95 protein-coding genes and 2 pseudogenes (2 of these 97 cut by a window edge) are annotated in these 115,343 nt (G+C 68.1%); 34 read left to right on the forward strand and 63 right to left on the reverse strand.

Annotation, left to right across the window (positions count from 1 at the left end):
- Nucleotides 1-246, reverse strand: partial view of an IS701 family transposase gene (locus HUN07_RS15810; protein ID WP_174910877.1) — the start only. The gene continues 888 nt to the left of window position 1, outside the view; 246 of the gene's 1,134 nt are visible here — the first part of the coding sequence; it begins with the start codon at nt 244-246; the stop codon falls past the left edge of the window.
- A 112-nt stretch (nt 247-358) separates the two neighbouring features.
- Nucleotides 359-925, reverse strand: coding sequence for a TetR/AcrR family transcriptional regulator (locus HUN07_RS15815; RefSeq protein ID WP_254622539.1), 567 nt, complete (start codon nt 923-925; stop codon nt 359-361).
- Nucleotides 926-1,822: 897 nt separating this feature from the next.
- On the opposite strand from HUN07_RS15815, the gene HUN07_RS15820 reads away from it, so the two are divergent.
- From HUN07_RS15820 to HUN07_RS27490, 4 genes are all read left to right on the forward strand, one after another.
- Nucleotides 1,823-3,949 (forward strand): acetate--CoA ligase family protein, encoded by a 2,127-nt coding sequence (locus tag HUN07_RS15820; protein ID WP_174910883.1) that lies wholly within the window; start codon nt 1,823-1,825, stop codon nt 3,947-3,949.
- A complete protein-coding gene (locus tag HUN07_RS15825) occupies nt 3,931-6,321 on the forward strand; it encodes an acetyl-CoA acetyltransferase (protein WP_174910886.1) in 2,391 nt (796 codons plus the stop codon). The genes HUN07_RS15820 and HUN07_RS15825 overlap by 19 nt, the downstream gene beginning before the upstream one ends.
- 36 nt (nt 6,322-6,357) lie before the next feature.
- Nucleotides 6,358-7,485, forward strand: coding sequence for a nitronate monooxygenase (locus tag HUN07_RS15830; RefSeq protein ID WP_174910889.1), 1,128 nt, complete (start codon nt 6,358-6,360; stop codon nt 7,483-7,485).
- Between the two features lie 95 nt (nt 7,486-7,580).
- Complete coding sequence (locus tag HUN07_RS27490; protein WP_174910892.1) at nt 7,581-7,871, forward strand: WhiB family transcriptional regulator; 291 nt, start codon at nt 7,581-7,583, stop codon at nt 7,869-7,871.
- 167 nt (nt 7,872-8,038) lie between these two features.
- Here the strand turns inward: HUN07_RS27490 and HUN07_RS15840 are convergent.
- From HUN07_RS15840 to HUN07_RS15855, 6 genes and pseudogenes are all read right to left on the reverse strand, one after another.
- Nucleotides 8,039-9,177: pseudogene (locus tag HUN07_RS15840) on the reverse strand (IS701 family transposase).
- Nucleotides 9,178-9,228: 51 nt separating this feature from the next.
- Nucleotides 9,229-9,699 (reverse strand): hypothetical protein, encoded by a 471-nt coding sequence (locus HUN07_RS27045; RefSeq protein WP_254622540.1) that lies wholly within the window; start codon nt 9,697-9,699, stop codon nt 9,229-9,231.
- Complete coding sequence (locus tag HUN07_RS27050; protein ID WP_254622541.1) at nt 9,660-10,328, reverse strand: hypothetical protein; 669 nt, start codon at nt 10,326-10,328, stop codon at nt 9,660-9,662. Before HUN07_RS27050 ends, HUN07_RS27045 begins: the two co-directional genes overlap by 40 nt.
- Entirely contained in the window at nt 10,325-10,420 is a 96-nt protein-coding gene (locus HUN07_RS27495; RefSeq protein ID WP_368077054.1) for a hypothetical protein, read from the reverse strand. Before HUN07_RS27495 ends, HUN07_RS27050 begins: the two co-directional genes overlap by 4 nt.
- A gap of 136 nt (nt 10,421-10,556) precedes the next feature.
- A complete protein-coding gene (locus HUN07_RS15850) occupies nt 10,557-11,132 on the reverse strand; it encodes a hypothetical protein (RefSeq protein WP_174910895.1) in 576 nt (191 codons plus the stop codon).
- Entirely contained in the window at nt 11,132-13,003 is a 1,872-nt protein-coding gene (locus tag HUN07_RS15855) for a DEAD/DEAH box helicase (RefSeq protein ID WP_174910898.1), read from the reverse strand. The genes HUN07_RS15850 and HUN07_RS15855 overlap by 1 nt, the downstream gene beginning before the upstream one ends.
- A gap of 140 nt (nt 13,004-13,143) precedes the next feature.
- Here HUN07_RS15855 and glgX point away from each other — a divergent pair, with 140 nt between their 5' ends.
- Nucleotides 13,144-15,252, forward strand: coding sequence for a glycogen debranching protein GlgX (gene glgX / locus HUN07_RS15860; RefSeq protein ID WP_114719333.1), 2,109 nt, complete (start codon nt 13,144-13,146; stop codon nt 15,250-15,252).
- Entirely contained in the window at nt 15,249-17,627 is a 2,379-nt protein-coding gene (gene treY / locus HUN07_RS15865; RefSeq protein ID WP_174910901.1) for a malto-oligosyltrehalose synthase, read from the forward strand. The genes glgX and treY overlap by 4 nt, the downstream gene beginning before the upstream one ends.
- 166 nt (nt 17,628-17,793) lie before the next feature.
- Here the strand turns inward: treY and HUN07_RS27295 are convergent, their stop codons facing one another.
- Together HUN07_RS27295 and HUN07_RS15870 are read right to left on the reverse strand one after the other, a co-directional pair.
- Entirely contained in the window at nt 17,794-17,922 is a 129-nt protein-coding gene (locus tag HUN07_RS27295) for a hypothetical protein (protein WP_302675457.1), read from the reverse strand.
- Between the two features lie 88 nt (nt 17,923-18,010).
- Complete coding sequence (locus HUN07_RS15870) at nt 18,011-19,021, reverse strand: EamA family transporter (protein ID WP_174910904.1); 1,011 nt, start codon at nt 19,019-19,021, stop codon at nt 18,011-18,013.
- Between the two features lie 82 nt (nt 19,022-19,103).
- Between HUN07_RS15870 and HUN07_RS15875 the strand changes: the two genes are divergently transcribed.
- Entirely contained in the window at nt 19,104-19,976 is an 873-nt protein-coding gene (locus tag HUN07_RS15875) for a LysR family transcriptional regulator (RefSeq protein WP_174910907.1), read from the forward strand.
- Nucleotides 19,977-20,084: 108 nt separating this feature from the next.
- On the opposite strand, the gene HUN07_RS15880 is transcribed toward HUN07_RS15875, so the two are convergent.
- Nucleotides 20,085-20,930 carry an SAM-dependent methyltransferase gene (locus HUN07_RS15880; protein WP_174910910.1) on the reverse strand — a complete coding sequence of 282 codons (846 nt, stop codon included), beginning with the start codon at nt 20,928-20,930 and terminating at the stop codon, nt 20,085-20,087.
- Between the two features lie 121 nt (nt 20,931-21,051).
- Between HUN07_RS15880 and HUN07_RS15885 the strand changes: the two genes are divergently transcribed.
- Together HUN07_RS15885 and treZ are read left to right on the forward strand one after the other, a co-directional pair.
- A complete protein-coding gene (locus HUN07_RS15885) occupies nt 21,052-21,864 on the forward strand; it encodes a mycofactocin-coupled SDR family oxidoreductase (RefSeq protein ID WP_174910913.1) in 813 nt (270 codons plus the stop codon).
- A 51-nt stretch (nt 21,865-21,915) separates the two neighbouring features.
- Complete coding sequence (gene treZ / locus HUN07_RS15890) at nt 21,916-23,655, forward strand: malto-oligosyltrehalose trehalohydrolase (RefSeq protein WP_174910916.1); 1,740 nt, start codon at nt 21,916-21,918, stop codon at nt 23,653-23,655.
- 21 nt (nt 23,656-23,676) lie between these two features.
- Here the strand turns inward: treZ and HUN07_RS15895 are convergent, their stop codons facing one another.
- From HUN07_RS15895 to HUN07_RS15910, 4 genes are all read right to left on the reverse strand, one after another.
- Nucleotides 23,677-23,829: a hypothetical protein gene (locus HUN07_RS15895; RefSeq protein WP_174910919.1), complete on the reverse strand. Its 153-nt coding sequence runs from the start codon at nt 23,827-23,829 to the stop codon at nt 23,677-23,679.
- Nucleotides 23,830-24,642 (reverse strand): class E sortase, encoded by an 813-nt coding sequence (locus tag HUN07_RS15900; RefSeq protein WP_174910922.1) that lies wholly within the window; start codon nt 24,640-24,642, stop codon nt 23,830-23,832.
- Nucleotides 24,643-24,673: 31 nt separating this feature from the next.
- Complete coding sequence (locus HUN07_RS15905) at nt 24,674-24,817, reverse strand: hypothetical protein (protein ID WP_174910925.1); 144 nt, start codon at nt 24,815-24,817, stop codon at nt 24,674-24,676.
- 146 nt (nt 24,818-24,963) lie between these two features.
- The gene (locus tag HUN07_RS15910; RefSeq protein WP_254622542.1) at nt 24,964-29,370 is read right to left on the reverse strand and encodes a DUF5979 domain-containing protein; all 4,407 of its coding nucleotides are present in this window, start codon (nt 29,368-29,370) and stop codon (nt 24,964-24,966) included.
- On the opposite strand from HUN07_RS15910, the gene HUN07_RS27055 reads away from it, so the two are divergent.
- Nucleotides 29,333-29,962 carry a hypothetical protein gene (locus HUN07_RS27055; protein ID WP_254622543.1) on the forward strand — a complete coding sequence of 210 codons (630 nt, stop codon included), beginning with the start codon at nt 29,333-29,335 and terminating at the stop codon, nt 29,960-29,962. The genes HUN07_RS15910 and HUN07_RS27055 overlap by 38 nt on opposite strands.
- Nucleotides 29,963-30,884: 922 nt before the next feature.
- Here HUN07_RS27055 and HUN07_RS15915 read toward each other — a convergent pair.
- From HUN07_RS15915 to HUN07_RS15925, 3 genes are all read right to left on the reverse strand, one after another.
- The gene (locus HUN07_RS15915) at nt 30,885-31,622 is read right to left on the reverse strand and encodes a class F sortase (protein ID WP_254622544.1); all 738 of its coding nucleotides are present in this window, start codon (nt 31,620-31,622) and stop codon (nt 30,885-30,887) included.
- Nucleotides 31,623-31,713: 91 nt separating this feature from the next.
- Complete coding sequence (locus HUN07_RS15920; RefSeq protein ID WP_254622545.1) at nt 31,714-35,490, reverse strand: DUF11 domain-containing protein; 3,777 nt, start codon at nt 35,488-35,490, stop codon at nt 31,714-31,716.
- Between the two features lie 564 nt (nt 35,491-36,054).
- Complete coding sequence (locus HUN07_RS15925; protein ID WP_174910931.1) at nt 36,055-37,569, reverse strand: MFS transporter; 1,515 nt, start codon at nt 37,567-37,569, stop codon at nt 36,055-36,057.
- Nucleotides 37,570-37,686: 117 nt separating this feature from the next.
- Between HUN07_RS15925 and HUN07_RS15930 the strand changes: the two genes are divergently transcribed.
- Nucleotides 37,687-38,241: a TetR/AcrR family transcriptional regulator gene (locus HUN07_RS15930; protein WP_114719322.1), complete on the forward strand. Its 555-nt coding sequence runs from the start codon at nt 37,687-37,689 to the stop codon at nt 38,239-38,241.
- Here HUN07_RS15930 and ilvA read toward each other — a convergent pair.
- The 3 genes from ilvA to HUN07_RS15945 all read right to left on the reverse strand — a co-directional run bounded on the left by ilvA (nt 38,234) and on the right by HUN07_RS15945 (nt 41,961).
- Nucleotides 38,234-39,586: a threonine ammonia-lyase IlvA gene (gene ilvA, locus HUN07_RS15935; RefSeq protein ID WP_174910934.1), complete on the reverse strand. Its 1,353-nt coding sequence runs from the start codon at nt 39,584-39,586 to the stop codon at nt 38,234-38,236. The genes HUN07_RS15930 and ilvA overlap by 8 nt on opposite strands.
- A gap of 62 nt (nt 39,587-39,648) precedes the next feature.
- Nucleotides 39,649-41,424, reverse strand: a complete 1,776-nt coding sequence (locus HUN07_RS15940) for a pyruvate dehydrogenase (protein WP_174910937.1) — start codon at nt 41,422-41,424, stop codon at nt 39,649-39,651.
- Nucleotides 41,425-41,523: 99 nt separating this feature from the next.
- Nucleotides 41,524-41,961, reverse strand: a complete 438-nt coding sequence (locus HUN07_RS15945; RefSeq protein WP_174910940.1) for a nitroreductase family deazaflavin-dependent oxidoreductase — start codon at nt 41,959-41,961, stop codon at nt 41,524-41,526.
- 161 nt (nt 41,962-42,122) lie between these two features.
- On the opposite strand from HUN07_RS15945, the gene HUN07_RS15950 reads away from it, so the two are divergent.
- Complete coding sequence (locus HUN07_RS15950; protein ID WP_114719448.1) at nt 42,123-42,356, forward strand: hypothetical protein; 234 nt, start codon at nt 42,123-42,125, stop codon at nt 42,354-42,356.
- 67 nt (nt 42,357-42,423) lie between these two features.
- Here the strand turns inward: HUN07_RS15950 and HUN07_RS15955 are convergent, their stop codons facing one another.
- From HUN07_RS15955 to HUN07_RS15965, 3 genes are read right to left on the reverse strand one after another with little or no spacing between them, the layout of a single operon-like run.
- Nucleotides 42,424-43,095, reverse strand: a complete 672-nt coding sequence (locus HUN07_RS15955) for a hypothetical protein (protein ID WP_174910942.1) — start codon at nt 43,093-43,095, stop codon at nt 42,424-42,426.
- Complete coding sequence (locus HUN07_RS15960) at nt 43,082-44,644, reverse strand: hypothetical protein (protein ID WP_174910945.1); 1,563 nt, start codon at nt 44,642-44,644, stop codon at nt 43,082-43,084. The genes HUN07_RS15955 and HUN07_RS15960 overlap by 14 nt, the downstream gene beginning before the upstream one ends.
- On the reverse strand, nt 44,641-45,528 hold the full coding sequence (locus HUN07_RS15965) for an ABC transporter ATP-binding protein (protein ID WP_174910948.1): 888 nt from the start codon (nt 45,526-45,528) through the stop codon (nt 44,641-44,643). Before HUN07_RS15965 ends, HUN07_RS15960 begins: the two co-directional genes overlap by 4 nt.
- A 161-nt stretch (nt 45,529-45,689) precedes the next feature.
- On the opposite strand from HUN07_RS15965, the gene HUN07_RS15970 reads away from it, so the two are divergent.
- Together HUN07_RS15970 and HUN07_RS15975 are read left to right on the forward strand one after the other, a co-directional pair.
- The gene (locus HUN07_RS15970) at nt 45,690-47,021 is read left to right on the forward strand and encodes a sensor histidine kinase (protein WP_174910951.1); all 1,332 of its coding nucleotides are present in this window, start codon (nt 45,690-45,692) and stop codon (nt 47,019-47,021) included.
- Entirely contained in the window at nt 47,006-47,680 is a 675-nt protein-coding gene (locus HUN07_RS15975) for a response regulator (protein WP_258557654.1), read from the forward strand. The genes HUN07_RS15970 and HUN07_RS15975 overlap by 16 nt, the downstream gene beginning before the upstream one ends.
- On the opposite strand, the gene HUN07_RS15980 is transcribed toward HUN07_RS15975, so the two are convergent.
- Nucleotides 47,677-48,669, reverse strand: coding sequence for an IS481 family transposase (locus HUN07_RS15980; protein ID WP_174908645.1), 993 nt, complete (start codon nt 48,667-48,669; stop codon nt 47,677-47,679). The two genes, HUN07_RS15975 and HUN07_RS15980, sit on opposite strands and share 4 nt — an antisense overlap.
- A gap of 355 nt (nt 48,670-49,024) precedes the next feature.
- Here HUN07_RS15980 and HUN07_RS15985 point away from each other — a divergent pair, with 355 nt between their 5' ends.
- Together HUN07_RS15985 and HUN07_RS15990 are read left to right on the forward strand one after the other, a co-directional pair.
- Nucleotides 49,025-49,921, forward strand: a complete 897-nt coding sequence (locus HUN07_RS15985) for a DUF5995 family protein (RefSeq protein WP_174910954.1) — start codon at nt 49,025-49,027, stop codon at nt 49,919-49,921.
- A gap of 279 nt (nt 49,922-50,200) precedes the next feature.
- A complete protein-coding gene (locus HUN07_RS15990; RefSeq protein WP_174910957.1) occupies nt 50,201-50,470 on the forward strand; it encodes a hypothetical protein in 270 nt (89 codons plus the stop codon).
- A 57-nt stretch (nt 50,471-50,527) separates the two neighbouring features.
- On the opposite strand, the gene dnaE is transcribed toward HUN07_RS15990, so the two are convergent.
- On the reverse strand, nt 50,528-54,064 hold the full coding sequence (gene dnaE, locus HUN07_RS15995) for a DNA polymerase III subunit alpha (protein ID WP_174910959.1): 3,537 nt from the start codon (nt 54,062-54,064) through the stop codon (nt 50,528-50,530).
- A 139-nt stretch (nt 54,065-54,203) separates the two neighbouring features.
- Nucleotides 54,204-55,133 (reverse strand): EamA family transporter RarD, encoded by a 930-nt coding sequence (rarD, locus tag HUN07_RS16000; protein WP_174910962.1) that lies wholly within the window; start codon nt 55,131-55,133, stop codon nt 54,204-54,206.
- Nucleotides 55,134-55,303: 170 nt separating this feature from the next.
- Between rarD and HUN07_RS16005 the strand changes: the two genes are divergently transcribed.
- Complete coding sequence (locus HUN07_RS16005; RefSeq protein ID WP_174914782.1) at nt 55,304-56,290, forward strand: alpha/beta hydrolase; 987 nt, start codon at nt 55,304-55,306, stop codon at nt 56,288-56,290.
- Nucleotides 56,291-56,311: 21 nt separating this feature from the next.
- On the opposite strand, the gene HUN07_RS16010 is transcribed toward HUN07_RS16005, so the two are convergent.
- Nucleotides 56,312-57,292, reverse strand: coding sequence for an aldo/keto reductase (locus tag HUN07_RS16010; RefSeq protein ID WP_174910965.1), 981 nt, complete (start codon nt 57,290-57,292; stop codon nt 56,312-56,314).
- A 164-nt stretch (nt 57,293-57,456) separates the two neighbouring features.
- Here HUN07_RS16010 and HUN07_RS16015 point away from each other — a divergent pair, with 164 nt between their 5' ends.
- From HUN07_RS16015 to HUN07_RS16025, 3 genes are all read left to right on the forward strand, one after another.
- Nucleotides 57,457-58,248 (forward strand): helix-turn-helix transcriptional regulator, encoded by a 792-nt coding sequence (locus HUN07_RS16015; RefSeq protein ID WP_174910968.1) that lies wholly within the window; start codon nt 57,457-57,459, stop codon nt 58,246-58,248.
- Nucleotides 58,249-58,531: 283 nt separating this feature from the next.
- Nucleotides 58,532-59,083: an NfeD family protein gene (locus HUN07_RS16020; protein ID WP_174910971.1), complete on the forward strand. Its 552-nt coding sequence runs from the start codon at nt 58,532-58,534 to the stop codon at nt 59,081-59,083.
- A gap of 9 nt (nt 59,084-59,092) precedes the next feature.
- Nucleotides 59,093-60,688 carry a flotillin family protein gene (locus HUN07_RS16025; protein WP_114719310.1) on the forward strand — a complete coding sequence of 532 codons (1,596 nt, stop codon included), beginning with the start codon at nt 59,093-59,095 and terminating at the stop codon, nt 60,686-60,688.
- Nucleotides 60,689-60,752: 64 nt separating this feature from the next.
- Here HUN07_RS16025 and HUN07_RS16030 read toward each other — a convergent pair whose 3' ends face one another.
- The 3 genes from HUN07_RS16030 to lspA are packed head-to-tail and all read right to left on the reverse strand — an operon-like array spanning nt 60,753 to nt 62,852.
- A complete protein-coding gene (locus tag HUN07_RS16030; RefSeq protein WP_174910974.1) occupies nt 60,753-61,421 on the reverse strand; it encodes a hypothetical protein in 669 nt (222 codons plus the stop codon).
- Between the two features lies 1 nt (nt 61,422).
- Complete coding sequence (locus HUN07_RS16035; RefSeq protein ID WP_174910977.1) at nt 61,423-62,349, reverse strand: RluA family pseudouridine synthase; 927 nt, start codon at nt 62,347-62,349, stop codon at nt 61,423-61,425.
- Complete coding sequence (gene lspA / locus HUN07_RS16040) at nt 62,346-62,852, reverse strand: signal peptidase II (RefSeq protein ID WP_217487225.1); 507 nt, start codon at nt 62,850-62,852, stop codon at nt 62,346-62,348. The genes HUN07_RS16035 and lspA overlap by 4 nt, the downstream gene beginning before the upstream one ends.
- A 206-nt stretch (nt 62,853-63,058) precedes the next feature.
- On the opposite strand from lspA, the gene HUN07_RS16045 reads away from it, so the two are divergent.
- Together HUN07_RS16045 and HUN07_RS16050 are read left to right on the forward strand one after the other, a co-directional pair.
- Complete coding sequence (locus HUN07_RS16045) at nt 63,059-64,012, forward strand: hypothetical protein (protein ID WP_174910980.1); 954 nt, start codon at nt 63,059-63,061, stop codon at nt 64,010-64,012.
- On the forward strand, nt 64,009-64,770 hold the full coding sequence (locus tag HUN07_RS16050) for a hypothetical protein (RefSeq protein ID WP_174910982.1): 762 nt from the start codon (nt 64,009-64,011) through the stop codon (nt 64,768-64,770). The genes HUN07_RS16045 and HUN07_RS16050 overlap by 4 nt, the downstream gene beginning before the upstream one ends.
- Nucleotides 64,771-64,848: 78 nt before the next feature.
- On the opposite strand, the gene HUN07_RS16055 is transcribed toward HUN07_RS16050, so the two are convergent.
- The 4 genes and pseudogenes from HUN07_RS16055 to HUN07_RS16070 form a co-directional block, all read right to left on the reverse strand.
- Nucleotides 64,849-65,325: a hypothetical protein gene (locus HUN07_RS16055; RefSeq protein ID WP_254623005.1), complete on the reverse strand. Its 477-nt coding sequence runs from the start codon at nt 65,323-65,325 to the stop codon at nt 64,849-64,851.
- A 128-nt stretch (nt 65,326-65,453) separates the two neighbouring features.
- Nucleotides 65,454-66,800, reverse strand: a complete 1,347-nt coding sequence (locus HUN07_RS16060) for a DNA polymerase IV (protein WP_174910988.1) — start codon at nt 66,798-66,800, stop codon at nt 65,454-65,456.
- Between the two features lie 48 nt (nt 66,801-66,848).
- Nucleotides 66,849-68,009, reverse strand: a complete 1,161-nt coding sequence (locus tag HUN07_RS16065; protein ID WP_174910991.1) for a hypothetical protein — start codon at nt 68,007-68,009, stop codon at nt 66,849-66,851.
- Nucleotides 68,009-68,815 (reverse strand): annotated as a pseudogene (locus HUN07_RS16070) (metal-dependent hydrolase); the annotation flags it as partial. The pseudogene HUN07_RS16070 and the gene HUN07_RS16065, both read right to left, overlap by 1 nt.
- Between HUN07_RS16070 and HUN07_RS16075 the strand changes: the two are divergent.
- The gene (locus tag HUN07_RS16075) at nt 68,790-69,272 is read left to right on the forward strand and encodes a TetR family transcriptional regulator (protein ID WP_254622546.1); all 483 of its coding nucleotides are present in this window, start codon (nt 68,790-68,792) and stop codon (nt 69,270-69,272) included. The pseudogene HUN07_RS16070 and the gene HUN07_RS16075 overlap by 26 nt on opposite strands.
- A 48-nt stretch (nt 69,273-69,320) precedes the next feature.
- Here HUN07_RS16075 and ileS read toward each other — a convergent pair whose 3' ends face one another.
- The 22 genes from ileS to HUN07_RS16185 form a co-directional block, all read right to left on the reverse strand.
- Entirely contained in the window at nt 69,321-72,509 is a 3,189-nt protein-coding gene (ileS, locus tag HUN07_RS16080; RefSeq protein ID WP_174910994.1) for an isoleucine--tRNA ligase, read from the reverse strand.
- Between the two features lie 253 nt (nt 72,510-72,762).
- Nucleotides 72,763-73,005: a hypothetical protein gene (locus tag HUN07_RS16085; protein WP_174910997.1), complete on the reverse strand. Its 243-nt coding sequence runs from the start codon at nt 73,003-73,005 to the stop codon at nt 72,763-72,765.
- 41 nt (nt 73,006-73,046) lie between these two features.
- The gene (wag31, locus tag HUN07_RS16090) at nt 73,047-73,895 is read right to left on the reverse strand and encodes a DivIVA-like cell division protein Wag31 (RefSeq protein WP_174910999.1); all 849 of its coding nucleotides are present in this window, start codon (nt 73,893-73,895) and stop codon (nt 73,047-73,049) included.
- 114 nt (nt 73,896-74,009) lie between these two features.
- Complete coding sequence (locus HUN07_RS16095; protein ID WP_174911002.1) at nt 74,010-74,312, reverse strand: YggT family protein; 303 nt, start codon at nt 74,310-74,312, stop codon at nt 74,010-74,012.
- 122 nt (nt 74,313-74,434) lie between these two features.
- Nucleotides 74,435-75,022 carry a cell division protein SepF gene (locus tag HUN07_RS16100; RefSeq protein WP_114719296.1) on the reverse strand — a complete coding sequence of 196 codons (588 nt, stop codon included), beginning with the start codon at nt 75,020-75,022 and terminating at the stop codon, nt 74,435-74,437.
- Between the two features lie 91 nt (nt 75,023-75,113).
- Nucleotides 75,114-75,842: a YggS family pyridoxal phosphate-dependent enzyme gene (locus tag HUN07_RS16105; protein ID WP_174911004.1), complete on the reverse strand. Its 729-nt coding sequence runs from the start codon at nt 75,840-75,842 to the stop codon at nt 75,114-75,116.
- A 20-nt stretch (nt 75,843-75,862) separates the two neighbouring features.
- Nucleotides 75,863-76,603, reverse strand: a complete 741-nt coding sequence (gene pgeF / locus HUN07_RS16110; protein ID WP_254622547.1) for a peptidoglycan editing factor PgeF — start codon at nt 76,601-76,603, stop codon at nt 75,863-75,865.
- Nucleotides 76,600-77,817: a cell division protein FtsZ gene (gene ftsZ / locus HUN07_RS16115; RefSeq protein ID WP_114719294.1), complete on the reverse strand. Its 1,218-nt coding sequence runs from the start codon at nt 77,815-77,817 to the stop codon at nt 76,600-76,602. The genes pgeF and ftsZ overlap by 4 nt, the downstream gene beginning before the upstream one ends.
- Before the next feature lie 221 nt (nt 77,818-78,038).
- On the reverse strand, nt 78,039-78,884 hold the full coding sequence (locus HUN07_RS16120) for a cell division protein FtsQ/DivIB (protein ID WP_174911007.1): 846 nt from the start codon (nt 78,882-78,884) through the stop codon (nt 78,039-78,041).
- On the reverse strand, nt 78,881-80,371 hold the full coding sequence (gene murC, locus HUN07_RS16125) for a UDP-N-acetylmuramate--L-alanine ligase (protein WP_174911010.1): 1,491 nt from the start codon (nt 80,369-80,371) through the stop codon (nt 78,881-78,883). The genes HUN07_RS16120 and murC overlap by 4 nt, the downstream gene beginning before the upstream one ends.
- Complete coding sequence (murG, locus tag HUN07_RS16130; RefSeq protein ID WP_114719291.1) at nt 80,368-81,504, reverse strand: undecaprenyldiphospho-muramoylpentapeptide beta-N-acetylglucosaminyltransferase; 1,137 nt, start codon at nt 81,502-81,504, stop codon at nt 80,368-80,370. The genes murC and murG overlap by 4 nt, the downstream gene beginning before the upstream one ends.
- Nucleotides 81,501-82,964, reverse strand: a complete 1,464-nt coding sequence (gene ftsW / locus HUN07_RS16135; RefSeq protein ID WP_114719290.1) for a putative lipid II flippase FtsW — start codon at nt 82,962-82,964, stop codon at nt 81,501-81,503. Before ftsW ends, murG begins: the two co-directional genes overlap by 4 nt.
- A complete protein-coding gene (murD, locus tag HUN07_RS16140; protein WP_174911013.1) occupies nt 82,961-84,490 on the reverse strand; it encodes a UDP-N-acetylmuramoyl-L-alanine--D-glutamate ligase in 1,530 nt (509 codons plus the stop codon). Before murD ends, ftsW begins: the two co-directional genes overlap by 4 nt.
- A 3-nt stretch (nt 84,491-84,493) precedes the next feature.
- On the reverse strand, nt 84,494-85,588 hold the full coding sequence (gene mraY / locus HUN07_RS16145; protein ID WP_114719288.1) for a phospho-N-acetylmuramoyl-pentapeptide-transferase: 1,095 nt from the start codon (nt 85,586-85,588) through the stop codon (nt 84,494-84,496).
- On the reverse strand, nt 85,585-87,111 hold the full coding sequence (locus tag HUN07_RS16150) for a UDP-N-acetylmuramoyl-tripeptide--D-alanyl-D-alanine ligase (protein ID WP_174911016.1): 1,527 nt from the start codon (nt 87,109-87,111) through the stop codon (nt 85,585-85,587). The genes mraY and HUN07_RS16150 overlap by 4 nt, the downstream gene beginning before the upstream one ends.
- Complete coding sequence (locus HUN07_RS16155; RefSeq protein ID WP_174911018.1) at nt 87,108-88,748, reverse strand: UDP-N-acetylmuramoyl-L-alanyl-D-glutamate--2,6-diaminopimelate ligase; 1,641 nt, start codon at nt 88,746-88,748, stop codon at nt 87,108-87,110. The genes HUN07_RS16150 and HUN07_RS16155 overlap by 4 nt, the downstream gene beginning before the upstream one ends.
- 209 nt (nt 88,749-88,957) lie before the next feature.
- Nucleotides 88,958-90,727, reverse strand: a complete 1,770-nt coding sequence (locus tag HUN07_RS16160) for a peptidoglycan D,D-transpeptidase FtsI family protein (RefSeq protein WP_114719286.1) — start codon at nt 90,725-90,727, stop codon at nt 88,958-88,960.
- A gap of 131 nt (nt 90,728-90,858) precedes the next feature.
- The gene (locus HUN07_RS16165) at nt 90,859-91,521 is read right to left on the reverse strand and encodes a hypothetical protein (protein ID WP_174914787.1); all 663 of its coding nucleotides are present in this window, start codon (nt 91,519-91,521) and stop codon (nt 90,859-90,861) included.
- 5 nt (nt 91,522-91,526) lie between these two features.
- Nucleotides 91,527-92,543: a 16S rRNA (cytosine(1402)-N(4))-methyltransferase RsmH gene (gene rsmH / locus HUN07_RS16170; protein WP_114719284.1), complete on the reverse strand. Its 1,017-nt coding sequence runs from the start codon at nt 92,541-92,543 to the stop codon at nt 91,527-91,529.
- Nucleotides 92,544-92,816: 273 nt separating this feature from the next.
- On the reverse strand, nt 92,817-93,248 hold the full coding sequence (gene mraZ, locus HUN07_RS16175; protein WP_114719283.1) for a division/cell wall cluster transcriptional repressor MraZ: 432 nt from the start codon (nt 93,246-93,248) through the stop codon (nt 92,817-92,819).
- 531 nt (nt 93,249-93,779) lie between these two features.
- On the reverse strand, nt 93,780-94,220 hold the full coding sequence (locus tag HUN07_RS16180) for a DUF3040 domain-containing protein (protein ID WP_114719282.1): 441 nt from the start codon (nt 94,218-94,220) through the stop codon (nt 93,780-93,782).
- A 204-nt stretch (nt 94,221-94,424) separates the two neighbouring features.
- Complete coding sequence (locus HUN07_RS16185) at nt 94,425-95,042, reverse strand: SAV_6107 family HEPN domain-containing protein (protein WP_254622548.1); 618 nt, start codon at nt 95,040-95,042, stop codon at nt 94,425-94,427.
- 162 nt (nt 95,043-95,204) lie between these two features.
- Here HUN07_RS16185 and HUN07_RS16190 point away from each other — a divergent pair, with 162 nt between their 5' ends.
- Genes HUN07_RS16190 through HUN07_RS16210 form a run of 5 tightly spaced genes read left to right on the forward strand, consistent with a single transcriptional unit; the run spans nt 95,205 to nt 100,197 of the window.
- Nucleotides 95,205-95,825, forward strand: coding sequence for a GNAT family N-acetyltransferase (locus tag HUN07_RS16190; protein ID WP_114719281.1), 621 nt, complete (start codon nt 95,205-95,207; stop codon nt 95,823-95,825).
- Nucleotides 95,826-95,866: 41 nt separating this feature from the next.
- Nucleotides 95,867-97,450 (forward strand): phytoene desaturase family protein, encoded by a 1,584-nt coding sequence (locus HUN07_RS16195; RefSeq protein ID WP_254622549.1) that lies wholly within the window; start codon nt 95,867-95,869, stop codon nt 97,448-97,450.
- The gene (locus tag HUN07_RS16200; RefSeq protein ID WP_114719279.1) at nt 97,447-98,268 is read left to right on the forward strand and encodes a carotenoid biosynthesis protein; all 822 of its coding nucleotides are present in this window, start codon (nt 97,447-97,449) and stop codon (nt 98,266-98,268) included. The genes HUN07_RS16195 and HUN07_RS16200 overlap by 4 nt, the downstream gene beginning before the upstream one ends.
- A 32-nt stretch (nt 98,269-98,300) precedes the next feature.
- Nucleotides 98,301-99,023, forward strand: a complete 723-nt coding sequence (locus tag HUN07_RS16205; protein WP_174914792.1) for an LppM family (lipo)protein — start codon at nt 98,301-98,303, stop codon at nt 99,021-99,023.
- A gap of 7 nt (nt 99,024-99,030) precedes the next feature.
- Nucleotides 99,031-100,197, forward strand: coding sequence for a glycosyltransferase (locus HUN07_RS16210; protein WP_441346824.1), 1,167 nt, complete (start codon nt 99,031-99,033; stop codon nt 100,195-100,197).
- 29 nt (nt 100,198-100,226) lie between these two features.
- On the opposite strand, the gene HUN07_RS16215 is transcribed toward HUN07_RS16210, so the two are convergent.
- From HUN07_RS16215 to HUN07_RS16225, 3 genes are all read right to left on the reverse strand, one after another.
- The gene (locus tag HUN07_RS16215; protein ID WP_174911023.1) at nt 100,227-101,114 is read right to left on the reverse strand and encodes an SGNH/GDSL hydrolase family protein; all 888 of its coding nucleotides are present in this window, start codon (nt 101,112-101,114) and stop codon (nt 100,227-100,229) included.
- 154 nt (nt 101,115-101,268) lie between these two features.
- A complete protein-coding gene (locus tag HUN07_RS16220; RefSeq protein ID WP_217487136.1) occupies nt 101,269-103,710 on the reverse strand; it encodes a beta-glucosidase in 2,442 nt (813 codons plus the stop codon).
- A 248-nt stretch (nt 103,711-103,958) separates the two neighbouring features.
- Nucleotides 103,959-104,576 carry a TetR/AcrR family transcriptional regulator gene (locus HUN07_RS16225; protein WP_217487137.1) on the reverse strand — a complete coding sequence of 206 codons (618 nt, stop codon included), beginning with the start codon at nt 104,574-104,576 and terminating at the stop codon, nt 103,959-103,961.
- Nucleotides 104,577-104,696: 120 nt separating this feature from the next.
- Here HUN07_RS16225 and HUN07_RS16230 point away from each other — a divergent pair, with 120 nt between their 5' ends.
- Nucleotides 104,697-105,701 carry a poly(ethylene terephthalate) hydrolase family protein gene (locus tag HUN07_RS16230; protein WP_114719274.1) on the forward strand — a complete coding sequence of 335 codons (1,005 nt, stop codon included), beginning with the start codon at nt 104,697-104,699 and terminating at the stop codon, nt 105,699-105,701.
- A gap of 67 nt (nt 105,702-105,768) precedes the next feature.
- Here the strand turns inward: HUN07_RS16230 and metF are convergent, their stop codons facing one another.
- Nucleotides 105,769-106,749, reverse strand: a complete 981-nt coding sequence (gene metF, locus HUN07_RS16235) for a methylenetetrahydrofolate reductase [NAD(P)H] (protein ID WP_114719273.1) — start codon at nt 106,747-106,749, stop codon at nt 105,769-105,771.
- Between the two features lie 139 nt (nt 106,750-106,888).
- On the opposite strand from metF, the gene HUN07_RS16240 reads away from it, so the two are divergent.
- The 4 genes from HUN07_RS16240 to HUN07_RS16255 all read left to right on the forward strand — a co-directional run bounded on the left by HUN07_RS16240 (nt 106,889) and on the right by HUN07_RS16255 (nt 112,243).
- Nucleotides 106,889-108,010: a polyprenyl synthetase family protein gene (locus HUN07_RS16240; protein ID WP_254622551.1), complete on the forward strand. Its 1,122-nt coding sequence runs from the start codon at nt 106,889-106,891 to the stop codon at nt 108,008-108,010.
- Nucleotides 108,010-109,569 (forward strand): phytoene desaturase family protein, encoded by a 1,560-nt coding sequence (gene crtI / locus HUN07_RS16245; RefSeq protein WP_174914794.1) that lies wholly within the window; start codon nt 108,010-108,012, stop codon nt 109,567-109,569. The genes HUN07_RS16240 and crtI overlap by 1 nt, the downstream gene beginning before the upstream one ends.
- Nucleotides 109,570-109,671: 102 nt before the next feature.
- On the forward strand, nt 109,672-111,291 hold the full coding sequence (locus HUN07_RS16250; protein ID WP_174911032.1) for an alpha-(1->6)-mannopyranosyltransferase A: 1,620 nt from the start codon (nt 109,672-109,674) through the stop codon (nt 111,289-111,291).
- Nucleotides 111,292-111,307: 16 nt separating this feature from the next.
- Nucleotides 111,308-112,243 carry a phytoene/squalene synthase family protein gene (locus HUN07_RS16255; RefSeq protein ID WP_174914796.1) on the forward strand — a complete coding sequence of 312 codons (936 nt, stop codon included), beginning with the start codon at nt 111,308-111,310 and terminating at the stop codon, nt 112,241-112,243.
- 60 nt (nt 112,244-112,303) lie between these two features.
- Here the strand turns inward: HUN07_RS16255 and HUN07_RS16260 are convergent, their stop codons facing one another.
- A complete protein-coding gene (locus HUN07_RS16260; protein WP_174911035.1) occupies nt 112,304-112,672 on the reverse strand; it encodes an Rv2175c family DNA-binding protein in 369 nt (122 codons plus the stop codon).
- A 122-nt stretch (nt 112,673-112,794) separates the two neighbouring features.
- Here HUN07_RS16260 and pknB point away from each other — a divergent pair, with 122 nt between their 5' ends.
- Nucleotides 112,795-114,801, forward strand: a complete 2,007-nt coding sequence (pknB, locus tag HUN07_RS16265; RefSeq protein ID WP_114719269.1) for a Stk1 family PASTA domain-containing Ser/Thr kinase — start codon at nt 112,795-112,797, stop codon at nt 114,799-114,801.
- A gap of 90 nt (nt 114,802-114,891) precedes the next feature.
- On the opposite strand, the gene HUN07_RS16270 is transcribed toward pknB, so the two are convergent.
- A protein-coding gene (locus HUN07_RS16270; protein ID WP_114719430.1) for a class II 3-deoxy-7-phosphoheptulonate synthase crosses the window boundary here: on the reverse strand, nt 114,892-115,343 show its 3' end. 934 nt of this gene lie beyond the right edge of the window; 452 of the gene's 1,386 nt are visible here — the last part of the coding sequence; its start codon lies beyond the right edge, outside the window; it ends in the stop codon at nt 114,892-114,894.

The following is a 115,343-nucleotide window of genomic DNA, read 5'->3' on the forward strand; positions in this document are numbered from 1 at the left end:
GTAATCACGGACATCATCACGGACCCCGTCGACGTCCCAGTCCGCCCGCCGCAGCAACCGCTGCATCCCGTCCGGGCTCACCTCACCGGCGCGCTCGGCCAGCGTCCACCCGTTCTTCCGTTCCAGACCCGCAACCAAACCCGAGACATACTCACGCACCCGGCTGCGTGGCTCTGCCCGCGCAAACCGGCCAGATACCCGCTCATGCAACGTATCCAGCTCCGCAGCAACCACATCGACAACCACTCGACAAGTATCGATCACCTGTCAAGCAAGTGCCGTTGCAGTACTAGGACGAAAGGCCGCGCCCTGACGGATATTGCGTCCTAGACCGACGCTTATACCGCGGGCTCGGTCCTCATTCACCAGTGACGGACCGCGCCGCGGCAAGCACGAAGTCGACCAACCGCTCCGCGTACGCATCGAGGTTGGCGAGTTGCAGTTCACGTAGGTGGCTAGGGACGGCCTGGACATGCATCATGGCGGCCCCGCACAAGGTGTCAAGCAGCAAGGTGGCCGAAGTATCCTGGGGCAGTTCGCCTCGTTCGATGGCGCGGGCCACGATGGCGCGGGCGGCGACGGTCTGAGACGAGTTCACCTCGTCCCAATACTCTTTCAAACCGGGGACCAGGGGCGCCTCGAGCATCAGGCGCACCGTCGAGCGGCCGGAGTCCGCGACGTGCAGCCGCAACAGCTGGTTGGCCAAAGACAGGAGTTCGGTGCGCACGTCGTCGAATGCCCGGTCAGCGACCACCCTGACGCGGGAATGGACCGCGTCGATTAACAGGTCAGTGCTGTTTGGCCATCGCAGATAGATCGAAGCCCTGGCCACGCCCGCCTTCTTGGCCACAGCGACGACACTGAACCCCTTCCAGCCGAATTCACCGAAGACCTCCAGTGCAGCGTCGAAGACCCGGCGGTCCACATTGGGATCCCGAGGACGCCCTGCGCCCGATCCCGTGGGCTCCGTCAGTGCCCGTGAGGTAGTGGTCATGAGGACCCAGTCTACGGCCGCCCGCCACCCATTGCCGAACAGTGAGTGTCTATGTATTGTGACGCTCGACATATCTAGTCATCCTCAGCTCAGTAAAGGGTGTGGATCGATTGTGAACCGTTCGGAAATCCAGGACCTCCAGACCAACGGCGCCGGTCTTCTCGCACGCCGGTGGGGTACTGCCACCTTCCGTCGACACCAGCGATCTCGATCAAATTTGGGCGGCCGCGGGCGGGGGCGGCTGGTTCGACTAGTAGGCACGCTCCGCGCTCATCGCAGCGGCCAGCGAACTCGGGAAGGCGGTCTTCCCACTCCCCCTCACCGACGGATTCATCGCCGCTCGACTGTGGGGCCCGGACAGTGTGGTCGCCGCCCACAGCACGGATGGTTCCTGGAAAGTCACACTGGTCTCGACGGAGGCTCCGGACCGGCTCGTCGAGGCAGGCGAGGCCGCCACCCATTGACTTTTCCACTACTCGGAGTCCGGAACTGCGGCACTGCATCTCACCACCGGCCGCACCGAGATCGACGGCCTCACCAAGCCGGACTGGTCGACTGTCAGCTACGACGAAGCCGAATCCCAGATCGCAGAAGGCTCAGATTCCCTCAACGAGGCGATCGTCAAGCGATGCTCGACATCCTCGGACCCAACGCGGTCATGGGCCCGTCCGTCCGTTCCCGGCGCCCGCCGGGACGCACTCAAGAAATGTCTACGCCTGTCGATCATGTACGTCGTCGGCGGCGGTACCAACGAGATCCGGCGCGGCCTCATCCCCGCGGCCGCGGACTCCCCCGCTAATCCGAAACACCCTTCAACCAGGAGCATTCATGCCTACTGCGATTACGCCGGAGCGGCTCACGGCTCTTTTCCGGCCACGCAACGTCGCTCTCGTCGGAGCCTCGAACAAGTCCAACTTCTCACTCGTCGCATATCACAACCTTGTCCAATACGGATTCGGTGACCGCACATATTTGGTCAATAAGCGGGGCGCCGAGACCCACGGTCAGCAGACCTACACCTCCTGCACCGAGATACCTGTCCCGGTGGATCTGGCGTACATGATGGTGCCGCAGGCTGGCACCCTGGACGCGCTGACCGATGCGCACGCCGCTGGCGTGCGCAACGCGGTGATCCTGTCGTCCGGCTACGCTGAAGCCGGCGCGGACGGGCGTAAGGCCGAGGCCGAACTCCTCGCCCATGCAGAGTCGCTGGACATGGCGCTGTTGGGCCCGAACATGCTCGGCTTCACCAACTTCGTCGACGGCGTCACGGCGACCTCCATTCCGGTCACGCAGCGATCGCCGGGGTCGATCGGGCTGCTGTCGCAGAGCGGTGCCAGTTCCTCGGCGATGGCCGACTTCGCAGCCATGATCGGCGCGGACCTGTCCTACATGGTCACCTTGGGCAACGAGGCGATGATCACCGTGGGCCACGTCCTCGACTTCCTCGTCGAGGACGAGTCGACCAAGGCGATCGCGATATTCATGGAGACGATCCGCGATCCCGAGACATTCCGGCGTGCGGCGCTGAAGGCGGCCGCAAGGGGCAAGGCGATCGTGATCCTCAAGGCCGGCAGCAGCGAGCTGTCTGCCCGCACCGCGGCCGCACACACCGGCGCCCTCGTCGGCGACGACAAGGTCATCGACGCCTTGTTCCGCGAGTTCGGCGTCATCCGAGTCGACTCGATCGAAGACATGATGGTCACCGCCCAGGTCGCGGCTCATGTCGGACTGTTGGACCGACCCGGCATCGGTGTAGCGTCCATCTCTGGTGGCGCGTGCGACATCATTGCCGACCGCGCTCAGGATCGGGGCGCCCTCCTGCCGGAGCTTGCGCCCCAGACGCGGTCGACGATAGAAGAATTCTTCGCTGCCTACGGCACGATCCAGAACCCACTTGATGTCACGGGCGCCGCTGTCATCGATCCGAGCATCTTCACCAAGTCCATCGTGGCATTGTCGAAGGATCCCTCGATCGGTGTGGTCGCTGTCGTCAGCTCGATTCCGTGGGAAAACGACGGCCCTTCCCCAGCCGAGGCGTTGATCTCCAGCATTGGCAACGGCATCGCTCAGGCCGAGGTCCCCGCCGTGTTCGTGAACCAGGTTCTGCAGCCCAATACCGACTACACGCGCAAGATCATGACGGATGGCAATGTGCCGGTGGTAGTTCCGGGCATACAGGCCGGTGTCGTCGCGCTGCAGAACGTGGTGACCTGGTCGCATCGGGTTCAGGAGATCACCTCCTCTGCCTCCCACGCCCCTGCCGATGTCGCGGTCCCAGACAGCAGTGCCCGCCGGGGCAAGTGGTCGGAGTCGACCGCTCGCGGCTTGCTGGCCGACGCGGGTGTGCCGGTCGTTCCTGCAACGCTGGTAACCACTGCAGACGAGGCAGTTGTCGCGGCTGCCGCGGCCGGGGCGGCCGTAGTGCTCAAGATCGCCTCCCCGGACATCCTGCACAAAAGCGACATCGGCGGCGTCCGTTTGAACGTCTCCGGCGCCGACGACGTCCGGGCAGCATTCGACGCCGTCCACGCCTCCGCGGCCGCAGTGCCGGGAGCCCGCGTGGAAGGTGTCCTCATCTCCCCGATGCGACCACCGGCAACCGAACTGCTTGTTGGCGTCGTTCGGGATCCCCAGTGGGGTCCGATACTCGCGGTCGGGCTCGGTGGAATCTTCGTAGAGGTCCTCTCAGACTCCGTGCTTACTCCGCTGCCGGTGACTCCAGACCGGGCCCGGCAGCTGCTCGACCAACTGCGCGGCTCGACAGTCCTCGACGGCGTCCGCGGAGGAGCGGCCGCCAACCGCGACCGTCTCGCCGAGGTCATCTCTCGTGTCGGCGACCTCGCAGTTGCCCTCGGACCTGACCTCGTCTCCCTCGAAATCAACCCCCTGCGCGTCAACGGCTCCGAGATCGAAGCACTCGACGCTGTTGTGGAATGGAAGGACCAGGCGTGAGCACGCCTCACTCTCTCGACCCCCGTACCCCCGTCGTCGTCGGCGTCGGCCAGTTCACCGAGCGGGTTGACGCCCCCGAATACCGTGGCCTGTCGGCCGTCGACCTTGCTGCCGGCGCTGTTTCGGCTGCGCTCACCGACACCGGAGCCGACACCAACGCCGTTGCCGCCGCAATTGACACCGTGGCCGGAATCCGCCAGTTCGAAACGTCCACACCCGGTGCCCCCGCCCCGTTCGGGAAGTCGAACAACTATCCCCGTTCTGTCGCCCATCGTGTCGCTGCCAACCCGTCGCGTGCGATCCTTGAAGTCTCCGGCGGTCAAGGGCCCCAGCATCTGGTGACCGAGCTGGCTCGCGCGATAGTGTCCGGTGACAGCTCTGTTGCAGTGGTTTTTGGGTCCGAGGCGATCTCGACCGTCCGACATCTAGCCAAGACTGAGAACAAGCCGGACTTCACTGAGACCGTCGACGGAGGCCTTGAGGACCGCGGGTACGGTCTCGAGGGACTGATGCCGATGTCCGCAGTCAACCACGGCCTGACCGACGCTCCGAGCCAGTACGCACTGTTCGAAAACGCCCGCCGCGCCCGACTCGGACAGACACGGGACGAGTACGCCTGCGGTATGGGCAAGCTGTTCGCACCGTTCACCCGGGTCGCGGCGAGCAACCCGCACTCGGCGGCACCGACCGAACGCACCGCGGCCGAGCTGGTCACACCCACCGAACGCAACCGACCGATCGCCGACCCTTACACGCGGTTCGTCGTCGCGCGCGATCAGGTGAACCAGGGTGCCGCGGTGGTGCTCATGTCGGTTGCCGCCGCCCGGGAACTCGGTGTGCAGGAGGATCGATGGGTGTTCCTGCACGGTCACGCCGACCTGCGCGAACGCGACCTGTTCGACCGGCAGGATCTCAGTCGCAGCCCGGCCGCCGTCATGGCGAGCACGCATGCGCTCGAGGTCGCGGGTATCGACGTCGCCGAGCTGGCCACGATCGACCTCTACAGCTGCTTCCCGATCGCGGTGTCCAACGTGGCCGACGGACTCGGCCTGTCCTCCGATGATCCGCGTGGGCTGACCCTGACCGGCGGCCTGCCGTTCTTCGGCGGCGCGGGAAACAACTACTCGATGCACGCGATCGCCGAAACCGTCGACCGGTGCCGCAAGGAACCCGGCTCGTTCGGGTTCGTCGGCGCCAATGGCGGCCTCCTGTCGAAGTACTCGGTTGGGATCTACTCCACCCATCCCACCGGGTGGCGCGAGGACCGCTCCACCGAACTTCAGGCCGAGATCGACGCCTGGCCGACCGTGCCGCTCACCAACCACGCCGACGGCTGGGCAACCATCGAGACCTGCACCGTCAAGTACGACCGCAACGGTGACCACACCGGCATCGCCATCGGAAGACTCGAGAGCACCGGGGAGCGGTTCATCGCCAGCGGCATCGACGGTGACGACGGCATCCTCGCACTGCTGAATTCTCCGGAACCGATCGGACAGCGGTTCTACGTGCGCTCGTTCGGCTATGGCAACCGCGTCACCACCACCGAGATGCGGATGAATGAACTGCACCCACCCACAGTGCCAGTGTTGCGCGAGGGCTACGAACACGTCCTCGTCCACCGCGAAGGACACCGGCTCGAGATCACCATCAACCGGCCTCAAGCCCGCAACGCCCTGTTCCCGCCCGCGCACGAGGAACTGTCCGAGATCTTCGACGCGTACTTCGCCGATCCGGATCTGTGGGTGGCGATCATCACCGGTGCCGGCGACCAGGCGTTCAGCGCCGGCAACGACCTGATCTACTCGGCGAGCGGGAAACCGAACTACGTGCCCAAGAGCGGGTTCGCCGGGCTGACCAGCCGCCGCGGCATGAACAAGCCGGTTATCGCCGCCGTCAACGGCTTCGCCATGGGCGGTGGACTCGAAACCGCCCTCGCCTGTCACCTCGTCGTAGTCGACGAGAGCGCGCAACTCGCCCTCAGCGAGGTCAAGGTCGGACTGTTCGCTGGCGCTGGCGGTGCAGTCCGCCTGCCCCGGATGCTTCCCCCCAAGCTGGCGAACGAGCTCATCCTCACCGGACGCCGGATGGGTGCCCAGGAAGCGCTCGGTCACGGCCTCGCCAACCGGGTCGCACCCGAGGGCAAGGCACTGGACGTCGCAAGGGAACTCGCCGAGGCGATCATCGTCAACTCCCCTACCTCCGTGCGACTTTCACTCGAGGTGATGGAGCAGGCCCAGGGCATCGCCGATGTGATCGACGCCGTGAACGCCCGCACCACAGCCGTCGACGACCTGATGACCAGCGAGGACATGCGCGAAGGCCTCACCGCTTTCGCGCAGAAGCGCCCACCGGAGTGGCGCAACCGCTAGCTTCCCCAACTCCCCCAACAGAACTGGAGCACCGTCATGAAGACCCCCATCTGCGAGCTTCTCGATATCGAGATCCCGCTGCTCGCGTTTAGCCACTGTCGCGACGTCGTCGCCGCCGTCACGAACGCTGGCGGCTTCGGTGTCCTTGGAGCCTCCTCACATACCCCAGAACAGCTCGAAGAAGAGCTGGCCTGGATCGACGACCATGTCAACGGCAAGCCTTACGGTGCCGACATCGTCGTTCCCGAGAAATTCGAAGGCAAGGGGCAGCACCTCGAGGCTGCAGATTTGCTGGCGCTCGTGCCCGATGAGCACACTGATTTCGTCACCAAATTGCTCACCGACCACGGTATCGAGGCGGCCCGCGAGCAGGTGGTCGCGATGATCTTCGCCCCGAATCAGGTCGAGGAGGGCGAGAAGCTTCTTGAGGTGGCACTGCGGCACCCGATCAAGCTGATCGCCAACGCACTTGGCGTGCCGCCCCAGTACATGATCGACCGCGCCAAGGAAGCTGGAATCCCCGTCGCCGCTCTGGTCGGCGCGAAGGAACACGCGATCCGTCAGGTTAAGGCAGGGGTCGACATCCTCATCGCCCAAGGAACCGAAGCTGGCGGGCACTGCGGCGAAGTCACGACCATGGTCCTGATCCCCGAGGTCATCGAGGCGATCAAACCGATCCGGGAAGTGCCCGTCCTCGCCGCCGGTGGCATCGTCACCGGCCGTCAGATGGCTGCCGCAGTCGCACTCGGCGCTGCGGGCGCCTGGACAGGATCCGTCTGGCTCACCACCCCCGAGGCCGAAACCGCTCCCTACACGGTCGAGAAGATGATCGCGGCGTCCTCACGAGACACGGTCCGCTCGCGGGCGCGCACCGGGAAGCCGTCACGCCAGCTCAAGTCGGCATGGACGGAGGCCTGGTCGGCACCGGGGAGCCCAGATCCGCTGCCGATGCCGTTGCAGACCCTCCTCAGTGAGGGAAATCTGCGCCGGATCGACGGTCTGGCGGAGAAGGGCGACAAGGGTGCTCAGGATCTGGCGACATACTGGGTTGGCCAAGGCGTCGGGCTGATGAACAAGGTCAAGCCGACCCGTGAGGTGGTGCTCGATTTCGCGGAGGACTACCTCGAGGCGACCGAACGCCTGGCGAACTCGCTGGGGGACTGACAACAGCACGCGCTGCGGGCCCGGCTGAGAGCCAACACACGGCTCTCGGTTGGGCCCACCATGCTGCAAGCATCCAAACGTCCGATCGAGAGAGCATGTTAGAACGACCCCTCCAGCTGCCCTCGCCGTCCGTCGCGCATTGGGATTGGCAGCTGACCGCCCGCTGCCGTGAAGTCGACGCCAGCATCTTCTACCGCGACGACTCAGACTCCGAAGCGACGGCAAAATCGCTGTGCAACTCGTGCCTGGTGCTCGACGAGTGCCGGGCCTACGCCGTCACAGCGAACGAACCGCACGGTATCTGGGGAGGACTCAATCCCAATGAACGCAGTCGCCGGCGCTGGGAGTACGCGCCACGATCGCGAACTGAGACCATCGAGGTCTAGTACTGCAACGACAGTTTGTGATGTCGACGTTTGTAGTGACTGACACGGGCTCTGGCTTGGCTGACGCGGCGCCAAGTTCGACCAGTGCCATACGTGGATGAGAGTGTGTCGCACAGGACAAGCAACACGATTGAAGAGGCGTCGAATCTCGTTGATCGTCAGAGGAATTAGCGTTCCGGGACCCGCTGGAGATCCTTTTGAGCGTCTCGGCGCAGGATCGTCAAGAACGCGGCCGCGGCTATCGACAAGGTGATGTGCCGGTACCAGGCCGGGTACCCGCGGACCTGGTAGTGGTCGAGCCCCGTCTCGTTCTTGGCGGCCTGGAAGCACTCCTCGATCGCCCAGCGACTGCCGGCCACCCGCACCAGTTCGGCGGCGGGGTGTCGGCGGGGCCGTAGCAGATGTAGTAGGCGATCTCGTCCGGGTTGCCGATCGAGCGGCGGGCCAACAGCCAATGGCCGCGGCCGGCCTCGCGCAACGGCCGGATGTCCACCACCGCCCGGTCGTAGAGCCTGGGGCCATGGGCGCCGTCGCCGCAGTTGATCCGCTGCCATGCGGTCTCCGGTAGTTCCGCGACAACGGCATGGGCGCGGCGCTGCCGCAGCTCCATCGAGATCACCATCTGCGACTTCGGTACAGCGAGAACATGTGCCACACCACGGGATTCGAGCCACAGCCGGATTTTGCCAACCTGCCCGTAGGCCTCGTCGCCGGTCAGCCACCCGAACGGCACCCCGGAGTCGAGGGCGCGCTCGATCATCGACTGCGCCAGTTCGGGTTTGGTCGCGAATTCCACGTCGTCGCCGATCCCGGCGGCGCGACACCGCTCCCGATCCTCGGTCCAGGCCTTCGGCAGGTACAACTCCCGATCGATCAACGCACGACCCCGGTCGGAGGCATAGGCGAGGAACACCCCGACCTGTGAGTTCTCGATCCGCCCCGCCGTGCCCGAGTACTGCCGCGCCACCCCGGCAGAACGAGTTCCCTTCTTCAAGAAGCCTGTTTCATCGACGATCAACACGCCGGCGTCGGCGTCGCCGATCGTCTCGACCACGACCTCACGCACGTCATCGCGCAACCCGTCACAGTCCCAGGAGTAGAAATTCAGCAACCGCTGCATGCCCTCCGGGCCGCTGTCACCGGCAGCCTCGGCCAAAGTCCAGCCATTCTTCCGCTCGATCTCACCGAGCAATCCGCGCACGTACGCACCCATCCGCCGCCGCGACTCCACCCGACTAAACCGGGACGCGAACCGCGCACAGAACGCCGTGAACCCCGCCGACCACTCCAGTACCTCAGATTGCACCACGATCAATTACCACAGGAACACCATTGGTCACAAAATGTCGTTGCAGTACTAGGCGTCGACGAGACGGTTCGATCCCGGCGGACGGCACATTTCGGAAAACCCACCATCTCCGTCCATTCCGGATCTCCGCGGCCCACACCGGTCACGCATCACCACCGAGTCGGGATGCGTGGCCGGGGCGTGGACCTCGGACACGACGATCGACCGCGCACCGGCGTCGCGCAGGGCGCGCTCGAGTCGACTCGCATCGAGGGCCCGGACCAGGACGGTGACCAGGCGGTAGCGGTCACCCGGGTCGGTCTGAGCGATCCTGGTCGGTGTCGGCGGCGGTTCGTCGACTGCGCCCGAGGCGAGTCCCGCACCCACCACGAAAGACGGCGCGAACTGGTAGGCGTCCATCCCCTGGCGTCGTCGGTCGAGCCCGAACTCCTCGTCCGGCGGGAGTCGCAGCCCGACGGTCTTCTCCGCGGCGAACGCGATCAGCAACGTGACGACGAACGAGAACGCGACGACTGCCACGACGCCAGTGCCTGATTGCCGAGCAGCGAGAAGCCACCGCCGAAGAACACGCCGTCGGAGCCGATCGTGTTGACGGCCTTCTTCGCGAACAGGCCCAGCAGCAGCGAGCCCAGCACACCACCCACGAAGTGCACCGCGACGACGTCGAGCGCGTCGCCGAAGCGGAACCACACCTTGAGCCGCAGCGCGAGCTGGCAGGCCAGGCCCGCCACCGCGCCGGTGGCCGCGCCGAGCACGGTGGCCCTGCCTTGCCGGAACCACTCGAGAATCAGCCAGATGACCAGCCCGGCGGCCGCGGCGACATGGGTGTTCAACAACGCCTGAGGCGCGACACCGTTCGCCTGCAGACCGTCCCCCGCATTGAACCCGAACCAGCCGAACCACAGGATTCCCGCGCCGACGATCGTCAGAGGCACCGAGTGCGGCACCGTCTCGCTGTCCGGCCATCCCGCCCTCCGGCCGACCACGACGAGGATGGCCAACGCCGCGGCACCGGCAGACGCGTGGACCACCATGCCACCGGCCCAGTCCTGCGCTCCCCTACTCGCGAGCCAGCCCTCGGGGTTGAACAGCCCGGCATCACGGTTGAACGCGATGCTGTGTCCGATGAGGATCCAGACAACGGTCACCACCCCGAGCGGACGATGTTCTGCTGAAGCATCACAAGGGTGTTGCGGCTCTTGACCATTCCGGCATAGAAGAACGCCAGCCCCGGAACCATGAACAGCACGAGGGCGGCACAGATCAGGACCCAGGCAGTGTCACCGGCGTCGAAGCGGCGTCGTCGTGTCAGGACCCCAGCCGATCCCGCTCCGTTGTGCGACCCGCACAGGCGCGGGAGCAGTACCGGCTCTCGGTCAGACGCCGTAGTACCGTGCGACGTCGATCCGGGACAGCGGTATCCAGTCCGACGACGAACCCTCGGCGGAACGTGCGGCGGTCGCGGATCGGCGTTCCCGCAGGGCGACCGCGAGAGCGGGCTCCTCGTCGATCCGTTGCACCAATTGGTAGATGGCCGCGAGATGGTGGAGGCACGGCTTCCGGCGCCCCGTGCACGCGCAGGTACCGGCGTGATCGGCGACATCGCCGGTCAACGAGATGCCCTTGTCGACCAACTCGGCGACCAGACCGTCGGGCAGTTCCCCCGCCGCGACCCGGCGGTCGTCGGCGCCGGCGCGAGCGACCGTGGCGCGAACAGTGGCGGACTCGCGCCTGTCCCACAGCGGTACGTCGATCCCGACCGGGAAGGCCTTGCCGCGGACGGTCACGTCCGCGCGGATCCGGCCGGCCTCGGCGACAGTGAGAACGACGGAGCCGTTACCGGACAACATACGGGCCCGCGGCAGCAGCGAGTTCGGCGACGCCGCGGTGGTCGACTCGATGGTGCGGAGCCACGCGCGGCCCCACGCGGTGACACCGAGCTTGATGGCCATCAGTTCACTCCGAGCGTATCGAGGTCCAGCAGGGCGCGCAGTTCGGCGTCGGGCAGCTTGGCGAGCACCGCCTCCGGGTTCCCCGAAACAGATTCGGCGACGGCTCGTTTCGAGTGATGCATCGCGGCGATGTGGTCCTCGATCGTCCCCCCGGTGACGAGGGTATGCACATTGACGGTGCGGCGCTGCCCGATCCGGTGCGCCCGGTCGGTGGCCTGGTCCTCCACGGCGGGGTTCCACCAGCGGTCATAGTGCAGCACATGACTGGCCCGGGTGAGATTGAGTCCGAACCCGGCGGCGCGGAGACTGAGAATCAGAATCGGCGGCCCGTCGGGCGAGGACTGGAAGGTCTTGACGAGTTCGTCGCGGCGCTCCGCGCCGAGGCCCCCGTGCAGGAACGGCACCGTGCCCAGGCCGAGTTCCGAGCTCAGGTGCGCGGACAGCAACTCACCCATCGTCCGGTACTGCGTGAACACCAGTGCCCGGTCGCCGTCCGCGACGATCTCGGCGAGCATTTCGGTTGCCCGATCGAACTTTCCGGAACGCCCCACCAGGTCCCGGTCGTCCGCTCCGGTCAGCTGCGCGGGGTGATTGCACACCTGTTTGAGCCTGGTGAGCAGCGCGAGCACGTTGCCGTGGCGCGCGATGCCGCTGCCCAGGCCGTCGGCGAACGCACTCTCGACGGCGGCGCGATAGAGCCGGGACTGCTCGTCGGTCAACGTGCACGCGACCGTCGAGTACTGCTTCGGCGGCAGGTCGGTCGCGACCTGCGCCTTGGTACGGCGCAGAACGTACGGGGCGATCACGGCGTTGAGCCGTTGCGCGGCGGTCCGCGACCGGCCGGACTCGATCGGGGTCGCGAACCGCTGACGGAACCGAGCCCGGGTCCCGAGGACCCCCGGATTGGTGACGTGGAGCAGCGACCACAGCTCCTCGAGCCGGTTCTCGACCGGAGTGCCGGTCATCGCCACCTTCAGCGTCGCCGGCAGCCGAGCCGCGGCCTTGGCTGCCTGCGCGGCCGGATTCTTGATCTGCTGGGCTTCGTCGAAAACCACCGAGTCCCAGGCGACGTCGGACAACGCGTCGGCGTCGGACCGCAGGACGGTGTAGCTGGTCAGCATCACCGTTCTGTTCGGGAGCGTCACCGGCAGTGCGCGGTTCGCACCGTGGAAGACCACCACCGGCAGGTCCGGTACGAAGCGACCCAGTTCACGACGCCAGTTGCCGATCACCGATGTCGGGCACACCACCAGATGCGGGCCCGCGTCCGCACGCATCGCGAGCAGGGCGACGGCCTGCAGCGTCTTGCCGAGGCCCATCTCGTCCGCGAGGATCCCGCCGCCCTCGCCCGCCAACGCCCGGAGCCAGCCCACACCGTGAATCTGATAGGGGCGCAGGGTCGCCTGGATCCCGGCCGTCTCCAGATCGCCGACGAGCGCGGCGGCGTCGAGGAACTGACGGAGCGACACCGCCGCCGACGGGACAGCCGACTCCCCCGCGTCGAGGGTCGCGTGTGCGGCCACCGGCATCGCGTCGGCCAGTTCGGTACAGGCCGCATCGCCCCGTCCGGACAACCGGGCGGCCTCGCGCCACACCGACACCGACACGCCGAGCCCTTCGTGTTCGGGCCGCAACCCGCGGAGGGCGGGCAACACGGCCGGCAGGTCCACCGCCCGCGCCTCCACCGTGCGTGGTTCCACCCTCGTGCCGTCGACGGGCACCGCGAGCCGGCACGTCGTGGGCCGCCCCGCCGGTAGTCCGTTGTCCGCCAGCGCCGCCTCGACGTCGTCGACACCCCACCACACGAGCGTCCCGAGCGCGGGATCGAAGGTGGCCTGCAGCCGTCCGGGATTCACGCTCGACTCGTCCATGTCCGCCGAGACTAGCGCCGCAGGGGCCTCCGCCGCCATCGGAATCGGCCCGGAAGTTCGCAGTTCAGGTGTGGTTTTCCCAACATTGACGGCCGCAGGTTTGCGGTGCCTCGAGGCCGTTCCGGCTAGGGTTCTGCAGCATGGAACGCAGCGACGCCTCGTTGGACGTGTGGCCGGGCAGTGCGTATCCACTGGGCGCGACCTACGACGGTGGCGGCACCAACTTCTCGCTCTTCTCCGAGGTGGCCGACGCGGTCGAACTGTGCCTGATTGCGCGAGACGGGACCGAGACCCGCATCCCGCTCGACGAGGTTGACGGGTACGTGTGGCACGCGTACCTGCCCACGGTCACCCCCGGTCAGCGCTACGGCTTCCGGGTCCACGGGCCACACGACCCGGCGGCGGGTCTGCGGTGCGATCCGTCGAAGCTGCTGCTGGACCCGTACGGCAAGGCGTTCGACGGAGCCTTCGACGGAGATTCGTCGCTGTACACGTTCGGCGAGGACACGTTGGGGCACACCATGACCACCGTCGTGATCAACCCGTACTTCGACTGGGCCGCGGACCGGCCGCCGCGGACGCCGTATCACGAGACCCTCATCTACGAGACCCACGTCAAGGGGATGACCGCGACGCACCCGGAGGTGCCGGAGGAACTGCGCGGCACGTACGCCGGGCTGGCCCATCCGGCGGTCATCGAGCACTTGCGCTCGTTGGGAGTCACCGCGGTCGAGCTGATGCCGGTCCACCAGTTCATGCACGACCAGATCCTGCTGGACCAGGGCCTGCGGAACTACTGGGGCTACAACACCTTCGGGTTCCTCGCCCCGCACGCCGAGTATTCGTCGGTGACGAAGCCGAGCGGTGTCGTCACCGAGTTCAAGGCGATGGTGCGCACCTTCCACGAGGCAGGCATCGAGGTCATCCTCGACGTCGTCTACAACCACACCGCGGAGGGTGATCACCGCGGGCCCACCATCGCGTTCCGCGGCATCGACAACGCCGCCTACTACCGGCTCGACGACGAGGACCCCGAACTCTACAAGGACTACACCGGCACCGGGAACAGTCTGGGTGCCCGGCATCCGCACACCCTGCAGCTGATCATGGATTCGCTGCGGTACTGGGTCACCGAGATGCACGTCGACGGCTTCCGGTTCGACCTCGCGTCCACCCTCGCCCGCGAGTTGCACGACGTGGACCGGCTTTCCGCGTTCTTCGACCTCGTCCAGCAGGATCCGGTGGTGAGTCAGGTCAAGCTGATCGCCGAGCCGTGGGACGTGGGCGAGGGCGGCTACCAGGTCGGCAACTTCCCCGGCCTGTGGACCGAGTGGAACGGCAAGTACCGCGACACCGTGCGCGACTACTGGCGCGGTCAGCCGTCGACACTCGGTGAGTTCGCCTCGCGCCTGACCGGGTCGTCGGACCTGTACGAGGCAACCGGGCGGCGCCCCGGGGCGAGCATCAATTTCGTGACCGCCCACGACGGCTTCACGCTCGCCGACCTGGTGTCCTACGACGAGAAGCACAACGCGGCCAACGGCGAGGACAACCGGGACGGCGAGAGCCACAACCGGTCCTGGAACTGCGGCGTCGAGGGCCCCACCGACGACCCCGGAATCCTCGCCCTGCGCGCCCGCCAGCGCCGGAACATCCTCGCCACGCTCCTGCTCAGCCAGGGCACACCGATGCTCGCCCACGGCGACGAGATGGGGCGCACCCAACAGGGCAACAACAACGTCTACTGCCAGGACTCGACGCTGTCGTGGATGGACTGGACGCTCCTCGACGCCAACGCGGACCTGGTCGAGTTCACCCGACGGGTCAGCGCCCTGCGATCGACGCACCCCGTGTTCCGCCGGCGGCGGTTCTTCGCGGGCCGCCCGGTACGCGACGCCGAGCACAGCCGCGACATCGCGTGGTTGACTCCGTCGGGACGCGAGATGACCACCGCGGACTGGGACAGCGCGTTCGGCAAGGGCCTGGCGGTCTATCTCGGCGGAGACGCGATACCGGAACCCGACCAGCGCGGCCGTCGGGTGGTCGACGACTCCTTCCTGTTGCTGTTCAACGCCCACGACGACGCCCTCGAGTTCACCGTGCCGCACGGCGAGGTCGACTCCCCATGGACCGGCGAACTGGACACCACCGCACCCACGGGGGGCACCGATGTCGTTGTCGCGCCGGGTGACTCCATCGCCGTCCCGTCCCGCTCCCTGCTGGTACTGCGCCGGGACCGAATGCCATGAGGCCGATCACCGCCACCTACCGGCTCCAGTTGCGCGGTGACGCGTTCACCCTCGACGACGCCCGGCGCCTGGCCGACTACCTGGACCGGCTCGGCGTCTCCCACCTGTATCTCTCGCCCATCCTCACCGCCACCGCCGGATCGACGCACGGGTACGACGTCATCGACCCGACCACGGTCTCGGCCGAAATCGGGGGGCGGGCGGCACTGGTCGCACTGTCCGCGGAACTCGCCGAACGCGACATGGGGCTGATCGTCGATCTGGTGCCCAATCACGTCGGCGTCGGCCGGCCACGGGAGAACCGTTGGTGGTGGGACGTGCTGACCAACGGCCGACGGTCGCCGTTCGCCCGGTTCTTCGACGTCGACTGGCGCGAGGACAACGGGGCGGACGGGCGAATCGCACTGCCCGTCCTGGCCGATGAATCCGACCTCGGCGGTTTGAGTTTCGACCACGACCGGGGCACCCCGATGCTCGCGCTCGGCGACCAGCGGTTCCCCATCGCTCCCGGCACCGAGGACGGCAACCCCCGCGAGGTCCACGACCGGCAGGCGTATCGGCTCGTCGGCTGGCGCGACGGGGCGGTGGGATATCGGAGGTTCTTCGCGATCAACGACCTCGCCGCGCTCCGACAGGAGGATCAGCGGGTGTTCGACACGACGCACCACCAGTTCGCGTCGTGGGTGCGCGACGAACTGGTCGACGGCGTCCGCGTCGACCACCCGGACGGCCTGAGCGATCCGTCCCGCTACCTGCGCACCCTGCGGGAGGTGATCGGCACCGACCGTTGGCTGCTCGCCGAGAAGGTCCTCGCGGCCGGGGAACCGCTCGACCCGACGCTGCCGATCGACGGAACCACCGGATACGACGCCCTCGCCGAGTACGGCGGCGTGTTCGTCGACCCCGCCGGTGAGGCGACGCTGACAGCGCTGGCCGACCGTGCGGGGGCACCCGGCGATGCGGCCTGGCTGCGCGACAACGGAATCGAACTCCGACGGCGTGCCGCGCGCACCGAGTTGGCGCCCGAGGTGCGGCGCCTGGTGCGGGCGGTACTGCGCGACTCGCCGACCTTCTGCAACCCGGACCAGTTGCGCGATGCGCTCGTCGAGGTACTCGTCCACATGCCGGTCTATCGCGCCGACTACGCACCACTGGCGGGCACGATCCCCCGGATGATCGGGGAGACACTCGATCGGCACCCCGAGTGGGCCGCCGCGCTGACGACCCTGGCCGGCGCGCTCACGGATGCGGCCAGCGAAGCGAGCACCCGCTTCCATCAGGTGTGCGGCGCACTGACCGCCAAGGCGGTCGAGGACTGCCTGTTCTACCGCACCTCCCGGCTCGTCTCACTGCTGGAGGTCGGCGGCGATCCCGGCCGGTTCGGCTGCTCCCCCGCTGAGTTCCACCTCCGCGCCGCCGAACGCGCCCGGCTGTGGCCGAGGACGATGACGACACTGTCGACGCACGACACCAAACGCGGCGAGGACGTCCGCGCGCGCATCGGGGTGCTGTCGCAGGTTCCGGAACTGTGGGCTCGCTGCGTCGCCGACTGGGAGATGTCCACCCCGAGCCCCGACGGCACCACCGGACTCTTCCTGTGGCAGAACATGTTCGGAGTGTGGCCGGCGGACGGATCGGTCCCGACATCCGCCCTGCGGGGACGACTCCACCAGTATGCGGAGAAGGCCACCCGCGAGGCCGGACTACGCACCGCCTGGACGGACATCGACCAGCACTTCGAGACCGCGCTGCACACCTGGCTCGACAGGGTCGCCGACGGACCGGTCGGCCGCAGCATCGGCCGGATCGCGCAGCAACTCGCCCCGCACGGATGGTCCGACGCGTTGGGACAGAAGCTGCTGCAACTGTGCGGACCGGGCGTCCCGGACGTCTACCAGGGCACAGAGTTGTGGGAGGACTCGCTGGTCGATCCGGACAACCGGCGGCCGGTGGACTATCGGCCTCGCCGGAGGCTGCTGCAGTCGATGGACACCCCCGGCGTCGAGACGCCGCCCCTCGACGGATCGGGTGCCGCGAAGTTGCACGTCACCCGCACCGCGCTGCGACTGCGCCGCGAACGCCCGGACAGCTTCGTCGGAGGCCACTACCGCCCCATGTTCGGCGTCGGACCCGCCCACGATCATCTCGTCGGCTTTGCTCGCGGCCCGGCCGGTCAGGCGTCGGACGTCATCGTCCTCGCCACGCGGCACAGCGTGCGACTCAACGAAACCGGTTGGGGCAGTTCCAGCATCGCACTACCGAACGGAAGCTGGTTCGACCGGCTCACCGGCGAACTGTATGCCGGGGCTGCTCCGCTGACGAAGATGTTCGACCGACTGCCCGTGGCACTGCTGGTGCGACTGGACCGGCCGTGACGAGTCGAGTCTTGCCCGCTTCGCGTGCGCGCCCGACGCCGTCGCAGCACTGAAGGCCGCTGCCGTACCCGACCAGCCGGGTGTGGCAACGACCTTCAGCAACCCCTACGCCCCAAGGATGGGGCGCGCTACTACTTCAACACCAGACGTGAAGTCGGACCTTTTCTCAGCTGAAGGTGGCGAGCGCACCGATCAGGCTGAGCAGTGCGCCGACGCCCGCGAGTACGCCGCCGATACCACTCACGACAGGCTGAATCTGCTTGATCAACGCGAGGTCTGCATCAGAAGAACCCATAACCACTCCTCATCCGAATGTCGTTGCGCGGTTGCGCAAGCAAAAATGTACTACAGCACGTAGTAGCCGCGCTACGCGTGAGAGGAGCTCACTCGGAGCCATCGAGCCCGACAGACGTTTGATCGCTGATAGCGTACCGTCCGCCCTGCCGACCACCCCCGCCGGCTGGCGGACGGGTACGCCGGCAGCGGCGGGATGTGTGCGCGCCCACGTCACCCGGGGCTTCTCCGCTCGGGTCGAGGGCTGCGGGCGCTCTCGCGCCGCCGCGTTGCGCACCGATCCCCGCGGCCACGACGAAGCCGATGCCGAGTACGGCCAGGGGATTCGGGATCTGCCGTAGCGCCACGAGTCCGATGAGAGCCGCGATCGCAGGTTCGAGGCTCATCAGTGTGCCGAACGTCCCCGCGTCGAGGCGGCGCAGCGCAACCAACTCCAGCGCATAGGGCACCACCGGGAGCAGCACCGCAAGCCCGAGGCCGAGGAGTACGAGCTGCGGTGTCAGGCGCGCGAAGACGTCCGGCGCTGCTACCAACGTCGTGACAACCCCGGCGACCGGCATCGAGATGGACAGGCCGGCAAGGCCGCCCACCTCGTCACCGACCTTCTGCGTGAGCAAGATGTATGCCGCCCAACACACGGCAGCGCCCAGCGCGAAACCCGCACCCGTCGGATCGACGTGGCCGCTCCAGGGTTGCGTCAGCAGCACGACACCGCCGCCGGCGACCAGCGCCCACAGCCGGCCGACTCCGCGGGTTCGGGTCACCGCGATCCCCAGGGGTCCGAGAAACTCCAGTGCACTCGCAGTTCCGAGAGGGATCCGCGACGCGGCGGCCATGAACAGCATCGTCATGCCGGCAGTGGCCACACCCAGTGCCGCCGCGGAACGAAATGCGCGGCGAGTGAACTGCTCTGGACGTGGTCGAACGATCGCGACGAGGAGCAGACCGGCCCAGGCGAGCCGTAGCCAGGCGGCACCGGCTACACCCACCTGGTCGATGAGCGCAACCGAGGCCGCGAGACCCAGCTGCACGCACAGCATCGCAGAGAGCGCCATCCCGGCTCCGGCCCGCGATGCACTTCGGGCCTCGATCGTCGTCATCACGTCAGTGAACCGAACTCATCCGTCAAACTCCACGCGAATAAAGTGGACTGATCGTTCACGAATCCTGAACAATGCCTGCATGGACCTGCACCGACTCCGCATCCTTCTCGAACTGTCCCGGTGGGGTTCGATGCGCGAGGTCGCCGACGAGCTCGGAATGACCACTTCTTCTGTCTCCCAACATATTGCGGCGCTGGCCCGAAGGATCGGCACGCCGCTGACAGAACCCGACGGTCGACGGGTGCGCCTGACCCCGGCGGGCCGGCGACTCGCCGAGCACGCGGTGACGATCCTGGCCGCGGTCGATGCCGCGATAGTGGATCTCGACGTGGACGCAGCGCCGGCCGGTACGGTGCGTGTAGCGGGCTTCGCGTCCGCCATTCGGCGCTCGCTGTTGCCGACCATCGCTCGGCTCGGGGCGGCTCAATCGGCGGTGACGGTCATGATCGCCGAGCAGGAGCCGTTCGAGGCTCTCGAACGGCTCGCCCGCGACGACGTCGACATCGCGCTCACGTACGACTACAACCTCGCTCCGGCGACACTTCGCAACGACTTCAGCGCGACCGCACTCTGGACGATGAAATGGGGCCTCGGCACACATGCGGCCCAGCGCCCCGGCCCGCTGTCCTCATACGCAGGCAGCAACTGGATCGTCAACTCGCGCAACACTGCAGACGAAGAGGTCCTACGCATCCTCGCCTCCATGGCCGGCTTCACTCCCCGGATTACCCACCACATCGACAGCCTCGAGCTCATCGACGATCTCATCGCCGCGGGCCACGGCGTCGGTTTGCTCCCCCTCGAGCGCACCCGCCAGCACTCCGAGGTACGGGTCAGGAGCCTCGACGATCTCGAGGTGATCATGCGAACCTATGCCGTCATTCGCCGCGGTCGCGAACAATGGTCGCCGCTGCGGCTCGTACTGGACGAATTGAACGCCGAGGAGCCCTGATCCAGGAACAAGACTGCGAACGCGTCCGCACAACCGCGTCCACCCCATCACCGGTAGCGGCACCGGCGAGCATTTTTCGATGCGACCGCTGCCGTCCGCCCCGCGATCTCACTTCCTCACGGCCGACACCAACCACCGGTTTCCCGGCCGCAACTGCTTCAGCACCGAGTGTTCGGGCAGCACACGCCCGTACCGCCGCGCGAGGTCGTCGACGATCACAGCGGTGGCACGCCAACCGTACGAGTCGAACCAGGCCTCCGGATCCGCGGGACCGTTCGAGTGCAACAGGGCGAGCCAGTCGCGCCGACTGAGGGGGCTACCCCGGAACAGCGGTGCGTCGTCCATCGCCGCCGTGAAGTCGACGTTGGTTATGGTGGCGCCGATCGCACTTCCCGCTCCCGACAACTCCCCCACGTGCCGCATCAGGGCGTCCACGCCGTCCTCGGGTAGATACGCCAGCAGACCCTCGAGGATCCAGGCTGTGGGGACGTCGGGACCGAACCCGGCTCCGCGCAGGGCCGCGGGCCAGTCGTCGCGCAGGTCGATCGGCACCGTGACGCGGGCCGCCTGCGCGGACGAGACACCGTCCAGGACGGCGTCCTTGAACTGCACCATCTCGGCGGTATCGAGTTCGTAGACGGTCACCGGCTGCGGCCAGGGCAGCCGGAAAGCGCGCGTGTCCAGGCCGGCGCCGAGGAGGACGAGCTGCCGACAGCCCGCCGCAACGGCGTCCAACACGAAGTCGTCGAGGAACTTCGTCCGCACCGCGACCCACGTCGTCAGCTCCTCGCGGCTGCCGTCGTCCATCTGATCGGTCGGCGGATTCCAGCCGGATGCTCTGACGAATTCACCGGCCCACGGGTCGTCGAACAATCTGTCGGCGCGACCGCTCTCCATCGCGCGGGCCGCTGCGACGAACACCGCGGTCACTCCGACGCCTCGAGGTTGATTCACGGCGGCACCTCCTCGGTCTACCGTCGATTGTGCTCCCGGTCACCGAGAATGCACGTCCGCGCACCCCGTCGGCCGAATATGGTCCAGGTCACATGACCGTCAAGGACTGGAGGACATACCCATGAGCGCGAACCGTTTCGTCGGCAAGGTCGCTTTCATCACCGGAGCCGCCCGCGGCCAGGGTCGCGCCGAGGCGGTCCGGCTCGCGTCCGAGGGTGCCGACATCATTGCGCTCGACGCGTGCGCGGATTTCGACTCCACCGCCTACGACGGCGCGACCGAGGCCGATCTCGCCGAGACCGTCGCCCTCGTCGAAGGTCTGGGCCGCAAGATCGTCGCCACCAAGACCGATGTCCGGGACTTCGACGCGCTCGCGGCCGCCCTCGCCGACGGCATCGGCACCCTCGGTCGCCTCGACGTCGTGGTCGCGAACGCCGGCATCTGCTCGGGCGCCATGTCGTGGGAGATCACCCCCGAGCAGTGGCAGGAGACCCTCGACGTCAACCTCACCGGCGTCTTCTACACCGTCAAGGCCGCGATCCCGCACCTCATCGAGCAGGGCGAGGGCGGCTCCATCGTCATCACGAGTTCGGTCGCCGGCCTGCGCGGCCTGCCGTTCCTCGGGCACTACGTCGCCAGCAAGCACGGCGTCACCGGACTCGCGAAGACCCTCGCGGTGGAACTGGGCGCACACAACATCCGCGTCAACACCGTCCATCCCAACGGTGTCGAGACCGGCATGCAGGTCAACGACATGCACGCGCTCGTCCAGGAGTACAGCACCACCCTGGCCCCGATCTTCATGGGCAGCCTGCCGGACCAGATCAGCCAGCCCGAGGACATCGCCAACGCCGTCGCATGGCTGGCGTCCGACGAGGCCCGGCACGTCACCGGCATCCAGCTGCCGGTCGATCTCGGCACGCTGATTCGCTGACGCCACCCCCGGACGGCTGCGGTGTGCACGTGATCGGTGCATTCTGATCACGTGCACACCTTCGAGGTCTGGGCCCCCCTTCCGAGTTCGGTGCGCGTCGAGGTCGACGGGTACGCGCACGAGATGACCCGCTCCCCCGACGGCTGGTGGCGCGCCGACGTCGCCGCCGAACCGGGCGCGCGGTACGGATTCGTGCTCGACGGCACGCCGCCGGTGCTGCCCGATCCACGCTCGCGACGGCAGCCGGACGGGGTCCACCTGCCGTCGCAACTGCATCGGCTCGATCCCGCAGGCTGGACCGACTCGGCGTGGACGGGCCGCCAACTGGCGGGCAGCGTCGTCTACGAACTGCACGTCGGCACCTTCACGGCGGAGGGCACGTTCGACGCCGCGATCGCCCGGCTCGATCACCTCGTCGATCTCGGCGTCGGATTCGTCGAACTGATGCCGGTCGCCGCCTTCAACGGCACCCACAACTGGGGCTACGACGGCGTGCTCTGGTACGCGGTGCACGAGGGCTACGGCGGCCCGGACGGCTTGCAGCGCTTCGTCGACGCCTGCCATCGGCGCGGACTGGCGGTGATCCTCGACGTCGTCTACAACCACTTCGGCCCGTCCGGCAACTACCTGGACCGGTTCGGCCCGTATCTCGCGGACGGCGCCAACTCGTGGGGTCGCGAGGTGAACCTGTGCGGCCCGCACAGCCACGAGGTGCGTCGCTACATCATCGAGAACGCGCTGAGCTGGTTCCGCGACTTCCACATCGATGCGCTGCGCCTCGACGCCGTCCACGCGCTCGTCGACAACACCGCCGTGCACCTGCTCGAGGATCTCGCGGTGGAGGTGCACCGACTGTCGGCGCACCTGCGACGGCCACTGACCCTGATCGCGGAGAGCGACCTCAACGACCCCAAGATCATCTCGGCTCGGGCCGCCGGTGGCTACGGCCTCGACGCGCAGTGGGACGACGACGTCCACCACGCCATCCATGCCGCAGTGTCCGGCGAGAGGCAGGGATACTATGGCGATTTCGGCTCCCTGCAGGCGTTGTCGCACACGCTCACGCACGGCTACTTCCACGCCGGCACCTTCTCGACGTTCCGGGGCCGCAACCACGGCCGCCCCATCGACATCCGCAGGATTCCCGCCGACGCCCTGCTCGCGTACACCTGCACCCACGACCAGATCGGCAACCGCGCCACGGGCGACCGACCCGGTTCGTACCTCACCGCGGGTCAACTCGCGATCAAGGCCGCCCTGGTCCTGTGCTCCCCGTACACACCGATGCTGTTCATGGGCGAGGAATGGGGTGCGCGAACACCCTTCCAGTACTTCACGTCTCACCCCGAACCCGAACTCGCGAAGGCGACCGCGGAGGGTCGCCGCCGCGAGTTCGCGGAACACGGCTGGGACAGCGCCGACATCCCGGATCCGCAGGATCCTCGAACGTTCCAGCGATCGAAACTCGATTGGGGCGAGACGGCGATCGCGGCGCACGCACGGTTGCTCGAGTGCTATCGGGAACTGATCGCGTTGCGGCACAGCCGCGCCGATCTGACCGACCCGTGGCTCGAGCACCTCAAGGTCGAATACGACGAGAACGAACGCTGGCTCGCACTCATTCGCGGCGACCTGCGGATCGCCTGCAATCTGGGCACCGACCCGGTGACCGTGCCCATCGGCGGGATTCCCCTCCTGTGGTGGGAGGAGCCGACGGTGGACGAGACGGCGTCGGCGATCGTTCTGCCCGGGCACTCGTTCGCGGTTCTCGACGCCGGCCGGATCGGATAGCCCGGAACAGGACGGCGCAGCCTATACGGTGACGTCCGAGTAGGGCATGTGCTCGGACACCCAGGGAAATACCACTTCCATGAGCAGCAGCACGAGCGCGACAACGAGGACGATCAGGAGTAGCGCCTTCACCGGCCGGGGGCCGGGGAGTGCGTGCCAGAGGTAGCCGTACATTCATCGCTCCTGCAACGCCGCGGGACCGTGGCCCGAGGACTTGGGGATTGTTTCGACGAGCATGGCATGCACGATCATGCGCTCGGTGTTCGAGAACAGCGGATGGCACGTGGTCAGCGTCAGCATGCTTTCCAGCCCGGGGGCTGCCTCCACCCAAGCGGCGCCGGGCAGCGGGTTGACGACCTCGACGTCGGTGGGCACGGTGATGTGCCGCCCCAGGACGTGGGCGTAGTCGCCGTCCGAGACGCGATCGGTCTGCTCGGGGCTCAGACAGGCTTCCGCCGCCGCACGCCTTTCGGGCGAGGCCGCCTCGAGTGGGAGCAGCCGGTAGGTCATCCATTGGAACTCGGTCTCCACGACGACGGCATCGCACGACTCGAGCCGATCCAGGTGCTGGAACACCGCACCGGTACCGATGCGATGCCCGGCGAGCGCGAAGTTTCCTGCCTCGCCGGGCATCTGCGTCTCGGGGTAGTGGCCGGGGCCGGCCCGCAGGTCCTCGTTGCGGGTGCCCTCGACGACGGCGTACACGGTGTCGAGGGCGGGGAGGTGCACCCGCGCGAACCCCTCGCCGAGCGCCGGGGGCAGCGGGGCAACCGGCTCATCACCGGCCGCCCCGGAGTCGTTGCCCCAGGACTGCTCCAGGTGGGCGTTGACATCGTCCTGCAGCCGCCCCGAGACGATATTGGTCCAGAACGCCTCATAGATGACGAAAAGCAGGACGAGGACCCCGGCCGTGAGGAGCAGTTCGCCGAGAATCTGCCCTGCGCCCGGCCGCGGCCGATGCGGGCCCGGAACCTTGCTGTCACTCACGGACCGGGGCCCCTTCCACAGATGTGTTGACCTAGCTGCCCGCGTTGATCATGACGCTTCCGGTGCCGCCGAGAAGATCATAGAGAAGCACGGACAGGCGACCGAGCCCGTCGATCGCGGCGGAACCGGTGGTCTGGATGTCGCCGATGACAATCGGGAACGGGAGGAAGAGCACGAGAATTCTCCTTCGAAGGGCGGCCGAGTGGACGGCCGCGAGACAGATGTTCGGCTGGTGCGTGGTATTCGATCGGTGTGGCGGAGCGGGGCGGGTGCGACCAGGTGTAGGTCGCACCCGCCCCGCTACCGTGTGCCGGCTGGGGGTTATCCCTCGCCGGACACCCGCCTGCGGTTGCGCAGGGTCAGCCATGCGCCGCCGACGATCAACGCCAGCCCCACACCGGCGAGCCAGATGACGTTCGCACCCGTCACGGGCAGGGACGGCGACTGGTCCGGCTGGGTCGGAGCCGGCTTACCCGGAGCACCGTTGTGTCCGGAGTCGCCCGGCTTGGACGGCTGCTCCGGCGAACCAGGTCCGCCCGGCTGGTTGGAGACCGGAGGGGTCGGCCACTCGGAGCCAGATCCCGGCGGGATCAGCGATCCGTCCCACGGCAGGATCGGGATGGGGAGCGGAATGATGATCAGCCCGTTGCTGCTGGTCTTGTTCTCGAGTCCCAGCACCACCGATCCCTCCGCGTCACCGGCGAGGGTGACGGAGACTCCGGTCGGCTTGCCGTCGATCGTGACGACGTCCGCACTTCCCTCGTTGACGCCCCACACCACGTCGCCCCACTTGACGTTGGTCACGTCAGTGTGGGCGCCGGTCTCGACGAAGGTGATCTCGGTGTCGAGCGGGAACTGGACCCGGCCGTCGATGACGGCGGCGTCGCACTGGGCGGTCGGGGTGACCGATGCGCCCGGCTTGACGGCGAGGATGCAGGTACGCGCCTCGTCGTCGACGTCCGTCCATGTCGCCGTGACCTGGAACGTCGTAGACGGGTCCTTCGTGACCTGGTTGCCCTTGGGGCCGGTCACGATCTTCTCGATATCCACATCCGTGGTCGGGATCGGGCGGTTGTGGATCTCCACCTTCGCCTCGTCTCCGGGCACGATTGCGACGGTGTTGCGGTAGTCCGCGTCGCCGGCGTCCTCAGCCACCCAGTAATACGGCCGCGCCCAAGCGATGCCGGGCAGGGGGTTGGGATCGACCTCGGAGAAGGTGACCATGGTGTTCCGCGGCAGCACGTCGCCGGACTTCCAGCTGAAGCCGTTTCCTGCGTTGAGGGTGATGGTCTCGCCCACTGCCGGGAAATCGGTGCCCGCGGGGAGCGCCGGATCGATGCCGTCGATCCGAACCTGGAACTCCGCGCCTGAGGGCAGGTCAGCTTCGGTGGCGGGGATGGGGTCGTCGCCGTCGAGGATGTACTTCGTGAACTCGACCGAGCCGAAGGCCCACAGGGCCTCGTTCGTCAGCGTGATCAGACGCCCCTCGGTGGGATCGTCGGACACGATGCCCGTCACCGAGCCATTGCCGTTGTCCTTGAGCCAGGACTCACCGTTGGGGTCGGTGCCCCACTGGATCGTGCCCCACTCGACGCCGGCAACATCCGGGCGGCCAACCTCGGTGAAGGTCACCTCGGTGCCGACGGGAAGCTTGGCGTTCAGCGGCGTGGCCACGCCCTTCTTGACGGTCAGCGTCTCCTTGGCGTAGTTGACACCGTCCTTCCAGCTGGCCTCGACCGTGAACTCCACGTCGTCGCCGATCTCGCCGGCGGCCTCGCCCTCAACCTGCTTGAGGATGCGCAGGGTGCCGTCGTTCTTGTCGACGAAGTTGACGACCTCGACCTTGCGCAGGTCCTTGCCGATGGTCACCACGCCGGACTCACCGATCGTGACATCCCCTGTGTATGCGGGCACGCCATAGGCGAGACCATTGCCGTTGGCCGGAACCGTCTCGGTCAGCGTGATCTTGGTGCCGCCGGGCAGGTTCTCACCGAACGGAACCGCGGTGCCGTCGGACGGGAGCGTCAGCGTCTTGGACTGCGGAACGTTGTTCGCGTCGGTCCATGTGGCGACCACGTCGAAGGTCTTCGGCACCTCCTTGTTGAACGCCTCCGGACCCGTGAGCTTCTTGCTCAGCTCGAAGGTGCCCTGCGTGATCTTCGCCTCGTTGGTGACGGAGACCGTGTTCGCTGCCGCATCGGTGCCGATGATGAGCGTCTTCGGTTCGATGACGGGCGCCGACCACGTCACACGGTCGGTGTCCGTCGGCTGAACCTCGGTGAAGGTGACCTTCGCTCCGATGGGCAGGTTCTTCAGATCGAAGACCCCGCCGTGCGTCAGCGTGAAGGGGCGGATCTCGTTACCGGAACCGTCACCGAGGTCGATCTCCGCATTGACGACGAAGGCCTCGTTGCCGGTGAGTGCGCCGAGCGCCTCACCGATGACGGTCTTGGTGATCTTCGCCGAGCCCAGGACGGCCTTGTTGACCAGCTTGACCTCGACGTTGCTCTTCGGCGTGATGGTCACCAGCGCCTGGGTGCGGTCCGCGTTGAGCGTCACGCCATCTGCCGGGCGAAACGTCCCCTGCTCGAAGTAGACGCCGTCGACCGTGGGCAGGTCGATCTCGGACAGGCGGATCTGCCAGCCGGTGCCGCGGGGGTAGAAGCCACTGACCGGCGTGCCGTCAGCCTTCACCTTGACGTTGTAGGTCGCCGACGGCTTGTCCATCTCCGGGTTCTTCCCGGGGGCGAACTCCTCGACCTTCACGGTGAACTCGGTGCCCTCCGGGAACTTCTCGGAGGAGGAATCGATCTGCTTCAGCAGCGAGAACGAGCCTCGCGCCACACCTTGGCCGGTGCCGCCACCGCCCCATTCCTGCTTGACGCCGTGCGAAAGATTCGGGCCGCCTTCGTAGGCGAGCGTGTTGCTGTACTCCGTGCCGCGCTGGTCCAGTCCGCCGCTCGTGGTGCAGAGGGTGTAGTCGATGTAGTACCGCGTCTCACGGCTGTAGTCATTCGCCTCCTTCGGGAGGGTGAAATCGATCCCGTCGGCGGTACGTGTGACCGTGGTGCCGGCAGTCAGGTCACGCTCCGCGTTGACTCCGCTGTGGCCGAGGAAGTCCTTCGCGATGACCTTCAGATTGAGGTTCTTCTTGAGATCACCGCTGACCTCACACACCGTCATGGTCTCGGAGAACGTGTCGGTGATGACCGCGGGATCGTTGCGGCCCTCGAGATGGCGTCCGGGGATTTCCACGTGCCAGTCCATGGTGGTGCCGGCCGACTGCTTCTCGCCGGCGACCTCCCGCGGATCGGTGTTGATCTTGCCGTTCTTCTTGCCGTTGAAGTCGGGACCCTTCACCGAACCCTTGACCGGCGTGCCGTTGACGGTCGCCGTGTTGGTGAACACATCTCCGGAGTCCGGCACTTTGTCCTCGGTGAGGCAGGTCCGGTACGTCACGTAGTAGTACTGCTTCGGGTCGACCTTGCCGGCGTCCTTCGGCGTGATCGTCACGGAGATGTCTTTGGCACCAGCCGCGGCGGTGGAAACGATGTCGAACTCGCCGGTGACGTCGGTGCGTTTGGGCCCTGAGCCGTCCGGCCCGGGCAGACGGTCGGCGCGCCAAACCTTGAGCCCAAGGCCCTCCTCACAGACGGCATGATTGCCACCGAGAGTGTCCGCAATGGTGACTACCTTGCCGGGGCTGGTTTCGATGAAGCTGCCCGGGACCGTGATGGTCCACTCGGCCGCCTTGTACCGCTCACCATGCAGGAGATTGCCGGACTTCTCTGGCCCAGTCTTCGGACGCCAGTCCTGCCCGACACCGGGCGCGCTCACCGTCGTGCCGCCGATCCTCACGGAGTTGTCGTAGACGGCTTGCAGGCCGTCCTCCCCGGGGAGATCCACCTCGCCGCTGGTCGTGCACGAGGTGTACTCGACGCGGTAGAGCTTGCCCTTCTCGAAGGGTGCGCCGTTAGTGATCGTGATGCCGACCGCACCCGCGCCGCCAGGCTGGGTGACGGCGACGCCGCCGGGGACGTTCTTGAGATCGCCCGGGCGACCGGACAGCAACTTCGCGTTGAGCACTGCGTCCTCGCACAGCTTCATGTTGCTCGAGAGCGTGTCGCTCAGGGTCACCGAACCGTTGCCAGCTGTGTCCAGAGCGGCCAGGTCGGCGCCGGGGATGTCAATGGTCCAACGCACAGACTGTTTGTTGTCCTGGAGCTTGCCGGACTTCGTGGCCTCGCCGATCACGCGGCCATCGCTGATGCCGCCCTCGCCGGGCAGATCGACCGGCACGACCTTCTCGTTGATCTCGAAGTCGATCGTCTCGGACGTGGTGTACTCGACCGCCTTCGTGAAGACCTCGAAGTCGCCGAACACTTCTTCGGGGCGATCCGTCACGGCGTCGGTGAGCACACAGGTCATGACATTGGTGGCGGCCACCAGATTGCAGGTGCCCCAGGCCGTCCCGTCGTCGCCCTCGAGGACGAACGCGGGGTTGGTCCCGAGCTTCAATTCGGCAGGGAACTTGATCGTGAACTCGTCGCCCGACTGCGGGTCCGCCTTGCTCGCGTCCCAGGTGCCCTTCACAGTGACGGAGTCGCCGACCGTGATCTGCTGGCCGTTCTTCCCCTCGACCTGGACGTCGGTGATCTGTACATCGATCTTGGGATTGAGTCCGCGCGGGGTGACCGCCGCGCTTCGCTTCGCCGTCGTCGGGGCCACGCTGGTCGTGCTCGCGGGCGACTTCGACGTGGACGCGGACGGCGCCTTCGTCGTGGTCGCGGGCGACTCCGATGCGGGCGCCGTCGTCGTGGTTGCAGGAGCCTTCGTCGTGGTCGCGGTCGACTCAGACGTGGACGACTCCGGCGTGGACGCGGGCGGCGCCTTCGTCGTCGAGGTGGCCGGAGTGGTGGTCGCGGTCTCGCTTGGGTCCGCCGAGGCAACCGGGGCGAGCGAGAACGACGTCAAGACCAGGGTCAGGGCCATGAACATCAACCCCAGCGCCGTCCACCGAGACACCACCCCCTCTCCGGCACGGCGAAGGAAGGAACGGTTACGCATGGGTTATACCTTTCGTTACACACACAAATTTTCTATCGACCTGCCGGAGGCTGCCGACCTGGCACACGGGATTCTCAGATCGGCCCTGCCCCACTCCAGCGGCCTACCCGAGGACCGGGAACGACTTGCAACTACCCCCGGGCGGCGCCACCAAAGTGCGCGCAAGTTCGGATGTCGACGCTGCGACCGGCGAGCAGTCTTCGGGCCGCGCGTGACGCGGCCACAAGGCTTGCCATTCGACCCCTTCCACTGAACGGCACAAGTTGGACAACTATCCATATATACGATCGGGGGACACACGCGCTGAGCCGAACCAACGTTTGATTCCGGGCCTTCGGACCACAGACGAGCGCCGGTACGTAGCGAAACCTGTTGCGCTACAGGGTGATTGAGTCGCTACCCAGCGAGAGCGGAGCGAACCATGGAGCAGTCGCGGCCGAGCGGAAACTTCACCCCCGGAATCACCCTCATCTACTGGTCGCCCGTCCAACTCCGTTGGTCATTCGTTTGGCGGAGGCGCCCGCTTTCGCGACGGCGGGGTGGCTGCGGACTGCAGTGTCGGCGCACACTCCACCGCGTGTGAGTGATGTACACCACTGTCCCGCAAGGGATCTGATGCGATGGCGGGACGAGCTGGTGAGGATCTCGCGGGAAGCGATGTTCACGGGTCACGTACCCACAAAGTCGTTCAAGACCGAGCGCAAGGTCGAAGCATCCCATCGGGTGATCGATTCGGGCCGGACGATCGCCGCCGGATCGAGGCGGCCGCCGCCCAGGGTGATCAACCCCTCGACGGTGCCGAGTGCGCCGAGTTGCTGCGGTTGCGCAAGCAGGTCGCCGAGTAGAGGCCCGGATGACTGACCTGCTCGAGGCATCGCCCTCCGGACACTACGAATACTGCACGCGTTCTGCAGCAACAGGATTGATTCTTCGGATGAAGCGGCGGGCAGAGTTGGCGGTCAAGATCGCCGAATGTCACCGAGCCTCGGGTGGAGTGTACGGGTCGCCGAAGATCATGGCCGAACACGGGATCGTCGGGATCAGTTCACGCACGAGTACTACTACCGGTATACCTTCATTGAGCAGTAATTCACCGCGATCGTCCCGGATCGGGTCGGTGTTGCACAACCCCGCGTCCACCGTTCTGGGGGAACCTCGCGGCGACCACTACCGGATCAGAACGGGACGGCGGTCACCACCACGTTCTCCAGATACGTCCCGCGCCCCTGCGCATCCTTCACGATCTCCCCACCACACGTCACGATATGCAACTCACGCGGACCACCAGCACCCTGGAACACCCACTCCGGCAACACCTGCTTGACGAACCGCTCCATCCGCGTCACCTTCCACCGGGTGACCACCCCGTCCTTCGTCAGATACACAGCATCACCCGGATACAACGTGTGCATCCAATACAACGCACCCTCACCCTGATTCGCGTTGTCCACATGACCGGCCACCAGAATCCCGCCATCCGGCGCCTCGATCGGCGCCGACCCGGTCCAGTACGTCACCGCACTCACATCCCGAGGCAGCAACAAACTCCCGTCCGCCGCCAACCCCAACGGATCGAGCGCCGTCTCCACCCCGATCGCCGGAACCACCACGCTGTCGTCCGGCAACGGACCGAACGGAATCTGCGGCCGGTCCGCTGGATTCGCCGCCGCCGGACCCGGCTTACGCGCCTTCCCGCCGTCGCCGATCACGGGCGCCGGCCCAGCAACGGGGTCGTGGACTCCGTCCGGCGACAAGTCGAACGTCGACTCGGGCACCGGCGCCGCGGACGCCGACTCCGGTTGCAGGCCACGGAAGACCAGAAGACCACCACCCGCGAGCAGCACCAACGCCATGACTACCAGCAGAATCGTCCCGCTCCGACCCGACCCACGCTTGGCCGCATGCTTCCCCACGCTTCACAACCCTCTCCATCACCCCCGACGTGAACGCGGGTGGCCCGAGACGGTTCTCGTCTCGGGCCACCCGGTCAATCATCAGCGGTCATCACAGATCTGTGACGTCACCTTCCGCAGCCTTGCGCCTGCGCAGTGCCATGAACAGGACACCAGCCGCAGCGACCAGCAGCGCCAGTCCACCGGCGACGAGGCCCGTGTTCAGACCGCCGTCACCGTCGGCGCCCAGACCCGAATCGATCAGCGCACCCTTCTCGGTGTCGGAGTTGCCGGCGGCTCCACCATTTCCGGCATTCCCGTTCCCGGAGTTGCCCGCGTTGCCGGGAGTACCCGGGTCACCGGGCGTACCGGGGTTGGCGGGAGTACCGGGATTGCCACCGGGCGTACCGGGGTTACCACCGGGAGTACCGGGGTTACCGGAACCCGATCCGGCCGAACCCGAGTTCTCCTGCGAACCAGCAGAACCCGACGAGCCGGCCGAACCCGCGTTCTCCTGCGAGCCGGAGTTCTCCAGCGAACCCGCTGCGAGAGATCCGGCCGCGAGCGAACCTGCCGCCAGAGAGCCCGCCGCCAGCGAACCGCTGCCGAGGGAACCCGCCCCGAGGGAGCCGAGCGAACCGAGGCCCAGCGAGCCGAGCGAACCCGTTCCGCCGGGCTGTTCCCCAGCGGTGACCGTCGCGTCCGACGGATTCGATTCGATCGGAGCCTTCGACGGCGGGGTGCCGGTTGCCGTGGCGACGTTGTCGATCGAGCCGGCCTTCATGTCCTCATCCGTGAACGTGTAGGTGGCCTCGCAGGTCACCGACTCGCCGGGATCCAGCGAGTTGTCCGGGCACGTGATGTCCGACAGCGTTCCGGTGCCGGAGAACTCGTTCTCCTTGACCTTCACCTCGGTGAGGGTCTGATCACCGGTGTTCGTGATCGCGAACTTGTAGGTGACGGTGTCACCCACCTGGACGTTCTCGCGCGGCTCCGCGGTCTTCTCGAGCGTCAACCCCGACTTCGGATCCCCTGCCAGGTTCTCCTCGTCCTGGGGCGACTCGATCGGAGTCTCGGTGCCCGGAGGCGTACCCGTGGCGATCGCGACGTTGTCGAGCTTGCCGGCGTTGACATCGTCCTGCGTGATCGTGTACTTCGCCGAGCACGTCACCTTCGCGCCGGGCGCCATCGACTTCGCCTCTTCCGGGCAGGACAGGTCGGTGATCTTTCCCGAGCCCGAGAACGCGCCCTCGGCCACCTTCACGTTCGACAGCGTCTGGTTACCCGTGTTGGTGATGTCGAACGTGTACGTGATCTCCTGGCCGACCTTGAAGTCCTCGACACCCTTGGGCGACGCGGTCTTCACGATCTCGAGGGCAGGCTTCTGGTTGCCCGACAGGTTCACGTCATCGGGTTCCGAGGTCACGTCCCCACCCGACGGCGGGGTACCGGTCGCGGTGGCGGTGTTATCGAGAGTGCCCCGATCGACGTCGGACTGGGTCAGCTCATACGTGGCGGTGCACACCGTAGACGCGTTGGGTGCCAAAGGCTTCGACGCATCCGGGCAGACGAAGTCACTCAGTTTCGTCTTGTCACCCGAGAAGGCGACCTCGTTCGGATGCACGTCCGTCAGCGTCACATTGCCGGTGTTGGTCATCGTGAAGCTGTAGGTGACGGTCTCACCCACCGCGAACTTGTCCGCCTCGGTCGGCGTGGCGGTCTTCTCCAGGCTGATCGCCGCCTTCGGCTCGCCCGACAGCGTCTTGTCCGACGGCTTCGACGTGACCGGCTCACCCGACGGAGGCGTCCCCGTCGCGGTCGCGGTGTTCTCCAGCTTGCCGGCATCGATGTCGGCCTGCGTCAGCGTGTACTTCGCCGTGCAGGTCGTCGACTCGCCCGGTGCCAGCGACTTCGCGCCCGCTGGGCAATCGAACGCCGACATGTCGCCGTCACCCGTGAACTTGGTCTCGTTCGGATGCACGTCCGTGAGCGTCACTTCACCGGTGTTGGTGATCTTGAAGGTGTAGTCGATCTCCTGGCCGACCTTGTAGGACTCGGTCGTCGACGGCGATGCGTCCTTCACGATGGACAGCGACTTCGCGGGATTGCCCTCGAGCGTCTCCGTGTCCGGCGGGGACGTGATCGGTTCACCCGTCGGAGGCTTGCCCGTCGCGGTCGCGGTGTTCTCGATGCGCCCGCTGTCGATGTCCGCCTGGGTCAGCGTGTACTCCGCGGTGCACGTCACCGTGCCGCCAGGGGCCACGGACTTCACCGGGCAGTCGACGGCCGACAGCTTGCCATTGCCGGTGAAATCACCCTCGTTGACCTTCAGATCGTTCAACGTCACGTTGCCGGTGTTGCTGATCTTGAAGGTGTACTTGATGGTCTGGCCGAGCTTGTAGGCCTCGGCTTCCTTCGGCGACGCGATCTTGTCGAGCGTGATGCCGGGAGTGGCCGGACCGCCGACGAGAGGGACGCTCGACTCGTTCGAGTTGACCGGCTTGCCACCCGGATCGGTTCCGGTCGCGGTCGCGGTGTTGTCGAGCTTGCCGCGGTCGATGTCCTCCTGCTGGAGGACGTACGTCGCGGTGCACGTCACAGATGCCTTGGGCGCCAACGACTTAGCACCATCGGGACAGGTGAAGCCCGACATGTCCGCCTTGCCGGTGAACGTCTTCTCGACCGGCTTGACGTCCTTGAGAGTCACGGCGCCGGTGTTCGTCATCTTGAAGCTGTAAGTGACGGTCTTGCCGACGACGAAGTCTGCAGCCGTGTTCGGCGACGCCGACTTCACCAACTCCAGGCCGGGCTTCTTCGCCGCGTTGGTGAACGTGCAACTGGTGCTCTTGCCGCTCTGACCAGCCGGAATCTCTACGGTGATGGTCGTGCCTTCACCGGACTTCTTCGTCTGGGTCTTGGCGTCGACGCACTCCCACGTGGTGACGTAGTTGTCGAGGCTTGCGCCGCCCTGGGCGGTCTCCGTGAGGGTGTAGGTCTTGCCCGCAAGTCCGAGGACCGGGCCGGCAGCCTGGTCCTGGATCCCCGTCTTGGTGCCCGTCGTGGTCGCCGTGTTGCCCTCGCTCAGGCCACCACCGGAGATCTCAAGGCCGAACTGATCGTCCTTCCCGACGCGACCGTCGGGCAGGTTCTTGCGCAACTCGATCGTGTTCGGATCATTGCAGGAACCCATATCGGTCATGGACGAACTGGTCAGGTTGGCAGGGACTGCGTTGCCCGTACCCGGATCGACCTTGAGGAGGCTTCCGCCGCCACCGACGAACAGGTAGCCGTTCGGCCCGAAAGCAATCGAATTGCTCTTCTTGAAGGCCGTCGATTCATCCGTGATCGCCTTGCCCGTCAGAGTCTTCTCGGAAGACGTCGGCATCGGCCCCTGGACCGAATAGATGCGGCCGTTATTGTCCCCGGCCGCGACGATGAACAGGTTGCCCTGTGCGTCGAAAGCCATGTCGCCGTTGCCGCCCGGGACCGTAGTCTTCTTGTCGAACTTCACCTTGAGGACGACACCGAGGGACGCGTTGTTGGCAGGGTCGTACGCCCCGAACGTGAACGAATCGGCGCCATCGTCCTTGCCGCCGTAGTAGTACAGGCCGTTCGCGGGGTTGATCGCACCGTGTGTGTTCTTGACCTTGGCCTTGTCCGACTCGCTGGTCGTCTTGCCGGACGCGGCGTCGTACTCGTAGATCCTCCGGTTATCGCCATCATCTTCCGAGGATGTGTAGATCGCGTAGGTCCCGCTGGGACCAATACCGAGCTGGTTATGCCGGTAGCCCTTGCCGCTCGGCTCAACCGGAAACGCGTCGGTGACGGCCCCGGTGTTCGGGTCGATCCGCTTCGCGACACTCGAACCGTTGTCGACTGAATACAGCACATCACATCTCAGGTTTTCCGCCGCTGCTGCGGTCCCTGCGCCGACCGTTACGGTCGACACTGTGGCCACGCCGGCGAACATCGCCATGACCACAGTTCGAATGACGCCCTTACGCAGGGCGCCGCCTAACCCCCCCATTTGAGGCCCTTCTTATGAACGCCCGGCCAGACCTGGCCACGGCGAAATGGATGATGAATGGAAAATCACCCCGACGCCGGACATACAAACACAAACGTCGATACAGCCCGCACCACCCGAATCGACGCGCCTCACCCCCGAACGGATGGGGAATTCGAATGAAATACCCTGTTCAACAACATGATTCGATAGATTGTACTGAAGTGCAAAACGCATATCGAAGGCCGGAGGTGAGGCGGCAAATCACCCTCAGTTTCACCCGTTGAAAGTTGAACCAAAAGTCCCGAGCCGGACAGCCCCCTACCGGGCACTGGGCATAGCAGTTGCGGCACACGGCATCCGAGGCGTTGCCACTCGGACACGAAAGCGGCCGGTCCGATCTGCAGATCGGACCGGCCGCTCGAGCCGTTACACGTCAACCACAGGTCAACGCCGGCGCAGCATCCGCGCCACCAGGATCGCGGTCGCGATCAGGATGACCGCGGTTGCTCCGGCAGCGATGTGCATGCCGTCGACGAAGGCCGCTTGGGCCGAGTCGACTAACGCGGCCGCCTGCTCCACCGGCATCGACTTCGACACCTCCACCGCGCCCCCGAGCGTGCCCTGCGCGATGTGCGCCTGATCCGCGTCCAGCGCCGAGACGTCCAGGCCGCGACGGAAGATCGCGAGCACCACACTGCCGAGCACGGCGACACCCAGCGCCACTCCCAGTTCGTACGCGGTCTCGGAGACCGCCGACGCGGCACCCGCACGTTCCGGCTCGACCGCGCTGACCACCAGGTCGGAGGTGAGCGTCAACGCCACGCCGACTCCGGCGCCGGCCAGGATGAATCCGACGACGAACGCCTCCGGCCCACTGTCCGGCCCCAGCGCGATCATCACCGCCGCACCGAGGGCGGCGATCACGAGTCCGACGCTCAGTACCCGACTGGGCTCCCAGCGACGCACGAGCCATGCCGCCGCGAGCGACGCGGCCGCGCTGACGAGCGTGCCGGGCAGCATCAGCAGACCCGCCTCCAGTGGGCTGTAGCCGAGCACCAGCTGCAGGTACTGCGATCCGAAGAACAGCACGCCGGCGAGCGCGAAGATCGACAGCAGGTTCGTCACGACCGCCGTCGAGAACGCCGGCCGCGCAAACAACGACAGATCGATCATCGGGTCGGCGATGGACCGCTGCCTGCGGATGAACACCCAACCGGCGAGGGCGCCGACGAGACCGACTCCGGTGAGAATCCACGACGGGCCGTGCACGACGGACTCCTTGACCGCGTAGACCATCGGGATCATTGCCACGATCGACAATCCGGCGCTGGCGAGGTCGAAGCGCCCCGGCTCCGGGTTCTTCGACTCCGGAATCACCAGCGGGCCGAGGGCGATGAGCGCGATCATCACCGGAATGTTGATGAGGAACACCGAACCCCACCAGTAGTGCTCGAGCAGCCAGCCGCCGACCAGCGGTCCGGCCGCGGCGCCGCCGCCGGCCATCGCGCCCCACACGCCGATCGCGGTGGTGCGCTGACGCGGGTTGACGAACATGGTCCGGATCAGGCCCAGTGTCGCAGGCATCAGCGTTGCACCCGAGACGCCCTGCAGGACACGGGCGGCGATCAGCATCTCGGGGCTGGCCGACCATGCGGCGATCAACGACGCCAGGCCGAACCCGGCCGCACCGATGAGAAGCAGCTTCCGGCGCCCGATCCGGTCGCCGAGCGTGCCCATCGTGACCAGCAGGCCGGCGAGTACGAACGAATAGACGTCGATGATCCACAGCAGCTGCGTGCTGCTCGGCGCCAAGTCCTCACTGATGAACGGCAGCGCCAGGTCCAGCACTGTCGCGTCGACAGAGATGAGAAGGACCGCGAAGGCGAGCACGACCAGCCCGAGCCAGTCCTTCCGGCCGGCCCGAACGTCGTGCGGATCCCGCACCGTACCCAGAGACATCTCTACTCCCACGAAACTTCTTCGATGAACGAAAACCGACCAGAAGGTGAACCGTCCAGCCGGTACAGTGCCCAACCCAGGGTAGCAGTTCACCGTCCAGCCGGTACAGTGATTTTCATGGCCTCCGACACACGCGATCGCATCCTCGACGCCCTCGAACGCCTGCTGCACGACGTCGGCGTCGCCCACGTGACGCTCGAGGCGGTCGCCACCGCGGCAGGCGTCTCCAAGGGCGGTCTGCTCTACCACTTCCCCAGCAAGGAAGCGCTGCTCGCGTCGATGGTCCGCCGTCTCGGCGACCGGTCCGACCAACAGCTCGCCGACGCCGTCGCCGGCGGGCGGACCGTGTCCGAGATCTACCTGCAGTACCCCGGCGCCGACTCGGCGGACGAGATGGCGCTGTACCGTTCGATGCTCGCCGCGATGCGCAGTGCCGACGGGCAGCACGACGAGGTGCAGCAGGCCGTCGCGGACGTCATGCGATCGTGGGACGACGGGCTGCTCGCCGAGATCGACGATCCGGTCCAGGCCGAGATCGTGCGCCTGGTCGGCGACGGCATCTACCTCGCCGCCCTGCTCGGCCTACCCGAGCCCGACCCGGAACTCCACCGCCGGGTGGTGAACCGACTGCTCGGCCCCACCGCGGCGGCGGAGGACGACTCCGCTACGTGAGGTAGCGGTACGCCGGGGACCCGGGCTCGAGCTGTTCCACCTGGAGGCGCGAGGCACGCATCCGGTCGAGCAGGTCGGTCAACCCGTCCGCCGAACCGAGCTCGACGCCGACCAGCGCGGCACCCGTCTCCCGGTTGTTGCGCTTGACGTACTCGAACAGGGTGATGTCGTCGTCCGGCCCGAGCACCTCGTCGAGGAATCGACGCAGCGCACCCGGCTCCTGCGGGAAGTCCACCAGGAAGTAGTGCTTGAGACCGAGGTGGACAAGCGAGCGCTCGAGGATCTCGCCGTACCGGGACACGTCGTTGTTGCCACCCGAGATCAGGCACACCACGGTGCTCCCCGGCTCGACATCGAGATGACCGAGCGCGGTCACCGACAACGCACCGGCAGGCTCGGCGATGATGCCCTCGTTCTGGTACAGCTCCAGCATCGCGGTGCAGATCGCGCCCTCGTCGACCTGGGTCATCGCGAACTTCTCCGAGCCGTGCCCCGTGCGGGTGCCCGCCACCAACGGCAGCGACGCGTGCGAGACGACGCTCGCGCCGAGCTCGGAGACCACCGCGTAGGGCAGGTCGCCGACCCGCTTGACCGCGGCACCGTCGACGAACGGGTCGACCTCGGGCAGCGTCACCGGGCCACCGGCGACGAGGGCCGCCGTCATCGACGCCGCCCCCACCGGCTCGACACCAACGATCGTGGTCTGCGGCGCGCGCTCGTGCAGGTACGTGGCGATGCCGGCGATGCAACCGCCGCCGCCGACCGGGACAATCACGCTGTCCGGCGCCTGACCCAGCTGCTCGAGGATCTCCGCCGCGATGGTGCCCTGGCCCGCCGCGGTGCGGGCGTCGTCGAACGGCGGCACCATGGTGGCGCCCGTCCGCTCGACGTCGGCGGCCGCGGCGGCCGCGGCGGCGTCGTAGGTCTCCCCCGTCGGGATCAGTTCGACGAAGCCACCGCCGTGGACCATGATCCGGTCGCGCTTCTGCTTGGGCGTGTTGGCCGGAACGTAGATGCGCCCGCGGATCTCCATCGCCCGGCACGCGAACGCCACACCCTGCGCATGGTTGCCGGCGCTGGCCGTGACCACACCCGCGGCGCGCTCGGCGTCGTTCAACTGCATGATCAGGTTGTAGGCGCCGCGCAGCTTGTAGGAGCGGACCACCTGAAGATCTTCACGCTTGAGGTACACCCGAGCGCCGGTCAGCGCCGACAGTCGATCACTGAGCTGCAGGGGTGTCGCGTCGATAATGTGCGCAATTCGCTCGGCAGCAGCATCGATCTCGTCCGCGGTGAGAGCGGGCGAGGTGACCTTCAGTTCTGCGAGTTTCGGCGAATTTGACACCCAACCATGTTCCCACTGCGCACCCGGTCGCGCGCAACCGCCCCGGCATCGACGGACGGGCGTCAATCCTTCCGCGAGAACTGCGACGGCCGCGGCACATTCCGCAGATTGGACTTCGCCATCTGAACAGCTTCTCCCACACCGCCGTTCATCACCATCCGCGACATCGCCAGCGCGAAGCCACGCACCTGCTCGCCGGTGATGGTGGGGGGCAACGACAGCGCGTTCGGATCGGTGACGATGTCGACCAGCGCCGGACCGTCGTGGTCGAGCGCCGACCGCAATCCCGACTCCAGATCGGCCGGATTCTCGATCCTTCGGGAGTAGATCCCCAGCGCCGCAGCAACAGCCGCATAGTCGACGGACGGGACATCGACACCGAAATCGGGCAGGCCGTCGACCAACATCTCGAGCTTGACCATGCCGAGCGTCGAGTTGTCGAACACGACGATCTTGACCGGCAGCTTGTACATCGCGACGGTGACGAGATCGCCCAGCAGCATCGACAGCCCGCCGTCACCCGACATCGCCACCACCTGACGGTCCGGCCGCGCGAACTGCGCGCCGATCGCGTGCGGCAGCGCGTTCGCCATCGAACCGTGCAGGGCCGACGACAGGAACCGGCGTCGGCCGTTGGGATTGAGGTAGCGGGCGGTCCACACATTGCACATGCCGGTGTCCGCGGTGAAGATCGCGTTGTCGGCGGCGAGGTCGTCGAGGATCGACGCCGCGAACTCGGGATGGATCGGGACCCGCTGCTTGGCCGCCTCGGTGTAGGCCCCGACGACCTTCGTCATGAGCTTCTCGTGCCGGTCGAGGGTCCGGTCGAGGAAGCCGCGATCGGACTTGCGGTCGACGAGCGGCGCGAGCGCCCGCAGCACCGACCGCGTGTCGCCGTGCACCGCGAGGTCGACGCCCGTGCGCCGGCCGAGTTTCTCCGCCGCGATGTCGATCTGCGCGGTGCGCACGTCGTCGGGCAGGAACTGGTCGTACGGGAAGTCGGTCCCGACCAGCAGCAGCAGATCCGCGCCGTGGATGCCGTCGTGCGCCGCGCCGTAGCCGAGCAGACCGGTCATGCCGACGTCGAACGGGTTGTCGTACTGGATCCACTCCTTGCCCCGCAGGGAATGTCCGACCGGGGCACCGATCGCGTCCGCGAGGGCGAGCAGTTCGTCGCGGGCGCCGCGGACACCGGCACCGGCGAAGATCGCCACCGCCGACGCGGTGTTGATCGCGTCGGCGAGCGCCCGGACGTCGTCCTCCGCCGGCACCACCGACGGGGTGCCGGTCCGCACGAGCGGGGGCGCCGAGCCCTCCGCCGGCTGATCGGCGACATCGCCCGGCAGCGTGATCACGGCGACCCCGGACTGCGCGATCGCGTGCTGCATCGCGCTCTGCACGATCCGCGGCGCCTGCACGGGGACGCTGATCATCTCGTTGTACCGGGAGCACTCGACGAACAGCCGGTCGGGATGCGTTTCCTGGAAGTATCCGGTCCCGATCTGCGCGCTCGGAATGTGGGACGCGATCGCAAGCACCGGCGCGCCCGAGCGGTTCGCGTCGTACAGGCCGTTGATCAGATGCAGGTTCCCGGGGCCGCACGAGCCCGCGCACACCGCGAGCCTGCCGGTGATCTGTGCCTCGGCCGCGGCCGCGAAGGCCGCGACTTCCTCGTGCCGGACGTGGACCCAGTCGATGCCACCGGATGCCGATCCGCCCGTGCGCCGCACCGCGTCCACGACCGGATTGAGACTGTCTCCGACGATGCCGTAGATACGCTGCACGCCCGCATCCACCAATTGGGAAACGAGTTGATCCGCAACAGTTTTCGCCGCCATATCCGCCTCCGCCCGAACGGTCCGGAATCGAGAGCTTGCTTCTCGCAGGCTACCCGGGTCCGCCCCGTTCGGCGCAGAGACGACGACTGTCCCGGCGAGCTAGTCCTGCGGGGACAACACGAAGACCGGAATCTGACGCTCGGTCTTGGTCTGGTAGTCGGCATAGGGCGGCCACGCCTCGACCGCACGCTTCCACCACTCGGCCTTCTCGTCGCCGGTGACCTCGCGCGCGATCATGTCCTGCTTGACCGGACCGTCCTGCAACTCGACGTGCGGGTCGGCGACCACGTTGTGGTACCAGACCGGGTGCTGCGGGGCGCCGCCGAGCGACGCGACCACCGCGTACTGCCCGTCGTGCTCGACGCGCATGAGCGGCGTCTTGCGCAGCTTGCCGGACTTGGCGCCCTTGGTGGTCAGGACGACGACGGGCTTGCCCTCCATCGTCGTTCCCTCGGTGCCGCCGGAGCGCTCGTACAGATCGACCTGGTCCGCGGCCCACGAGCTGGGGCTGGGTTCGTATTCACCGGTGAGAGGCATGTATCCAGTGAACACCGCGCACATGATCTTGACCACCCGAATGCCCGGACGCTGGGAGTTTCGTCCGCCTCCTCCAATTGTTCGCTGGACCGAACTTCGAAGTATGCGTACTCTGAACTCACCGGAGGAACGGACCGAAACCAGGAGACGAGGTGATCGCGATGACGACCGCAGCGCCGTCACGCCACACACGTCACCGGTCGAGTCTCACCGTCGACATCGCCGGCACCGCCTGGCCGCTCTACAAGATCGAGGCTCTGGTCGCCGCGCTCGGCGTGTTCCTCCTCGTCCTGGCGATCGCACAGGTCCTGCAGACCGCGGTCCTCACCGCCGCCGCCGTGGCGGTCGTCGTCTGGTGGACCCGGCGCGCCATGCTCGCGCACCGGCGCGACTGACCGGATCCCCGGTCAGGGCCCGAGCGGACCTGTAATTCTCTGCGAGCAACGGCCGGCTTGCGGAATGTCATGACTGTGCCGTCGTGGCAGTTGCAGCGCCGTCCTCGGTCGTCAGTCGCACCGGGACCCCGGCGGGGTCCAGCAGAACATCCACCGTGGTGTGACCGTCGGCGGAGACGGCCTCCACCGCGTAGCGGGTGCCGTCGCCGGGGGCGACGACCATGCCGACGTCGCCGGAATGCGACCGTAAGTCGACCTCGGCGCGCGTGTCGGTGACCGTCAGGTCCCCGGAGCGGGTGTCGGCCCGGACGACACTGCCGTAGGGCACCTCGATCTCGTAGTGGGCGATGCATGTGGGGTGCCCGACCGCGAAGCGATCGGGACATCGCGTGGTGATCGTCAGGCCGCCCCACTCCTGTTCGATGGTCTCCTCCGGCTTGTCGCCGTCGGTGTACTCGAAGGTCCGGCGAACCTGGATGTCGTGGCGGTCGGCGCCGACGATGTGAGCGTTGAGAGCGGCGGTGGTGAAGCCGATCTGCTTCGCGCCCGAATCATCGAACTGCAGTACGACGGTGGCGATGTCGCCGGCGTAGGTGTCGCTGCGCGACTCCTGGCTCGTCGTTCCGCTGGTGCAGGCGGTGAGCGTGACGGCGGCAAGTGTCATCGCCGCGACACCGCTGCCGCGCCGACACCATCGGAGACCCCGGGTACGAGGTGTGACGGATTCAGCGACGGACATGACGAACCTCCTGAACGAGCAACGCGGCGGCGATCAGCACGACGCCGACGGCGAGAGAGAAGACGGGCGAAGGACCGGCGAGCCGACCGTCGTCGCGGAGTGCACCCATGACGTCGACGGCGGCCACGCCGTTGAGGACCGCGTACCAGAGCACCAGGTAGACGGCCTGGAACACGCGAGGACTGCGGACGATCGAGCCGATCAGGAGTGCGAGCGCGGGAATCAGGGCCGCGCCGGTGACCCACGCGGCAATGCCGCTCACATCCGCTGCCGCCAGCATCCGCAGCAGCGGTCCGGCACCGGCCAGGACCGCGATGAGCACGCCGGCACCCCACTGGGCGACGAGTCGCGTGCGGAACGACACGCCACACTCCACGAGAGGATCGACGCCCTGTTCGAGGGCGTGCGTGCCCAGACGCGACCAGATCAGCACCGGCAGCAGCCACGCGAAGAGCAGCGCGGTGTCGACGCCGTCGGCCGGGACCACCAGTGCCGCACCCGTCACGATCGCAAGCGCGAGCCACCACCACCGCGACACGCCTCCGAGGTGGATGCGCACCTCGCCGACGAGAAGCCCCCAGAACGGGTTTCCGCGGGCGACCGGAGACAACGTTCGTGCGGTCCCGGCGAAGGCGGTCGACGCGCGCGCGACAGGCGATTCGACAGAAGTGGTCGCCGACGAGCTCCTGGCACCGATGCGCCGGGAAAGGCGGCCGCGGCGTGACGGGTCGAACCGACTGAACCACAGGGCCGGCAGTGCCGCGACGACCGTCGAGGCCACCGCCAGTCCCACCCCCGCGACGACGAGAGACAACGCGATATCCATACCGGACCACGCGAACTGCCCGAGCGCACCGGGTTCCGCTGTGAGACCGATGGAGATCTCGTCGTTCGCTCCGGGGTACTGGGCGGCCAGGTCGGCTTGGAACCCTGCGGTCGTCTCGGCGTAGATCAGGGGAAGGCCGGCAAGGAACATCGCGGGATACGCGAAGAACCACACGATGTTTCCCAGACCGCCTCGCAGCGGCGGGATCGTCTCGAAGACGATGGCGGCCGCCGCCGCGACGGTGAGGACCGGGAGACAGAAGAGCACGATCGGCAGCCACAGCGCCGTCAGGTCGAGGGTCGAGGATTCGCCGCGGAGCAGCTGCATCACAGGTGCGATCAGCGCGAGTGCCACAGCCATCGCGGCCAGCACCAGCAGGTTGCTGAAGTACTTGCCCAGCAGGTACATCGGAGTGCGCAGTGGGCTCGCGGCGAGTGTTTCACCGACGCCGGTGGAGACGTCGCGGCCGATGCTGTCCCGAACGACGTAGAACCCGAACAGCGGGAGCCACAGGCTGCCGATCATCGCGAGCATGACCCCGACATAGCCGCTGTCATATATGCCCCGGAACGATCCGACCTTGACCATCGCGTAGGTGGCCGACGCGGGCGGGATCGCGACGTAGCCGAGGGCGAGAGCTCCGAGCACGGTGACCAGGAACGCGGGACGTCGCGAGCGGTCCCGGAAATCTGCGAGCGAGACTGCGGCGACTGCAGTCGTCATCGGGTCACCTCGAACTGCGTGGTCGCCGGACCCACGGCGAACATGTAGGCGTCCTCGAGATCGGGTTCGACCGGACACGCATCGGCAGTCGGCGGGGCGGTGGCGACCGCGCGGACCCGTACGCCGCCAGCCGTGCGGACAGTCCTGGTGACCATGCCCCGCCGACGGATGTCCGCGACCGCATCGGCCGGCACCACCAACTCCCACACCGTCCCGGTCGCGGAGCGGAGCAGATCCGCCGGAGCGCCGCGCCACCGCAGGTGCCCGCCCGCGAGAACCGCGATGTCGTCGGCGATCGCCTCGATGTCCGACACGATGTGGGTGGACAGGATGACGATTCGGTCGGACGCCAGATCACCGAGCAGGTTGCGGAACCGCATGCGCTCCTCGGGGTCCAGCCCCACCGTGGGTTCGTCGACGACGAGGACCTCGGGATCGCCCAAGAGTGCCTGCGCGATCCCGAGCCGTTGGCGCATGCCTCCGGAGAACTTGCCCACCGGCCGCGAGCCCGTATCGGCAAGGTTGACGAGTTCGAGCAACTCGTCCACCCGCGACCGGGCCGATCGCGCACTCAGCCCCTTGACCGCGGCGAGGTACCGCAGGAACTCCCTGGCACTGAGGTGCGGGTAGACCCCGAAATCCTGTGGCAGATAGCCGAGTACCCGCCGAAGGCTCGCGGGTCGGACCGCGATGTCGGCGCCGTTCCAGGTGACCGAACCGGCGGTCGGGCGGGTGATCGTGGCGAGAATCCGCATCAGCGAGGACTTTCCGGCTCCGTTAGGTCCGAGAAGACCGAGCACGCCGGGTCCGATCCGCATCGTGACGTCGGAGACGGCCGGTTTGCCGCGATACGTCTTGGTGACATTGCTCAGCTCCAGTTTCATGGGTCCTCGTTCCTCTGCGAAATCACTGGCAGCAAGCGGACCATTCGACAGGTGATGCGGGCACTGGGTCCACGCGGCGAAAACGGGGTGGTGCCAGCACCACCCACGAGGTGCGCTCCGGACCATTCGCACCAGGCAACCAGCCCGATAGGCTCTGCGGGGTGCCCTCCGACGAACCGCTCACACCTCTCGCCGCGATCACGCGGCGGCGGTTCCTGCTCACGGGTTGGCCGTGGCGCGCACTGGCCTATCTGTTGACGACGCCGCCGGTGGTACTGGCGGCAGCGTTGCCGTTCTCCGGGCTCGTCGCGCCCTGGATCGTGCTGATGGTCTGGGCCGGAGACGGCTCGTACCCACAGCCACTCGGCACGGTTCTGTTCCTGGTCGTCCTCGGCGCGATTCTGGTCGTGGGACTCGGACCGCTGCTCGCGGTACCCCTGGCGGCACTGGAACGACAACGGATCAGGCTGGTGATCCCCGGCCGGGCGATCACCGCACATCGCCACCCACCCGCAGCAGGATTGTGGCCGCGGCTGCGAACGCGATACACCGAGGCGGCCACCTGGAAGGCACTCGCCTACGCGAGTCTGTTGATCGTCGTGGCGCCCGCGGCATACGTCCTGGCGGCGGTGTTCGTGTTGCTGATTCTCATCATGCTGGCCAGCCCTCTGCTGGTGAGCGAGGGGCAGCCGGTCGCGCTGGGACTCAGCCAGCTCACGTCGGCCCCGCAGGCTGTCCCCTACGCGATCGCGGGTCTGGCTCTGCTGCCGACGATCCCGTACGTGTTCGCGATCCTGGCGGGTCTCCATGCCGTGATCGCCCGGGCGCTGCTGCTGGCCGACGACCCGGACAATCTGCGCGCTCAACTCGTCGATGTCGCTCGATCCCGCGCACGGTTGGTGGACGCGTTCGAAGCCGAGCGGCGACGAATCGAACGGGACCTGCACGACGGCGCCCAGTCTCTACTGCTCAACCTCACGCTGCAGCTCGGCATGGCCCGGCTCGATCTGCCGACAGGATCTCCGGCCTCGGCGAGTGTGGCGCACGCGCACGAGCAGGCCAAGCAGCTCATGACCGAACTGCGGCAGCTCATCCGTGGAATCCATCCGCGAGTGCTGACCGACCGTGGCCTGCCCGCTGCGTTGCGCGAGCTGACCGAGGACGTGGCGATTCCGGTGACCGTCACCGCCGACATCCCGCGCCGACCACCATCGCATGCCGAGATCGCCGCGTACTTCGTGGTGGTCGAAGCGCTCAACAACGTCACCAAGCACGCCGATGCCACCGAGGTCGCGGTGACCGCCCGCATTCAGGGCGACGCGTTGACCGTCGAGGTCGTCGACGACGGCCACGGTGGTGCCGATCCGGGCCGGGGCAGTGGCCTGACCGGCCTGGCCGACCGGGTCGCCGTGATCGACGGCAGAATGCTGTTGTCCAGCCCGCCCGGCGGGCCCACCATCGTCCGTGTGGAGCTTCCGTGCAGCCAGAATTGACAACCGACATCCGGGTGGTGCTCGCCGAGGACGGCGCGCTGCTGCGAGAGAGCCTTGCCCTGATGCTCGAGCGGTTCGGATTCCTTGTCGTGGCAGCGGTGTCGGACGCCGACGCACTGGAATCGGCTGTGGCCGAGCATGCCCCGGACATGGTTGTCACCGATGTGCGGATGCCGCCGGGGTTCACCGACGAAGGGTTGCGTGCCGCCGTGGGGTTGCGGCGCCGGTACCCGGATCTCGCCGTCGTCGTGCTGAGCCAGTACGTGGAACTGAGTTACGCGGACGACCTCCTCGGCGGGGAGGGCGGTCGGGTCGGTTACCTCTTGAAGGACCGTGTCGTCGACGTCGAAGACTTCGCCGCCACGCTGCGGCAGATTGCGAGCGGCGCCACAGTCATCGATCCCACGGTCGTACGCCAACTCTTCCGCCGCCACCGTGACCCGCTGTCCGCACTGTCACCGCGCGAGCGCGAGGTACTCGCCTTGATCGCCGAGGGCCACTCCAACATGGCCATCGCGAAGCTGTTGTTCATCACCGAATCGGCGGTCGGCAAACACGTCGGGAACATCTTCGCCAAGCTGGTTCTGCCGCCGACCGACGATGCGAACCGCCGGGTCCTCGCGGTGCTCGCGTACTTGAGACGCGACGAGGTGGACTAGTTGTACTGCCCATGGACGTTGATCAACCTGCTGAAGGGAACGTTCCTGCCGATGGCGGAGTGCTGCCGGTGGTGATTGTAGGTGTGCAACCATCCCGGCAGTGCTGCCCGTCTGGCCTGTTCTGACTGGTAGTGGCGGGCGAAGGCCCATTCGGCGGCCATGGTGCGGTGGAAGCGTTCGATCTTGCCGTTGGTTTGAGGCCGGTACGGGCGGGTGCGTTTGTGGATGACCGCGAGCTCGGTGCAGGCCTGCTTCCACAGGTGCGAGCGGTAGCAGCCGCCGTTGTCCGACAGGACCCGTTCGACCGTGACGCCGCGGGCGGCGAACCACGACACTGCCCGTCGTAGCACTCCGACCGCGGTGGCGGCGGTCTCGTCGTCGTGGATCTCGGCGTAAGCGACGCGGGAATGGTCGTCGATCACGGTGTGCACGAATGCGTGCCCGAGGAGGACATCGCGATGGCGGCTGCGTTTCGTGCCGGGAGTGGTCTTGCGGTTCTGCCAGCCCTGTGGACGCCCGACGTAGCGCCAGCCACCACCGTTGGGGATGTTGCCGAGTTTCTTGACGTCGACGTGGATCATCGAACCCGGATACGGGTGTTCGTAGCGGCGGATCACTTCGCCGGTGCGGATGTCGATGTGGGACAGGCGATTGAGTCGGCAGCGGACCAGGACGGCGTGCACGGTCGAGGCCGGCATGTCCAGCCGCGACGCGATCGCTTGCGGGGACAGTCGGCGTCGCCACCGCAGATCGACGATCTTGCGTTTGGTCGGTTCCGGAGTGCGATTCGGGCTCCGGTGCGGCCGGCTGGATCGGTCGACCATGCCGGCCTCGCCCATCTCCTGATAGCGGCCCGCCCATCTCTTGGCGGTCGGCCAGGACACGTTGAAGTGTTCCGCGGCCGTGCTGATGGGCCAGCCCTCGTCGACGATGCGGCGGGCGAGCAGCAGTCGCCCGCGTGGGGTCAGTGGTGCGTTAGCGTGGACCACGAAGGTCTCCTGTCGGTGAGTGGGTGTCTAAGCAACTCCACTTCACGACAGGAGACCTTCTTCGTTCAACGACCGGCTACAGCGTGTCGTCGCAATCGTTCAACCAACCTGCCTGGGCAGTACAACTAGTCGACACAGGGCCCTCGGGACATCCTCCGTACCACCGAAACTCCCGGGCGCATTTGTGGCGGACCATTCCGGGATACGCTGACCTACGCATTCTCGCCGAGGCGACGCGCACGACACGCCGCCAACCCCGTCTGGCGAGGTTCGACGATGGCGCGATACGGGGTCTGTCAGGTGGCCGAGGACATCTATCGCACCGCCGACGACTGAGCCGACGAACGGAGAATCGATGCGAACCCGCCGCTCTCCCGCACCCCTCATCGTCGTGCTCGGCGCCCTACTGACAGTGGTCGCACCCGGGCCGGCGCAGGCAGACGCGCCGCGATCCGTATCGACGGCGTGCGGATCACCCCTGAGCGCAAACGAGGTCGATCGAGTCCTGGAACTCGCCGACACCTCAACTATGCCGGGATCCGGGCTGGACCGCTTCGAGGCCGCCGTGGAGCGGCACCGCGAGATCACCGACATCCTTGTTGCGCACAGGGATCGGCGCGGGCTGTTCTCCCTCGGACTGAACGCCGTGGAGCACGAGGCCGTCCTGCCCCTGCAGCGCGACCCCGCCGCACTCCCCGACCGACGATGGTCCCCCGCGATCAGCTACGACCTGCTGGCCCGCTATCTCCGCAATGTGCACGCCGAGTTCTCCGGCACCGCCACCGACCCCGCGTGGGCGAACTACTTCGCGATGACCCGGCAGTGCTCACTGAGCCCGGCGCGGGTCGCGATGGCCGGCTACAACGCCCATCTCACCGTCGACCTCGCGCACGCGGTCGCGACCAGCGGAACCACCACCGACAACGTTCCCGACTACTACGAGATCGTCGATTCGATTGCCGTCAGGGGCGGTTCCATCGTCACGCTCTCGAAGGATCTCTACGGCGCCGACCTCGGGCCGCTGTGGCGGTTCTACTTCGTCGGTGAGGGACTCGACCGCCTGGCCGGGAACAGCGAGCCGTCGAAGCTGCTGCTGCGCGCCGCCGACAGCGGATACAACACGATCACCCTCGCCAACGGATTCGCGCTGCAGGACCCCCGGACCGCGCAGCCCGCCGACCAGGAGATCGACGGGCTGTGGCGCGCCACCGACGGCGCCCTGCAGACCCTGTCCGACATCGGCGGACTCTGACGAACCAGCCGACTTCGGCGCGCGTGGCTTCCTGTGAGTCTCCTAGGAGTTTCGACCAACCGGACAAAACCGGCAATATCATGGGGCTTGCAGCAACAGCAGCGGTGCGCCCGAGAGCCGCCCTCGAGGACGCCAGTGGACGTGCCGCGCCGGCCACGACACCGTCGACCGCCCACCGGGACGACGCGATCCGACCCCGCCACACCGACCCGAGCCGAACCGCACCGACGGTGCACCCGAGACGCAAACCCGTCCGGCGGCCGTGCGGAAAGGATCGCCATGGAACACAGGAAGCAAACCCCGGACACGGCGGGCAGCGCACGCCGGGTACTCGCGAGAGTCCTCGTCACGCTGTCGTTGGCGGCCGTCCCCCTGGGGCTGGTCGCAGCACCGGCACTCGCCGATCCCGCGACGCCCGCAACCAGCCCGAGCGCGGTTGCAGTGACGCAGGTGCACCACCAGCATCACCACCATCACGGCGGTTGCCGGCGCTGGGAGCAGAACCATCAGGACCAGCGGAACTGGATGTGGCACGAACACCACCGGTGACACTGCGCCACACCCCACCGTCCGGGTCTTGCCGACCCGGACGGTTCGCGTCACGGCTCAGCCGGCGAGGCAACTCGGCCCGAGCAACGCCTTGAGATCGCCCATCAGCGCCGACGACGGCTCCACCCGAAGGACCTCGTCCACCATCCACAGCGACGTGCCGCGACTGCCGATCAACCGCACATGGACGTCGGACGTACCGGGGTGACGCGTCAGCACCTGCTTGAGGGCACCGAGCTTCTCCTTGGTGCACTGCCGCACCGGCAGGCTCACCGCGACCGGCTTCGCGACACCGATAGCCGAAAGGTCCGGCACCGCAAGGTCGTTCGCGATCAGCGAGACGCGGTCGTCCCGGATCGACACGCGCGCCTTGACGAGCACCACCGAGTCCTCGACCACATCCATCCCGTACACCGAGTACGCCTGCGGGAAGAACAACACCTCGATACCACCGGAGAGGTCCTCGAGCTGCGCGGACGCCCACGTCAGTCCGTTCTTGTTGATCCGCCGGTTGACCGACGCGAGGATGCCGCCGACGGTGACCTGGGCGCCGTCCTTGATGTCGCCCTCGAGGATGGTCGGGATCGCCGTGTCCGACTGCGAGGCGAGGACGTGTTCGATGCCGTTGAGCGGATGCCCGGAGACGTACAGGCCAAGCATCTCGCGCTCGAGCGCGAGCCGGTGCTTGGTGTCCCACTCCTCGTCGGGAATCTTCACGTTGAAGACCGACGTCACCGACTCGTCCGCGTCGTCGCCACCGAACAGGTCGAACTGCCCCATCGCCTCGGCCTTCTTGGTGCCCATCACCGCGTCGATCGCGTCGGCGTGCACCAGCATCAGACCCTTGCGCGGATGCTCGAGCGAGTCGAATCCGCCTGCCTTGATGAGTGATTCGGTGACCTTCTTGGAACAGGCCAGCGCGTCGATCTTCCCGAGGTAGTCGGAGAAGTCGGTGAACTTCGACTTCTCGGTGCGCGCCTTGATGATCGACGCCACGACATTCGCGCCGACGTTGCGGACCGCACCGAGGCCGAACCGGATGTCCTCACCGACCGAAGCGAAGTTGACCTCGGACTCGTTGACGTCCGGCGGTAGCACCGTGATGCCCATCTTCCGGCAATCCGACAGGTACACCGCCGCCTTGTCCTTGTCGTCGCCGACGGACGTGAGCAGACCGGCCATGTACTCGGCCGGATAGTTCGCCTTGAGGTACGCCGTCCAGAACGACACCAGGCCGTAGCCGGCGGCGTGCGACTTGTTGAACGCGTAGCCGGCGAACGGGAGGATCGTGTCCCACAGCGCCTTGATCGCAGGCTCGGAGAACTCGTTCTTGAGCATCCCCTCGCGGAAGCCGGCGTAGGCCTCCTCCAGCACCGAGAGCTTCTTCTTACCCATGGCTCGACGGAGAATGTCTGCCTGTCCCAGCGAGTAGCCGGCCACCTTCTGAGCGATCTGCATGATCTGCTCCTGGTAGACGATCAGGCCGAAGGTGTCCTTGAGGATCTCCTTGAGCGGCTCCTCGAGCTCCGGGTGGATCGGCTTGACTTCCTGCCGCCCGTTCTTGCGGTCGGCGTAGTCGTTGTGCGCGTTCATGCCCATCGGACCCGGGCGATACAGCGCCAGCACCGCGACGATGTCCTCGAAGCCGGTGGGCTGCATGCGCCGCAGCAGATCCCGCATCGCACTGCCGTCGAGCTGGAAGACACCGAGGGTGTCACCACGCGCGAGCAACTCGTACGTGGCCGGGTCCTCGATGGGCAGCGTGTCGAGATCGATGTCGATGCCGCGGTTGGCCTTGATGTTCTCGATCGCGTCACCGATGACGGTGAGGTTGCGCAGACCGAGGAAGTCCATCTTCAGCAGGCCGATGGCCTCGCACGACGGGTAGTCCCAGCCGGTGATGATCGCGCCGTCCTGCGCGCGCTTCCACACCGGGATCGCGTCGGTGAGCGGCTCGGAGGACATGATGACCGCGCAGGCGTGCACGCCGGCGTTGCGGATCAGGCCCTCGAGGCCCTTCGCGGTCTGGTAGATCTTCGCGACGTCCGGGTTGGAGTCGATGAGCGCGCGGACCTCGACGGCCTCCTTGTAGCGCTCGTGCTCGGGATCGGTGATGCCCGCGACCGAGATGTCCTTCGCCATGATCGGCGGCGGCAGCGCCTTGGTGATCTGATCGGCGATCGCGAAACCGGGCTGCCCGAACTGGACTCGCGCGGAGTCCTTGATGGCGGCCTTGGTCTTGATGGTGCCGAACGTGATGACCTGGGCGACCTTGTCGCTGCCCCACTTCTCGGTGGCGTAACGCACCATCTCGCCGCGGCGACGGTCGTCGAAGTCGATATCGATATCGGGCATCGACACGCGCTCGGGGTTGAGGAACCGCTCGAACAGCAGGCCGTGCGGAATGGGGTCGATGTTGGTGATGCCCATCGCGTACGCGACGAGCGAACCGGCCGCCGAGCCTCGACCGGGGCCGACGCGGATGCCGACCTCGCGCGCATGGTTGATCAGGTCGCCGACGACGAGGAAGTAGGCCGGGAAGCCCATCTCGTTGATGACGCCGATCTCGTAGTCGGCGCGCTCGAGGTACTCCTGCGGCGGACCGCCGGGGAAGCGACGGTCGAGTCCGCGCAGCACCTCGTGACGCAGGAACGTCTGCTGGGTGTGCCCGTCCGGGACCGGGAAGATCGGCATCCGGTCGTGGTGGGCCCACACGTCGTCGTACGACTGCACCCGCTCGGCGATGAGCAGCGAGCTGTCACACGCCTCCGGGACCTCGGAGTCCCAGATCGCGCGCATCTCCTCGGCCGACTTGAGGTAGTACCCGTCACCGTCGAACTTGAAGCGCGTCGGGTCCGATAGCGTCTTGCCGGTCTGGATGCACAGCAGAGCCTCGTGGTTCTCGGCCGCGTCCTTGGTCACGTAGTGGCAGTCGTTGGTGGCGAGCGGGCGGATGCCCAACTGCTTGCCGATATCGAGCAGGCCCTCACGGACGCGGCGCTCGATCGACAGGCCGTGGTCCATGAGTTCGAGGAAGAAGTTGTCCTTGCCCCAGATCTCCTGCCACTTCGCGGCGGCCTCGAGCGCCTCCCGGTCGTGGCCGAGGCGCAGGCGGGTCTGGATCTCACCCGACGGGCAGCCGGTCGTGGCGATGATGCCCTCGGCGTGCGTGGCGATGAGTTCCTCGTCCATGCGCGGCCACTTGCCGAGCTGACCCTCGATCGACGCGAGGGACGACAGCTTGAACAGGTTCCGCAGCCCGGTCGCGTTCTCGGCGACCATCGTCATGTGCGTGTAGGCGCCCGAACCCGAAACGTCGTCGGACTTCTGGCTGCGATCGCCCCACAGCACGCGCTTGGTGTTGAACCGCGACTCCGGCGCGATGTACGCCTCGATGCCGATGATCGGCTTGATGCCGTGCTTCTTGGCGACGTTGTAGAACTCGCTGGCGCCGTACATGTTGCCGTGGTCGGTCATACCGACCGCGGTCATCCCGAGGCGCTCCGCCTCCTTGAACAGCGGGCCGACCTTTGCCGCACCGTCGAGCATCGAGTACTCGGTGTGATTGTGCAGGTGAACGAACGAGTCAGCCACGCGCGCCTCTCTGTCTACGGCCGGTGTGCGAGCACCGGCGGGTCCAGCAGCCTCCAGCAGCCACTGAGTCTATGCCCTGGCACCGACGGCCCGGACAGTCGCTACCGAACGTCTGTCACCGCGCCGCGGCGGGTGATTCTCACGGCACCGCGACGGCTTCGACGGCCGACTGAGCCCGCCTGCGGGTCCGCCGCGCACGGACCAGAGCGTCGGTGGTGAACACCACCAGCGCGGTCCAGATCAACGCGAACCCGATCCACCGCGACGGCGGCATGACTTCGTGCATCACCGCCACACCCCACACCATCTGGAGGACCGGCGTGAGGTACTGCAGAATGCCGAGCGTGGTCAGCGGAATGCGTTGCGCCGCGACTCCGAACAGGAGAAGCGGTACCGCGGTGACCGGCCCTGCCGCCATGAGCAACAGACTGTGGCCGACGCCGTTGCCGAAGAACGAACCGGCGCCCGTGACGGCGAGCACCACCAGATAGGCCACCGCGAACGGCGCCGCGACCACCCCTTCCGCCGTCAGGCTCGTGCGCGGGTCGAGCGGGATCACCTTCTTGATCAACCCGTACGTCGCGAACGACAGGGCCAGCGTGAGCGCGACGAGTGGCGGTCGGCCGTAGTCGACGGTGATGATCACCACCGCGATCGCCGCCAGCACCAACGCCGCGACCTGCGCGCGGGACAGCTTCTCCCGGAAGATCAGCACACCGAGAAGCACGCTGACCAACGGGTTGACGAAGTATCCGAGCGCCGCCTCGACGACGTGGCCCGACACGATGGCGTAGATGTACGTGCCCCAGTTGATCCCGATCGCGACGGTGGCCGCCGACACCAGACCCCACGTCCGCGCGCCCATCCCCCGCAGCGAACCGAGCCTGCCCAGCACGACGAGCACGACGAGCATCAGCAGCACCGTCCACACCATCCGGTGGGCCAGCACCTCGAGCGATCCGGCGGGGGCGAGGAGACCGAAGAAGATCGGGAACAGGCCCCAGATCAGGTAGGCGCCGACACCCGACAGCAGTCCGGTGGAATCGTCACTTCGGGCCCGCTGTGTCACGTAGTCCGACGATAGCCGCCGGGCTACTGTGACTCGTCACGCACCGGTACGGATCCGGGGCGCAGACGCAGGAGCCCGCGGTGACGACGACCACAGAGCCCGAGAACACGAATGCCGCGCGGTCGGCGGGTCATCCGTGGCGACGACGCTCCGCATGGACCCTCGGCCTGCTGCTCACCGTCGTCCTGGTCTTCGCCCTCGCCTTCCTGACCACGCCGTGGCCCGGCTCGATCCTTGTGCGCTTCATCTTCGACAAGGGCGCGCAGAAGACGACGGAGGCCCTCGAGAAGCACGCGCCCGACGGCATCGCGTCGATCCCGGACCTGCAGTACCGGACCGGCGACAACGACGCCTACCTCGACGTCTACTTCCCCGAGGGCCTGGCGGGCACGCCGCAGGTGCTGCCGACCGTGATCTGGACGCACGGCGGCGCCTGGATCTCGGGCCACCGCACGAACTACGCACCGTACTTCCAGCTGATCGCCGACGCCGGATTCACCGTCGTCTCGCTCGACTACTCACTCGGACCCGGACGCAAGTACCCGACCGCCGTCGAGCAACTGCGCGACGCTCACGCGTACGTCCTCGCGAACGCCGAACGCCTGCATGTCGATTCGAGTCGGATCGTGCTGGCCGGCGACTCGGCCGGCGCGCAGCTGTCGAGCCAGCTCGCGACGATCGCGACCAATCCCGAGTATGCGCGGGCCGTCGGGATCGAGTCGGCGCTGCAGCCGGAGCAGCTGCGCGGGGTCGTGCTCAACTGCGGCATCTACGACGTGCCGAACATGGTCGGCGGGCCCGGCATCATCGGATGGGGCACCACCGAGTCGATCTGGGCGTACACCGGCACCAAGGACTTCGAGAACTCGGAGGCGGTGGCGCAGATGTCCACGCTCCACCACGTCACCGACCAATTCCCGCCCTCGTACATCTCCGGCGGCAACGCGGACGGGCTGACCGAGGAGCAGTCCCAGGCGCTCGCCGCGAAGCTGACCGGCCTCGGGGTCGACGTGACCACGCTGTTCTACCCGGACGACCACGAACCGGCCCTGGGGCACGAGTACCAGTTCGACCTCGACAACGCCGACGGCATGAACGCGCTCGCCCAGACCATCGAGTTCATCCGCAAGCACACCGCGGATGCCCCCGTGAACTAGACGACCGATCGGGCTTCGATGCTACTGATAGCCCTCTGGGTTCCGCGGCGTGTACGGAGTTTCGAGTAGGTCGATGTCGTCGGGCTCGAGTGTGAGCTCGAGCGACTCGAGCGCGTCGTCGAGATGCTCGGGCTTCGTCGCCCCGATGATCGGTGCCGTAACCGGCCCTTGCTGACGAACCCAAGCCAGGGCCACTTGTGCCCGCGACACGCCGTGGCGTTCGGCGACGACGCCGACGGCATCAACGATCCCCTGGTTGGAGTCGATGGTCTGGCGGTAGTACGACCGCAGGACGGTGTCGGTTTCGGCGCGGGCACTGGTTGCACCGCGCGGCCGCGTCAACTGCCCACGTGCGAGCGGGCTCCATGCGAGTACACCTACCCCCATGTCCTGGCACATCGGGTGCATCTCGCGTTCCGCCTCGCGTTGGAGCAAGTTGTACTGGTCCTGCATGGACACGAAGCGCGTCCACCCACCGAGATCGGCGGTGTGCTGCGCCTTGGCGAACTGCCAGGCGTACATCGAGGACGCGCCGAGGTAGCGGACCTTGCCTGCGCGGACGACGTCGTGCAACGCCTCCATGGTCTCTTCGATCGGCGTGCCTGGATCCCACCGATGAATCTGGTAAAGATCGATGTAGTCGGTGCCCAGGCGACGCAGGCTCTCGTCGATCTGCCACAGGATGTGCTTGCGCGACAGTCCCGCTCCGTGCGGGCCGGGACGCATCGGGAAGAACACCTTGGTCGCGAGCACGAGTTCGTCGCGTCGGGCCAACTCGCCGAGCACCCGACCTGTGACCTCCTCACTCGTACCGTCCGAGTACATGTTCGCGGTGTCGAACGTGTTGATGCCGGCTTCGACGGCCTTGCGGTAGAACACCTTCGCGTCCTCTAGCGGCACCGTCCACGCGTGGTTGCCACGCCGTGGATCGCCGAAGCTCATGCAACCCAGAACCAACTCCGAAACCCGTAGCCCACTGTTGCCGAGTCGGCCATACCTCATCGGACGGTCCCCCATACCCGTGATCACTGAATCCTCCACATTCGTCAGCAAGTCCTTCGGCGCAAACAAGTCTCGGACCGAACGCTGCCGAATTGAAGGCCGAACCGTTCCTGGCACTGATGCAGCCAGGAACGGACACACCTCGTACTGGCAGAATCCTGCGGGTGAGCACATCCGGCCCGCTGGGCGAGTTCCTGCGATCACGACGGTCACTCGTCCGGCCGCCGGACGTCGGTCTGCCCGTCGGTCCAGGTCTGCGCCGGACTCCTGGGCTACGCCGGGAGGAACTCGCCACGCTCTCCGGCGTCAGTTTCGACTACTACACCCGACTGGAACAGGGACGCGAACGCCGGCCGAGCCGCGCAGTCATCGAAAGCCTGGCCCGCGCCCTGCATCTGGCCGTCGACGACACCCGTCATCTCCACCACCTCGCGGCCCTGACCGCGGATCCGCCCACGACCGGGACACCGGCACCCGCCACGACCCTGCGGCCCAGTATTGAGCGCCTCCTGCCCCGGCTGAGCCCGTCACCCGCGTATGTACTCAACCGGGTCAGCGACATGATCGCCGCCAACCCTGAGGGCATCGCGCTCTTCCACGGCATCGGGTCCTGGCCACGAGGGCGGCGCAACACCGTTCGTTACATCTTCACGCACCCGACCGCACGCAGCCTCTTCGTCGACTGGGAGGCCACCGCCCGAGCAAGCGTCGCCCAGTTGCGGACGATGAATGCGCACTGCCCCACCGATCCTTACCTACTCGACCTGGTGTCCGACCTCGAGTCAGCCGATCCGACGTTCCACCACCTCTGGGCGAGTCATGCTGTCGGACCACGCCGACACACCAGGAAAGATCTCGACCACCCCGATCTCGGCACCATCTCGTACGACTTCGAAACCCTGTATCTCCCGCACGACGAGCTGCGTGTCTCCGTCTATACGAACACCGCCACCTGACAGTGTCGCCACGACGCGCAGGCCCGGTCGCGATCCCTCAGGCCGCAGGCATCCTTTCACCAACCGACGTCACGCCCGATTGGGGTATTCGCTCCACCGGGGACGTGAAATGACCTCGCCCAGAACGGCTCCCGCCTGCCACCTCACCCTCCGAAAACCCTGAGACTCTTCAAGCCTCGGACCACTCACCGAGTGGTACCGGACAGCGAATTTGCCGCGCGCACAACCGCCTCGGCGTCTGCGATATGGTCGGTGGCGAATCCATTGTCAGGGGAGGACAATTGTGACGACCATCTACCTTGCTTGTCTCGCCATGGGTCTCGTGGGGATTGTCGGGACACTTGTCGTCGGCGAGACCGGATCGGATGTCGGTGACACAGACGGAGGAAGCGGGCTGCCGTTTCTGAGTCTGACCACCGTCGCGACTGCACTGTTCGGTGTAGGTGTCGGCGGCAGCGGCGCGAGTGTGGCGGGCGGGAGTGGCCTCGTTGCCGCGCTCACCGCGACTGCCGGCGCAATCGTTCTGGTCGGTCTCACCCGAGGTGTGCTGTTGCCGTATCTACTGCGGCAACAGTCCAACTCCCACATCGGACGGCAGACCTACATCGGTCTCGTCGGCACGGTCACCATCCCGATCGCCCCCGGAGGTTGGGGTGAGGTCGCGTTCACCGACACCGAAGGCAACCGGGTCCGCGCGCGAGCAGTATCGGCCGAAGCTGTGATGCTTCCCGTCGACGCGCGGGTCTACATCGGCGATATCGATGCCGACAACGTTCACGTCGTGGCCGTCCCCGACGATCTCGCATCGGATTCTCCACTGCACAAATCGAACTGAGGAATCTTCATGGTGACAGTCGTGGCCGCCATTGTGGTGGCTCTGGTGATCTTCATCGGATTACCGCTCGTGTACGTCCGGAATTACATCAAGGTGCCGCCGAACGAGGTCGCGGTCTTCACCGGCCGCGGCAAGCCGAAGGTCGTCCGCGGCGGCGCGCGCTTCAAGATCCCCGGCATCGAGCGGGTCGACATCATGTCGCTCGAGCCGTTCAACGTCAGCATCAACCTCCAGAACGCGCTGTCCAACGACGGCGTACCGGTGAACGTCGAGGCCGTCGGCCTGGTGCGCATCGGATCCGCCGACGAGGCCGTGCAGACCGCGGTCCAGCGGTTCCTGACCTCCGATCTCGACGAACTGCGCCGACAGATCAACGAGATCCTGTCCGGGTCGCTGCGCGGCATCACCGCAACCATGACCGTCGAGGATCTGAACTCGAATCGCGAGACCCTCGCCCGCAGCGTCGTCGAGGAGGCCGGTACCGACCTCGCCCGCATCGGTATGGAGGTCGACGTCCTCAAGATCGCCGGGATCAACGACCACAACGGATATCTCGAGTCCCTCGGGCAGCGGCGCATCGCGGAGGTCAAGCGTGACGCCGCCGTCGGCACCGCCAACGCCGAACGCGACGCGCAGATCCAGTCGGCCAAGGCCCGACAGGAGGGCGCCGTCGCGCAAGCCGAAGCCGATACCGCCATCGCGACTGCCAACCAGGCGCGCGACGTCGAACTCGCGAAGCTGCGCGCCCGGACCGAGGCGGAGAACGCCGAAGCGGACCAGGCCGGACCGTTGGCCCGCGCGACCGCCGAGAAGGCCGTCCGCATCGCGCTGGAGCAGGCCGAAGCGGCACGGGTGGAGGCTCGGATCGAGGTCGAACAGCGGCGCGCCGAGCAAGCCAAGGCGGCGCTCGAAGCCGACGTCATCGCCCCTGCGGAGGCGGAGCGTCAGGCCGCGGTCGCCCGCGCCGAGGGCGAGAAGCAGGCCGCAATCCTCAAGGCCGACGCGAACGCCGAGGCCGCTCGCCGCTCCGGAGCCGCCCAGGCGGACTCCCGCAAGCTCGCGGCCGATGCCGTGCGCGCCGAACAGCAGGCCGAGGCCGACGGCATCAAGGCCCGGCTGGGTGCCGAGGCGGAAGGCCGCAAGGTGTCCGCCGACGCGCTGCGCGCGGAGCAGCAGGCCGAGGCCGACGGTTTGCGTGCCCGGCTCGAGGCCGAGGCCGACGGCAAGCGGAAGGTCGCAGAGGCCCTCAACGCGTACACCCCTGCCGCGGCCCAGATGCTGATGCTCCCCGACGTCCTCGCGGCACTCGTCGAGGCCACCGAGGCAGCAGCGAAGCCAGTCGGTGACATCGACCGGATCTCCATCGTCGGCAGCGCCGACGGCGTGTCCGGCAGCGTCGGCTCCATCCTCGGCATCAGCCCGTCGACGATCGCCGGAGTCATCGAGACCCTCGAATCCTCGGGCATCGACATCACCGGCATTCTCAATTCGGTCGGGCACCACCCCCAGCAGGGCGCACCGACGGATATCTCGCCCACGGTGGCGACGGCACGCGTACCCGTGAGCGCCGGCAGCAACGGCGTGAGCGACACACCTGGCGCGTGACCGCATACGAACGGCCCGCGCCACGGATTGTGGTGGGCGGGCCGTTCGTGTTCGGTCCCACCGGTCACGGCAGCGCCGGTACCGGCCCGTCGTCCGGCCCCGGCACCACCACCGTGGTCTGGGACGGCAGCAGCGGGCTGACCGCGAACGCCCCGGCGACGGCGTCCGCGGGCAGCGCCTCGACCGCGCGCGCGGTCGGGGTCGCGGCCAGTGCCCGCAGCTGCGCGAGCGAACCGCGGACCACCGCACCCACCACACACGTGCACCCCGTGGACAGGCGCGCCGCCGAGTACGCCATGACCTGCGACTGCCGGTCCACGCCTGCCCCGGCCATCGACAGCCGCGCCGACGCCACCGTGGACGCGCGTTCGACGGATTCCCGATTCGCCGCGACCGGGATCGTGACGATCGGTGTCTGCACCCGCTCGATCGGCACCCGGAACATCACCTGGGACACCCTCAGGTCGCCCACGGTGTCGAGCAGGGTCGACGCCGTCGCCGGCGCATCCAACGACACCAACGCCCAGTGCTCCGCGCCGGCGTCGGGCACCGCGTCCTCGACCAGTGACGCGTTCGCACGGTCGAGATACGCGGCGACCGGCTCCCCGGCGTCCGGGCCCAGCCTGTCGGTCGACACCCGCGCCGGGGGCACCGGGTTCGCCACCCCGAGCGCGACGACGGTACCGGTGAGCGCGACCGCCGCAACGATGGTCGGCCACCTCCGCGAACTCATCTCACGTGCCCCGCAGAACTCCGAGCGCGTGCTGCAGATCCTTCGGGTAGTCGCTGGTGATCTCCACCCAGTGACCGTCCGCCGGATGTGCGAACCCGAGGGAGCGCGCGTGCAGCCACTGACGTTCCAGGCCCAGACGCTCGGCCAGGCGCGGATCCGCACCGTAGGTGAGGTCACCGCAGCACGGGTGCCGCAGCGCCGAGAAGTGGACCCGGATCTGATGGGTCCGACCCGTCTCCAGGTGGATGTCGAGCAGGCTGGCCGCCTGGAACGCCTCGACAGTGTCGTAGTGCGTGATGCTCGGCTTGCCGTCCGCGGTGACCGTGAACTTCCAGTCATTGCTGCGGTGCCGGCCGATCGGCGCGTCGATCGTGCCGCTGCTCGGATCGGGATGGCCCTGCACGAGTGCGTGGTAGCGCTTGTCGATGGTGCGCTGCTTGAACGCGCGCTTGAGCACCGTGTACGCGCGCTCCGACGTCGCGACCACCATGACGCCGGACGTGCCGACGTCGAGACGGTGCACGATGCCCTGACGCTCGTGCGCCCCGGACGTCGAGATCCGGAAGCCCGCCGCGGCGAGGCCACCGATCACCGTCGGGCCGGTCCAGCCGACGCTCGCGTGAGCCGCGACTCCGACCGGCTTGTCGACCGCGACGATGTCGTCGTCGGCGTAGAGGATCTCCATCCCCTCGACCGGTTCCGCCTCGATCGTGAGCGGACGCGGCGGCTCGGGCAGCTCCACCTCGAGCCACGTGCCGGCGGACAGCCGATCGGACTTCCCGACGGCGGCACCGTCGATCCGGACCGCGCCTTCCTCCGTGAGCACGGCCACCGCGGTGCGCGAGAGTCCCAGCAGGCGCGCCAGTCCGGCGTCGACCCGCATGCCCTCGAGTCCGTCGGGAACCGGCATCGATCGTGTCTCCCTCATGCCGCATCCCCCTTCCGCGAGGTCTCTGTCGTCGCGTCAGTCTTCGTGCCGCTCGGTTCGATTCCGAACAACGTGAGCGCCACCAGCAGGATCGCACCGCACACGATGGACGAGTCGGCGACGTTGAACACCGGCCACCAGCCCACCGAGACGAAGTCGACGACGTGACCCTGCAGCGGTCCCGGCGAGCGGAAGAGTCGGTCGATCAGGTTGCCGAGCGCGCCGCCGAGGACCAGGCCCAGGCCGAGCGCCCACCACGGCGAGCTGAGGGTCCGGCCGATCTTGATCACGCCGATCACGACACCGACCGCGACCAGCGTGAGGAGCCACGTCATTCCGGTCGCCATGGAGAAGGCGGCACCCGGGTTGCGGATCAGGGTCAGGGTGACCGTGTCGCCGATGATGCGGACCGGATCCCTGGGATCGATCAGCGCGACGGCCAGGACCTTCGTCACCAGATCGAGGGCGAACACCACGACCGCGACGGCGACGAGCAGGAACATGCGACGCGGGCCGCGCGGTGCCGCCTCGGCGTCGCCGCCCGACGACGCCTCGACGGGATTGTCGGGGTCCGGTACGGGCTGATCGGGAATGGGTTTACCTTTCACGGCGCGGTCGTCGCTGTCGGTGCGGTCGTCACTCACTCCGCCATCATCCCCTACCCGGGAGACAGACCGGTCATCCCACCCGCGCCGACTAACCTGTTGGCGTGCCACTGCCGTCGAAACTCTTTCGTCCCGGAACCGCGCTGATCGCGGTCACCCTCTCCCTCACCGTCCTCGTCACCGGGTGCGGAAGCGGCGGCGATGCCGCCCCGTCCAGCCCCGATGCGGTCGGTGCCGCGTCCGACGAGGTGACGGTCCCGGTGACGGCCGCCACCACGGAGATCGTCGACGCGGGAGCCGAGCCGCGGAGTGTGGTGCAGTTCCGTCCCCCGCAAGGCACCCGGCAGCAGGCCCGGCTGGTGACCACCGGCACCGTCCAGCAGCAGATCGACGATCAGCCCGCACAGGATTTCTCCAGCCCGGAGTTGACGATGCCGCTCACCGCCCTGGTGACGCAGGGGGCGTCCGACAGCACGCCGGCCACGACCACCGATCTGACGCTCGGAACCCTCACCACGGCGGACGACGCGACGAACGAACTCCTTTCGCCCGCAACCGATTCGCACGCCGGGTTCACGATGAACCTGTCGGGAGCGATCACTGCGCTGCGGCTGCGTCCGGACCCCGACGCCCAGAACAAGGCCCGGTCGATGATCGAGCAGGCGTTCTACCAGGCCGTCTACCGCACCGTCGCGTTCCCGGAGCAGCCGATCGGCGTGGGCTCGGTGTGGACGATCCACCAGCAGGTGATGAGCGCCGTCGCGCTGAACCAGGTGACCACCGCAACCCTGACCGCACGCGACGGCGATCGGCTCACGATCGATGTTCGGGTGGCGCAGTCCCCGCAGTCACCCGTCTTCGAACTCCCGAACGGCGCGGGAACCCTGAACGTGGATTCGTACTCGCTGCAGGGCTCCGGTCGTGTCGTCGTCGATCTGGGCAAGCCCCTGCCCGTCGACGGTTCGATCAGCGTCGAGGGCACCCAGTCGTTCAGCGACCCGTCGGACGCGATGAGACTGCGTCAGACCACCAGCGAGCGGGTCGAGTGGTCCGCATGACGCGGCGCCGCTACCCCCTCGTCGCAACGGTCACAACGGTCACAACGGTCGCGGTGGTCGGGGCCGTACTGTCCGCGTGTGGATCGTCGGACGAGCCCGCGCCCGCAGCCGTCGATCTGGGCCCCGTGGTGACCGCCCCGGCATCGGCGCCCGGGACGGGGCCGATCACGGACTCCGCGGTGCTGAAGGCCGCCCTCCTCACCGCCGCGGATCTGCCGCCCGGCTTCGCACCACTGCCCGATCCCGTCGACGACCTCGGTCTCGCACCGGATCCGGGCAACGCAACGGACCGCTCGCGCACCGATCCCACCGGATGTGCGAGCGTCCTCGACACCGTCTCCCGCCAGGTTCCCGGCGCGGCCGCATCCGCCGAGGAGAACCTCGCGGGTCCGGGATTCGCCAGCGTCGACGTGGACGCGGCCGGCTACGCGGGCACGGCCGCCGCCGATGCCTTCGCGACCGTCCAGTCCACCTTCCGTGACTGCACGACCTACACCGGTACCGATTTCGACGGCACGCCCGTGCAGTACCGCCTCGATCCCCTGCAGCAGCCGGCCGTCGGTGACGCGTCGACCGCGGTCCGGCTCACCACCACCAGCGAGGGATTCACGCTGGTGTCCGACGCCGTCGTCGCGGTCGTCGGCTCGACCGTCGTACAGGTGGTCGCGACCGGACCGGACGCCGCGAACGGCGACCTGCTCACCGGGCTCGCGCGCACGACGACCGACCGTATTCGGGTGGCGTCGCAACCGAAGTAGGTGCGCCCGGCACACGAACGCCGATGCCGGCGCCACCCGAGGAGGGTGACGCCGGCATCGGCGTGACGTACGGAACTGCTACGCGGGGCAGGCCGGCGAGGTCAGGTTGGCCATCGTGACCAGCTGGCACGCGTACTGCTGCGACATCTTCCAGACGCCGTCCTCGGCGACGAAGTCGACGGTGGCCGGGTTCGCCTGGCCGTTGACGGTCAGCGTGACACCGGCGGTTACGGTCTCGTCACCGGTCGGCGTGACGTCGACGACCTCGATGCCCGCGTTGGCGTCCTTGGCGGCCTTCGCGACCTGGTTGATCAGTTCCGGATCCGCCTCGGCGCCCTGAACCAGCTGGACCTTCTGGTCCAGCGGGACGCTCTCGTCGAACGCCTTCGCGAGAGCCGCATTGAGCTCGGCCGGCGTGGGCGGGGCCAGCGCCGGCGTCGCGGCGGCAGCGGTGGTCGTGGTGGCCTGGGCGGTGGTGCGCTCGCCGCTGCCGCCGTCGTCCGAGCAGGCGGTCATGGTCAGGGCAGCCGCGATCGCCACGCCCGCGATGGTCATCTTCCGAAGCTTCAAGTCTTCGTCCTTTTCTTCTCGGTCGAAAATCGTTCACGGCTCAGCCGGGATGCACATCCACTCTCCCAGCTATGACGCCAGTTCACAGCAAGCGTACCGGGATGAGGCGGACCTCACCCGAGGCTGTCGAGCGGATCGGCCACATCCAAGTCCCCCGTGGTGTCCTCGAAGGTACGCGACTGCCCCGGTCCGCTGCTACGGGTCTCGAACCGAACCGTCACCACGCCGTGTCCAGCGCCCTGCACCCAGCCGTGTCCGTACTCGGGGTGCGACACGTCCAATCCGGGATGCCACCGGGGCCGCGACTCGGAAGCCGCACGGTCCGACGAAACGTCCTCGAGTCCACCACTTTCCGACACATCCTCACCCTGGTCCAGCTCGGGGAACAGCGACCCCTGGACCACCGCGGACAACCCACCGAAGCCCACGCCCACCAGGCGGATCGGACCCAGTTCGAGCGGGTCGATCGCCTGGCGCTGCGCCGTCGCGGTGAGCGTCTGCAGATCGGTCGTCGCGTACGGCAGCGTGATCGATCGGGTCACGATGCTCATATCCGACTTACGGAGTTTCAGGACGACGGTGCGGGCCGCGCGGCCGTCCCGCGCCAACCGCCTGTGCGCAGCGGCGGCGCTCGACTCGACGGCCCGCCGCAGCTCGGACAGTGTCACGATGTCCTGCGCGAAAGTCGTTTCGGCACTCACCTGTTTGGCGTCGGCGCGTTCCGCGACCGGACGGTCGTCGATGCCCCGGGCCAGCCGCTGCAGACCCGGTCCGATCGTCGTCCCGAGAATGGATGCCACCTCGGCCTCCGGCAGCGCCGCGAGGGCGCCGACGGTCTCGATCCCGAGCCGCTTGAGCTTCTCCTCCGCGACGGGACCGATACCCCACAGCTTGCGCACCGGCAGCGCCTCCAGCAGGGCCTGCTGGACGTCCGGGGACACCACCGTGATCCCGTCCGGCTTGGCCAGACCGGACGCGATCTTCGCGACCTGCTTGCCCGCGCCGGCGCCGATCGAGGCGACCAGCCCCGTCTCGGCGAGAACCAACGCCCGCAGCTCTTCGCAGTAGCGCTCCACCTCGGCCTTGCCGGCACCGGCGAGCTCGGCCGGTTCCCCGAACGCCTCGTCGAGCGAAAGCTGTTCCAGCACAGGCATCCGCACCCGCAGCGCCTCGAACACCTCCCGGCTCACGTGCCCGTACAGCCCACCGCGGGGCGGCAGCACGACGGCCGACGCCCCCACCAACCGGCGCGCCTGGTGCATCGGCATGGCCGAGCGCGCGCCGAAGACCCTCGCCTCGTAGCTCGCCCCCGCAACCACTCCCCGACCGCCGAGGCCGCCCACGAGCACGGGACGACCCCGCAACGTAGGACGGGTCAGCTGCTCGACGGATGCGAAGAACGCGTCCATGTCGAGATGCAGGACCCACCGGCGGCTGCGTGTGGGGTCGGCGGAGTCCATGGATGAAAAATACGCCGAGCGGACGACAGGCCCCGTCGAGGCCTTCGGCTATGCGGTGGGCGTCGCCGACGGCTGCCCGTCCGCCCGGACGGTGCCGGCCTCGGCCGTGCCGCGCGGCACGGTGAAGGTGGCGGCCACGCACGCGATCGCGACGGCGAAGCACGCGATCGTGTACCAGAGGCTGCCGATGGGATCCCCGTTGCTCGTGACGCCGTCGACCGCCCCGAAGAAGTCCGGCAACGCGCTCAGCCACAGCACGCCGAGCACCGCGATGTACACGATGGAGTAGATCCGGACGAAGTCGTTCGAGTAGGCGGGGACGTCGGACGTTCCCGCGCGCAGCCGCGACCACTGCTTGTACAGCAGCGGAATCGCGACGACCGTGACCGCGACCAGTTCGGCGGCGTAGAGAACACCCCGGACCGTGTCGCTGCCCATCCCGAAGACCGTCGCCGGGAGCGGGAGGACGAACACACCGACCGACGCCGCGAGACCGACCACGATTGTGCGCCAAACCAACCCGAGTCCGGAGAAGTGCCGGCCGTCGTCGACGTGGCGTCCGACGAAGAACTGCACGCACAGGGCCAGCGACATCGGCCACAGCGCCGCGAACACCACGACGCTCGGCAACGGAACCGAATCGAAGAAGGGCAGGTTGACCTTGTTGTCGAGGGTCCACTCCCACCACCGCAACTGCGGACCGAGCTGGTCGAACATCTCGTAGAACGCGTGGTGCACGAAGCCGACGCACACCGCGCCGAGGAACACCCCGTAGCGCCGGAACACCCCGAGCATCCGGACGATCTCGAACGCCAGCGTCGCCATCAGCGGATAGATCGCGACGATGTACAGCGGCAGTCTGCCCCACAGGAATTCGACGGTGAACCCGTTGTGCGCGAACATCGTGCCCAGGTATTCCTCCGTGCCGAACGTGGCCGGGAAGTAGATCGGCGGCTCGATCACGAAGAGGAAGGCGGTGGCACCGAACCACAGCACCAGGTTGGTGGGATCGCCGTGCCGCCGCAATCGCAGAATCGCGTACACGAGGGCCAGCACCGCGCCGAGAACGATCGTGAACTCCAGGACCGGCAGCGTCCAGTTCTCCAACGCACCGGGGTTGCGGAACTCGACGAGCCCCCCGGCCTCGTCACACGAGAAGCCCAGCCGGGTGGCCAGATCCTCGAACGTGGGTGAACACAGATCCGACATCAGTTCACCGCCTTCGACGACACCGACTCGGCGGAGTACCAACGCGTGCAGTCGTAGCCGTCGTCGTAGCGGGTGAACCACTCGCCGGCGAGCACGGGCAGGTTCTCGTGCGTCGGGTCGTGGCCGGGCAGCTGGCTACGAACGGCGCCGCGCAGAGCGGTGAGCTGCTCGCCGAGGGCCAGGCCGTCGAACGCGCGCGGCATCGGCCCCTTGGTCAGGTAGGGCGCGAAGCTGGTGAGCACCCGCTGCTTGGTGCGGTGCCGGGCAAACATCGACATCGAGTCGACCTTCCGCTCGGACAGCGGAACGTGCTGGTTGAAGCCGGCGCATGCGATCCGGATCGACTTCATCACGTGCGCGAAGATCGACGGCGCCATCCGCATCCGGTACATCTCGTTGCCGACGAGCGAGTTGTAGATGATCAGCGCGGAGCCGCGGTGCTCGACCTCTTCGACGAAGTGCCAGAGGAACAGCGAGGCGACCCGGTCGTCGCCGGGCGCGAACAGTGTGGCCGCGTTGTCGAGCATCAGCTTGAACACCGGGGTGAAGGTCGCCTCGAGGTCCGCGGTGTACGCGAGGCGGTAGTCGATCGAGGTGCGCTCGGTGAGCAGATCGAACTCGCCGATCACCGCGTCGAGCGTGTTCTGCAGGCCGGGGTAGCGCCGGATCAGCCCGTTCACGTGCTGACGGTGCGCGGTCGAGTGGTGGCCCTCCTGACGCATGAACGCCACCGCCTCCTCGGCGACCGCCGGGTCGGTGATCAGCGGCTTGGCCTGCAGGATGAGCTTCACGATCATCTTCTCGTACCGGTACTTCCCCAGCACCGACGCCCTCCTCCGCGCCGCCGCCATCGCCTCGGTCGACGGGTTCCTCGACCGCCTGACGGCGCACGTCCGGGGACGGGCGGACCCGGCCGACGCCCTGACCGAAGCCGTGGTCTACACCCTCGACGAACTGCCCCGCACCCCGCACCTGGGCATCATGCTGTCCGGTTCGCACTCCCACACCGAGGGAATCACGTCGGACGAGGCGCCCACCTTCGGGATGACGATGATCCGACGCTTCGACGTCGACTGGGATCGGCACGGGTACGACGAACCGTCTCTGCGCGAACTCGTCGAGTACCTGCTGCGGACAATGCAGTCGTTCTTCGTCTCCCCCGGAAACCCTCCACGCGGCGAGCACGAACTCCGGCGGTACCTACGCCGCTGGATGGGCGCCGCGATCAGCGCCCAGACGACAGCACACACGACGAAGCCCTGAGGAACCTACGGTCCCTCAGGGCTTCGTTCGCGAAGCGTCGCTACCCGATCACGCCTTGGTGACCGTGGCGCGCACGCCCTCACCGAGTTCGACGACCGCGTCCCCGGAGACGTCGCCGAGTTCGAGTGTCGTCGCCAGGACCTCGCCCGCGATCAGATCGCGGTGCCGCTGTGCCCAGTCGAGACGATCCGCGGGAACCTGCAGCGTCACCGAGATGCGATCGGAGACATCGAGACCCGCCGCACGACGCGCGTCCTGCAGTTCACGGATGCGGTCCTTGGCCCAACCCTCGGCCTCGAGTTCCTCGGTCACCTGCGAGTCGAGTACCACCAGACCGGCGCCGTCGGGCAGGGCCGCCGTCGACTCGGGCTCGGCCGCGACCAGCCGCTGCGTGTACTCCTCGGGGAGCAGCGCGATTCCCGCGGCAGGAGCGGAGCCTGCGGAGCGACCCGGCCACACCGTGACCACACCGTCCGTCTCGGACCAGTCGCCCGCCTTGACCGCCTTGATGACGGTCTGCACGTCCTTGCCCAGGCGCGGACCCGCGGCCCGGGCGTTGACGACCAGCTCGAAGCGACCGTGCACGTCGACGTCGTCGGTGATGTCGACCTTCTTGACGTTCACCTCGTCGGCGATCAGGCCCAGGTACGGGCGCAGCCGATCGGCGTCGGGTGCCGCGACGGTGACCTCGGGCAGCGGCAGCCGCACCCGAAGGTTCTGCGCCTTGCGCAGACCCAGCACCGTCGAGCAGACGCCCCGGACATCGTCCATCGCGGCAACCAGCTCCGCGTCGGCCGGGAGCTCGGACGCCGTCGGCCAGTCCGTCAGGTGCACCGACCGGCCACCGGTCAGGCCCCGCCAGATCACCTCGGTCGCCATCGGCAGCAGCGGCGCCGCCAGACGGCTCACGACCTCGAGCACCGTGTGCAGGGTGTCGATCGCGTCCCGGTCCTCGTCCCAGAACCGGTTGCGCGAGCGTCGCACATACCAGTTGGTGAGCGCATCACAGAACGTGCGCAGCTCGTCGCACGCGCCGGCGATGTCGGTCGCCTCGAGCGCATCGGTGATCGCGTCCCGCGTCGCGGCGAGCTTGGCGAGGATGTACCGGTCGAGCACGTTCGACGAGTCGGTCCGCCACTGGCCGGGCTTGGACGCGTACAGCTGCAGGAAGCTCCAGGCGTTCCACATCGGCAGCAGCGCCTGTCGGACACCCTCGCGGATGCCCTGCTCGGTGACCACCAGGTTGCCGCCGCGCAGGATCGGCGACGACATCAGGAACCACCGCATGGCGTCGGAGCCGTCGCGGTCGAAGACCTCCTTGACGTCCGGGTAGTTGCCCTTGGACTTGCTCATCTTCAGGCCGTCGTCGCCCAGAACGATGCCGTGTGCGGCAACGGTTCTGAACGCAGGGCGGTCGAAGAGAGCGGTCGCGAGCACGTGCAGGTTGTAGAACCAGCCGCGGGTCTGCCCGTTGTACTCGACGATGAAGTCGCCCGGGTAGTGCGTCTCGAACCAATCCTGGTTCTCGAACGGGTAGTGGACCTGAGCGAACGGCATCGACCCCGACTCGAACCAGCAGTCCAGCACCTCGGGAACGCGACGCATCATCGACTTGCCGGTCGGGTCGTCCGGGTTGGGACGGACCAGCTCGTCGATCATCGGCCGATGCAGGTCGGACGGACGGGCACCGAAATCGGCCTCGAGCTGGTCGAGCGAGCCGTAGACGTCCACGCGCGGGTAGGCCGGGTCGTCCGAGATCCACACCGGGATCGGGCTGCCCCAGTAGCGGTTACGGCTGATGTTCCAGTCGTGGGCGCCGGCGAGCCACTTGCCGAACTGCCCGTCCTTGATGTGCTCGGGCACCCAGGTGATCTCCTGGTTGAGCTCGACCATGCGATCACGGAACTTGGTCACCGCAACGAACCACGACGGCACGGCCATGTAGATCAACGGCTGGCCCGAACGCCAGCTGTGCGGGTACGAGTGCTCGATCGTCTCGTGCCGCAACAGCTTTCCGGCAGCCTTGAGGTCCTTGATGATGACCGGGTTGGCATCGAACACCTGCAGGCCCTCGTACGGCGGCACCATCGAGGTGAACTTGCCACCCGGATCGAGCGGTTGGACGATCTCGATGCCGTTCGCCGTCGCGCACTCCATGTCCTCCTCACCGAAAGCCGGTGCGAGGTGGACGATTCCGGTACCGGAGTCGGTGGTGACGTAGTCGGCCGACAGCACGCGGTGCGCGTTGGCGTGCCCCTTGTCGGGGCCGTGGAAGAAGTCGAACGGCGGCGTGTAGGTGAGGCCGAGGAGCTCAGCGCCCTTGTACTCGCCGAGGACCTCGGGCGACTCGCCGAGCTCACGCGCGTAGTGGCCGACACGGGCGGCGGCGAGCACATAGCGCTTGCCGTCGGCGCCGAGCACCTGCACGTAGTCGACGTCGGGGTGCACCGCGATCGCCAGGTTCGACGGCAGCGTCCACGGCGTCGTCGTCCAGATCAGGGCATTCGCACCGTCGAGCGGCGAGCCCGGGGCAGTCAGCACCATGTCGACGGTGACGGCCGGGTCCTGCCGCATCTTGTACGCGTCGTCGAGGCGAGTCTCCTGGTTCGACAGCGGCGTCTGCTCGTACCAGCTGTACGGGAGCACCCGGAAGCCCTGGTAGATCAGACCCTTGTCGTAGAGCTCCTTGAACGCCCACATCACGGACTCCATGAAGTCCAGATCCAGGGTCTTGTAGTCGTTGTCGAAGTCGACCCAGCGCGCCTGACGGGTGACGTAGTCGCGCCACTCGTCGGTGTAGCGCAGCACCGACTGCTTGCAGTACGCGTTGAACTCCGCCAGACCCATCGAGTCGATCTGCGACTTGTCCTTGATGCCGAGCTGCTTCTCGGCCTCGAGTTCCGCGGGCAGACCGTGGCAGTCCCAGCCGAAGCGCCGGTCGACCTTCTTGCCGCGCATCGTCTGGAAACGTGGCACCAGATCCTTGACGTAGCCGGTGAGGAGGTGGCCGTAGTGCGGCAGACCGTTCGCGAAGGGCGGGCCGTCGTAGAAGACGAACTCCTCGGCACCGTCACGGTTCGCGATACTCGCCCGGAACGTGTCGTCCGCATCCCACGCTGCGAGCACCTTCTGCTCGAGCGCCGGGAAGGACACACTTCCAGTGGCGCGTTCACCGACGAGATCGACGCGCGGGTACGCGTCGTTCGTCTGGGGAGGGGTGGATTCGTTACTTGTCACCGCGCGGCTCCTCGTGCCCAACTACCGGCACGGGGACGACGACGGCGCCCTGTGCGCCGCTACCGCGGTACCACCCCGCTTGCTCGTCGCCACGTTCGCGAGACGAGCCACTCGATCAAGGCTGTGACGGGCCCACCCGTTCGGTTCTACTGAGCCGGATCCGGGTTACGCGATCAACGCGAATCCCGAATCTCGACCGTTCTTCCGAAGGCTCCCCGGTGATCGCCGGATCTCAGCCGTATGTGCGTTCAGTCTAACCCTGAGCCGAATTCCCGTCGGAATCACCGTGGTCGGACTCGACGTCACCGTTCTTCGTGTCGGCCGGCGTAACGGCCGGTGCCGCCTTCCTGCTCGCCAGCGCACTGACGAGCAGGAGGACGGCACCCGCGACACAGACTGCGATGCATCCCCAGGCCCAGAGGACGGAACCCGTCATCAAGGCGATCACCAGCAGGGTAAAACCCACTGCCGCGAGGACCAGCGTCATGACCAGCACGATTCACCCTCTACTCGAGAGCCGGCCGGGCGTCGGCTCAGTCAGCTGTTTCCCTTGGCGAACGACTGGCTGAAGCCGGACTGGTTGAAAGCGTCCTGGCCACCGTCGACCGGCACGGCCGAGCCGCGCTGCTCCAGCTCCTCGAGCTGCGACTCGAGGTACGACTTGAGCCGCACCCGGTACTCGCGCTCGAACGTCTTCAGCTGCTCGATCCGACCCTCGAGGACGGAACGCTGCTGGTTGATCGTCGCCATGATCTCGGTGTGCTTCTTCTCGGCGTCGGCCTGCAGCGCATCGGCCTTCTCCTTGGCCTGCCGCAGCTGGGTCTCCGAGCGGGTCTGGGCGTCCGAGAGGAGCGACTCCGACTTCTGCTTGGCGTCCGAGACCATGGTCTCCGACTTCTGCTTGGCGTCGGAGACCATGGTCTCCGACTTGGTGCGCGCATCGGTGACGAGGCGCTCCGAGTTGGTGCGGGCGTCGCTGAGGAGCTGCTCCGCCTCGACCTTGGCGTCGCCCGTCAGGCGGTCGGCCATCTCCTGCGCGAGGCCGAGGACCTTCGCGGCCTGCATATTGGCGTCCTCCGACGGACGCGGCGCTGCCGCGGGAACCGGAGCAGCCTTGGGCTGTTCGACGACTCGAACCGGTTCCGGCGCGGGAGCCGGAGCGGGCGCCGGCGCGGCGGCCGAACGCGGAGCCTTCTTCGCCTCGGCCAACTCCTGGTCGAGCTCGCCTACGCGCTGACGGAGATCTGCATTCTCCTCGATGAGCCGGGACAGCTCCTGCTCGACCAGATCGAGGAAGGCGTCGACCTCGTCCTCGTTGTAGCCACGCTTCCCGATCGGAGGCTTGCTGAACGCGACGTTGTGCACATCAGCTGGAGTCAGCGGCATGGAAGGATCCCTTCACGCGTCAATTGGCGGTCTAGCACGCATTGAGTTCTAGGGCATTGCGCGTACTCGTTAACCATTTCGTTACCCGTCACACTGTAACTGCGGGTCATTCTGTCACACCAAACCCGAAGGTGAAGCTAGTCCCGAGACCACCTGCATGAGGATGAACAGCAGGAACAGCAGCACCATGATCGACAGGTCGAGCCGGACCCCACCGAGCGAAATCGGTGGAATGAGCCGGCGAAGAAGCTTCACCGGCGGGTCTGTGACCGTGAAGATCGCCTCGAGCACGATCACGACGAAACCCGTCGGTCTCCAGTCACGGGCGAACACCCGGATGAACTCGACGATGATCCGTCCGATGAGCAACAACCAGAAGATGAACAGGATCACGTAGATCACCGAGAACACGGCCACACCTTCACTCTGCCTGACAATGACCGGTCGATCAAAACGATCTCGCTAGCCGAGTCGCGCATCACACTCGCGCGCAGTCGACGACTCGGTCTCATCGGCGGATCGCCCGTTCGGACCGCGGACTACTTCTGGTTGTAGAACCCGGTCTCCGCGATGCGGCGCCGCTCCTCGGCGGAAACGTCGATGTCGGCGGGTGACAGCAGGAACACCTTGGTCGCGACCTTGTCGAACGACCCGCGGAGCGCGAAGGCGAGCCCGGCAGCGAAGTCGACGAGTCGCTTGGCATCGGCGTTGCTCATCTCGACGAGATCCATGATCACCGGCGTGCCGTCGCGGAAGCGCTCGCCGATGGTGCGGGCCTCGCCGTAGTCCCGGGGACGCAGCGTGGTGATCTTGGACAGCGGCCCGCCCTCGTCGACCACCGACCGGCGGCTCTCGTGCCGCTCCATCCGCGGGTCGACGGCGAGTGCGCCGCGGGTGGCGCCGCGCGGTGCAGCACCTCGTGGCGCGATGGGCTCGACCCGCGCCGACGAACGGGGAGCGGACTCGTAGCGGTCGAAATCACTCTCGACCTCGTCACGGCGGGACGCCGCGTAACCGGGCTCGGCGTACTCGCGGCGGCCCTGCCCGGGCTCGTCGATGTAGTCGTCCTCGAAATCCTCGAGGGGAACCATGCCGAAGTAAGCCTTGAACTTGTGCAGGCTGCTCATTGATCGACCTTCCTGGGCGCGGCGGACTGGTTCTGACGAATCCTGCGGTCGACCGCAGAGATCTTCTTGGTGTTACTGGTGTGACTGGTGATCATTTCGAGACTATCGGTCGGCGGCCGAGGAGGGCGGTTCCGACACGCACACAGGTCGACCCGTGGCGGACCGCGGCCTCGAGATCACCGGTCATCCCGGCGGACAACGTCGTCGCCTCGGGATGCGTGCGCAGAAGGTTCGCGTGGAGCGTCGAGAGTCGCGCGAATGCAGCGTCGGGGTCGACGCCCAACGGCGGCACACCCATGATTCCGCCGAGCACCAGGTTCGACGACCCCGCTACGCGATCGGCCAGCTCGCCGAGATCCCCGGCCGGTACCCCACCACGGTCCGGATCGGCATCCAGGCTCACCTGGAGGAGAACCTCGAGCGGATCCGATCGAGCGCCCTCGTCGAGCGCACCCGCGGCCGCGCGGTCGAGCGCATCGGCGAGCCTGACGCTGTCGAGCGAGTGGACCGTGTCGGCCCAGCGCACGACCGACTTGACCTTGTTTCGCTGCAGGCGACCGATCATGTGCCAGCGCACCGACTCGTCGGCGCCCGGAGTCGACCGGAAGTCGGCCACCTTGGTGCCGGCCTCGGGTTCGCGCGACTCCCCGAACGCCCGGAAACCGAGATCGTAGAGAATCCGGACATCCGTCACCGGGTAGAACTTCGTCACCGGTAGCAGCGCCACCTCGGTGAGAGGGCGCCCGGCTTCCCGGCAGGCCGCGTCGAGTCTGGCGCGGACCGCCGTCAGCGCCGATGCGATTTCGTCGTGCCTACTCATCGGCCGTCAACTCGATCCCGTCACTCTTCCCCGGGTGGGTCCATCCAGATCACCGCTGCCAGGCGGCCCGTGGGCGCTCCCCGGCGGTGGCTGAACAACGTTGCATCCTCGATCGTGCACCGCGGATCCTCGGCGACACCCGAGACCCCGGCGGCCAGCAACTGCCGCCGCAGACCGGCTCGCAGATCGAGCCCCGGCGTGCCCTTGACCGTGCGAGTGGCGCTGCCGGGCAGGAACTTCTCGACATCGGCCTGCATCGCGGCCGGAACCTCGTACTGACGACCGCTCGCCGCGGGCCCGAGGAACGCGCCGATCCGCTCGGGCCGCGCGCCCTGCTCGATCATCGCGCCGATCACCTTGGGCACGATGCCGATCCGGGCTCCGATCCGACCGGCGTGCACGGCGGCGATGACGCCGGCCTCGTCGTCGGACAGCAGGATCGGCACGCAGTCGGCGCTCAGTGTGACCAGGGCCAGACCGGGCACCGTGGTCACCAGCGCGTCGGTGGCGGGAACGGGACCGTCGACAGGACCGTCGACGACCGTGACGTTCCGGCTGTGGATCTGTTCCATCCACACCAAGCGCTCGAACGGCAGCCCGATGCCGTCGGCGAGCCGGCGGCGGTTCGTATCCACCGCAGCCGGATCGTCGCCGACGTGATCACCGAGATTGAACGACTCGTACGGCGCCGCGGACACACCACCGGCTCGGGTCGTCACGACCCGCCGGACCCGGACACCCGTCACGGAAACCCCGCTCAACGGCGCATGAAGGAAGGCACATCGACGTCGTCGTCTTCGCCTTCCTCGTTGCTGACCGGTACTGCACGGGAAGCACTGCCACCCAGCGGCGGCAGGGTCGACCCCGTGGGCGCGCCGACCGGCTCACGCGGAGCCGCCGGAGCCGCCGGTGCGGGCTCGGCGGGTGCCGCCGCGGCGCGCTCGGACTGCCCGACCTCGCCGGCCCGTCCTGCGCCGATGTTCCCGCGGCCGATGGCCGACTGGACCTCGAGCGGCCGCTTGGCCGGCGCTCCGCCGTCGAAGCCCGCGGCGATCACGGTGACGCGAACCTCGTCGCCGAGCGAATCGTCGATCACCGTTCCGAAGATGATGTTCGCGTCGATGTGCGCGGCCTCCTGGACCAGCGACGCCGCCTCGTTGATCTCGAACAAACCCAGGTCCGAACCGCCGGCGATCGACAGCAGCACTCCGCGCGCGCCCTCCATCGACGCTTCCAGCAGCGGCGAGTTGATCGCGGTCTCGGCGGCCTTGATCGACCGGCCCTCCCCACGGGAGGAGCCGATGCCCATGAGCGCGCTTCCGGCGCCGGACATGACGCTCTTGACGTCGGCGAAGTCGACGTTGATCAGACCCGGCGTGGTGATCAGGTCGGTGATGCCCTGGACACCGTTGAGGAGCACCTCGTCGGCGCTGCGGAACGCGTCCATGAGGCTGACGGCGGCATCGCCCAGCTGAAGCAGCCGATCGTTGGGGATCACGATCAGGGTGTCGCAGGACTCACGCAGAGCGGAGATCCCGGACTCGGCCTGCGAACCGCGGCGCTTGCCCTCGAAGGAGAACGGCCGCGTGACGACACCGATGGTGAGGGCGCCGAGCTTGCGGGCGATGCTCGCGACGACCGGGGCACCACCGGTACCGGTGCCACCACCCTCGCCCGCGGTGACGAACACCATGTCGGCCCCCTTGAGGACCTCCTCGATCTCGTCCTTGTGATCCTCGGCGGCCTTGCGGCCGACCTCCGGGTCGGCGCCGGCGCCGAGACCACGGGTCAGTTCGCGACCCACGTCGAGCTTGACGTCGGCGTCGGACATGAGCAGCGCCTGCGCGTCGGTGTTGACCGCGATGAACTCGACTCCCTTGAGTCCCTGCTCGATCATGCGGTTGACCGCGTTGACGCCGCCGCCGCCGATACCGACGACCTTGATTACGGCGAGGTAGTTGTGCGGGGGCGTCATGGGCTCTCGCCTTCCGTGAGTGGATTTCGCGCTCGTACTAGGGGTGATTATGGAAAACCCTCAACCTCAACCACAGGGTTCAGGTTATGTCAAGTAGTCCCTTGGGGCGAAACGCTATGCAGTGCCACAGCGATCCGCCAGCAGGCGCGCCGACACGCGCCAAGTTTTTGCGGGGCACGGAGCCCCCGATCCGCTCGTGGCGTGAGCCTCCGGATCGCCCATCACTTTACTGTGGGCAGTTCGGGACTCGACACATCGAAGATCCGACCGGGCTGTGTCAACAGTGCGGAGACCACTGCCGACTTCCTCTCGGAATCGTCGACACCGCCCCACACCACGACACGGCCGTCCACCAGAGTAACCGAGACACTCGAAATCGTCGGTGCGGCAACCTCGGACACCTGGACCCGGACCGCCTCCGGCAGCGACCCGAGCACCTCCAGCGCAGCCTGGGTGGCGTGGTCGGCCTCGGTCGGTGTCGGCGTGACGAGTCGCACCACACCGAACGGCGGCGGCTCGACGGCGTAGTCCACCCCGGTGGCGTCCATCAGATGCGTTCCGTCCGGGGAATCGAAGAACACCACCGGAATCCGCTCGCGGACGGTCACCCGCACGGTCGACGGATATTCGCGCTGCACCCGCGCTTCCGCGACCCGGGGTATCCCCGCGACACGCTTGGCCGCTGCCGCGGTGTCGACCCGCAGCAGTGGAGTCCCGTCCGCGATCCCCGCGACCGGCAGGACCTCCTCCGCGGTGAGGAAGCCGTCACCGACGTACTCGACCTGACGGACCGACATCATCGGGCTGAACCACAGCGCGGCGCCGAGGCCGCCGAGCACGACCACCACGGCGGTCGCGATCAGGAAAACCTTGCGCCGCAACGACCGGGCGCGCGCCCGCTCCTCCGAACCGCGATCGGCGGTCTTCGCCTCCGACTCCGGTCCGTTCCCGTCGCGCCGACCGGACGACGTCGCCTGGCGCGGCGAACTCCGGCGCGTGCGATCGCCGCGCGACCGGCGCGCATCGGGCCGGCCGCTGCGGGGTCGACCCCGACGATCGGCCGTCACTGCGGCTCCGAACCCGATCCCGCCGAACGACCACCGTGGTTGGGCCGCGACCGCAGTGCATCGAGTATCGGACCACCGAGCATCGTCACGTCGCCCGCACCCATCGTGATCAGGACGTCGCCGGGCTCGACGAGTCCGGCGAGCTGACGCGGCACCTGGGACCGATCGGGCTGATAGTGAACAGGTTTCGTGAGCGCCTGCGCGACCAGCGCGCCGCTCACTCCGGGGATCGGCTCCTCGCGCGCGCCGTACACGTCGAGCACTACGACCTCGTCCGCCAGGTCGAGCGCCTCGCCGAACTCCTGCGCGAACGTCACTGTCCGCGAGTACAGATGCGGCTGGAACACCACGACGACACGGCCCTGCCGGCCGTCGTTGTCGACCAGTTCCCGCGCGGCGCCGAGCACCGCCCGGACCTCGGTCGGATGATGCGCGTAGTCGTCGAACACCCGGACCCCGCGCTCGCGGCCGGTGAGCTGGAACCGGCGGTGGACCCCACCGAACCCGGCCAGCCCCTCGAGCAGTTCGTCCACCGACGCGCCGGCGTCCACGCCCGCGAGCAACGCGGCAAGCGCGTTGAGCGCCATGTGCTTTCCGGGCACGCCCAACCGCAACGTGCGCGGCTCGACCTCGCCGGCGAAGCGGATGTGCGCCACTCCCCCGACGTCACGCGCCTCCCAGGACAGCAACTCCACACCCACCGGAACCGGACCGGCGGACGCGGCGGCCTCCGCCGTGCCGTAGCCGACGACCCGTACCGCGCTACCGGACTCCACCGTTCGCCGCGCGAGCGCAGCCGACCCCGGATCGTCGAGGCACGCCACGAGCAGGCCGTCCGGAGCGATCCGCGCGACGAAGTCGTCGAAGACCTGGACGTACGCCTCACTGCTACCGAAGAAGTCGAGATGGTCCGCCTCGATGTTGGTGACCACCACGACGTCCGGGTCGTACTGGAGCAGCGAGCCGTCGCTCTCGTCGGCCTCCGCGACGAAGACCTCACCCGAGCCGTGATGGGCGTTGGTACCGGCCTCGTTCAGTTCGCCGCCGACCGCGAAGGACGGGTCGAATCCACAGTGCTGCAACGCGACCACGAGCATCGAGGTCGTCGAGGTCTTGCCGTGCGTGCCCGACACCAGGAGCGTGCGATGCCCGCGCATCAGCGACGCCAGGACCGCGGGGCGCAGGATCACCGGAATGCCGCGCTTCGCGGCCTCGACGAGCTCCGGATTGTCCTTCGGGATCGCGGCGTGCGTGGTGACGACGGCCGTCGGGCCACCCGGCAGCAGATCGAGGGCGCTCGCATCGTGGCCGATGCGGACGACAGCGCCGCGAGCACGCAGCGCGAGCACGCCGCGGCTCTCCTTGGCGTCCGAGCCGGACACCTGCCCACCCCGGGAGAGCAGGATCCGCGCGATGCCGGACATTCCGGCACCTCCGATGCCGACCATGTGTACCCGCTCGAGACCCGCGGGTAGCTGCTCGTTCATCGGTTTCCCCTTGCTACATCGACAACGATCTGTGCGACGGTCGCCGCCGCACTGCGGTGGCCGGCACCGGCCGCGCTGCGGCCCATCTCCTCGAGCCGTGCGCGGTCGGCGAGCAACGGCACCACGGTCTCCGACACGTAGTGCGGCGTCAACTCCGCATCCGGAACGATCATCCCACCTCCGGCAGCGACGACGGGCCGGGCATTGAGTTCCTGCTCGCCGTTTCCATGTGGCAACGGCACGTACACGGCGGGGAGGCCGACGGCCGAGACCTCGGCGACGGTCATGGCGCCCGAACGACAGATCACCGCGTCGGCGGCGGAGTACGCCAGGTCCATGCGCGTCAGGTACGGCACCGCCACGTACGGCGCCTCCGGATGCGACTCGACTTCCACGGAGTTCTTGGGACCGTAGGCGTGCAACACGGAGATACCGGCCGCCGCGAGTTGCGGGGCGGCACCGGCGACGGCCTCGTTGAGCGACCGGGCGCCCTGCGATCCGCCGAACACCAACAGCACCGGACCGTCCGCCGGCAGACCGAAGTGCTCACGCGCCTGCGCGCGCAGGGCCGCCCGATCGAGTCCGGTGATGGACGAGCGGACCGGGATTCCGACGATCTCGGCATCCGCGGTGCCGCGCGCGGCCACCCCGGAACCCGCGACCGCGGCCAGGACGCGACGGGCACGACGGGCACCGATCTTGTTCGCGATGCCCGCACTGGCGTTGGCCTCGTGGATCACGATCGGGATCTTCCGGCGGCGGCGCAGCAGACCCGAACCGGCAGCAAGATACGCGGGCAGCGCGACATAGCCGCCGAAGCCCACGACGACGTCCGCGTCGGTACGGTCGAGCACCGCGCGCGTGGCGGCCACCGACCGCCGAATCCGGCCGGGTAGCCGGAACAGATCCATCGTGGGCTTGCGGGGCAACGGAACCGGCGGGATCAGCTCGAGCGGATACCCCCGATCGGGGACCAGGGTGGTCTCGAGGCCTCGCTCGGTCCCGAGCGCCGTCACCACGGCGGACGGATCGAGCGCACGGATCGCGTCCGCGACAGCCATTGCCGGCTCGATGTGCCCGGCCGTCCCGCCGCCGGCCACCACCACGGACAGGCCTGTCTTGTCGCCGCTCACCTACGCGTTCCTCGCTCTCCTGGACGGGGATCGCGCGAAGTGCCCGCGCGGTCCCGATCCCTCATGGGGCCGTGGCCCCGCTTCTCGTTGTTCCGTCGACCGTCGTCGGTCGGCCGGCGTCGGGGTTGGTCGTGCCGAAGAGCACGGGTGTCCTTGGCGCCCGGGCGTTCTCCGCGGGCGGGTTGCACCTTCCGGTTCTCCGTGCGGCGCACGACGGCCGCCCCGCGCGGGCGCGGCGGGATGTACGCCGCCGGCTTGGGCAGCCGCAGCAGTCGAGACATCCGTCCGTCCTGCCCGCTGTGCAGCGCGGCGACCGCCTCCGGCTCGTGTCTCGCCGCGTTCGCGACCAGACCGAACATCAACAGTGTCGTCGCCGTCGAGGTGCCACCCGCCGACACCAGCGGCAACTGCAGACCGGTGACCGGCAGGATGCCGACGACGTAACCGATGTTGATGAACGCCTGACCGGTGATCCACGCGGTCGCGGTCGCGCTCAGCAACTGCAGGAACGGGTCCGCCGAGCGCCGCGCGATGCGCAGACCGGTGTACACGAACAGCGCGAACAACCCGATCACCGCGCCCGCCCCGATGAATCCCAGTTCCTCGCCGATGATCGCGAAGATGAAGTCATTGTGGGCGTTGGGCAGATAACTCCACTTGGCCCGGCTCTGGCCGAGCCCCTCACCGAACAGGCCACCGTCCGCGAGCGCATACTTCGCCTGCCGCGCCTGGTAACCCGCGCCCTGAGCGTCGTCACCCGGGTTCAGGAACGACTGGACGCGCGCGGACCGGTATCCCGCAGTCAGCGCGAGGGTTACGGCCGCCGCACCGCCCGCCAGGAGCACGGTGAGGAAGATCTTCAGCGGAAGGCCCGAGAACCAGAGCAGCGCCAGCAGGATGATCGCGAGCGAGATGGTGGTTCCGAGGTCGGGCTGCAGCACGATCAGGACGAAGACCAGCAGCGCCGCGGGCACCAGCGGGATCAACATCTCCTTGAGCGATGCACCCTCCCGCCGCCGCGTGGCGAGCAGGTGCGCGCCCCACACCGCGAACGCGATCTTCGCGAGTTCGGAGGGCTGCAACGAGATCGGACCGATCACGAACCAACCGCGGGTTCCCTGCGACTTCGTACCGATGCCGGGAATCAACACCAGCACCAGCATCGCGACCGTCACACCGAACGCCGGCAGCGACCACGTACGCATCACCCGGATCGGGATCAGCAGCGCGATGTAGAAGATCACCAGACCCAGCGTCGCGAAGATCAGCTGTGAGACGAACTTTCCGTACGCGGACCCGTCCCGCGCCACCGACTCGACACTCGACGACGACAGCACCATCACCAGCCCGAGCACCGTCAACAGGACCGCGATGGTGACGACGAGATGAAACGACGTCAGCGGACGAGCCAGCCACGCCCCGATCCGGGTGCGCGGCGCGCGCTCGGGGGCTCCTGTCATCCGCGGGTCCCGGACTCCGGCTCGATGTCGGCCAACGCCGTGACCGCTGCGGCGAAGCTGCGCCCGCGGTGTCCGTACGAGTCGAACATGTCGAGCGACGCGGCAGCAGGTGCCAGCAGCACGGTGTCGCCGGGAGCAGCCAGGGCCGTGGCGGCGCGCACGGCCTCCGCCATCACGGTGTCCGCGTCGGCCGCGGGAAGATCGAGGTGGAGCACGTCCGCTCCGGCGATCGGTTCGACCACGGACCCATCGTCTCCCGCGCGCACGTGAACGACCGGGACCTCGGGGGCGTGTCGCGCGAGCGCCTCGGCGATCTGATCGGCGTCACGGCCGATGAGCACCGCACCGGCCAGTCGGTCCGCGACGTCGGCGACCAGGTCGTCGATGCGAGCCCCCTTGAGCAGGCCGCCGGCGATCCACACCACCGAGTCGTGCGCGACGATCGACGACCGCGCCGCATGCGGATTGGTCGCCTTGGAATCGTCGATGAACGTGATGTCGGTGAGCCGACGGACGACCTCCGCCCGGTGCGGTCCCACCCGATGAGCCCGCAGCCCCGCATCCACCGCTGCCGGGGAGACGCCGATCGCGCGGGCCAGCGCGGCCGCCGCCAGCGCGTCGCACAGTCCGGCCGGACCCGGCGGGCTGATCTCGTCGGCCGCGACGAGGGGAACCGAATCCGCGAACGCCCGGTCGATCAGCATCCCGCCGCGAACGCCCAACTCTCCGACGTCGGGCGCATCGAGCCGGAAGCCGACGGTGTGCCCGTCACGCGGCCGCTCGACCAGCGTGGCGGCGACCGCGTCGTCGAGGCCGACGACGGCGACGCCACCGGTGAGGGCCTGCGCCTTGGCGTCCGTGTAGCCCTCCATGCCGCCGTGCCAGTCGAGATGATCCTCGGCGATGTTGAGTACGACGCCGGCTGTCGGGCGCACGGACGGCGCCCAGTGCAGCTGGAACGACGACAGCTCGACGGCGAGGACGTCGACGCGGGGCTCCTGCGCACGCAGTGCGTCGAGCACCGGCAGGCCGATGTTGCCGCACGCCGCCGACGACATGTCCGCGGCCTCGAGGATCGAGTGCAGCATCGACGTCGTCGTGGTCTTGCCGTTGGTGCCGGTCACGACCAGCCACTGTCGCGGCGGACCGTACACCCCGGCCCGGTCGACATGCCACGTGAACTCGATGTCGCCCCAGATCGGGATGCCGGCGGCCGTGGCCGCCGCGAGAACCGGCGCGTCCGGCCGGAACCCCGGACTGGTGACGACGAGGACGAACTCGGCGACGCGCGCCGGGTCGGCGACCAGGTCGTCGAGCGGCACCGTCTCGGCACCGAGCTCGGCGCAACGGGCGAGGGCGTCCACGTTGGTGTCGGTCACCGTCACCCGGGCACCGAGGTCGTGCAGCGGAGCAATCACCGCGCGGCCGGAGATGCCGGCGCCGGTCACGAGGACGCTCGCGCCGCGCAGTCGGTCCAGATCTCCCGCGTCGACTCCCGCGTCGTGTCCGGTCCCGTCGAGCTGCATCCGTCAGTCCCCGATCGCCGCGAGATATTCGCTGTAGAACAGTGCGAGGCCGATCGCGGACGCGATCGCGGCCAGCAACCAGAATCTGATGATCACCTGGGTCTCGGCCCAGCCGCCCAGTTCGAAGTGGTGGTGGAACGGCGCCATCCGGAACACCCGCCGTCGGCTCGATCGGAACACCGCCACCTGGATGACCACCGACGCCGCCTCGGCCACGAACAGGGCGCCGATGACGACCATGAGCAGCTCGGTGCGGGTGGTGATGGACAGGCCGGCCAGCATGCCGCCCAGCGCGAGCGAACCGGTGTCGCCCATGAAGATCTTCGCCGGCGCCGCGTTCCACCACAGGAAGCCGATGCATGCCGCGGCTCCGGCGGCACACAGCAACGCCAGGTCCAGCGGATCACGGACGTCGTAGCAGCCCTTCGACGGACCGAGGCTGCCCGGCCCGTCGACGCAGGCGTTCCGGTACTGCCAGAACGTGATGATCACGTATGCGCCGAGCACGAGGCTCATCGAACCGGCCGCCAGACCGTCGAGGCCGTCGGTGAGGTTCACCGCGTTCGACCACGCGCTCACCAGCAGGTAGCAGAACAGGATGAAGACGATCGATCCCATGCTGACAGTGGCGATGTCGCGCACGTACGACAGGTGCACGCTGCCCGGGGTCAGACCGCTGCCGCCGCGGAACTGCAGCGCCAGGATGCCGAACACGACCGCCGCCACCAACTGGCCGACGAGCTTGGCCGTCTTGTTCAGACCGAGGTTGCGCTGCTTGCGGATCTTGATGAAGTCGTCGAGGAACCCGACGCCACCGAGCGCGGTGGTCAGACCGAGCACCAACAGGCCCGACGCGGTCGGCCCCTCGGCGTCGTAGCCGATGCCGATGAGATGCGAGCCCCAGTAGCCGGCCCAGATTCCCGCGAGGATCGCGACGCCGCCCATCGTGGGGGTACCACGCTTTGCCTGATGGCTCGCCGGGCCTTCGACCCGGATCTCCTGCCCGAAGCCCTGCCGCGAGAAGACCTTGATCAGGACCGGCGTCAGCAGGATGGACACCGCGAGGGCGATGCCCGCGGCGAAGAGGATCTGCCTCACTGCGGCGCCTCCGAATCGGTGATCTGCGCGGCGTCGGTGGTCGGCGCGTCGAGAACCGCGTCCGCGACCTCCCACAGTCCGATCGACTGCGAAGCCTTCACCAGTACGAGATCACCGGCCTCCAGTTCCTGCTCCAGCAGCGCGATCGCACTCGCACCGTCGGGCACGTGGACCGCCTCGTCACCCCAAGAACCTTCCATCACCGCTCCCTGGTACATCGCGCGGACGGGCCGACCGGCTCCGACGAGGATCAGCTTGGTCACGTCCAGGCGCACCGCGAACCGTCCGATCGCGTCGTGCTCGACCACTGATTCTGGTCCGAGTTCCGCCATTTCGCCGAGGACTGCCCAACTCCGGCGTGCCGGACCACGACCGGACCGGGCCATCGACACGAGCGCCTTGATCGCCGCACGCATCGAATCCGGGTTCGCGTTGTACGAGTCGTTGACGACGGTGACGCCGTCGGCCCGATCGCGGACCTCCATCCGACGCGCCGAGACCGGCCCGGCGGAACCGAGCGCCGCCGCGACCTGGTCGAGCGTCGCCCCGCACTCGAGCGCGACGGCGGCCGCCGCGAGCGCGTTGCCGACCTGGTGTTCGCCGTGCACCGCGAGCGTGACCGGGATGCTGCCGGCCGGGGCGGTCAGAGTGAAACTGGCGCGCGCCTGATCGTCGAGGCGGACGTCGGTCGCGCGGACATCGGCGGCGCCGGACTGGCCCACCAGCACGACGCGTGCCCGGGTCCGCTGCGCCATCGCCGCGACCAGCGGATCATCGGCGTTGAGCACCGCGACGCCCCCCTCGGCGGCGGTCGGCAGCGACGCCGGCAGCTCGCCCTTGGTGTCGGCGATCGCCTCGCGGGAACCGAACTCGCCGAGGTGCGCCGTGCCCACATTGAGGACCACACCGATGCGCGGTGGGGCGGACTTCGCGAGGGCCGCGATGTGCCCGCGTCCGCGGGCGGACATCTCCAGGACCAGGAAACGGGTGTCGGCGTCGGCCCGGAGCGCCGTCCAGGGATGCCCGAGCTCGTTGTTGAACGAACCGGGCGGGGCCACGACGGACCCGAGGGGCGAGAGAACTGCCGCCAGCAGGTCCTTCGTGGAGGTCTTGCCGGACGAACCGGTCACCCCGACGACGGTCAGGTCCGAGTCGGCGGTGAGCCGGTCGACGCTCACGCGCGCCAGCTTCGCGAGCGCCTCGAGTACCGCCGCGCCGGAGCCGTCGGTGTCGTGTTCGAGGGCCAACGCGCCGTTGTCCGACGCGCCGAGCGGCTCGACCACGATCGCCGGGACACCGACCGGGCGGGCCGCGAGCACGGCCGCCGCGCCCGCCGCCACCGCAGCGGCCGCGTGGTCGTGCCCGTCGGTCGTCGCGCCCGGCAGCGCCAGGAACAGCCCACCCGGTGTGACCTTGCGGGAATCGAACTCCACCGTTCCCGAAACGGTGGCCGACGGATCGTCGACATCGTGGAGCGTCCCGCCGACCGCCTGTGCGATCTGGGCGAGCGTCATCGGGATCATGCGTTTCCTCCGTGTGCGGGGTCTTCGGAGGCGATCCGATCGATCGCCTCTCCCAGAACCTCGCGGTCGTCGAATGGGTACTTCACCCCGTGGATCTCCTGGCCGATCTCGTGGCCCTTGCCGGCCACGAGGACCACGTCGCCGGAGCGGGCCCAGCGGACCGCAGCGGCGATGGCCTCACCGCGGTCTCCGATCTCGAGCACCTCACCCCGCTCGGCCGCCGGAACCGACAGCGCGCCCTCCCTCAGCGCGGCCCGGATGGTGGCCGGATCCTCGGTGCGCGGATTGTCGTCGGTGATCACCAAAAGGTCCGCGCCGCGGGCCCCGGCCTCGCCCATCAGGGCCCGCTTGCCGGTGTCGCGGTCGCCGCCGGCGCCGACGACGACCGCGATCCGGCCGTCGGTCTGCCCCCGCAATGTCGCGATCACGGCCTCGACCGCAGCGGGCTTGTGGGCGTAGTCGACGACGGCCAGGAAGTCCTGCCCGCGCTCGACCCGCTGCACACGGCCGGGCACGTCGACCCCGCCGATTCCGGCGATCGCCGCGTCGACGTCCGCGCCCGCCGCCGCGCAGACCGCCACGGCCAGCACCGCGTTCGCGACGTTGTACTGCCCGGGCAGACGCAGCGACACCGAGTGCGTCGTCCCGTCCGGCCCGGTGAGCGTGAAGACCTGGCTACCCGACGGCACCGCCTCGGCCCGCCCCGCGGTCCAGTCACCCGGTCCGCTGGTGGCGACCGTGGCGACGGCGCCGGGAAGGTTCGGGTGCGCGCGGCGGGCGATGTCCGCCATCCGCGCCCCCCACTCGTCGTCGATGCAGATCACCGCGCGCTCCGCACGGACCGTCGAATCCGCCGCGAAGAGGCGGCTCTTCGCCGTGAAGTAGTCGTCGAAGTCGCGGTGGAAGTCGAGATGGTCCTGGGACAGGTTGGTGAACGCACCGATCGAGAACCGAACGCCGTCGACCCGGCCGAGAGCCAGCGCATGACTCGACACCTCCATCACCACGGTGTCGATCCCCCGCTCGAGCATCGCCGCGAACAGGGCGTGCAACTGCGGCGCCTCCGGCGTGGTGAGTGCGCTCGGCACTCGGTCCCCCGCGACGCGGGTCTCGATCGTGCCGACCAACCCGATGCTGCGACCGGCCGCCGCGAGGCCCGACTCGATCAGATATGCCGTCGTCGTCTTGCCCGAGGTTCCGGTGATGCCGACGACCTGCATCTGCTCCGACGGATGGCCGTAGATCGTGGCCGAGACCTCGCCGAGCACCCGCCGTGGTTCGGGGTGCACCAGCACCGGCAACGCGGGGACGTCGGTGGACTCACGGAACTGTCGGGCGACGAGCGTCAGACCGGCGTCGTCGGTGAACACCGCCACCGCGCCGGCCTCGACGGCCGACCCCACGAACTCGGCGCCGTGAGCACGCGCCCCCGGCAGCGCGGCGAACAGATCGCCCGCCAGCACCGACTGCGCCCGCAACTCGACGCCGGTGACCGTGGTCGGCACAGCCGCGTCCCGGTCCACTCGATCGGATCCGAGCCATTCGATCCGGGCACCGACCTTGTCGGCCAGGTCTTCCAGGTCGGTCCGGGGCGGGTTCGTCGGGCGAAGACCGCTCCCCGGCGCCGCACCCGGCATGGATGGCTGCGGACTCGGATGCACAGGCAGTGGGTCCTCTCGGAATCGAATTTCGGTTCGGGGTTCGTTCGGTCGTGTCCATCCTTGCGGACGGAGACCGACGTGTCAGATTACCGGCGGCGGCGCCACGGGCACGACCCACCATGTTCGGTACACACCGGTTACGTGGGAATCGTCACCCCGACGGGCGGGACGCGGCCCGGACGGTGTCAATCGGCCTGCAACACCAGCCGCCGACCCGGGTCCGGTGACAGCGGAACGCTGTCCCGCTGCAGGAGCCACGACGCGATGTTGTGGAACAGCGGCGCGGCCGACTGTCCCCCGCCGCCGTCGATACCGCGGACTGGCGCGTCGAGCATGATCCCGATGACATAACGCGGATCATCCGAGGGCGCGATGCCCGCGAAGGTGATCCAGTAGTTGGAGTTCGAGTAGCACCCGCAGGCAGGGTCGACCTGCTGCGCGGTACCGGTCTTGCCACTGATCTGGTAGCCGTCGACGCCCGCCTGCGGCCCGGTGCCCTGCTGGTAGCCCATCGGGTCCTTCTGGGTGACCGACCGGAACATGTCACGAGTGGTACGCGCAGTCTGCTCACTCACCACCCGCACCGGTTCGGGGCGTTCGGTCTCGATCCGGGAGCCGTCCGGCGCGAGGGTCGACTTGACGATCCGTGGAGCGATCCGCTCGCCGTCGTTGGCGATCGCCTGGTACATGCCGGTCATCTGCAGAAGCGTCATCGACAGACCCTGGCCGATCGGCAGGTTGGCGAACGTACCGCCGGACCAGTCGTCGAGGTCCGGGACGTTGCCGGCGCTCTCGCCCGGCAAGCCGACGTCGGTGCGCTGGCCGAGTCCGAACTTGTGCAGCATCTCGGCGTAGCGCTCCTCCCCGACCCGCTCGGCGAGCATCAGCGTGCCCACGTTCGACGACTTTCCGAAGACGCCGGTCGAGGTGTAGGGCGCGACGCCGTGCGCCCACGCGTCCTTGACCGAGACACCGGCCATCTGGATCGAACCGGGGACCTGGAGCACTTCCTCGGGGGTGGTCAGCCCGTACTCGATCGCCGCGGCCGCGGTCACGATCTTGTTGACCGATCCCGGCTCGAACGGCGAACTCACGGGCAGGTTGCCCATCTGGGCGGTGCGCGGGTTGTTCCCGACGCCGATGGCCGGGTTGAACGTGCCGTCGTTGGTCATCGCGAGGACTTCGGACGTCTTCGCGTCGAGCACCACCACGGACGCGTTCTTCGCACCCGACAGGTCCTTGGCCTGCTGCGTCTGCTGCTGCACGTAGTACTGCAGGTCGGAGTCGATGGTGAGTTCCACGTTGGATCCGTCCACCGCGGGCTGCAGATCTCGTCGACTGCCGGGGATGACCGCACCGTCGGACCCGCGGTCGTGCGTCTCGGAACCGTCGTTGCCGGCAAGCGTCGAATCCATCGACTCCTCGAGCCCGAGCAGTCCGTGTCCGTCCCACCCGGTTGCACCGACGATGTTCGCCGCTAGCGAACCACCCGGGTACTCGCGAATGTCCTGCCGCTCGAGTCCCACTTCCTCGAACTCGTCGGCGATGTCCGCCGCCACCGCGGGATCGACACTGCGGGCCAGGTAGACGAACGTCTCGTTGCTGCGCAGCTTGTCGAGCAGTTCGCTCTCCGAGACCGTGTCGCCGAGCCGCTCGTGGATCCCCTTCGCGATCTCCTTCAGCCGGGTGTCCGGATCGGGAGCGGTCTCGCCGGTCTCGTCTTTGGCACGCTCCTCCTCCATCCGCTTGCGCTCACGCACCGGCTGGAACGTCAGCGCCTTGGCATCGAGGGTGTAGGCCAGCTTATTGCCGTTCCGGTCGAGGATCGCACCCCGAACCGCCGGGAGGGTGACGGTCGTCGTGCGCTGATTCGCGGCCTCCGCCGACAACCGGGGCGCGTCGATCCCCTGGACCCACAGCAACTGCACCGCCACGACCCCGAGTGCAATGAGCATCGTCGCGCGGCCGTACTTGAGACGGAACCCGAAGGAATCGGTGCGCCTCGCGGCGGGCTTACGCCCCCGCGATCTCCGCGGCGGTGCGGGCCGACGCGGACGTGAGGCGGGAGTGCGTCCACCCACCGACGTCACTGCCGAGCACCCGCCGGGGGTTGAGTGATCACCGTCACAGGCGTCAATTGTTCACCGCGAGCCTGGATCCGGCCGTCGTTGACGGGCGGCGGCGTGGCGGCGGGAGGCGCGGTCGCGGGGGCAGGCGGCGTCGCCCGAGGCGCCGCCGGCTCGGCCACGGGCGGAGGCGTCCGGTCCAGCGGAGCGACCGGCTTACCCTCGGCGGGCTTCGGAGTGCCGATCACCTCGACGCTGCCGTCGGTGGACACGACCAGTCGCGCTGGATCCTTCACCGGGATCAGCCCCTGCTCGGCAGCCTTCTCCGCGAGCACCGGCGCCGAGTTGCCCGCCGCGACGTCACGCTGGAGCGCCGCCGTCCGCTCGCGCAGGCCCTGGTTGTGAGCGCGCGCGTCCGCGAGCTGGTACGAATCCTCGGCGGACCGTGTCGTCAACAGCAGAGTCGTCGCGAGACCGAGGCACAGCAGGCCGATGATGGTGGCCACGAACGGGATCCGGGCCACGATCGCGCGCGGCGACGACGGAGTCGACGCCGTCGAGGTCGGCCGGGCGCCGCCCACGACGGATGCCCGCTGCTGCCGGCGCTCGTATGCCTTCTGCGCCGCACTGGACCGCCGGACACGCGCGGACCCGATACCGGTGGACGTCATCCGAACCGTCATGTCAGTCACGCTCCAGCCCTCCTGGCGATTCGTTCCGCTGCCCGCAGACGCACGGGCGCTGCTCTCGGGTTGTCTTCGATCTCCTGTTCGGACGCACGTTCCGCTCCTCGCGTGAGAATCCGGAACTCCGGCCCCATACCCGGCAGTTCCACCGGGAGGCCTTCAGGCGTCTTCGACTTCGACAGTGGCGTCAGCTCCTGCTTGACCACTCGGTCCTCGAGCGACTGGTACGACATGAACACGACCCGACCACCGACCGCCAACGCGTCGAGGGCAGCGGGGATCGCGGCTCGCAGCGAATCGAGCTCGCCGTTGACCTCTACCCGAAGTGCCTGGAAGGTGCGCTTCGCGGGATGGCCACCCGTGCGGCGCGTAGCTGCCGGGATGGCGTCGTAGATGAGCTCGACCAGCGCGGCGCTGGTGGTGAACGGCTGCTTCTGACGACGGCGTACCACCTCGGAGGCGATCCGCCCCGCGAAGCGCTCCTCGCCGTACGTGCTCAGGATGCGCGCCAGCTCGCCGTGACTGTAGGTATTGAGCACCTCGGCCGCGGTGATCCCCGTCGTGGGGTTCATCCGCATGTCCAACGGCGCGTCGACCGAGTAAGCGAATCCGCGCTCGGCCTCGTCCAACTGCATCGACGAGACACCCAGATCGAACAGGATGCCGTGCACCGTGCCAATCGGGTCCAGGCCGGCCTCCTCGAGCGCGTGGACGATGCCGTCGTAGCGCGTGTGCACGAAGGTGGTGCGGCCCGCATAGGGGGCCAGGCGCTCGGACGCGATGCGGAGCGCCTCGGGGTCACGATCGAGCCCGATGAGATGCAGGCCGGGATAGGTCCGCAGGAAATGCTCGGAGTGCCCACCCAGACCGAGTGTCGCGTCGATCATGACCGCGCCCTCGCCGAGGGGGTTGTGGGCTGTGAGTGCCGGCCCGAGAAGGTCGTCCGCGCGGTGCAGCAGCACCGGGACATGACCGAACTCGCCGGGGACGGACCGGGTGTCGTCCTCGCCGTCGACCATGGTTCCTCCGGCTCCTGCTCGATGCTGTGGGGCTTGCACGTGGTTGGGGGTCCGAAGAGGTGGTTCGGCGGGCTGTCGTCGACTGATGCGCTGCAACGAAACTCGCGAACGTCACTCTCCGGGAGAGCGAATGCCTCGAGGTCCCTGTCCGATCGAGGAACCTGGCGCTGGGGAAGTGCGTCAGGGTCCCGGCGGTGAACCTGGCGCTGGGGAAGTGCGTCAGGGTCACACTCGGGCAGAGGCCTCGCGGCACTCGCCTGTGGCGTCGGTGGGCTAGAAGATCCCCTCGAGCGCCTCGTCTCTGGCTTGTGAGTAGCTTTCCTCGTGCTCCGCGACGTAGGACTCCCATGCCTGGGCGTCCCAAATCTCGAGGAAGTCGACCGATCCGATCACCACGCAGTCCTTCGACAACCCCGCATAGCGACGATGGTCGGAAGACAACGTGATCCGTCCCTGGGCATCGGGATGCTGCTCGTCGGTTCCCGATGCAAGCGCACGCACGAATGCGCGAGCCTGCGGATTGCTTCGGGAAGCCGCTGACGCACGACGCGCAAGCGCGGTGAACTCCTCACGGGGGTACACCGCAAGGCTGTGGTCCTGCCCTTTAGTGACCATCAACCCTCCCGCCAACGCGTCCCGGAACTTCGCAGGCAACGTGAGTCGCCCCTTGTCGTCGAGCTTCGGCGTATAGGTACCGAGAAACATCTCGACACCTCCCGCCGGGGCCCTGTGGCGAACGTGTGGTCGATACCGGCCGGTATCGCCCTGCATTCTGGCGGGTCACTCACGCGATCCGCTGCGCACCACATTACCCCACTTTCCTCCACTTTCAATCCGATCGGGGGGCCGATTTGACATCTGCGCGCGAATAACCGCAGATCACCGGGCATGGCTCGAAGTGGGGCGTTTCCGCCCACGTGATCGCAAACACGAGAGCCTCCCCGGCCCCGACGGAGGGCCCGCACTCGGCCGGCCGAGAAAACCCCAGTTCAACGCTCCGCCTCCCTGCGATAGCAGAACCTCGGATCGAACCCACCGGCGGCAGGAGCAGGCAGTGGGGACATGTGGGGGCAACGTGTGGGGAACTGTGGGTGAGGCGGGAGGGATCGGCCACGGACCCACACGGACCGACACGGCCACCGCGGACGCGCCGACCGCACGAAAAACGGCGATGGCGCGACCTTTGCGGTCGCGCCATCGCCGTTTCGAGAGCCTGGGCGTTTCTGACGCCGGAAGCTACTCCTGTTCGAATCTCCTGCGGAAGCGATCCTCCATCCGGGACGAGAATCCGCCGCCGGACTTCTTGCCTCCATGAGGCTTACGCGGATGCGATCCTCGCGCACCCGGCCCTTCACCGGACGGGTCGTCCCCGTCGGGTACCGCTGCCAGATGCCCCTTCCCTCCACCGAACAGGAAGAGCACACCGGCACCGAACATAACGACGAACCCGATCACACTGACGATCGGGAATCCGCCCAACCACAACACATCCAGAGCCACGCCCGCGATGAGCAGGACGAGACCCAACGCAAAGAGGGCCACCGCCTGCAATCGACGTTTTCCAGCGGGGGCACGCATTCGCCCGCCCCTCACCGTGGACGCGAACTTGGGATCCTCGGCGTAGAGAGCGCTCTCGATCTGATCGAGCATGCGCTGCTCGTGCTCGGAGAGTGGCACGGTACCTCCCCCGGCACTAAGAGTTGGCACCTCGCCGCGGTGCGGAGAGGTGGGTAACGGACTAGCGGTTACCTGAATTCAATAATACGAGGAGAGTCCTCCTCTGACCACCTACTCCGTCGACGAGTTCCCACCGAATCGGCGACAATCCGGTATGCCCCACCAGAAGGGCCCGTGAACGTGTCCGGAATCACCGCATCCACGCTACGCCGAGAGCCCGGAAACAGCGCCCCGATTCGTCGCCCCGAGGCGATCCTCGACCGCAGTGAGGAACCTCCCCACCTCGAAATAGAACGCATCCGCATCCGCATCCGTCACGGTTCGCGTCACACCGGCTTCGATCGAGGCCCGGAGCGCGGAATGCTGGGCGAAGTAGTCGGCCCACTCCACGAAATCCGGTGCCGCCCGCGCCATGAGGACCCAAGCGCTCCGGGACCGAGGCCGCCTCGCCCGACCGGAGTTCGCCGCCCCTTCCACCCCGGCGAGGACCGCAGCAGCACCACGGAGTGCCCCGAGGTACGCACAACGGAATCGTTCCGCAGCCTGGACCGCACCCGCCGCCTCCGACAGCAGACCGTCCGCGCGACGCAACAACGCGACCGCAGACATCGGAGCCGACACCGGCCCCGCCGGCCCGACCGGTGAACCCGACACGGCAGGACGCCCGGACGATCCACAACCGGTCGCCGCGATCCTCGACCGCCCGGACATCGACCGCCGCTTCGGCACCGCCTCGCGCTCGACCACCTCTTCGGCATCCGCAGCTCCGACAGCACCGACAGCACCGACACCCCGCGCAACTTCAGGCACGACCTTCGACATGACTTCGAGCACCTCCCAACGCTCCGAAGTTCGGGACCGCCGATCCGGTGATGTTCGCTTCCCTCGAACATCACCGGATCGGCCATATCGAACATGCGTTCGACCTATTCAATATAACTGGCCCCACCGACATGTCGTCAAGAGAGAAGGGTGAGCCCGCGCATGGATGCGAGCACCGGCGAGAGCCCCGACACGAATCCGGAGTCCGCTCCGGTCGTCGTGGACCTGTCGGTATCCGACATGCGTGCCCGGCTTCCCGAGGCGCTGTCGATCTATGTGGCGGCCATGGGATACCCCCGCGGAACCGAGTACCACCGCGCACCCATGTGGACCGAGCACATGCAGCGAGCCGGATGGCGCGCGGTCGGCGCGGTACAGGCCGATCCCGAACTCCCCGACCGCCCGGCACCGTTGGTCGCGATCGCCTACGGCTATCGCGGCGCCCCCGATCAGTGGTGGCAGCAGCAGGTGCGGCACGGGATGCAGGCGACCGGGTGGAGCCGGGAGCAGATCTCGTACGTTCTCGGTAGCTACTTCGAGCTGACCGAACTGCACGTCCATCCGGACGCGCAGGGACACCGCCTGGGCGAGCGACTGCTCCGACGCCTGCTCGCCGACCGCCCGGAGCGTGGCGTACTGCTCTCCACCCCGGAGGTGGACGACGAGGACAACCGGGCCTGGCGCCTGTACCGGCGCACCGGGTTCCGCGACGTCGTCCGCCACTTCACCTTCGCGGGCGATCGCCGACCGTTCGCTGTTCTCGGACGGGGGTTGCCGCTGTGATACCGGAGTTCACGAGAGCCGCTGACGCTCGACTCGACGCGGTGGTGGTCGGTTCGGGCCACAATGCCCTGGTCTCGGCCTGCTATCTGGCCCGATCGGGATGGTCGGTGGAGGTTCTCGAACGGGACACCGTCGTCGGTGGCGCCGTCTCGACGGTCGAGCGGTTCCCGGGACACAAGGTGGATCGCGGGTCGTCGGCGCACATCATGATCCGGCACACCGGGATCATCGAAGAGCTCGACCTCGCCGCGCACGGACTGCGCTACATCGACTGCGACCCGTGGGCGTTCGCCCCGGCGCCGGCGGGATCGGACCGACCGGGAATCGTCTTCCACCGCAGCCTCGATCGGACATGCCGATCCATCGAGGAATCGTGCGGTGCGGCCGATGCGGACGCCTACCGACGTTTCGTCCGGACGTGGGGGCCGCGGACCGAGCGCGTGATGCGGGCCTTCGCGGCGCCGCCCACCGGAGGACACCTGCTGCGGTCGTTCTGGGGCCTCGACACGTCCGGGGGCGGCAGCGAGATCTCCCGCGAGTTCCTGACGTCGGGCGATGCGCTGCTCGACGAGTACTTCGACAGCGAACCGCTCAAGGCGGCACTCGCGTGGTTCGGTGCGCAGTCGGGTCCGCCGATGTCGGAGCCGGGAACCGCGCCGATGGTCGGGTTCGCGGCGCTGATGCACACGCTGCCACCCGGTCGAGCGGTCGGCGGCAGCGGCGCGCTGACGGCGGCGCTCGCCGCCCGGCTCGCCTCGGACGGTGGAACGGTCACGCTCGGTGACGGCGTGACCGAACTACGCAAGGACTCCGACGGCTGGACCGTGGTGACGGAGTCCGGACGTCGGATCCGTGCCCGCCGAGTCGTCGCCGGCTGCCACGTGCTGACCACTCTCGATCTGCTCGAACGCGGCGGCTACGACCGCGCCACACTCGACCGCTGGCGTCGCCGGATCCGGGTGGGGCCCGGCATCGGCATGGTGCTGCGTCTAGGGACCGACGCGCTGCCGTCGTACCCGAGCGCGCCCTCCGATGCGACGGACGCGACCGCGACATCGGGCCTGCAACTCCTCGTCTCCGACCGGGCCCAGCTGCGGACGGCGCACGGAGCCGCCCTCGCCGGCGAGTTGCCCCCCGAACCGGCGGTGCTCGCGATGAGCTTCAGCGGCATCGACCCGACGATCGCCCCCGCCGGCGAGCACCAGGTGACACTGTGGTCGCAGTGGCATCCTTACGCGTTGTCCGGCGGCCGCAACTGGGCGGATCTCGGCGAGAGCGAGGCCGATCGCATCGTCGCGAGTGTCGACGCCCTCGCACCCGGCTTCGCCGACAGCGTGCGTCACCGACACATCCAGACACCTGCGGACATCGAACGCGAGATGGGTCTGATCGGCGGCAACGTGATGCATGTGGAGATGTCACTGGACCAGATGTTCATGTGGCGTCCGATCCCCGAGCTGTCCGCGCACCGGGTACCGGACGCGGAGAACCTGTACCTCACCGGAGCGTCGACCCATCCCGGCGGTGGCGTGTCCGGCTCGAGCGGACGCAGCGCGGCGCGGGTCGCCCTGTCCGACGCGCGCGGTGGTCGACTGCGACAGGCGCTCCGCAAGCCCTTCCGATGAGCCCCCCGAACACAGTCATGCTGCGCGCCTCGGTGGCGCTCGCCGTCGCCGCGGTCGCCGCGCAGATCGTCTATCCGCTGGTGGACGGCCGATCCCGGGACGTGGTGACGGTCGCCGTGGTCGCGCTGCTGGCCGCCGCTTCGATCGTGCACGCCGTGGCCGTGCGCGGCGGACGGTGGGCCGCCGGGATGGTCCTGGCGACGGCCGGGGTCGGTCTGCTGTCCGAGGTGGTCGGAACCGCGACGGGCATCCCGTACGGCTGCTACGAGTACGCCACCGGACGGCTCGGCTGGGCCGTCGCCGACGTGCCGCTGGTGGTCCCGTTCGCGTGGACGGCGGGCTTCTACCCGGTGTGGTGCGTCGCGTCGCGACTGACCCGCGCGCGGCTCCCCCGCATCGTCCTCGCGACGATCGGCGTCGTCGGCTGGGACCTGTATCTGGACCCGCAGATGGTCGCCGACGGCCAGTGGCGCTGGTGCGTCACCGATGCCGGGCTGCCCGGTGTCGAACACATTCCGCTCACCAACTACGCGGGCTGGGTCGTCGTCGCCCTCGCGATGGCGGTTCTCGTCACCCTCCTGGACGTGCTCGACCGTCGTCCCCGAACGACGCCGCTCCGGCACGACGCGGTGCCCACCGCACTGTTCCTGTGGACGTGGCTGGGCTCGGCGCTGGCCCACGCGGTGTTCCTCGACGCACCCGAACTACGGTACTCGGCCGTCTACGGCGCGGTCGCGATGGGCGTACTGGGGGTGCCACTGCTCGTGGTTCTGGCGCGCACACGCCGGAACGAGCTGGACAACACCCCTACCGCCTGACACGAATACCCGTGCCTGGCACGATGACCCCTGTGCAGCCGTCCACGCCATCGCCATCACGTACCCGGTTCCGTCGCCTGTTCTCGACCGCGGCACTCGCACTGATCACGGTGCCGCTGCTGGCGGGGTGCCTGCGTGTGCAGGTGTCGATGGGCGTGTCGGCCGACGACAAGGTCTCGGGGCAGATCGTGGCAGCCACCGTCCCCAAGGACGAGAACGACAAGGGTCCACAGCTGACCCCGCCCCCGTCGCTCGCCAACCGGATCCGGGTGCAGGAGTACCAGAAGGACGGGTACGTCGGAACCGAGGCGTTCTTCAGCGGACTGTCGTTCGGCGACGTCCAGGATCTCGGTGGCATGTCGGGGCAGACCGACGGGGCCCTGCAGTTGTCGCTGCAGCGGGCCGGTGATCTGGTGAACCTCAGCGGTCGGATCGATCTCGAGAACGTTCCGGCCCAGGGCACCGACGTACAGTTCACGATCGCCTTCCCGGCCCGGGTCGCCACGACCAACGGCACTCGCGAGGGCGATTCGACCATCACGTGGAAGCTCCCGGCCGGCGAGGTCAGCACGCTGCGCGCCGAGGTTCGCTACGCCGATCCCAAGACCCGCAGTTTCGCCGGATGGGCGGGTATGGCGGCCGGCGTCACGATCGCCGTCGCGGCGATCGTCGGTGTGATGGCGTGGGCCACCCGCAACCGCAGAACACCGTCCGGGCCTCGCCGCGAGGAGCCTCTCGAGACGTCGACACGGTGAGCCTTCGATAGTGGTTCCACCGTTCGAACCGCTCGCCGTCGCGACCCGCGCGGGTACCGGGCTCGCGCTCGCGGCGGCCGCCGTCACGGCCGCGAACGTCGCCGGGTTGCCCCGACTGCACGCCGAACCGGTGACCGAACCCGTGACGGTCCTGGTGCCGGCCCGGAACGAGGCACACCGGATCGCCGGTCTCCTCGGGGATCTACGCGGCCAGACCCTCCTCGGCACGCTGCGCATGATCGTCCTCGACGACGACTCCACCGATGCGACGGCACTGGTCGCCGAACGCGCCTTCGACGGCGACAGCCGCTTCGCGCTGATCCGAACCACGCATGCCCCGCCATCCGGATGGTTGGGCAAGACCGCTGCCTGCCGGACCGCCGCCGAGCACGCGGCCCGACTGGTCGATCCGCGACGGCCGGGTGTGCTGGTCTTCCTCGACGCCGACGTACGACTGGCCCCGGACGCCCTCGCGGCCGCCGTGACCGAGTTACGCCGCACCGGCGCCGACCTCGTCTCCCCGTGGCCCCGTCAGGATGCAGTCACGGCCACCGAACGCATCATCCAGCCGCTGCTGTGCTGGTCGTGGTTCTCGATGCTGCCGGTGCGCGTCGCCAACGACAGCCGCCGCCCGTCGACGGCGGTGGCCTGCGGGCAGTTCCTCGTGTTCGACGCCGCGGCCTACTTCCGGATGGGCGGACATGCCGTCGTCGCCGACAGCCTCACCGAGGATCTCGACATCGCCCGGGAGCTGCGCCGGCGGGGCGGACGGACCGTGGTCGTGGCCGCGCAGGACAAGGCGACGTGCCGGATGTATGTCGGCCCCGCCGCGCTGCGTGCCGGATACACCCGCTGGTTGTGGACGGCGTACGGCTCGGCCGCCGGATCGACGGCGGTTGCCGCCGCGGCCGCACTGACCTATCTGGTGCCGCCGGCCGCGATGCTGTTCGGGCGCGGCAACAACCGCCGGTGGGGCGCTGTGGGCTACGCCGCAGCCACCGCCTCGAGACTTGCTGCGCGCACGGTCGAGACCGGACGACGACCCCGGGTGGGCGACCTCCTGGACGCGGCCGCCCACCCGGTGTCGATCGTCGGCCTGATCGGCCTCACCGTCGCCTCCCACCGGGACCGCCGACGTGGCGGACTGCGGTGGAAGGGCCGGGCGATCGGCTAGCCCCGTACCGTGGCAGCACTCGGCGTTCGCTAGCCGTTCGCGATCACCGCGGCGACCTCCCTCGCGAGGGCGCGTTCGCCGTCTGCATTCGGATGCACCGGCACCGGCTGCGCGGAGTAGACCAGCGGCTCGATCCACCGCTCCCCCACCGGCTTACAGCCGTCGTGCCCTTCCGATACCCGGGCCATGTCGACGAACGACGTACCCGTCTCGGCGGCCGCTCGCGCGATCGCGTCGTTGAGCGTCGCCTGGAGATCACGCAGATACGGGACGTCGCCCTGCGCGATCGGGAACTGCGGAAAGCAGCCTCCGGTCGCCGGCAGCAACCACGGGTACCCGACAACGACGACATGGGCTCGCGGGGCGCGGGCATGTACGTCCTCGAGCGCTTTGACGAGCGCCGGGTAGGTCTGGCTGGTGATCGGTTCGAACAGGCCCGCGCCGTATCGCGACTTGCACGGGTCGAAGGCGCCGGGACTGACCGCCCAGGCACCGATACAGGTCGCCATGGCGCCGGCAAAGGTGTCGTTGTTGTTTCCGCCGATCATGACGGTCACGAGCTCGGTCGACGGGGACAGCGCGTCGAGTTGGGCCCGGGTCCCCGGATACTGTGGTTGGTAGAAGTCCCCGGTCTTGGCGCCGCCGCAGCTGACGTCGGTGAGCCGATAACCCGATTCGGCTGCCACGATGTGTGCGAAGTTCTGTTCGGACTGCCAGCACTGCGGCAGCTGTCCGGACGCGATCGGAGCGACGCCCGATCCCGCACTGACACTGTCGCCGAGATTCACATACTCGGTACCGCCGGGCAGCGCGGCGGCCGGCGACGCCAGGGCGACGGCGTGAGCCGCCATCCCTGACGCGGCCGCCAGCACGGCCGCCATCGCCTTCCATCGTCTGCCCGTGATTCTTGTTGCCATAATGCGTCTCCCCCAACTCGGATGCGATCGGCCGGAAGAACCGATCGGGTGGACTCGCGCGCACCGGCTGCCGCCCCAGATGATGGCCGCATACGGCATACAAACGTTCTGATCGCAACGCCTGGCAAGGAACTGGTGGAGCTGGACCGGACCGCTACTCCATCGTCTCGATCCGCAGAGTGACGGGGCAATCCCCGGACGACCGGCCGACCTGAAGGTCGTACGCCCCGGGTTGGTAGGCCCACGAGCGACTTTCCTCGTCCCAGATCTCGAACGCCCGGCGGGGCAGGGTGATCGTCGCGGTGACGGCGTCGCCGGGCGATGCCTCGACGGTCGCGAAGCCCGCGAGCGCCCGGGCCGGCCGGTCTGCGTGCGCCTCGACCGGCGCGAGATAGACCTGCACGACCTCGCGTCCGCGCCGGGATCCGGTGTTGCGGACGGTCACGGTGACGGTGTCCGCGTCCCGCTCGACGCCCTCGTACGCCCAGGTCGTGTAGCCGAGGCCGTGCCCGAAGGGATACGCGGGGTCGACGTCGGACCGATCCCACGCGTGGTAACCGATGAACAGGCCCTCGGCGTAGGCGAGCTTGCCGTCGACAGGGGTGACGTCGGTGACCGGGCAGTCGGCGAGCGTGGCGGGCCAGGTGGTCGGCAGCCGGCCGCCGGGCTCGGCCACACCGGCCAGCACGTCGGCCAGTGCGGCGCCGGCCTCCTGCCCGGGGAACCAGCTCAGCAGCACCGCCGCGACCTCGTCGCGCCACGGCATCTCCACCGGCGAACCGGCATTGACGACGACGACGGTTCTCGGGTTGGCCGCGGCCACACGGGCCACCAACTCGTCTTGACGACCCGGCAGTTTCAGCGTGGTGCGGTCGAAGCCTTCCGACTCCACCTTGTCGGTGGTGGCGACGACGACGACGGCCACGTCCGCCTCGGTGGCGGCGGCCACGGCCTCGGCCATGAGCTCCTCGGGGTCACGCTGCGGCTCGAGGTGTCCGAGACTGAAGCTGACGATGGCGATGGGAGAACCCTCCATCTTCATCGGGGTGTACCGCAGGACCACCTTGACCGTCCGGCCCGCCTCGAGCTCCACGACGCCGCGGTCCTTCGGCGAGCCGAAGAGCATCTCGAACGGGTCGAAGCTCTCCAGCGCCTGGTCGCCCTCGAACAGCGTCTCGCCGTCGACGGTCAGGGTGAACTGGCCGATGCCCTTGGTGCCGAAGCGGTGTGGGCCGGACTGCTCGGGCGTGAAGGCGCCGATGATCTCGATAGTCTGCAGCGCCTCGTAGTCGATGCCCTCGGGGAGGTCGCCCATCCACATGATGTTGCCGTTCGCCAGCGGGAGCTCGCGCTGCAGCGAGCCGTCGGCGGCGTAGCAGCGGGCGCGCAGCTCGAATCCGTGGTCGGCGACGCCCATCTCGTCGCTCAGCGCCGTGCCGACGCTGTAGCTCAGCTTGCCGTCGGGCAGCGCAGCGGTCAGCCCGGCGAGGGGGGAGACGACAGCCTCGGGGAAGACCATGGCGGATCCTCCGCCGAGCACGCGGGCGTCCCGCGCGGCCAGGCCGATCAGCGCGACGGTGGTCTCGGCAGGGTCGATCGGCAGCACCGGGGCGGCGTCGACCTCGGCGTTGCGGGCAAGCACGAAGGAGCGCCGGGCGACCTCGCGCGCGATCTCGCGGCCGTCGACCGCGGCGGGGAACTCGGCGACCGCGGCCGGGGCGCCCTCGAGCAGCCCGACACGCGCCGCGAGCAACAGGACGTGACGCACGGCCTCGTCGACGACGGACTCGTCGACCTCCCCGTCCCGGACCGCTTTGACGAGGAGCTCGCCGTAGACGGACACCGGGCCGGGCATCGCGACGTCCAGGCCGCCGAGGATCGCGCCCACCGTCGAGCGGGTGCCCATCCAGTCGGAGACCACGATCCCGTCGAAGCCCCACTCGTCGCGGAGGACGCCCCTGAGTAGTTCGGTGTGTTCGCTCATCGTGGTGCCGTTGACGCCGTTGTAGGCGGACATGATCGCCCACGGTCGGGCATCCTCGACGATCGCCTCGAACGGCGCGAGGTAGAGCTCGCGGAGGGCCTCCGGGGAGACGATGTTGTCGACACTCATCCGGTCGGTCTCGGCGTCGTTGGCCACGAAGTGCTTGACGGTGGCTCCGACGCCGCCGGACTGCACGCCGCGGACGAAGCCGGAGCCGATCGCGCCGGTGAGCAGCGGATCCTCGGAATACGCCTCGAAGTGCCGGCCACCGACGGGGGTGCGGTGCATGTTCACGGTGGGAGCGAGCAGCAGGTGCACGCCCTTGCGGCGCGCCTCCTGCGCGAGCAGCGTCCCCGCCCGGGCGATCAGCTCGGGATCCCAGGTCGCGGCCATCGCGGTCGGCGAGGGCAGCAGGACGGACGGGTCCTCCGGACCCCAGCTGGCCCCGCGCACGCCGACAGGGCCGTCGGACATCACGACGGAGCCGAGACCGATCTCGGGGAGCGGCGGCAGGGTCCAGATGTCCTGCCCCTGAAGCAGTCGCGCCTTCGCGTCCAGATCCAGCTTGGCGAGCGCCGATTCGACGGCCTCGCGTACGGCTTCGTTCTCCATCGTGAATTCCTTTGTCATCGAACGGTTTCAGCAACCAGCGAACCGCGTCCACCAGAATGAAACCGGTTGGCGAACAAGTCGATTCGCCGATCCCGGCGAGGATGCGGCCGACTGGGCAGCTGGGTGGCGCCACAGCGGTTCGATACTGACACGATCACCTAATGAGTGATAGGCGTTGATATGAAAACGTTATATTTAGCATCGACGGGGGCCGTGGTGCCGATGAGCAACCGCGCGAGAGGTTCGCGTCAGCGTCGGCCGGTGCCGTCCTCGGAACGATCACCCAGGGCGAGCAGCGCGACGAAGTTACGGAAGGCAGCGGGCATGTCGACATCCTCAGGAGCCAGGAGCCACTGGATCTGCATGCCGTCCAAGACCGCGATCAACAACGGCGACGCCTGTTCCGGCGTGAGACCACCGGGCAGTCGATCGCCGAACTCCCGCCGCAGCAACTCGGCGAAAACCTCACGCGCACCGGCATAACGCTCAGTGAAGAACTCCCGTGCCGGATGCTGGCCGATCGCACTCTCCGCCGCCAACGCGGTGAAGGTCTGGACGACACCGGGACGTTCGGCGTTGAACTCGACAACCTGCTCGAGGTGCGACAGGCGCGCATCCGTGGCCCCTGCGAGGAACGCAGCGACATCCCACCGGTCGCGAGCCTCGAGCACGCCGACCAGGAGGTGTTCCTTACTGGGGAAGTAATGCAGAAGACCGGGCTGGGTCAGCCCGACGCGTTCCGCCACGGCAGCGAGCGTCGTTGCCCGATAGCCACGCTCGGCGATCACCGTCATCGCCGCGTCGAGGATGGCCTCACGCCGCGCTTCCGCCCTGGCCGCCCGCCCGCCCCGCTGTCGCTCCGTCACGGTACGAGCCTAACGACGGCGGCGTTCGACTCACTGGGCGGCCGCGAATGACGGCAGGATTGTAACGATACCGTCACAAAGCCTAATTCCCGCTAGGCGCGATGCCTACCCTCTCGACCTATGACACGTCGCTTGCGGAAAAGTCTCGTCGTCCTCGTCACCGCGATCACGGCAGTGGTCGCCGCCGGCACCACCGCACAAGCGGGTGGGATTCCCACGTCGGCCGCCGGGCCCACGAAGGCCGTCGAATCCACGTACTCCGACCGCGGGCCGTGGGAGCTGACCACGCAGAAGGGCTTCGGCTGCTGCGACTCCACCGGCGCCGCGTTCGATGTCTGGTACCCCACCGACCTCGGCGCGAACGGGGAGCGCCACCCGATCATCACCTGGGGCAACGGCACCTTCGCCCACCCGCACCAGTACGACTATCTGCTCTCGCACCTGGCGTCCTGGGGCTTCGTGGTGATCGCGGCCGACAACACCAACACGGGCTCCGGCCGGGAGATGCTGGAGGCGGTGGACTTCCTCCGGCGCCAGGACGGTGATCCGTCCAGCGTCTTCCATCAGAAGCTGGACACCGACGCCGTCGGCGCGATGGGGCACTCCCAGGGCGCGGTCGGCACCCTCAACGCGACCGCGCACTCCGGCGGCACCGTCAGGACCGCGGTCCCCATCGAGCTCCCCGGCCAGTACATGTGCACGCTCGGGTTACCGAAACCGGAGGGGATGACGACTTGCACGGACCCCCGGGAGCTCACCACCGGCTCGGTCTTCTACGTCAACGGCTCCGACAGCCCGATCTCGGCGTCCACCCAGCCGCTGCCGTGGCAGATGATCGGCATCCAGTCCGCACAGGCCTACTACGAGGCGACTCCGGAATCGTTGACCAAGGTGCGGGCAACCCTGAACGGCCCCAACCACAACGACATTCAGGGCCAGCCGGGCTGCACCCCGGACAACCTTGGCTGCGTGAACGGCGTGACCGGCTTCCTCGGCTACCTCACGGCCTGGGTCATGGACCGACTGCAGGGTGACACCCGGGCGCACAGCGCCTTCGTCTCGGGAACCGGCGAACTGTTCGGCGACCCCGACTGGAGCAATCAGACGAGCAACATCACCGGATGAACCGACGAGTGAGTGCCGGGCGACTCCGCGGCCGGCACTCACCCAATGGGCGGACGCGTCGAGCCCGTCACACCGACGTCGAGGCAGACATACCCAGGTTCGCCAGCACCTCACCGGTGGCCCGCGCGAAGTTGAGCGTGATGAAGTGCAGGCACGGCGCGCCCTCGGCGATCAACCGCTCGCTCATCTCGGTCGCGACCTCGATACCGATCTCACGCACCGCGGCACGGTTCTCCTCCGGACCGTCACCCGCAGCCCGGGTGAGCCGCTCCTCCAGCGCGGCCGGCAGCTTCGAACCGGACAGCTCCAGGCTGCGACGGGCCGAGCGCAGCGACGTGATCGGCATGATCTCGGGGATGATCGGCTTCTCGCCCTGCTCGGGGTCGTACGCCACGACGCGGTCGCGCAGTCGCAGATAATCGTCGACGTCGAAGAACATCTGGGTGATCGAGTACTCGGCGCCGGCCCGCAGCTTGGACACGAGGTACTTCGTGTCGTATTCGAGGTCGGGCGCCCGGTAGTGGCCTTCCGGGAACGAGGCCACACCCACATGGAAGTCGCCCATGTCGCGGACCAGACGGACCAGTTCCTCGGCGTACTCGACGCCGTCGGGATGCTTGACCCACTCACCCAGCGGATCACCGGGCGGGTCGCCCCGGAGCACGAGGATGTTGCTGATACCGCGATCGGCGTAGGCGCCGCACATCGCACGCAGTTCGTCGATGCTGTGCCCCACCGCGGTCAAGTGCGCCACGGGGAGCAGCGTGGTGTCCTCCGCGAGCCGGCCGGTGACCCGGACGGTGCGATCGCGTGTCGAGCCGCCCGCGCCGTACGTCATGGACACGAACGCCGGTCCGAGTCGCTCGAACTCGCGGACCGCGCGCCACAGACGCGCCTCGGCGTCCGCGTCACGCGGGGGCGAGAACTCGACTGAGAAGGGGATCCGACCACTCTTGGAAGCTTCCGACGAGCTGATCCGGTCCACGATCGATGGGGTCTGGGTCTCCCAACCCGCGCTGTTGCGCCCCCGAACGGCATCGAATGTCACCGATCCAGCATAGGTTGGCCTCCCTGTTTCACCCGCATCGAGTGGGGTCCGTACCGGCAGCCTCGGCATCCGAGCGACCACTATGGTGGTGTCGAGGCTTTGCGCCACGGTCGCCGCCGCGCGCCGGTCCGTACTCAACTTGGAGGCTGTCCTGTCCGCTGGAGCCGGCGAGTCCACTCGCCCTTCCCGGTCCACCCCACCGCTCACCGATCTCGTCGAGGGTGCGCTCCGCGATTTCTTCGCGTCGCGGGCCGACACGATCCGTTCGGTCGGCGGCGGCTACGAGAACGCTGTCGCGACCCTCGAGAGCTTCGTGCTGCGCGGCGGCAAGCGGGTGCGTCCGGTCTTCGCGTGGACGGGCTGGCTCGCAGCCGGTGGCGACCCCGAGGGCGCGCAGGCGGACGCGGTACTGCGGAGTGCGTCGGCGCTGGAACTGGTGCAGGCGTGCGCACTGGTCCACGACGACATCATCGACGCGTCCACCACGCGTCGGGGGTTCCCCACCGTGCACGTCGAGTTTGCCGATCAGCACAGCGCGCAGCAGTGGAGCGGCGGCAGCGCGGAATTCGGCCGGGCCGTCGCGATCCTGTTGGGCGATCTGGCACTGGCCTGGGCCGACGACATGGTCCGCGAGGCCGGGCTCGCGCCGGAGACCCTCGCCCGCATCTCCCCCGTGTGGTCGGCGATGCGGACCGAGGTCCTGGGTGGTCAGTTCCTCGACATCAGCGGCGAGGTGCGCGCGGACGAATCGATCGAGGCCGCGCTGCGCGTCAACCGCTTCAAGACGGCCGCGTACACGATCGAACGCCCGCTACACCTGGGTGCGGCACTGGCGGGGGCCGACGACGCCCTGGTCGAGGCTTACCGCCGGTTCGGCACCGACATCGGCATCGCGTTCCAGCTCCGCGACGATCTGCTCGGGGTCTTCGGCGATCCCGAGGTCACCGGCAAGCCCTCCGGCGACGACCTGCGCGCGGGCAAGCGCACCGTGTTGTTCGCGGAGGCCCTGCAGCGCGCCGACGCCACCGATCCGGCGGCCGCGGCGCTGCTGCGTGAGTCGATCGGCACCGACCTGTCCGATACGCAGGTCGCGCGGCTGCGCACCGTGATCACCGACCTGGGCGCCGTCGACGACGCCGAACGTCGCATCTCCGAACTCACCGCCGACGCACTCGCGGCGCTCGACGGCAGCACGGCCACCGACGAGGGCAAGCGGCGACTGCGGGAGATGGCGATCGCCGTCACCCGCCGGGACGCCTGATCGCCGTGGGTGTGCGCACCGTTCCGGGCGCCACCGACCGGGTCGTGGTGGTCGGCGCCGGGCTGGCCGGGCTGGCCGCCGCGCTGCATCTGCGGGGGCGCGGCCGGGACGTGACGCTGCTCGAGCGTGACGACCGTCCGGGCGGGCGCGTCGGAACGTACCGGGGCCCCGGGTACGTGATCGACAGCGGCGCCACCGTGCTGACGATGCCCGAACTGGTGCGCGACGCGCTCGCCGCCGTCGGCGCGGACTTCGACACGACGACGCCGCCGCTGCGGTTGCATCGGTTGGCTCCCGCGTACCACGCGCGTTTCGCGGACGGCTCGACGATCGACGTGCACTCCGACCCCGAGCGGATGGTCGCCGAGGTCGCCCGGGTCTGCGGACCGGACGAGGCACGCCGCTATCTGGATCTGCGCCGGTGGCTGGCCCGGGTGTTCGACGCCGAGTTCGACACGTTCATCGACGCCAACTTCGACTCACCGCTGGATCTGTTCTCCACCCGGAAGTCGGCGACCGATCTGGCGCGCCTGCTCGCAGCAGGCGGCTTCGGCCGGCTCGGCGGTCAGGTTGCCCGGCGGGTCACCGATCCACGGCTGCAGCGGATCTTCACGTTCCAGGCCCTGTACGCGGGTGTGGCGCCGGCGAAGGCGCTCGCGGTGTACGGCGCGATCGCGCACATGGACACTTCGCTCGGGGTGTCGTTCCCCGAGGGCGGGATGTGCACCATCGCCGAGTCGATGGCCGACGCCTTCACCTCGGCCGGCGGCACCCTGCACCTGGGCACCGAGGTGACCCGCATCGAGCGGTCCGGTGACCGGGTGCGCACCGTGCACACCGCCGACGGTCGTTCGTTTCCGTGCGATGCGCTCGTCCTCACCCCCGACCTGCCGATCGTGGACGACCTGCTGGCGACCCGACGCGTCCGTCGTCAGCGGATCTCGCCGTCGGCCGTCGTGCTGCACGGCACGGTCCCCCGCGTCACCAGCACGCGGTGGGGTGCGCCACACCACCACACGATCGACTTCGGCGCGGAGTGGGAGCGCACGTTCGCCGAGATCGCGGCGCGGCCCGGACGCGGCCGCCTGATGAGCGATCCGTCCCTGCTGATCACCCGCCCCGCGGTGACCGATCCCGGGCTGATCCTCAACCGTGACGGCGTCGAACACGAACCACTGTCGGTGCTGGCGCCGTGCCCGAACCTCGACAGCGCCCCGCTCGACTGGTCGGCATTGACCGACGCGTACGCGAGCGAGCTCCTGCAGACCCTGGAACAGCGCGGATACCACGACATCGGCACCGACTATGCCGTTGATCACATCGATACGCCTGCCACGTGGGCCCGTCAGGGGATGGCGGCCGGGAGCCCGTTCGCTCCGGCCCACATCTTCCGGCAGACCGGGCCATTCCGGCGCCGCAACCTGGTCAGACGGCCGGCGAACGTCGTTCTGGCGGGATCCGGAACGACACCCGGCGTCGGCGTCCCGACGGTTTTGATCTCGGGCAAACTCGCCGCCGAGCGCGTGTGCGGACGGCCGAAGCCGGTGCTTGCCCGATAATTGCCGCCGACGCACTAAACTGACTACCCGTCCCATGCTGTCCGACCGTCACGACGCGGCCGGATATCACTGAACGATCCTTCCGGGGAGGAACCTGCACCGATGTCGGCCTCTTCCGGAATCCACGACGCTGCCGTTACCGAGCGGTCCTGGCTGCGTTCGAGCGCCGATTATCTGCGCACCCCCGAGGGACATTCGACGGTTCTCGGTTTCGTCGGCGCCCTGATGATCACGTTCGGCGGCTTCGGCGCCGGCAGCGTCCGTCGGCACGATCCGCTGCTCGAGGATATGAGCCTGTCGTGGCTGCGCTTCGGTCACGGCTACGTCCTGTCGACGATCGTCATCTGGGGCGGCGTCCTGGCGATGATCACCGCGTGGGTGCGCCTCGGCCGAGCCACGATCAAGGGCCGTGTCGGCCTCCGAGCGCTGACGTGGACGGTCCCGGTGTGGACCGCGCCGATGCTGCTCGCGGTCCCGATGTTCAGCCGGGACGCGTACTCCTACCTGGCGCAGGGAGCCCTTCTGCGGGACGGCTTCGATCCATACGCGGTGGGACCCGTCGTCAACCCGGGCATCCTGCTCGACAACGTCAGCAACGTGTGGACCACCACCACCGCACCGTACGGCCCGATCTCACTACTGCTCGGCCAGGGCATCACGACCATCACCGGTGACAACGTCGTCGCGGGCACGATGATGCTGCGTCTGACGATGCTTCCGGGTCTGGCGCTGATGGTGTGGGCGTTGCCCCGGCTGGCCCGTCAGCTCGGCGGCAACCCGGCGATCGCGCTGTGGCTCGCTGTCCTCAACCCGCTGGTGCTGATCCATCTCATCGGTGGCGTCCACAACGAGCTTCTGATGGTCGGCCTGATGGTCGCCGGCATCACTCTCGCGCTGGATCGCAAGCATGTCGCGGCTGTCGCGATCATCGCACTCGGCGTCGCGGTGAAGGCCATGGCAGGGATCGCGCTGCCGTTCATCGTGTGGATCTGGATGATCCACGAGCGCGACAAGGCGCTGGCCGAGGGCCGTGAACCCGCGACACCCCTGGCGGCCTTCTTCAAGACCGCGGGCACCGGGTTCGCGGTGTTCGTCGCGATCTTCACCGCGGCCTCGGCGGCCGCCGGTGTCGGGATCGGGTGGCTCACCGCGCTGTCCGGCTCCGCGAAGATCATCAACTGGCTGTCGCTGCCGACGTTCCTGGCGCACATCGTCACGGTGAGCAGCGAGCTGCACGCCGGTCAACCGGCCCTCGAGATCACCCGCATGATCTGTGCGGTCGCGCTCGTCGCAATCCTCGTCGCGGTGTGGTGGCGGTTCCGCAAGACCGAGCGCGACGCAGTCATGGGCATCCTCGTCGCTCTCGTCGCGATCGTCGTCCTCTCCCCCGCCGCACTGCCCTGGTACTACTCGTGGCCGCTCTCGATCGCCGCCGGCTTTGCGATGTCGACCCGAACGCTGCAGATCCTCGTCGGCCTGTCGACGTGGCTCATGCTGGTGTTCCAGCCGGACGGGTCGATCGGGCTCTACACGTTCTTCCACGTCGCGCTGGCCACCTTCGCCGCTGTCGTGGCTGCGGTGTCCCTCAGGACCGTCGACCCGCTGCGTCTGCGGTCGGTGTCCGACAAACCCCGTGCCGCGGCCGCGGCGGCCGCGGTGGCGGTCGACGAGATGGCCGACGCCGCCGAGCAGCGCTCGTCGGTGACCCGACCAGCAGTGTGACCCGACCGGCGCTGTGATCCGAGCAACCCCCACGGACGACCTCGCCGCGGCCTACCGGCACTGCCGTCGGCTCGCCGCCGAGCACGGCCGCACCTACTACCTCGCGACCCGCCTGCTGCCGCCGGAGCGACGGCCCGCCGTCCACGCCCTGTACGGGTTCGCGCGCACGGTCGACGACGTCGTCGACGTCGACTGCGCCGGCCGGCCACCGGCCGAGCGCGCGGCAGCGGTCGACCTCGTCGAGTCTCGTCTCGACGATGCACTCGCCGGACGCCCCGTGGACGATCCCCGCACCGGTGCGGTCGTCACGGCCCTCGCCGACACGATCCGCCGCTACGACATCCCGGTCGCCCACTTCCGCTCGTTCCTCGACTCGATGCGGATGGACATCCCGGGCACGCCGACATACCGCGCGAACTATCCCGACATGGACGCGCTGCGGCAGTACATGCACGGATCGGCCGCGGTGATCGGCCTGCAGATGCTGCCCGTCCTGGGCACCACGACATCCCTCGCGGAGGCCTCGCCCCGGGCGGTGGCGCTGGGCGAGGCCTTCCAGATGACCAATTTCATCCGCGACGTCGGCGAGGACCTCGACCGTGGGCGGGTGTACCTACCCGCCGACACCTGGACCACGTTCGGGGTGGACGAGGAACTGTTGCATCGCTGTCGGCGCACCGGGACGGTCGACCCGCGGCTGCGGCGGGCGCTGGCCCACTTCACTGCCCTGACGCGAGCGCTCTACCGGCAGGCGGAGCCGGGACTGGACATGCTCGAGCCCCGTGTCCGTCCGGGGATGCGCGCCGCCGTCGTGCTGTACTCCGAGATCCTCGACGAGGTGGAGGACAGCGGGTTCCGAGTCCTCGACCGGCGCGCGACGGTTCCTCGGCACCGACGGCTGGCGGTTGCGTTGCCGCTGCTCGCGCGAACGCTGACCGTGCGGGACCGCTGACGACACAGCGCACCGGGGTCCGGGCCGCGGACCTACCCGCGACCCGACCCGGCCGGAAACTCAGAACGCCATCGACTGTGCGCGGCGGACGACCTCACGCGCCAGGTCACCGTGCATCGCATCGATGGGCGTACCGGGCAGCGAATCGTCCTCGGCGAACAGCCACCGCATGACTTCCTCGTCCTCGTAACCGCCGTCCTTGAGCACGCGGATCAGTCCCGGCAGCAGACGGACGGGCTGTCCGTCGTCGCCGAAGAACGCCTCCGGAACGCCGAGGACGCTGTCACGGCGAACCGCGATCAGCTCGTGGTCGCGCAGCAACTGGTGCACGTGGGTGACGACGAGACCCATCTGCTTCGACACGTCTGCCAACTGCAGCAGAGAGATCGATCGGTCCAACACGTCATCGCAGTAAGGGATAGCACTCACTCCCGTAACGTTATCGGGTCCGCACCGCGGCTTCGACCACGGTCCCTTCGTGGGGACGGGGACGGTGACGCGGGCTGACTACGATCGAACTGAATCTGTGGAAGGAACGAGGGGGCGCGAGCTTGAATCCCGGAGGTCGACGACTGATCGGTGTGGTGCTCGATCGGCGCTACCGCATCGATGCACCCATCGCGCGCGGCGGCATGTCCACCGTGTACCGCGGCATGGACCTGCGTTTGGACCGACCGGTCGCGATCAAGGTGATGGACCCACAGTTCGCCGCCGATCCGCAGTTCCTCGCGCGCTTCGAGTTCGAGGCCCGCGCGGTAGCCCGGCTCAACCATCCCGGGCTGGTCGGCGTCCACGACCAGGGCAGCGACGGCGAGCACGCCTTCCTGGTCATGGAGCTCGTCGAGGGCGGCACGCTGCGCGAGCTGTTGCGCGAACGCGGCCCGATGCCCCCGCACGCCGCCGCTGCCGTCGCCCGACCTGTTCTCGAGGCCCTCGCCGTCGCGCACCGCGCAGGCCTGGTCCACCGGGACATCAAGCCCGAGAACGTGCTCATCTCGCACTCGGGGGACGTCAAGATCGCCGACTTCGGTCTGGTGCGGGCGATCGCCGCGTCGAACACGACGTCGCGCAGCGTCATCCTCGGCACCGCCGCCTACCTGTCCCCCGAGCAGGTCACCACCGGCACCGCGGACGCCCGCAGCGACGTCTACGCGGCCGGGGTGCTGATGTTCGAGATGCTGACGGGTACGACGCCGTTCACGGGCGACACGTCGCTGTCGATCGCCTACCAGCGCATCGACAACGACGTTCCCGAACCCGGCAGTGTCATCGACGGCGTTCCGGCGGAATTCGACGACCTCGTGGTCCGCGCCACCGAGCGCGATCCCGAGGAACGTTTCGCCGACGCCGGTGCGATGGCGGCCGAGTTGCGCTCGGTGTGCACACAGCTGCAGTTGCCGTCGTACCGGGTTCCGGCTCCGCGTCGGACGGCACAGCAGTCCGGCTTCCCCACCGCCGCCACCACGCGCACCCCGCACGATGCCGCGGGGCCGCCCGCACCGGCACCCGCGCCGTCCGAGAATGCGACGACCGTGATGTCCGCGCCGACGGAGGGTCCGCAGTCGGGCATCCAGCACACCAAGGTCGTCACCACCGCGACGCCGCGGCTGCCGGAGAGCCCGCCCGAGAGCGAACCACCGGCCGAACACGGCTTCGGGGACATCGACGCGCAACGGCGCCGGTCCCGCCGCACGGTACTGGTGTGGCTGCTGGTGATCCTGCTGGTCGCCGCCGGGCTGGGGTTCGGCGGCTGGTGGCTGGGCTCGGGTCGCTACGCCGCGATACCGGCGATCGACGGCCTCGACACCGCGGGCGCCACAACCGCGATCGAGGCCGCGGGGCTCTCCACGCAGACGCGGGGCGAGTACTCGAACACCGTCGCGGTCGATGCCCTGGTCGGCACCGATCCGGCCGCGGGCGCCAAGGTGCCGCGCGGGTCCGACGTGACGCTGTTGGTGTCGTTGGGCCGTCCCACGGTTCCCGAGGTCAGCGGTCGCGGCGATGTCGCCGCGGTCGAGACGTCACTGCGTGAGCGCACGTTCGCCCCCGTCGACGGCGGCGAGGCGTTCAGCGCGCGTGTTCCGGTCGGTGGCATCGCCGCGCTCGAACCGGCCCCCGGCACGATGCTCGACGTCGGCTCCCAGGTCCGGATGATCCGGAGCAAGGGCGCGCCGCCGGTGGACGTCCCGAACGTCTCCGGGATGTCGGAGGACGCCGCCCGCCAGGCCCTGGACTCGGTGGGCATCACTGTCCGCGACGTGCAGCAGGTGTTCGACGCGAATGTCGACGCCGGAGACGCGATCGGCACCGACCCCGCGGTGGGCACGAGCGTCAAGGCCGGGTCGAGCGTCACGCTGCGCGTCTCCAACGCGGTGAAGGTGCCGTCGATGCTCGGACGCACCGTCGGTTCCGCGAAGTCGGAACTGGCCCGCCTGGGCCTGCAGTACGAGGTCCGTCAGGTGGCCGGGTCGGACCGCTCGCTGGTGATCTCGCAGAACCCGGGTTCGGGTGACCGGGTGGCCCCCGGCGGCACCGTCACGCTGATCTCCTTCCCCTGACCCGTCCCCCTGTATCCCCCGAGAACGGCTGAAGGGTCCCCTCGTGCGCTGCGGGCGCAGGAAGGGACCCTTCAGGACGGGCGGTGGGTGTCAGCCGCGGAGCATCTCCGCCACGAGGAACGCCAGCTCCAACGACTGCTGGGTGTTCAGGCGCGGGTCGCACGCGGTCTCGTAGCGTCCGGACAGGTCCAGGTCGGAGATGTCCTGGGCGCCGCCGAGGCACTCGGTGACGTTCTCACCGGTGAGTTCGACGTGGATGCCGCCCGGATGGGTGCCGAGACCGTTGTGCACCTCGAAGAAGCCCTGCACCTCGTCGACGATCCGGTCGAAGTGGCGGGTCTTGTAGCCGGTGGATGCCTCGTGGGTGTTGCCGTGCATCGGATCGCACTGCCAGATCACCTGGTGACCGGTGGCCTGCACCTTCTCGATGATCGCCGGCAGCAGGTCGCGCACCTTGCCGTTGCCCATCCGCGAGATCAGCGTCAGCCGGCCGGGCTTGTTCGTCGGGTCCAGCCGCTCGACGTATTCGACCGCCATCTCGG

This window comes from Rhodococcus sp. W8901 (assembly GCF_013348805.1).
Classification (GTDB): domain Bacteria; phylum Actinomycetota; class Actinomycetes; order Mycobacteriales; family Mycobacteriaceae; genus Prescottella.

Bases quoted from the DNA above. Each gene is read 5' to 3' on its own strand.
- HUN07_RS15820 (WP_174910883.1), top strand. From the start codon at position 1,823: ATGCCTACTGCGATTACGCCGGAGCGGCTCACGGCTCTTTTCCGGCCA.
- HUN07_RS15825 (WP_174910886.1), top strand. From the start codon at position 3,931: ATGGAAGGACCAGGCGTGAGCACGCCTCACTCTCTCGACCCCCGTACC.
- HUN07_RS15830 (WP_174910889.1), top strand. From the start codon at position 6,358: ATGAAGACCCCCATCTGCGAGCTTCTCGATATCGAGATCCCGCTGCTC.
- HUN07_RS27490 (WP_174910892.1), top strand. From the start codon at position 7,581: ATGTTAGAACGACCCCTCCAGCTGCCCTCGCCGTCCGTCGCGCATTGG.
- HUN07_RS27495 (WP_368077054.1), bottom strand. From the start codon at position 10,420: ATGGTTCCGGGGCTGGCGTTCTTCTATGCCGGAATGGTCAAGAGCCGC.
- HUN07_RS15850 (WP_174910895.1), bottom strand. From the start codon at position 11,132: ATGGCCATCAAGCTCGGTGTCACCGCGTGGGGCCGCGCGTGGCTCCGC.
- HUN07_RS15855 (WP_174910898.1), bottom strand. From the start codon at position 13,003: ATGGACGAGTCGAGCGTGAATCCCGGACGGCTGCAGGCCACCTTCGAT.
- glgX (WP_114719333.1), top strand. From the start codon at position 13,144: ATGGAACGCAGCGACGCCTCGTTGGACGTGTGGCCGGGCAGTGCGTAT.
- treY (WP_174910901.1), top strand. From the start codon at position 15,249: ATGAGGCCGATCACCGCCACCTACCGGCTCCAGTTGCGCGGTGACGCG.
- HUN07_RS27295 (WP_302675457.1), bottom strand. From the start codon at position 17,922: ATGGGTTCTTCTGATGCAGACCTCGCGTTGATCAAGCAGATTCAGCCT.
- HUN07_RS15870 (WP_174910904.1), bottom strand. From the start codon at position 19,021: ATGACGACGATCGAGGCCCGAAGTGCATCGCGGGCCGGAGCCGGGATG.
- HUN07_RS15875 (WP_174910907.1), top strand. From the start codon at position 19,104: ATGGACCTGCACCGACTCCGCATCCTTCTCGAACTGTCCCGGTGGGGT.
- HUN07_RS15885 (WP_174910913.1), top strand. From the start codon at position 21,052: ATGAGCGCGAACCGTTTCGTCGGCAAGGTCGCTTTCATCACCGGAGCC.
- HUN07_RS15895 (WP_174910919.1), bottom strand. From the start codon at position 23,829: ATGTACGGCTACCTCTGGCACGCACTCCCCGGCCCCCGGCCGGTGAAG.
- HUN07_RS15925 (WP_174910931.1), bottom strand. From the start codon at position 37,569: ATGTCTCTGGGTACGGTGCGGGATCCGCACGACGTTCGGGCCGGCCGG.
- HUN07_RS15930 (WP_114719322.1), top strand. From the start codon at position 37,687: ATGGCCTCCGACACACGCGATCGCATCCTCGACGCCCTCGAACGCCTG.
- HUN07_RS15940 (WP_174910937.1), bottom strand. From the start codon at position 41,424: ATGGCGGCGAAAACTGTTGCGGATCAACTCGTTTCCCAATTGGTGGAT.
- HUN07_RS15945 (WP_174910940.1), bottom strand. From the start codon at position 41,961: ATGCCTCTCACCGGTGAATACGAACCCAGCCCCAGCTCGTGGGCCGCG.
- HUN07_RS15950 (WP_114719448.1), top strand. From the start codon at position 42,123: ATGACGACCGCAGCGCCGTCACGCCACACACGTCACCGGTCGAGTCTC.
- HUN07_RS15955 (WP_174910942.1), bottom strand. From the start codon at position 43,095: ATGTCCGTCGCTGAATCCGTCACACCTCGTACCCGGGGTCTCCGATGG.
- HUN07_RS15960 (WP_174910945.1), bottom strand. From the start codon at position 44,644: ATGACGACTGCAGTCGCCGCAGTCTCGCTCGCAGATTTCCGGGACCGC.
- HUN07_RS15965 (WP_174910948.1), bottom strand. From the start codon at position 45,528: ATGAAACTGGAGCTGAGCAATGTCACCAAGACGTATCGCGGCAAACCG.
- HUN07_RS15985 (WP_174910954.1), top strand. From the start codon at position 49,025: ATGCGAACCCGCCGCTCTCCCGCACCCCTCATCGTCGTGCTCGGCGCC.
- HUN07_RS15990 (WP_174910957.1), top strand. From the start codon at position 50,201: ATGGAACACAGGAAGCAAACCCCGGACACGGCGGGCAGCGCACGCCGG.
- HUN07_RS16010 (WP_174910965.1), bottom strand. From the start codon at position 57,292: ATGAGGTATGGCCGACTCGGCAACAGTGGGCTACGGGTTTCGGAGTTG.
- HUN07_RS16025 (WP_114719310.1), top strand. From the start codon at position 59,093: ATGGTGACAGTCGTGGCCGCCATTGTGGTGGCTCTGGTGATCTTCATC.
- HUN07_RS16030 (WP_174910974.1), bottom strand. From the start codon at position 61,421: ATGAGTTCGCGGAGGTGGCCGACCATCGTTGCGGCGGTCGCGCTCACC.
- HUN07_RS16035 (WP_174910977.1), bottom strand. From the start codon at position 62,349: ATGAGGGAGACACGATCGATGCCGGTTCCCGACGGACTCGAGGGCATG.
- lspA (WP_217487225.1), bottom strand. From the start codon at position 62,852: ATGTTCCTGCTCGTCGCCGTCGCGGTCGTGGTGTTCGCCCTCGATCTG.
- HUN07_RS16050 (WP_174910982.1), top strand. From the start codon at position 64,009: ATGACGCGGCGCCGCTACCCCCTCGTCGCAACGGTCACAACGGTCACA.
- HUN07_RS16055 (WP_254623005.1), bottom strand. From the start codon at position 65,325: ATGACCATCGCGGGCGTGGCGATCGCGGCTGCCCTGACCATGACCGCC.
- HUN07_RS16060 (WP_174910988.1), bottom strand. From the start codon at position 66,800: ATGGACTCCGCCGACCCCACACGCAGCCGCCGGTGGGTCCTGCATCTC.
- HUN07_RS16065 (WP_174910991.1), bottom strand. From the start codon at position 68,009: ATGTCGGATCTGTGTTCACCCACGTTCGAGGATCTGGCCACCCGGCTG.
- HUN07_RS16075 (WP_254622546.1), top strand. From the start codon at position 68,790: ATGAGCTTCACGATCATCTTCTCGTACCGGTACTTCCCCAGCACCGAC.
- wag31 (WP_174910999.1), bottom strand. From the start codon at position 73,895: ATGCCGCTGACTCCAGCTGATGTGCACAACGTCGCGTTCAGCAAGCCT.
- HUN07_RS16100 (WP_114719296.1), bottom strand. From the start codon at position 75,022: ATGAGCAGCCTGCACAAGTTCAAGGCTTACTTCGGCATGGTTCCCCTC.
- HUN07_RS16105 (WP_174911004.1), bottom strand. From the start codon at position 75,842: ATGAGTAGGCACGACGAAATCGCATCGGCGCTGACGGCGGTCCGCGCC.
- ftsZ (WP_114719294.1), bottom strand. From the start codon at position 77,817: ATGACGCCCCCGCACAACTACCTCGCCGTAATCAAGGTCGTCGGTATC.
- murC (WP_174911010.1), bottom strand. From the start codon at position 80,371: ATGAACGAGCAGCTACCCGCGGGTCTCGAGCGGGTACACATGGTCGGC.
- ftsW (WP_114719290.1), bottom strand. From the start codon at position 82,964: ATGACAGGAGCCCCCGAGCGCGCGCCGCGCACCCGGATCGGGGCGTGG.
- murD (WP_174911013.1), bottom strand. From the start codon at position 84,490: ATGCAGCTCGACGGGACCGGACACGACGCGGGAGTCGACGCGGGAGAT.
- HUN07_RS16150 (WP_174911016.1), bottom strand. From the start codon at position 87,111: ATGATCCCGATGACGCTCGCCCAGATCGCACAGGCGGTCGGCGGGACG.
- HUN07_RS16155 (WP_174911018.1), bottom strand. From the start codon at position 88,748: ATGCCGGGTGCGGCGCCGGGGAGCGGTCTTCGCCCGACGAACCCGCCC.
- HUN07_RS16160 (WP_114719286.1), bottom strand. From the start codon at position 90,727: ATGCTCATTGCACTCGGGGTCGTGGCGGTGCAGTTGCTGTGGGTCCAG.
- HUN07_RS16165 (WP_174914787.1), bottom strand. From the start codon at position 91,521: ATGACGGTTCGGATGACGTCCACCGGTATCGGGTCCGCGCGTGTCCGG.
- rsmH (WP_114719284.1), bottom strand. From the start codon at position 92,543: ATGGTCGACGGCGAGGACGACACCCGGTCCGTCCCCGGCGAGTTCGGT.
- mraZ (WP_114719283.1), bottom strand. From the start codon at position 93,248: ATGTTTCTCGGTACCTATACGCCGAAGCTCGACGACAAGGGGCGACTC.
- HUN07_RS16185 (WP_254622548.1), bottom strand. From the start codon at position 95,042: ATGTCGAAGGTCGTGCCTGAAGTTGCGCGGGGTGTCGGTGCTGTCGGT.
- HUN07_RS16190 (WP_114719281.1), top strand. From the start codon at position 95,205: ATGGATGCGAGCACCGGCGAGAGCCCCGACACGAATCCGGAGTCCGCT.
- HUN07_RS16200 (WP_114719279.1), top strand. From the start codon at position 97,447: ATGAGCCCCCCGAACACAGTCATGCTGCGCGCCTCGGTGGCGCTCGCC.
- HUN07_RS16215 (WP_174911023.1), bottom strand. From the start codon at position 101,114: ATGGCAACAAGAATCACGGGCAGACGATGGAAGGCGATGGCGGCCGTG.
- HUN07_RS16220 (WP_217487136.1), bottom strand. From the start codon at position 103,710: ATGGAGAACGAAGCCGTACGCGAGGCCGTCGAATCGGCGCTCGCCAAG.
- HUN07_RS16230 (WP_114719274.1), top strand. From the start codon at position 104,697: ATGACACGTCGCTTGCGGAAAAGTCTCGTCGTCCTCGTCACCGCGATC.
- HUN07_RS16250 (WP_174911032.1), top strand. From the start codon at position 109,672: ATGTCGGCCTCTTCCGGAATCCACGACGCTGCCGTTACCGAGCGGTCC.